The sequence below is a fragment of the Stenotrophomonas sp. GL_101 genome (assembly GCF_057835675.1).
Window position 1 is genome coordinate 2,439,748 of the sequence record NZ_CM174432.1, and the last position, 113,339, is coordinate 2,553,086.

General features: G+C 67.8%; 100 protein-coding genes (2 of these 100 only partly in view). 55 read left to right on the forward strand and 45 right to left on the reverse strand.

Annotation, left to right across the window (positions count from 1 at the left end):
- The 3 genes in view from AC3IR9_RS10740 to arsH are tightly spaced (at most 60 nt apart) and all read right to left on the reverse strand, a layout consistent with a single transcriptional unit that may run on beyond the window.
- A protein-coding gene (locus AC3IR9_RS10740) for a heavy metal translocating P-type ATPase (protein WP_489290648.1) crosses the window boundary here: on the reverse strand, nt 1–1,883 show its 5' portion. The gene continues 658 nt to the left of window position 1, outside the view; 1,883 of the gene's 2,541 nt are visible here — the first part of the coding sequence; it begins with the start codon at nt 1,881–1,883; its stop codon lies off the left edge, out of view.
- A 60-nt stretch (nt 1,884–1,943) separates the two neighbouring features.
- Complete coding sequence (gene arsC / locus AC3IR9_RS10745) at nt 1,944–2,369, reverse strand: arsenate reductase (glutaredoxin) (RefSeq protein WP_489290649.1); 426 nt, start codon at nt 2,367–2,369, stop codon at nt 1,944–1,946.
- Nucleotides 2,366–3,106 carry an arsenical resistance protein ArsH gene (arsH, locus tag AC3IR9_RS10750; protein ID WP_489290651.1) on the reverse strand — a complete coding sequence of 247 codons (741 nt, stop codon included), beginning with the start codon at nt 3,104–3,106 and terminating at the stop codon, nt 2,366–2,368. Before arsH ends, arsC begins: the two co-directional genes overlap by 4 nt.
- Nucleotides 3,107–3,145: 39 nt before the next feature.
- On the opposite strand from arsH, the gene AC3IR9_RS10755 reads away from it, so the two are divergent.
- From AC3IR9_RS10755 to AC3IR9_RS10855, 21 genes are all read left to right on the forward strand, one after another.
- The gene (locus AC3IR9_RS10755; protein WP_489290653.1) at nt 3,146–3,460 is read left to right on the forward strand and encodes an ArsR/SmtB family transcription factor; all 315 of its coding nucleotides are present in this window, start codon (nt 3,146–3,148) and stop codon (nt 3,458–3,460) included.
- 54 nt (nt 3,461–3,514) lie between these two features.
- Entirely contained in the window at nt 3,515–4,573 is a 1,059-nt protein-coding gene (arsB, locus tag AC3IR9_RS10760; protein ID WP_489290655.1) for an ACR3 family arsenite efflux transporter, read from the forward strand.
- Nucleotides 4,574–4,772: 199 nt separating this feature from the next.
- Entirely contained in the window at nt 4,773–6,353 is a 1,581-nt protein-coding gene (locus AC3IR9_RS10765; RefSeq protein WP_489290656.1) for an SDR family NAD(P)-dependent oxidoreductase, read from the forward strand.
- A gap of 83 nt (nt 6,354–6,436) precedes the next feature.
- The gene (locus AC3IR9_RS10770) at nt 6,437–6,715 is read left to right on the forward strand and encodes a hypothetical protein (RefSeq protein ID WP_489290658.1); all 279 of its coding nucleotides are present in this window, start codon (nt 6,437–6,439) and stop codon (nt 6,713–6,715) included.
- A gap of 106 nt (nt 6,716–6,821) precedes the next feature.
- Entirely contained in the window at nt 6,822–7,961 is a 1,140-nt protein-coding gene (locus tag AC3IR9_RS10775; RefSeq protein ID WP_489290660.1) for an SPFH domain-containing protein, read from the forward strand.
- Nucleotides 7,962–7,982: 21 nt separating this feature from the next.
- Nucleotides 7,983–9,311: a TFIIB-type zinc ribbon-containing protein gene (locus tag AC3IR9_RS10780; protein ID WP_489290661.1), complete on the forward strand. Its 1,329-nt coding sequence runs from the start codon at nt 7,983–7,985 to the stop codon at nt 9,309–9,311.
- Nucleotides 9,308–9,559 carry a hypothetical protein gene (locus AC3IR9_RS10785; protein WP_489290663.1) on the forward strand — a complete coding sequence of 84 codons (252 nt, stop codon included), beginning with the start codon at nt 9,308–9,310 and terminating at the stop codon, nt 9,557–9,559. The genes AC3IR9_RS10780 and AC3IR9_RS10785 overlap by 4 nt, the downstream gene beginning before the upstream one ends.
- Before the next feature lie 76 nt (nt 9,560–9,635).
- Nucleotides 9,636–10,592: a prolyl aminopeptidase gene (pip, locus tag AC3IR9_RS10790; protein ID WP_489290665.1), complete on the forward strand. Its 957-nt coding sequence runs from the start codon at nt 9,636–9,638 to the stop codon at nt 10,590–10,592.
- Between the two features lie 66 nt (nt 10,593–10,658).
- Nucleotides 10,659–11,627: a cation diffusion facilitator family transporter gene (locus AC3IR9_RS10795; RefSeq protein ID WP_489290667.1), complete on the forward strand. Its 969-nt coding sequence runs from the start codon at nt 10,659–10,661 to the stop codon at nt 11,625–11,627.
- A 5-nt stretch (nt 11,628–11,632) separates the two neighbouring features.
- Nucleotides 11,633–12,316 carry a hypothetical protein gene (locus AC3IR9_RS10800; protein WP_489290669.1) on the forward strand — a complete coding sequence of 228 codons (684 nt, stop codon included), beginning with the start codon at nt 11,633–11,635 and terminating at the stop codon, nt 12,314–12,316.
- 37 nt (nt 12,317–12,353) lie between these two features.
- On the forward strand, nt 12,354–12,989 hold the full coding sequence (locus AC3IR9_RS10805) for a DNA-3-methyladenine glycosylase (protein ID WP_489290670.1): 636 nt from the start codon (nt 12,354–12,356) through the stop codon (nt 12,987–12,989).
- A 41-nt stretch (nt 12,990–13,030) separates the two neighbouring features.
- A complete protein-coding gene (locus AC3IR9_RS10810; RefSeq protein WP_489290672.1) occupies nt 13,031–13,696 on the forward strand; it encodes a DUF3348 domain-containing protein in 666 nt (221 codons plus the stop codon).
- A gap of 10 nt (nt 13,697–13,706) precedes the next feature.
- The gene (locus tag AC3IR9_RS10815) at nt 13,707–16,109 is read left to right on the forward strand and encodes a DUF802 domain-containing protein (protein ID WP_489290673.1); all 2,403 of its coding nucleotides are present in this window, start codon (nt 13,707–13,709) and stop codon (nt 16,107–16,109) included.
- Entirely contained in the window at nt 16,106–16,753 is a 648-nt protein-coding gene (locus AC3IR9_RS10820) for an OmpA family protein (protein WP_489290675.1), read from the forward strand. The genes AC3IR9_RS10815 and AC3IR9_RS10820 overlap by 4 nt, the downstream gene beginning before the upstream one ends.
- Nucleotides 16,743–17,348: a DUF2894 domain-containing protein gene (locus tag AC3IR9_RS10825; RefSeq protein WP_489290677.1), complete on the forward strand. Its 606-nt coding sequence runs from the start codon at nt 16,743–16,745 to the stop codon at nt 17,346–17,348. The genes AC3IR9_RS10820 and AC3IR9_RS10825 overlap by 11 nt, the downstream gene beginning before the upstream one ends.
- Nucleotides 17,349–17,629: 281 nt before the next feature.
- Nucleotides 17,630–17,929: a hypothetical protein gene (locus AC3IR9_RS10830; RefSeq protein WP_489290679.1), complete on the forward strand. Its 300-nt coding sequence runs from the start codon at nt 17,630–17,632 to the stop codon at nt 17,927–17,929.
- A gap of 94 nt (nt 17,930–18,023) precedes the next feature.
- The gene (gene mgtA / locus AC3IR9_RS10835; protein WP_489290681.1) at nt 18,024–20,783 is read left to right on the forward strand and encodes a magnesium-translocating P-type ATPase; all 2,760 of its coding nucleotides are present in this window, start codon (nt 18,024–18,026) and stop codon (nt 20,781–20,783) included.
- Nucleotides 20,784–20,810: 27 nt separating this feature from the next.
- Complete coding sequence (locus AC3IR9_RS10840) at nt 20,811–21,548, forward strand: MgtC/SapB family protein (protein WP_489290682.1); 738 nt, start codon at nt 20,811–20,813, stop codon at nt 21,546–21,548.
- Nucleotides 21,549–21,633: 85 nt separating this feature from the next.
- Nucleotides 21,634–22,692, forward strand: coding sequence for a sensor histidine kinase (locus tag AC3IR9_RS10845; RefSeq protein ID WP_489290684.1), 1,059 nt, complete (start codon nt 21,634–21,636; stop codon nt 22,690–22,692).
- Complete coding sequence (locus AC3IR9_RS10850; RefSeq protein ID WP_489290686.1) at nt 22,685–23,320, forward strand: response regulator transcription factor; 636 nt, start codon at nt 22,685–22,687, stop codon at nt 23,318–23,320. The genes AC3IR9_RS10845 and AC3IR9_RS10850 overlap by 8 nt, the downstream gene beginning before the upstream one ends.
- A 143-nt stretch (nt 23,321–23,463) precedes the next feature.
- Nucleotides 23,464–25,023, forward strand: coding sequence for a thioredoxin family protein (locus tag AC3IR9_RS10855; RefSeq protein ID WP_489290688.1), 1,560 nt, complete (start codon nt 23,464–23,466; stop codon nt 25,021–25,023).
- Between the two features lie 6 nt (nt 25,024–25,029).
- Here the strand turns inward: AC3IR9_RS10855 and AC3IR9_RS10860 are convergent, their stop codons facing one another.
- The 7 genes from AC3IR9_RS10860 to AC3IR9_RS10890 all read right to left on the reverse strand — a co-directional run bounded on the left by AC3IR9_RS10860 (nt 25,030) and on the right by AC3IR9_RS10890 (nt 34,726).
- Nucleotides 25,030–25,791, reverse strand: coding sequence for a 2,3-dihydro-2,3-dihydroxybenzoate dehydrogenase (locus AC3IR9_RS10860; protein WP_489290689.1), 762 nt, complete (start codon nt 25,789–25,791; stop codon nt 25,030–25,032).
- Nucleotides 25,788–29,696, reverse strand: a complete 3,909-nt coding sequence (locus AC3IR9_RS10865; protein WP_489290691.1) for an amino acid adenylation domain-containing protein — start codon at nt 29,694–29,696, stop codon at nt 25,788–25,790. Before AC3IR9_RS10865 ends, AC3IR9_RS10860 begins: the two co-directional genes overlap by 4 nt.
- An 8-nt stretch (nt 29,697–29,704) precedes the next feature.
- Nucleotides 29,705–29,971 carry a phosphopantetheine-binding protein gene (locus AC3IR9_RS10870; RefSeq protein WP_489290693.1) on the reverse strand — a complete coding sequence of 89 codons (267 nt, stop codon included), beginning with the start codon at nt 29,969–29,971 and terminating at the stop codon, nt 29,705–29,707.
- Between the two features lie 76 nt (nt 29,972–30,047).
- Nucleotides 30,048–30,683 carry an isochorismatase family protein gene (locus tag AC3IR9_RS10875; RefSeq protein WP_489290695.1) on the reverse strand — a complete coding sequence of 212 codons (636 nt, stop codon included), beginning with the start codon at nt 30,681–30,683 and terminating at the stop codon, nt 30,048–30,050.
- Entirely contained in the window at nt 30,683–32,335 is a 1,653-nt protein-coding gene (locus tag AC3IR9_RS10880) for a (2,3-dihydroxybenzoyl)adenylate synthase (RefSeq protein WP_489290697.1), read from the reverse strand. Before AC3IR9_RS10880 ends, AC3IR9_RS10875 begins: the two co-directional genes overlap by 1 nt.
- 16 nt (nt 32,336–32,351) lie before the next feature.
- Nucleotides 32,352–33,530: an isochorismate synthase gene (locus AC3IR9_RS10885; RefSeq protein WP_489290699.1), complete on the reverse strand. Its 1,179-nt coding sequence runs from the start codon at nt 33,528–33,530 to the stop codon at nt 32,352–32,354.
- Complete coding sequence (locus AC3IR9_RS10890; RefSeq protein ID WP_489290701.1) at nt 33,527–34,726, reverse strand: MFS transporter; 1,200 nt, start codon at nt 34,724–34,726, stop codon at nt 33,527–33,529. The genes AC3IR9_RS10885 and AC3IR9_RS10890 overlap by 4 nt, the downstream gene beginning before the upstream one ends.
- Before the next feature lie 279 nt (nt 34,727–35,005).
- Here AC3IR9_RS10890 and atpC point away from each other — a divergent pair, with 279 nt between their 5' ends.
- From atpC to AC3IR9_RS10915, 5 genes are all read left to right on the forward strand, one after another.
- The gene (gene atpC, locus AC3IR9_RS10895; RefSeq protein ID WP_489290703.1) at nt 35,006–35,467 is read left to right on the forward strand and encodes an ATP synthase F1 subunit epsilon; all 462 of its coding nucleotides are present in this window, start codon (nt 35,006–35,008) and stop codon (nt 35,465–35,467) included.
- Between the two features lie 367 nt (nt 35,468–35,834).
- Complete coding sequence (locus AC3IR9_RS10900; protein ID WP_489295792.1) at nt 35,835–38,156, forward strand: ribonucleoside-diphosphate reductase subunit alpha; 2,322 nt, start codon at nt 35,835–35,837, stop codon at nt 38,154–38,156.
- Nucleotides 38,157–38,335: 179 nt separating this feature from the next.
- Nucleotides 38,336–39,376 carry a ribonucleotide-diphosphate reductase subunit beta gene (locus tag AC3IR9_RS10905; RefSeq protein ID WP_489290705.1) on the forward strand — a complete coding sequence of 347 codons (1,041 nt, stop codon included), beginning with the start codon at nt 38,336–38,338 and terminating at the stop codon, nt 39,374–39,376.
- A gap of 12 nt (nt 39,377–39,388) precedes the next feature.
- Nucleotides 39,389–39,871 (forward strand): flavodoxin, encoded by a 483-nt coding sequence (locus AC3IR9_RS10910; protein ID WP_489295793.1) that lies wholly within the window; start codon nt 39,389–39,391, stop codon nt 39,869–39,871.
- The gene (locus tag AC3IR9_RS10915; RefSeq protein ID WP_489290706.1) at nt 39,843–40,175 is read left to right on the forward strand and encodes a thioredoxin family protein; all 333 of its coding nucleotides are present in this window, start codon (nt 39,843–39,845) and stop codon (nt 40,173–40,175) included. The genes AC3IR9_RS10910 and AC3IR9_RS10915 overlap by 29 nt, the downstream gene beginning before the upstream one ends.
- 31 nt (nt 40,176–40,206) lie before the next feature.
- Here the strand turns inward: AC3IR9_RS10915 and AC3IR9_RS10920 are convergent, their stop codons facing one another.
- Nucleotides 40,207–40,518 (reverse strand): DUF3817 domain-containing protein, encoded by a 312-nt coding sequence (locus AC3IR9_RS10920; protein ID WP_489295795.1) that lies wholly within the window; start codon nt 40,516–40,518, stop codon nt 40,207–40,209.
- Nucleotides 40,519–40,648: 130 nt separating this feature from the next.
- Nucleotides 40,649–41,410, reverse strand: coding sequence for an SDR family NAD(P)-dependent oxidoreductase (locus AC3IR9_RS10925; protein ID WP_489290708.1), 762 nt, complete (start codon nt 41,408–41,410; stop codon nt 40,649–40,651).
- Nucleotides 41,411–41,512: 102 nt separating this feature from the next.
- On the opposite strand from AC3IR9_RS10925, the gene AC3IR9_RS10930 reads away from it, so the two are divergent.
- The 5 genes from AC3IR9_RS10930 to AC3IR9_RS10950 all read left to right on the forward strand — a co-directional run bounded on the left by AC3IR9_RS10930 (nt 41,513) and on the right by AC3IR9_RS10950 (nt 47,772).
- Nucleotides 41,513–42,442 carry a LysR family transcriptional regulator gene (locus AC3IR9_RS10930; protein WP_489290710.1) on the forward strand — a complete coding sequence of 310 codons (930 nt, stop codon included), beginning with the start codon at nt 41,513–41,515 and terminating at the stop codon, nt 42,440–42,442.
- 142 nt (nt 42,443–42,584) lie between these two features.
- Nucleotides 42,585–43,361: a DeoR/GlpR family DNA-binding transcription regulator gene (locus AC3IR9_RS10935; protein ID WP_489290712.1), complete on the forward strand. Its 777-nt coding sequence runs from the start codon at nt 42,585–42,587 to the stop codon at nt 43,359–43,361.
- 75 nt (nt 43,362–43,436) lie between these two features.
- Nucleotides 43,437–44,567 (forward strand): MFS transporter, encoded by a 1,131-nt coding sequence (locus AC3IR9_RS10940; RefSeq protein WP_489290714.1) that lies wholly within the window; start codon nt 43,437–43,439, stop codon nt 44,565–44,567.
- Between the two features lie 150 nt (nt 44,568–44,717).
- Entirely contained in the window at nt 44,718–46,892 is a 2,175-nt protein-coding gene (locus AC3IR9_RS10945; RefSeq protein ID WP_489290716.1) for a TonB-dependent receptor family protein, read from the forward strand.
- A 52-nt stretch (nt 46,893–46,944) separates the two neighbouring features.
- Complete coding sequence (locus AC3IR9_RS10950) at nt 46,945–47,772, forward strand: isocitrate lyase/PEP mutase family protein (protein ID WP_489290717.1); 828 nt, start codon at nt 46,945–46,947, stop codon at nt 47,770–47,772.
- Nucleotides 47,773–47,776: 4 nt separating this feature from the next.
- Here AC3IR9_RS10950 and AC3IR9_RS10955 read toward each other — a convergent pair whose 3' ends face one another.
- Nucleotides 47,777–48,097 (reverse strand): SMR family transporter, encoded by a 321-nt coding sequence (locus AC3IR9_RS10955; protein ID WP_489290719.1) that lies wholly within the window; start codon nt 48,095–48,097, stop codon nt 47,777–47,779.
- Nucleotides 48,094–48,459 (reverse strand): DMT family transporter, encoded by a 366-nt coding sequence (locus tag AC3IR9_RS10960; protein WP_489290721.1) that lies wholly within the window; start codon nt 48,457–48,459, stop codon nt 48,094–48,096. Before AC3IR9_RS10960 ends, AC3IR9_RS10955 begins: the two co-directional genes overlap by 4 nt.
- Nucleotides 48,460–48,656: 197 nt before the next feature.
- On the opposite strand from AC3IR9_RS10960, the gene AC3IR9_RS10965 reads away from it, so the two are divergent.
- Nucleotides 48,657–49,526: a LysR family transcriptional regulator gene (locus AC3IR9_RS10965; protein ID WP_489290723.1), complete on the forward strand. Its 870-nt coding sequence runs from the start codon at nt 48,657–48,659 to the stop codon at nt 49,524–49,526.
- A gap of 47 nt (nt 49,527–49,573) precedes the next feature.
- Here the strand turns inward: AC3IR9_RS10965 and cml are convergent, their stop codons facing one another.
- From cml to AC3IR9_RS10985, 4 genes are all read right to left on the reverse strand, one after another.
- The gene (gene cml / locus AC3IR9_RS10970; RefSeq protein ID WP_489290725.1) at nt 49,574–50,773 is read right to left on the reverse strand and encodes a CmlA/FloR family chloramphenicol efflux MFS transporter; all 1,200 of its coding nucleotides are present in this window, start codon (nt 50,771–50,773) and stop codon (nt 49,574–49,576) included.
- A gap of 225 nt (nt 50,774–50,998) precedes the next feature.
- Entirely contained in the window at nt 50,999–51,919 is a 921-nt protein-coding gene (locus tag AC3IR9_RS10975) for a M14 family metallopeptidase (RefSeq protein ID WP_489290727.1), read from the reverse strand.
- Nucleotides 51,920–51,984: 65 nt separating this feature from the next.
- Nucleotides 51,985–52,656: a class I SAM-dependent methyltransferase gene (locus AC3IR9_RS10980; protein WP_489290729.1), complete on the reverse strand. Its 672-nt coding sequence runs from the start codon at nt 52,654–52,656 to the stop codon at nt 51,985–51,987.
- Between the two features lie 58 nt (nt 52,657–52,714).
- Nucleotides 52,715–53,176, reverse strand: a complete 462-nt coding sequence (locus AC3IR9_RS10985) for a (R)-mandelonitrile lyase (protein WP_489290731.1) — start codon at nt 53,174–53,176, stop codon at nt 52,715–52,717.
- Nucleotides 53,177–53,395: 219 nt separating this feature from the next.
- Here AC3IR9_RS10985 and AC3IR9_RS10990 point away from each other — a divergent pair, with 219 nt between their 5' ends.
- Complete coding sequence (locus tag AC3IR9_RS10990) at nt 53,396–54,289, forward strand: LysR family transcriptional regulator (RefSeq protein ID WP_489290733.1); 894 nt, start codon at nt 53,396–53,398, stop codon at nt 54,287–54,289.
- Between the two features lie 22 nt (nt 54,290–54,311).
- Here the strand turns inward: AC3IR9_RS10990 and AC3IR9_RS10995 are convergent, their stop codons facing one another.
- Together AC3IR9_RS10995 and AC3IR9_RS11000 are read right to left on the reverse strand one after the other, a co-directional pair.
- On the reverse strand, nt 54,312–55,289 hold the full coding sequence (locus AC3IR9_RS10995) for a zinc-binding dehydrogenase (RefSeq protein WP_489290735.1): 978 nt from the start codon (nt 55,287–55,289) through the stop codon (nt 54,312–54,314).
- A 65-nt stretch (nt 55,290–55,354) separates the two neighbouring features.
- The gene (locus AC3IR9_RS11000; RefSeq protein WP_489290736.1) at nt 55,355–56,128 is read right to left on the reverse strand and encodes a hypothetical protein; all 774 of its coding nucleotides are present in this window, start codon (nt 56,126–56,128) and stop codon (nt 55,355–55,357) included.
- 148 nt (nt 56,129–56,276) lie between these two features.
- Here AC3IR9_RS11000 and AC3IR9_RS11005 point away from each other — a divergent pair, with 148 nt between their 5' ends.
- Together AC3IR9_RS11005 and AC3IR9_RS11010 are read left to right on the forward strand one after the other, a co-directional pair.
- A complete protein-coding gene (locus AC3IR9_RS11005; RefSeq protein WP_489295797.1) occupies nt 56,277–57,617 on the forward strand; it encodes an Nramp family divalent metal transporter in 1,341 nt (446 codons plus the stop codon).
- Between the two features lie 125 nt (nt 57,618–57,742).
- On the forward strand, nt 57,743–60,355 hold the full coding sequence (locus tag AC3IR9_RS11010) for a TonB-dependent receptor plug domain-containing protein (RefSeq protein WP_489290738.1): 2,613 nt from the start codon (nt 57,743–57,745) through the stop codon (nt 60,353–60,355).
- Between the two features lie 40 nt (nt 60,356–60,395).
- Here AC3IR9_RS11010 and AC3IR9_RS11015 read toward each other — a convergent pair whose 3' ends face one another.
- The 6 genes from AC3IR9_RS11015 to AC3IR9_RS11040 form a co-directional block, all read right to left on the reverse strand.
- Nucleotides 60,396–61,883 carry a surface lipoprotein assembly modifier gene (locus AC3IR9_RS11015; RefSeq protein ID WP_489290740.1) on the reverse strand — a complete coding sequence of 496 codons (1,488 nt, stop codon included), beginning with the start codon at nt 61,881–61,883 and terminating at the stop codon, nt 60,396–60,398.
- A gap of 102 nt (nt 61,884–61,985) precedes the next feature.
- Nucleotides 61,986–62,747, reverse strand: a complete 762-nt coding sequence (locus tag AC3IR9_RS11020) for a Slam-dependent surface lipoprotein (RefSeq protein ID WP_489290742.1) — start codon at nt 62,745–62,747, stop codon at nt 61,986–61,988.
- A 100-nt stretch (nt 62,748–62,847) separates the two neighbouring features.
- A complete protein-coding gene (locus AC3IR9_RS11025) occupies nt 62,848–65,949 on the reverse strand; it encodes a TonB-dependent receptor (RefSeq protein WP_489290744.1) in 3,102 nt (1,033 codons plus the stop codon).
- Nucleotides 65,950–66,097: 148 nt separating this feature from the next.
- Complete coding sequence (locus tag AC3IR9_RS11030; RefSeq protein ID WP_489290746.1) at nt 66,098–67,063, reverse strand: FecR family protein; 966 nt, start codon at nt 67,061–67,063, stop codon at nt 66,098–66,100.
- 88 nt (nt 67,064–67,151) lie between these two features.
- Entirely contained in the window at nt 67,152–67,646 is a 495-nt protein-coding gene (locus AC3IR9_RS11035) for an RNA polymerase sigma factor (protein WP_489290748.1), read from the reverse strand.
- A 100-nt stretch (nt 67,647–67,746) separates the two neighbouring features.
- Nucleotides 67,747–68,142: a helix-turn-helix domain-containing protein gene (locus AC3IR9_RS11040; protein WP_489290749.1), complete on the reverse strand. Its 396-nt coding sequence runs from the start codon at nt 68,140–68,142 to the stop codon at nt 67,747–67,749.
- A 77-nt stretch (nt 68,143–68,219) separates the two neighbouring features.
- On the opposite strand from AC3IR9_RS11040, the gene AC3IR9_RS11045 reads away from it, so the two are divergent.
- Nucleotides 68,220–69,053 carry a class I SAM-dependent methyltransferase gene (locus AC3IR9_RS11045; RefSeq protein ID WP_489290750.1) on the forward strand — a complete coding sequence of 278 codons (834 nt, stop codon included), beginning with the start codon at nt 68,220–68,222 and terminating at the stop codon, nt 69,051–69,053.
- 57 nt (nt 69,054–69,110) lie between these two features.
- On the opposite strand, the gene AC3IR9_RS11050 is transcribed toward AC3IR9_RS11045, so the two are convergent.
- The 7 genes from AC3IR9_RS11050 to cyoA form a co-directional block, all read right to left on the reverse strand.
- The gene (locus AC3IR9_RS11050) at nt 69,111–70,514 is read right to left on the reverse strand and encodes an MFS transporter (protein WP_489290751.1); all 1,404 of its coding nucleotides are present in this window, start codon (nt 70,512–70,514) and stop codon (nt 69,111–69,113) included.
- A gap of 112 nt (nt 70,515–70,626) precedes the next feature.
- The gene (locus tag AC3IR9_RS11055; protein ID WP_489290753.1) at nt 70,627–71,196 is read right to left on the reverse strand and encodes an SCO family protein; all 570 of its coding nucleotides are present in this window, start codon (nt 71,194–71,196) and stop codon (nt 70,627–70,629) included.
- The gene (locus AC3IR9_RS11060) at nt 71,193–71,684 is read right to left on the reverse strand and encodes a copper chaperone PCu(A)C (RefSeq protein WP_489290755.1); all 492 of its coding nucleotides are present in this window, start codon (nt 71,682–71,684) and stop codon (nt 71,193–71,195) included. The genes AC3IR9_RS11055 and AC3IR9_RS11060 overlap by 4 nt, the downstream gene beginning before the upstream one ends.
- Before the next feature lie 2 nt (nt 71,685–71,686).
- A complete protein-coding gene (gene cyoD, locus AC3IR9_RS11065) occupies nt 71,687–72,028 on the reverse strand; it encodes a cytochrome o ubiquinol oxidase subunit IV (protein ID WP_489290757.1) in 342 nt (113 codons plus the stop codon).
- Nucleotides 72,025–72,657: a cytochrome o ubiquinol oxidase subunit III gene (gene cyoC, locus AC3IR9_RS11070; RefSeq protein WP_489290759.1), complete on the reverse strand. Its 633-nt coding sequence runs from the start codon at nt 72,655–72,657 to the stop codon at nt 72,025–72,027. The genes cyoD and cyoC overlap by 4 nt, the downstream gene beginning before the upstream one ends.
- Entirely contained in the window at nt 72,654–74,633 is a 1,980-nt protein-coding gene (cyoB, locus tag AC3IR9_RS11075) for a cytochrome o ubiquinol oxidase subunit I (protein ID WP_489290761.1), read from the reverse strand. The genes cyoC and cyoB overlap by 4 nt, the downstream gene beginning before the upstream one ends.
- A gap of 2 nt (nt 74,634–74,635) precedes the next feature.
- Nucleotides 74,636–75,568 (reverse strand): ubiquinol oxidase subunit II, encoded by a 933-nt coding sequence (gene cyoA / locus AC3IR9_RS11080; protein WP_489290763.1) that lies wholly within the window; start codon nt 75,566–75,568, stop codon nt 74,636–74,638.
- Nucleotides 75,569–75,757: 189 nt separating this feature from the next.
- On the opposite strand from cyoA, the gene AC3IR9_RS11085 reads away from it, so the two are divergent.
- Entirely contained in the window at nt 75,758–77,125 is a 1,368-nt protein-coding gene (locus AC3IR9_RS11085; protein ID WP_489290765.1) for an aminotransferase-like domain-containing protein, read from the forward strand.
- Nucleotides 77,126–77,137: 12 nt separating this feature from the next.
- Here AC3IR9_RS11085 and AC3IR9_RS11090 read toward each other — a convergent pair whose 3' ends face one another.
- The 3 genes from AC3IR9_RS11090 to AC3IR9_RS11100 form a co-directional block, all read right to left on the reverse strand.
- Nucleotides 77,138–77,407 carry a hypothetical protein gene (locus tag AC3IR9_RS11090; RefSeq protein WP_489290766.1) on the reverse strand — a complete coding sequence of 90 codons (270 nt, stop codon included), beginning with the start codon at nt 77,405–77,407 and terminating at the stop codon, nt 77,138–77,140.
- 103 nt (nt 77,408–77,510) lie between these two features.
- On the reverse strand, nt 77,511–77,999 hold the full coding sequence (locus AC3IR9_RS11095) for a hypothetical protein (protein WP_489290768.1): 489 nt from the start codon (nt 77,997–77,999) through the stop codon (nt 77,511–77,513).
- Between the two features lie 11 nt (nt 78,000–78,010).
- Nucleotides 78,011–78,655: a TetR/AcrR family transcriptional regulator gene (locus AC3IR9_RS11100; RefSeq protein WP_489290770.1), complete on the reverse strand. Its 645-nt coding sequence runs from the start codon at nt 78,653–78,655 to the stop codon at nt 78,011–78,013.
- Nucleotides 78,656–78,783: 128 nt separating this feature from the next.
- Between AC3IR9_RS11100 and AC3IR9_RS11105 the strand changes: the two genes are divergently transcribed.
- Nucleotides 78,784–81,075: a TonB-dependent receptor gene (locus tag AC3IR9_RS11105; RefSeq protein ID WP_489290772.1), complete on the forward strand. Its 2,292-nt coding sequence runs from the start codon at nt 78,784–78,786 to the stop codon at nt 81,073–81,075.
- 17 nt (nt 81,076–81,092) lie between these two features.
- Nucleotides 81,093–82,019 (forward strand): tyrosine-protein phosphatase, encoded by a 927-nt coding sequence (locus AC3IR9_RS11110; protein WP_489290774.1) that lies wholly within the window; start codon nt 81,093–81,095, stop codon nt 82,017–82,019.
- A gap of 78 nt (nt 82,020–82,097) precedes the next feature.
- On the opposite strand, the gene AC3IR9_RS11115 is transcribed toward AC3IR9_RS11110, so the two are convergent.
- Entirely contained in the window at nt 82,098–83,003 is a 906-nt protein-coding gene (locus tag AC3IR9_RS11115) for a LysR substrate-binding domain-containing protein (protein WP_489290776.1), read from the reverse strand.
- Nucleotides 83,004–83,205: 202 nt separating this feature from the next.
- Between AC3IR9_RS11115 and AC3IR9_RS11120 the strand changes: the two genes are divergently transcribed.
- Nucleotides 83,206–84,993: an FAD-binding oxidoreductase gene (locus AC3IR9_RS11120; protein WP_489290778.1), complete on the forward strand. Its 1,788-nt coding sequence runs from the start codon at nt 83,206–83,208 to the stop codon at nt 84,991–84,993.
- Nucleotides 84,994–85,103: 110 nt separating this feature from the next.
- Nucleotides 85,104–85,499 (forward strand): OsmC family protein, encoded by a 396-nt coding sequence (locus tag AC3IR9_RS11125; RefSeq protein ID WP_489290780.1) that lies wholly within the window; start codon nt 85,104–85,106, stop codon nt 85,497–85,499.
- Nucleotides 85,500–85,697: 198 nt separating this feature from the next.
- Here AC3IR9_RS11125 and AC3IR9_RS11130 read toward each other — a convergent pair whose 3' ends face one another.
- The 3 genes from AC3IR9_RS11130 to AC3IR9_RS11140 all read right to left on the reverse strand — a co-directional run bounded on the left by AC3IR9_RS11130 (nt 85,698) and on the right by AC3IR9_RS11140 (nt 92,386).
- Nucleotides 85,698–86,564 (reverse strand): outer membrane protein assembly factor BamE, encoded by an 867-nt coding sequence (locus AC3IR9_RS11130; RefSeq protein ID WP_489290781.1) that lies wholly within the window; start codon nt 86,562–86,564, stop codon nt 85,698–85,700.
- A gap of 96 nt (nt 86,565–86,660) precedes the next feature.
- Complete coding sequence (locus AC3IR9_RS11135) at nt 86,661–91,172, reverse strand: YadA-like family protein (RefSeq protein WP_489290783.1); 4,512 nt, start codon at nt 91,170–91,172, stop codon at nt 86,661–86,663.
- Between the two features lie 227 nt (nt 91,173–91,399).
- Complete coding sequence (locus AC3IR9_RS11140; protein ID WP_489290784.1) at nt 91,400–92,386, reverse strand: helix-turn-helix domain-containing protein; 987 nt, start codon at nt 92,384–92,386, stop codon at nt 91,400–91,402.
- Nucleotides 92,387–93,169: 783 nt separating this feature from the next.
- On the opposite strand from AC3IR9_RS11140, the gene AC3IR9_RS11145 reads away from it, so the two are divergent.
- From AC3IR9_RS11145 to AC3IR9_RS11210, 14 genes are all read left to right on the forward strand, one after another.
- Complete coding sequence (locus AC3IR9_RS11145; RefSeq protein WP_489290786.1) at nt 93,170–93,355, forward strand: Flp family type IVb pilin; 186 nt, start codon at nt 93,170–93,172, stop codon at nt 93,353–93,355.
- Between the two features lie 136 nt (nt 93,356–93,491).
- On the forward strand, nt 93,492–94,037 hold the full coding sequence (locus AC3IR9_RS11150; protein ID WP_489290788.1) for an A24 family peptidase: 546 nt from the start codon (nt 93,492–93,494) through the stop codon (nt 94,035–94,037).
- Entirely contained in the window at nt 94,034–94,519 is a 486-nt protein-coding gene (locus tag AC3IR9_RS11155; RefSeq protein WP_489290790.1) for a TadE/TadG family type IV pilus assembly protein, read from the forward strand. Before AC3IR9_RS11150 ends, AC3IR9_RS11155 begins: the two co-directional genes overlap by 4 nt.
- 32 nt (nt 94,520–94,551) lie before the next feature.
- Nucleotides 94,552–95,565: a Flp pilus assembly protein CpaB gene (gene cpaB / locus AC3IR9_RS11160; RefSeq protein WP_489290791.1), complete on the forward strand. Its 1,014-nt coding sequence runs from the start codon at nt 94,552–94,554 to the stop codon at nt 95,563–95,565.
- A gap of 73 nt (nt 95,566–95,638) precedes the next feature.
- On the forward strand, nt 95,639–96,961 hold the full coding sequence (locus AC3IR9_RS11165; RefSeq protein WP_489290793.1) for a type II and III secretion system protein family protein: 1,323 nt from the start codon (nt 95,639–95,641) through the stop codon (nt 96,959–96,961).
- 25 nt (nt 96,962–96,986) lie between these two features.
- Complete coding sequence (locus tag AC3IR9_RS11170) at nt 96,987–98,273, forward strand: CpaE/TadZ family protein (protein ID WP_489290795.1); 1,287 nt, start codon at nt 96,987–96,989, stop codon at nt 98,271–98,273.
- Nucleotides 98,258–99,616 carry a TadA family conjugal transfer-associated ATPase gene (locus AC3IR9_RS11175; RefSeq protein ID WP_489290797.1) on the forward strand — a complete coding sequence of 453 codons (1,359 nt, stop codon included), beginning with the start codon at nt 98,258–98,260 and terminating at the stop codon, nt 99,614–99,616. Before AC3IR9_RS11170 ends, AC3IR9_RS11175 begins: the two co-directional genes overlap by 16 nt.
- Nucleotides 99,613–100,560 (forward strand): type II secretion system F family protein, encoded by a 948-nt coding sequence (locus AC3IR9_RS11180; protein WP_489290799.1) that lies wholly within the window; start codon nt 99,613–99,615, stop codon nt 100,558–100,560. Before AC3IR9_RS11175 ends, AC3IR9_RS11180 begins: the two co-directional genes overlap by 4 nt.
- The gene (locus AC3IR9_RS11185; protein WP_489290801.1) at nt 100,557–101,489 is read left to right on the forward strand and encodes a type II secretion system F family protein; all 933 of its coding nucleotides are present in this window, start codon (nt 100,557–100,559) and stop codon (nt 101,487–101,489) included. The genes AC3IR9_RS11180 and AC3IR9_RS11185 overlap by 4 nt, the downstream gene beginning before the upstream one ends.
- Nucleotides 101,489–102,382 carry a tetratricopeptide repeat protein gene (locus AC3IR9_RS11190; protein WP_489290803.1) on the forward strand — a complete coding sequence of 298 codons (894 nt, stop codon included), beginning with the start codon at nt 101,489–101,491 and terminating at the stop codon, nt 102,380–102,382. The genes AC3IR9_RS11185 and AC3IR9_RS11190 overlap by 1 nt, the downstream gene beginning before the upstream one ends.
- Nucleotides 102,379–102,840, forward strand: coding sequence for a DUF3613 domain-containing protein (locus AC3IR9_RS11195; protein ID WP_489290804.1), 462 nt, complete (start codon nt 102,379–102,381; stop codon nt 102,838–102,840). Before AC3IR9_RS11190 ends, AC3IR9_RS11195 begins: the two co-directional genes overlap by 4 nt.
- Nucleotides 102,841–102,844: 4 nt before the next feature.
- Nucleotides 102,845–105,031: a TadG family pilus assembly protein gene (locus AC3IR9_RS11200; protein ID WP_489290806.1), complete on the forward strand. Its 2,187-nt coding sequence runs from the start codon at nt 102,845–102,847 to the stop codon at nt 105,029–105,031.
- 86 nt (nt 105,032–105,117) lie between these two features.
- Nucleotides 105,118–105,825 (forward strand): DUF2968 domain-containing protein, encoded by a 708-nt coding sequence (locus tag AC3IR9_RS11205; protein WP_489295798.1) that lies wholly within the window; start codon nt 105,118–105,120, stop codon nt 105,823–105,825.
- A 148-nt stretch (nt 105,826–105,973) separates the two neighbouring features.
- On the forward strand, nt 105,974–107,350 hold the full coding sequence (locus AC3IR9_RS11210; RefSeq protein WP_489290808.1) for a serine hydrolase domain-containing protein: 1,377 nt from the start codon (nt 105,974–105,976) through the stop codon (nt 107,348–107,350).
- Nucleotides 107,351–107,435: 85 nt separating this feature from the next.
- Here the strand turns inward: AC3IR9_RS11210 and AC3IR9_RS11215 are convergent, their stop codons facing one another.
- The 5 genes from AC3IR9_RS11215 to AC3IR9_RS11235 form a co-directional block, all read right to left on the reverse strand.
- Nucleotides 107,436–107,948, reverse strand: a complete 513-nt coding sequence (locus AC3IR9_RS11215) for a hypothetical protein (RefSeq protein WP_489290810.1) — start codon at nt 107,946–107,948, stop codon at nt 107,436–107,438.
- Nucleotides 107,949–108,080: 132 nt separating this feature from the next.
- Nucleotides 108,081–108,536, reverse strand: a complete 456-nt coding sequence (locus AC3IR9_RS11220; RefSeq protein ID WP_489290812.1) for a GNAT family N-acetyltransferase — start codon at nt 108,534–108,536, stop codon at nt 108,081–108,083.
- A gap of 581 nt (nt 108,537–109,117) precedes the next feature.
- Nucleotides 109,118–111,847, reverse strand: coding sequence for a TonB-dependent receptor (locus AC3IR9_RS11225; protein WP_489290814.1), 2,730 nt, complete (start codon nt 111,845–111,847; stop codon nt 109,118–109,120).
- A 240-nt stretch (nt 111,848–112,087) separates the two neighbouring features.
- Nucleotides 112,088–112,852, reverse strand: a complete 765-nt coding sequence (locus AC3IR9_RS11230; protein WP_489290816.1) for a SapC family protein — start codon at nt 112,850–112,852, stop codon at nt 112,088–112,090.
- A 183-nt stretch (nt 112,853–113,035) separates the two neighbouring features.
- Nucleotides 113,036–113,339 carry the 3' portion of a hypothetical protein gene (locus AC3IR9_RS11235; protein ID WP_489290818.1) on the reverse strand. Its footprint extends 590 nt past the window's final position, so only the last 304 of its 894 coding nucleotides appear in the window; its start codon lies off the right edge, out of view; its stop codon occupies nt 113,036–113,038.

Here is a 113,339-nt window from a genome sequence, read left to right on the forward strand (position 1 = left end):
CCCTCTTCCCCCAGCTGCCTGGCCGCGCTGGCGAACCGGCTCACGTCCAGGCCCAGCTCGGTCATGAACCGGTCTGCGCCTACCGCGACCGGGCGTCCGCCCACGGTTGCCGCCACGCCAAAGCCCGGCGTGGCGTGGAAGGCATCGAGCGGGACAAGGGCGATGCCGCGCTGCGTGGCCGCGGCAAGGATCGCTTCGGCGATCGGATGCTCCGAACGGCTCTCCACCGAGGCAACCAGCGCCAGCACTTCGTCGTAGTCAAAGCCCTCGGCCGGCACCAGATCGGTCAGCTCAGGGCGCCCCTTGGTCAGGGTGCCGGTCTTGTCCAGCGCGATGACGCTCACGTCCCGCAATGCCTGCAACGCCTCTCCCTTGCGGAACAGCACACCCAGTTCCGCTGCACGCCCGGTGCCCACCATGATCGAGGTCGGCGTCGCCAGCCCCATCGCGCACGGGCAGGCGATGATGAGCACGGCGACCGCATTGACCAGCGCGAAGGTCAGCGCCGGTGCGGGGCCGAAGACCAGCCAGACCAGGAAGGTCAATGCGGCGGCAACCATCACCGCCGGTACGAACCACAGGGTGACCTTGTCGACCAGCGCCTGGATCGGCAGCTTGGAACCCTGCGCTTCTTCCACCAGGCGGATGATCTGCGCCAACACCGTGTTGGCACCGACCTGGGTGACGCGGAAGCTGAACGCGCCGGTCTTGTTGATCGTGCCACCGACAACGGCCGCGCCCACTCCCTTCGATACCGGCACCGGCTCACCGGTAATCATGCTCTCGTCCACGTACGAGGCACCTTCAACCACCTCCCCGTCCACCGCGACCTTCTCGCCGGGACGCACCAGCACAACGTCACCGAGGGCGACCTGGTCCAGGGCAATCTCGACGATGGCACCGTTGCGCTCGACCCGTGCGGTCTTGGCCTGCAGACCCACCAGCCGCTTGATCGCCTGCGAGGTACGGCCCTTGGCACGTGCCTCCAGGGTGCGCCCCAGCAGGATCAGGGTGACGATGACCACGGCGGCTTCAAAGTAGACGTTGGCCGTTCCCGGGGGCAGCACCTCCGGCACAAACGTGGCGACCACCGAATAGCTGTAGGCCGCGGCCGTGCCGACCGACACCAGCGAGTTCATGTCCGGGCCGCCTCGCAGCAACGCCGGCACGCCCTTGCGGAAGAAGCGCAGGCCAGGCCCGAACAGCACCAGGGTGGCCAGCGCGAACTGCAGGTACCAACTGGTCTGCTCGCCCAAGGTGTGCATCACCCAGTGGTGCATCGCCGGCACCAGGTGCGAGCCCATCTCCAGGATGAAGACCGGCAAGGTGAGGATGGCCGCGATCAACAGCGCGCCGCGCAGCTCCCGCCCCTCCGCCTCACGCCGCGCGGCGTCCTGATCGCCACCGCCCCCGGGGACGTCGGGCAGGCGCCGTGCGGTATAGCCAGCCTTCGCGATGGCCGCGTCGAGGTCGGCGAGGGTTACCACGCCTGCCAGGTGCCGTACCCGCACACGCTCGGTGGCCAGGTTCACGTCGGCCTGCAGCACCCCGGCCACCTGGCGCAGGGCCTTCTCGACGCGACCCACGCAGGACGCGCAGGTCATGCCCTCGATCATCAGCTCGCTGGTCTCCTCGTGGACTGCGTAGCCGGCACCTTCAATCGCGCTGACGGCAGCCTGTGGATCGGCCGCGCCGATGAAGGCGACGTCCGCGCGCTCGGTGGCCAGGTTGACCATGGCCGTTGCCACGCCCGGCACTGCCTGCAGTGCGCGCTCCACTCGACCCACGCAGGACGCGCAGGTCATTCCCTTGATGGGCAGGCTGAGCCGCCCGGCACGGGGGTGGGATGAAACGGCGTCTTTCTGGATAACCACGGAAGCCATCTGGCTGCCCTTTGGAGAGTCTGTGTTGCGGCCAGTCTGGGGATTCCAACGATGGGAAGGTCAAGGGTGCCCGGCGCGCGTTCCATCCGGATGGATGACCACCTCACCATCTTCCTTGGAAAACGCCGCCGCGACCCGCGGAAGAATCTCCAGCACCACTTCGGAGGGCCGGCACAGGCGAACGCCAGCGTCGGTCTGTACGAACGGTCGGTTGATCAGGATCGGGTAACGCAGCATCGCGTCCAGCAATGCATCGTCACTCAGCGCGGTATCGTCCAGGCCCAGCGTCAGATAGGGCGTGTCTTTCTGCCGGAGGGCATCGCGCACGCACAAGCCGGCCGCACTGATCAACGCGACCAGGCGCGCGCGGCTGGGCGGGGCCGCCAGGTAATCGATCACCTCCGGCTCGATCCCGGCATGGCGGATCAGTGCCAGGGTGTTGCGCGAGGTACCGCACTGCGGGTTGTGGTAAATCGTGGCGTTCATGCATTTTCCTCGGGGTTCACGCTCGTTTCCAGCACGCCTGCGGCCCTCGCCAGTGCGATTGCTTCGGCAGCCCCCTTGCGCTCGCTGTAGCGGTCCACCAGGTAGTCGCTGTGCCCACGGACCAGCAGGGTGAACTTGACCAGCTCCTCCATCACGTCCACCACCCGGTCGTAATAGGCCGAGGGCTTCATCCGTCCGTCGTCATCGAACTCCTGCCAGGCCTTGGGGACCGAGGACTGGTTGGGAATGGTGACCATGCGCAGCCAACGGCCCAGCACGCGCAGGGCATTGACCACGTTGAACGACTGCGACCCGCCGCACACCTGCATCACCGCCAGGGTCCGGCCCTGGGTCGGCCGCACGCTGCCCTCTTCCAGCGGTAGCCAGTCGATCTGGTTCTTGAACACGGCCGTCATCGTGCCGTGGCGTTCGGGGCTCACCCAGACCTGCCCTTCCGACCAGAGCGACGCCTGGCGCAGTTCCTGCACCTTGGGATGGGAGGCTGGCACGGAATCGAGCAGCGGCAGCGCCTGCGGGTCGAACAGCCGGGTTTCCGCGCCGAGGTGGTCAAGCAACCGTTGTGCTTCAAGGGCGAGCTTGCGACTGAACGAGTGTGGCCGCAGCGACCCGTACAGAATCAGGATGCGGGGCCGGTGCGTCCGCGGCGCGGCGCCCTGCAGCGATGCGATCGAGGGGATGTCCAGGGCGGCCTGGAGCACATGGGGAACCGTCTGCATGGGGTTGCCTGTCGCGTAATGTTCCATTATTCTAGAATCATGGAACATAAGACCGCAACTCACGCATTGGCTGCGCTTGGCCACCCCAGTCGCCTGTCCATCTTTCGTCTGCTGGTGAAGGCCGGAGGCAGCGGCAAGCTGGCCGGTGATATCGCACAGGCGCTCTCCCTGCCCGGTGCCACGCTGTCCTTTCACCTGAAGGAACTGATGGCCGCCGGATTGATCCAGGCCGAGCCGCGCGGCAGGACCATCTGCTATCGGGCCGAGTTCGAGGCGATGCGCGCCCTGGTGGCCTACCTCACCGAGAACTGCTGCGCTGATGAGCAGCCCTGCGATCGCCCCGCCGGCTGCTGACCCCCCCTGCCCGTGCCCCGGCACGGGTGCCCCGTCCATCGCCTGGAACTGCGCATGTCCGCTGAATCCCCCCGCCTGTCGTTCCTGGACCGGTATCTCACGCTGTGGATCTTTGCCGCGATGGCGCTGGGGGTCGGCATCGGCGCAGCGTTCGAGGGCGTGCCCGTGGCACTCCACCGCCTGACGCTCGGCTCGACCAACGTTCCGATCGCCATCGGCCTGATCCTGATGATGTATCCACCGTTGGCGAAGGTGAATTACGAAGCGTTGCCCCAGGTCTTCGCCGACAAGCGGGTGCTGATGCTCTCGCTGCTGCAGAACTGGATCATCGGCCCGTTCCTGATGTTCGGGCTGGCCGTGCTGTTCCTGCGCGACTACCCCGACTACATGACCGGCCTGATCCTGATTGGACTGGCGCGCTGTATCGCCATGGTGCTGGTATGGAACCAGCTGGCCCGCGGCGACAGCCAGTATGTGGCTGGCCTGGTGGCGTTCAACGCGCTGTTCCAGATCACGCTGTTCAGTGTCTACGCGTGGTTCTTCCTGTCCTGGTTGCCACCGGTACTCGGCCTGCAGGGCAGCGTTGTCGCGGTCAGCGTCTGGACCATCGCCGAAGCGGTGCTGATTTACCTGGGCATACCGTTCCTTGCCGGATTCATCACCCGGCGCTGGCTGAAGGCAGCCAAGGGAACCCAGTGGTATGAAACACGATTCCTGCCGGCCATCAGCCCGATCACCCTGGTCGCGTTGCTGTTCACCATCGTGGCGATGTTCAGCCTGAAAGGCGCCGATGTGCTGCGGTTACCCGTGGATGCGGTGCGCATTGCGCTTCCACTGGTGCTGTACTTCATCATCCAGTTCACCCTGAGCTTCTTCATGGGGCGGTGGGTTGCCAGGGACTACCCGCGGACCACCGCCATCGCCTTCACCGCGGCGGGCAACAACTTCGAGTTGGCGATCGCCGTGGCCATCGCGGCCTTCGGCCTGGCCTCACCGGTGGCCTTCGCGGCCGTCATCGGGCCGTTGGTCGAGGTGCCGGTACTGATCCTGCTGGTCCATGTGGCCCTGCGCTGGGGCAGACGCTACTTTCCCGCCGACGCATCGCGCCGCTGAATCCCCCGGCATGCGCTCGGAAACCGGCCCCCGAGCCGCCGCAGCGCGGGCCTGGGCCCGGCGATTGGCGCCGACACCCCAGGATCGGGGACAATAGACCGGATCGGAAGCACCCGGTCCGCCACGGCACGGACCCGCATCGCGGCGGTCATCCCTCCGCGCCCTACTCCGTCTTCCCGCCGCTCTCTCCGGATCTGAATTGAACACGATTGCCCCACCGCCTGCTGCCGACGACCTGCCCCTGACCGACCGCCTGCGCCAGGCGCTGGACCTTTTGGAGGCAATCGAAGCCGATCGCAGCGTGCTCGACACGCTGCCCGACGCCGACCGCGTGCGCCTGCACCAGGTGGTGGCCAAGGTCTACCACCCCGAGCCGAAGGCACGGCGGGTGAAGCTCAAGCAGCAGGCGCGCGAACGCCACCAGGAGAAGGTGCGCAAGTCCGAAGCGCTGCTCGATCAGACCGGTATCCGTGCACTGCGGCGCAAGCCGGTGTTCAGCACGCCGAACTTCTTCCCGCCGCATGCGGCCGGCCTGCATGACGCGCGCAACGGTGAGGGTGCCGAGGCCGCGCCCGAGCCGGTGCAGTCGCTGGAACTGCGCCACTGCTATGTGTGCAAGCAGAAGTTCACCCAGCTGCACCACTTCTACGACCAGATGTGCCCGGCGTGCGCCGAGCTGAACTACTTCAAGCGTACCGAGACCGCCGACCTGCGTGGACGGGTGGCGCTGCTGACCGGCGGCCGGGTCAAGATTGGTTACCAGGCCGGGCTGAAGCTGCTGCGCGCGGGCGCCGAACTGATCGTGACCACGCGCTTCCCGCGCGACTCGGCGGCGCGGTATGCCGAAGAGCCCGATTTCGCCGAGTGGGGCCATCGGCTGCAGGTCTACGGCCTGGACCTGCGCCATACGCCCAGCGTGGAGGCCTTCTGCAGCGAACTGCTGGCCACCCGCACGCGCCTGGACTTCATCATCAACAATGCCTGCCAGACCGTGCGCCGCCCGCCGCAGTTCTACGCGCACATGATGGCCGGCGAGACCGCCGCGCTGCACGAGCTGCCCGAGACGGTGCGCAGGTTGATCGGCCAGTACGAAGGCCTGCGCAGCGCCGAGCTGCTGCCGGCGGCAGAGCCGGCTACGCTGCCTGCGGCGCAGGGCCTGGACGGTGCGCAGGGCCTGACCCGCGCCGCCGAGCTGTCGCAGGTCCCGTTGCTGGCCGATGAGCTGCTGGGCCAGCAGCATCTGTTCCCCGAAGGGCGGCTGGATCAGGACCTGCAGCAGGTGGATCTGCGCGGGCGCAATTCGTGGCGGCTGCTGATGGCCGAAGTGCCCTCGGTGGAGCTGCTGGAGACCCAGCTGGTCAACGCCATCGCGCCCTTCATCATCAACGCGCGGTTGAAGCCGTTGATGCTCGGCACGCCCGAACGCGACAAGCACATCGTCAACGTATCGGCGATGGAGGGGCAGTTCTACCGCAACTTCAAGACCACCCGGCATCCGCATACCAACATGGCCAAGGCGGCGTTGAACATGATGACGCGTACCTCGGCGGCCGATTACCAGAACGACGGCATCCACATGAACAGCGTGGATACCGGCTGGGTCACCGACGAGGATCCGGCCGACCTGGCCGCCCGCAAGGTGCAGGAAGAGCGCTTCCATCCGCCGCTGGACATCATCGATGGCGCCGCGCGCATCGTCGATCCGATCATCCATGGCTTCAACAGCGGTGAGCACGTCTGGGGCCAGTTCCTGAAGGACTACGCGCCCACCGACTGGTGAGCGCGCGCGGATCGGGCTTGCGCACGCTTCCTTAACCACGTCGCCTTATGCTGCACGGACGCCGATTCCGCAAAGGAGATGTCATGAAGAAGCTGTCTGCCCTGATCCTCGCCGGGTGCCTGCTGGGCACCAGCCCGCTGGCAATGGCCGAGATCGTCAACCTGACCAACAGCGCCGATGGGGCAAATCGTGAGGCCGGCATCGCCGCGGTCAAACAGAAGCTGCGCGATGCCTGCACCGAACGCAAGGGCACCCCGCAGATGGATTCGTTCGAGGTCGAGTTTGAAAAGACCAGCGAGAATCCGAAGGTGCCCAAGCCGTATTACGTGGACGGCAAGCTCCAGTGCGACCTGCCCGGCTGAGCTGACGGCGGGAGCCGGATGCCCCCTTCCCGCCCGGCTGCCTGCTGATATAGTGCGGCGAGCATGATGGGCGCGGTGCCCGTCCACGCACAACAGGGAGTTGGCCATGGGTCTGGTACAGGCGGTGAAGGGTGCAGTCGGTGGCGTATTGGCCGACCAGTGGAAGGATTTCTTCACCGTGCCGGCCGGGCTGCCATCTACGGCGGCGCTGTTTGCCGCGGTGGCGCAGGGCACCAATGCCGGGCGCGGGTCCAATACCGGCGCCTCCTCGAACATCATCAGCAACGGGTCCAAGATCGTCGTGCCCGAAGGGTACGGGCTGCTGCTGTTCCAGGACGGGGCCATCACCGGGTTCGTCGCCGAGCCGGGCGGCTATGAATGGCGCTCGGACGATACCAACTCGCAGTCGATCTTCGCCGGTGACGGCCTGGTCGCCCCGCTGATCCGTCAGAGCTGGGAGCGCTTCAAGTTCGGCGGCCAGCCCGGTTCGCAGCAGGCGGCGTTCTTCGTGTCGCTGAAGGAACTGCCGGACAACCGCTTCGGCACGCAGTCGGAAATCTACTGGGACGATAGCTTCCTGGGGACCCAGGTTGGCGCGGTGACGCGCGGCTCGTACACGCTGAAGATCGTCGATCCAATCCTGTTCGTGAAGAACTTCGTGCCGGCCCGCTATCTGCAGCCGGGCCAGGTGTTCGACTTCACCGACCTCGACAACGCCGCGGCCAGCCAGCTGTTCAACGAGGTGGTGGGCTCGCTCGCGCCGGCCTTCAGCCTGTATACGAACGACCCCGGCAAGGGTAACCGCATCACCAAGCTGCAGCAGGACTCGCTGGGCTTTGCCAAGAGCCTGTCCGATGCGGTCGAGCAGGGGTACCAGTGGAAGTCCGATCGCGGCTTGGCCATCGTCAAGACCGCCATCGTCTCCATCGAGTACGACGCCAATACGCGTGAACTGCTCAAGACCGTGCAGCGCGCCGATGCGCTGGCCGGTGCCCGTGGTAATTCCAACCTGCAGGCCAGCGTTGCCCAGGGCATCCAGTCTGCCGGTGAGACCGGCGGTGCTGCCGGGCTGGTGGGCGTTGGCATGGCGTCGGGCATGTTCGGTGTAGGCGGCATGCAGCAGCCGGTCGCGCCGGCCGCCGACGACCCGGTTGCCAAGCTGAAGAAAGCCAAGGAAATGCTCGATCTCGGCCTGATCACCCAGGACGACTACGACGCACTCAAAGCCAAGGCGCTGGGCCTCTAAGACGCAGGACGCGCACTCATCATGTCTGACCCGAAAATGCCGCCCCCCCTGCCCCCCTCGCTGCCGCCGGCCGCGCTGAAGGGGCCGGGGTCGCCGCAGGATGTGCCGCCCCTGCCGGGCAGCTTTCCCGTGGATACCGCCTCGCTGCCGCAGGCGATCCGTGACGAAGTGGAGGCGCCCGACCCGGTGGCGCTGGATACCGCTGCCGCCGAGCTGAAGGACGGCCTCAACCGCTGTCCCAAATGCGGCGCCACCGACATTCGCCAGAGGCTCGGTACCGACATCCTGGTCTGCCAGTACTGCCGTAACGAATGGCACGGCAGCCGGGTCGAGGAGGAATTCGGCTTCGGCGAAGGCATCGACCAGCTGCGTGGCACGGTCATCGCGTCGGGCGCGCGCGACATCCAGGCCGATACCGCCAGCCTGATGAGCTTCAAGTGCACCGGCTGCGGCGCCGAAGTGACCATCAACACCGAGAACACGATGACCGCACGCTGCCATTGGTGCCGCCATGTGTTCGGGGTCAACGAACAGGTCGCCAACGGCGCGGTGCCCGATGCGGTGCTGCCGTTCCACATCCGCAAGGACGATGCGGTGGCGCGCATCCGCCAGTTCGTGGACAAGCGGCGCCTGTTCGCGTTGAAGGCCTTCAAGGAGCAGTTCACGCCGGAGAACGTGGTCGGCGTCTACATGCCCTACATGATCGTCGACGGCAACGTGAGTGCCAGCGTGGCCGGCAAGGGCGAGATCAAGACGCGTGAATACACGCGTGGCTCCGGCGACAAGAAAGAAACCTACTACGATGCGGACGTATACCAGATCGATCGGCATGTGGATTTCACCGTGGACGACCTGCCGCTGGAATCGTCCGCCGATCGCGGCAACCTGGACGCGCGCGCCAACACCAACAACATCATCAACACCATCCAGCCGTTCGATACCAAGAACGCGGTGAAGTGGAACGCGTCCTACCTGAGCGGCTTCACTTCGGAAAAACGCAACGTCGATGTCGAGCAGCTGCGGCCGCGCCTGGAAGACCAGTTGCTGTCCATTGCCCGCGCGCAGGTGGAAGACTCCGTACGCCGCTACGGGCGCGGGGTGCGCTGGGAACAGGAACAGCTTGAAGTGCACGGCACGCGCTGGGTGTCGATGTACCTGCCGGTGTGGCTGTATTCCTACCACCAGCCCGGCCGCAACGGCGGCATGCTGCACTACATCGCGGTGAACGGCCGCACCGGCGAAACCATGGGCAGCGTACCGATACAGCAGTGGAAAATGCTGCTTGCCGCGCTGACCGCCGGTACCATCATCGAAACCCTCGCAATCCTCTTCCTGGTGGCCAGCGCATGAGCGAAGACAGTGGTCTGTGGTTGTTGGCAGCCGGCCCGGCCGGTGCCAGTGCGCTTTACTGGGCGCTGTACCGGTACTACCGCAACACCGACAAGTCGCATGGGTTCGAGCACGAAACCGCGGTCGAGGCGCAGCCGGTGACCGGCTCGGACCGCAAGATCGATACGATCACCGGGACGCAGTCGACCAGTATCCGCGGCAACAACGTGGGCGCCTACCGGGCGCGGGTGCAGCGCGATACCGGCTGAGCCGATGGCCACGCCACCGGCGGCATCCGGGCAGGGAAGCGCTATGCTTTCCTGCCCTGTTGCAACGAGGCCTGCCATGCGCACGCTGTATCCGGAGATCGCTCCGTACCGTGAACACCGCCTGCCGGTGGATGCCACGCATACGATCCATGTAGAGGAATGTGGCCGCCCCGACGGCATCCCGGTGGTGTTCCTGCACGGTGGCCCGGGCGCGGGTGTGTCGCCGACCCATCGACGCTTCTTCGACCCGACCCGCTACCGCATCGTGCTGATCGACCAGCGCGGCAGCGGCCGCTCCACGCCGTTCGGCGAACTGCACGACAACACCACCGCCCACCTGGTCGCCGACATCGAGACGGTGCGGGCGCAGCTGGGCATCGAGCGCTGGCTGGTCTTCGGCGGGTCCTGGGGCTCGACCCTGGCGCTGGCGTATGCGCAGGCGCATCCCACGCGCGCGACCGGCATCATCGTGCGCGGCGTGTACCTGGGCCGGGCGGAAGAAAACCGCTGGTTCAACGAAGCCGATGGTGGTGCGCGCTGGGTGTTCCCCGAGCGCTGGGCGCGCTACGAGGCGCATATTCCCCCCGCCGAGCGCGCTGAGCTTCTCAACGCCTATTGGGCGCGGCTGGACAGCGCCGACCCGGCGACCCGCATCGCCGCCGCGCAGGCGTGGCTGGGCTGGGAAGACAATGCAGCGACGCTGGTGCATGACGTCACCGCGGTTTCAAGCGCCGATCCGCTCGACACCCTGGCCAAGGCACGTATCGAAGCACACTACTTCCGCCACCATGCGTTCCTGGAGCACGGCCAGCTGTTGCGTGGCATCGATCGCATCCGCCACCTGCCCGGCGTGATCGTGCAGGGTCGCTACGACATCATCTGTCCGCCGCGCAGCGCCTGGGAGCTGGCAACGGCCTGGCCGGAAGCCAGGCTGGAGATGGTGCTTTCCGGCCACAGCGCCACTGAACCTGCCACCGTCGACGCGCTGGTGCGTGCCACCGACGCATTCGCGGAGCAGCAGCGTCCCGGCTAGCGGCGGCCTGCACGCAGCCGGCACACCCGGCTGCGCATCATGGAGCCCCCTCCCCGGCCACGCGCCATGCCCACGCCCTCCGGTTCCCGCCTGGTTGTCTACGCTGCACTGGTCGGCAACCTGCTCATCGCCATCGCCAAGTTCATCGCCGCCGCGGTGTCGGGCAGCTCGGCGATGCTCAGCGAGGGCGTGCATTCTCTGGTGGACAGCATCAACGAGCTTCTGCTGCTGTACGGGCTGCACCGCGCCGAGCGCAAACCGGACACCACCCACCCGTTCGGCTATGGGCGTGAGCTGTACTTCTGGAGTTTCATCGTGGCGCTGCTGGTGTTCGCTGCCGGTGCCGGTGTCTCGGCCTACGAAGGCATCCAGCATATCCGCCATCCCGAGCCGGCCACCCATCACACCCTCAGCTACGTCATCCTGGGTATCTCCTTCCTGTTCGAGGGCACCTCCTGGTGGATCGCACTGCGTGAGTTCCGCGCGACCAAGGGCACGCAGGGCTATTTCGAGGCCTTCCGTCGCAGCAAAGATCCATCCATCTTCACCGTGCTGCTGGAAGACACTGCGGCATTGCTTGGCCTGGCCTTTGCGATGTGCGGGCTGCTGGCGGCGCAACTGCTGGAGATGCCGGTGCTCGATGGGGTCGCCTCGCTGTGCATCGCCGCGGTGTTGGCAGGCACCGCTTTCCTGCTGGCGCGGGAAACCAAGGGGCTGTTGCTGGGCGAAGCTGCGCACCCGCACGTGGCCGCGCGGATTCTCGCGGTGGCCAACGCAGATCCGGATGTTCGCAGCGCCAACGGGGTGACCACCATGCAGATGGGTCCACGCCAGGTCGTGGCCATGCTCAGTGCGGAATTCGAGGACGCCCGCACCACGCCTGAAATTGAAGCCTGCATCACCCGTATCGAGCACGCGGTCAAGCAGGCGTATCCCGAACTCACTGCACTATTCATCAAACCGCAGCGCCCGGAAGTGTTCCAGGCGCGCCGTGCCGCGCTGGGCCATGGCGGACGGCAGAACGAACAAGGTTGACTGCCATGCACACCGTCATTCGATATCCCCTGGTTGGCATCTGCATCGGCATGGCCGTGCTGATCGGTGCCTGCAGCCCACCGGGGCACCAGACCGCAAGCCCGTCGCCCACCGGGGGTGATCCGGGCGCGGCCAAGGCCGTGGCCAAGACGGTCACGCCCGCTGCGCCTGCCCGCAGTGAAACAGTGTTCGCCGAACCGCGGCCCGGCCTGGTGGTCCACGCCGTTGACGGCATGCACGTCGCCCACGATTTCAACCGCAGCTACCTGGCACTGGATGCCTGGAAACTGTCTGCCGGCCCGGACAGCGTCGGCACCCCGCTCGTCGCGCTGGTCCTGGAGGGTTCCAATGCACTGACCGCGGCGGAACTGCGCATCGGGCGCAGCGACCACCCTGCGGCCATCAAGGATTGCCTGACCGCGTCGGCCGAAGCGACCGCCGCCACCGACCTGGTGGACATCGGCGGCGTGCCCTTCACCCACTTCGCCAGCAGCGACGCGGCGATGAGCCATTATCTCCAGGCGCAGTGCTATCGCGTCGTTCGCCAGGGCGCGTGCTATGCGATCGACCTGATCGTGGTGGGCACGCGCCCGGAGGTCTACGATCCGCCGCGCACGCCACCGTTCAGCACCGCGCAGGCCCAGCAGCAGCTGGCCGATGCACTCCAGGCGGTGAGCTGGGTTGAATGATGCGAAGGCCCCCTGTCCTCCCGCTGGAGCATGCGGCATGAAGCACTGGACTCCCCTGCCGAGGCGCTTCTACCAGCGCCATCCCACCGAGGTGGCGCCGCAGCTGCTGAACACGTTGCTGGTGCGCGACGACGGGCGCGCCGGCCGCATCGTCGAGGTGGAGGCGTATGCCGGCAGCGAGGACCCGGCCGCCCATTCCTTCCGCGGCATGACCGCGCGCACCACGACCATGTTCGGCGAGGCCGGCCATCTGTATGTCTACTTCACCTATGGCATGCACTGGGGCGCCAATGCGGTGTGCGGCGATGTCGGCCAGGGCTGGGGCGTGCTGCTGCGGGCGCTGGAGCCGGTGGAGGGCATCGCACTGATCCGCGCGGCGCGTCCGGCGATCCGCCGCGACACGGACCTGGCCAGCGGTCCGGGGCGGTTGTCGCAGGCCATGGGCATCACCAGGGCGCTGGATGGCGCCGATCTGGTCAAGGATGACCGTGGCATCCGCATCGTGAGCGATGGCACTCCGCCCCCGGCGACGCCTGCCGTGGGGCCACGGATCGGAATCAGCAAGGCGATCGACTTTCCGTGGCGCTGGCACGTGCCGGGCCATGCACATGTGTCGGCGCGTTCACCTGCTTCGCCGCGTCGGCCGCGTCGGCCGCGCCGTTCAGACAGGTAAATCGTCATTCCGGTGTAAAATTCACCGCTTTAGCCGGAATCATGGCGAAAGCCCCCTACCGACCGCCCCTGCCGGGCCCGGCCTTCATCCGCCTTCTGGCGGGGTTTGCCGACGGACCCTTGGCTGTTTCCAGCCCGGATATCACCGACCGCCTCAGCCAATGGGTGGATTGGAACCGGGCGGTGGCGTTGTCGCGGGCGCTGGATGGCCGGCTGCCGGCGGCACCGGCCGACGCGCCAGCCTTCGATGCCACCGAGGACGCCGAGTGCACCCGGGCCCATGCGGCGCTGGCTGCGTCGATCCGCGCGCCGGACGCGGCCTCCCGCGGGACGGTCGCCAAAGGTGAGGACTATGCCCCGCATCGGCAGCGCTGCATTACCCTGCAGCGCGCCATGCAGGCCTCGACCGGACGCCTGCGGGGCCGCCTTCGCGACAGGCTGTGTACCGCCTCGGCGGACCTGGCCCGGCTGGCCGAGGTGGATGCGGTAATGGAGCAGACCCTGAGCCCACGCGAACAGACCTTGCTGGGCACGGTGCCGACCTTGCTTGGGCAGCACTTCGAGCGCCTGCGCCAGGCATCGGCGCCTGCGCCCGGCACGGCCTGGCTGGGCCGCTTCCAACAGGATATGCAGGACGTGCTGCTGGCCGAACTGGATGTTCGTTTTCAACCGATCGAAAGCCTGCTCGCAGCGCTTCGCCCCCGATAACTGGGACGTCATGTTCAGAACTAGTCTTTATTTCGTTGTCTTCCTTGCCGGCCTGCTGGCGGCGTGCTGGATCGGTGCCGGGTACCTGGGGTCCAACCCGGTGGGTGCGGCCGTCGCGGCGGTCATCGTGGCCTGCTACTGCGCCGGTGGCATCGAGCTGCTGCGCTACCGCCAGGCGACGCTGGGCCTGGGCCGTGCGCTGGCCGACGTGGACGCCGCGCAGGCCGAGCTCGGCACGTGGCTGCAGCGGGTGCCGGCCGGGCTGCGTAACGCGGTGCGCCTGCGCGTGCAAGGCGAACGCATCGCCCTGCCCGCGCCGGTACTGACCCCCTACCTGGTCGGGCTGCTGGTGCTGCTGGGCATGCTGGGCACGCTGCTGGGCATGATGGCCACGCTGCGTGGCACCGGCCTGGCACTGGAAAGCGCCACCGATCTGCAGGCCATCCGCGGGTCGCTGGGCGCACCGGTGGAAGGACTGGCGGTGGCCTTCGGCACGTCGATCACCGGTGTGGCGACCTCGGCGATGCTGGGCCTGCTGGCCGCGTTGTGCCGGCGCGAGCGCCTGCAGGTCGTACAGGGGCTGGATACCGAAATCGCCACCCGCCTGCACCCGCATTCGCAGGGCTGGCAGCGCGGCGAAGCACTGCGCATGGCCCAGGCGCAGGCCGAATTGATGCCGGCACTGGTAGAGCGCCTGCACGCCATGACCGTGGCGATCGAACAGCGCAGCACCGACACCCACCAGCAGTTGCTGGACAGCCAGGAGCGCTTCCACGCCAAGGCCGATGCAGAGCACGCACGCCTGGCCAGCGCGGTCGAAGGGGCCCTGAAAGACAGCGTGGCAGCGAGCGCCCGCGCCGTCGGCGAGGCGTTGCAGCCGATCATGCACAGCACCCTGCAGGCGATCGCCGGCGACACCCGCGCCCTGCAGGACAGTGTCGGCAGCGCGGTGCAGCAGCAGTTGGCCGGCCTGGATACGGCTTTTGCGGCCAGCCATGCCAGCAACGCGGCCACCTGGCGCAGTGCGCTGGATGCGCAGCAGCAGACCAGCACCACCCTGCTACAGGACCTGCGCGCCGCGTTGACACAGCTGGCCGAGCAACACGACCAACGCGCGGTCGGCCTGCTGGACGCGATGAACGCGCGCCTGGAAGCCAACGCACAGCGCTGGAGCGCGGCGCAGGCCACGCAGCAGGACAGCCAGCAGGCGCTGACGGCCGACCTGCGCGGCAGCCTGCTCCAGTTCACCGGCGAGCACGCCCGCCAGGCCAACGCGCTGGCCGATGCCCTTGCTGCCCGCCTGGACAGCACCGCCGAACGCTGGTCGGGCACGCAACAGGCGCAGCAGCAAGCCAACGTGGCGCTGGTCGCCTCGCTCGATGCCGCCCTGCAGCGCTTCACCGAACAGCACGATGCCCAGGCCACCGGCGTGGTCGAACGCCTGGCCGGCCGCCTGCAGGACAGTGCCGACCACAGTGCCACCGCCTGGACCGCTGCGCTGGACGCCCAACAGCAGCAGAGTGCCGCGCTGGCCGAGCGCAACCAGTCCGCGCTGACCAGCGTGACCGGTCGCTTCGATGCCCAGGCCACCGCGCTGGTGGAGGCCCTGCAGCACTCGCAACATGCCCTGCAGGAAGCGCTGGCCGCACGCGACGAACAACGCCTGGCCACCTGGAGCAGCACCTTTGAACAGATGACCGATGCGCTGGGCGAACAATGGGCGCAGACCGGCGCACAGACCGCGCAGCGCCAGCGTGAGGTCTGCGATGCCATGGCACGCACCGCACAGGACATCAGCGCGCATACCCAGCAGCATGCCAGCGCGACCATCGCCGAAATCGCGCAGCTGGTGCAGGTCGCCTCCGAGGCGCCCAAGGCCGCCGCCGACGTGGTCGCCGAACTGCGCCAGAAGCTCTCCGACAGCATGGTCCGCGACACCGCCATGCTGGACGAGCGCAGCCGCCTGCTGGCAACCCTGGAAACCCTGCTGGACGCGGTCAACCATGCCTCCACCGAGCAGCGCACGGCGGTGGACGCCCTGGTGACCACCTCCGCGGACCTGCTCGAACGGGTCGGCAACCGTTTCACCGACCATCTGGCGGCCGAAACCGGCAAGCTCGGCGAGGTCGCCGCGCAGGTCACCGGTAGCGCGGTGGAAGTGGCCAGCCTGGCCGATGCCTTCAGTGGCGCCATGCAGGTATTCGGCAGTGCCAGCGCCGGCCTCGGCGAGCGGCTTGAGCAGATCGGTACGGCGCTGGATGCCTCGCTGTCGCGCAGCGACGAGCAGCTGGCCTACTACGTCGGCCAGGCGCGCGAAGTGATCGACCTGAGCGTCTTGTCGCAGAAACAGATCATCGAAGAACTGCAGCAGCTGGGCGCGCGTGCCGGCGTTGACCAGGCTGCCGGCGCATGAGCGACGAGATCGAGGTCGAAGGCGAGTCCGGCGCCCCGATCTGGGCCGCCTTTGGCGATCTGATGTCGGTATTGCTGGGCGCGTTCGTGCTGATCCTGGTGGGCGTGGTGGCGCTGCAGCTGGAGCTGTCCAACCGGCTCGACCACGAGGTCAAGCAGCGCCAGGCCGAAGCGGCGCGGCGCAAGACCCTGGAACAGGCCCTGGCGGTGCCGCTGGCGGCCGGCCGGGTCACCCTGGTGGACGGCCGCATCGGCATCCGCGGCAGCGTGTTGTTCGCACTCAACTCCGACCAGCTGCAGCCGGAGGGCCGCGAGCTGCTCAAGAGCCTGGCGGCGCCCCTGGCCGAGTACCTGTCCTCGCGCGAGGAAATCCTGATGGTCAGCGGCTTCACCGATGACCGCCAGGTACGCGAAGGCAACCGCCAGTTCGCCGACAACTGGGCACTGTCGGCCGAACGTGCCTTGACCGTGACCCGTGCGCTGATCGCCGAGGGCGTACCGTCGTCGGCGGTGTTCGCCGCCGCATTCGGCGCCGAACAGCCGGTCGGGTCCAATGTCGACGAGGATGGCCGCGCGCGTAACCGACGCGTCGAAATGGCACCGATACCGCGGCCCAGGACGGCCGTCACCGCCGATGTCCGCTAAGCCGGCCGATCCACGGACAACGCTGCAGCAGTGGCGTGAGCAGCAGCTGGATCGTCACGACCCGGTGGGTTTTGCGGTGCTCGACGCGTTGCAGGCCCGTGCGGCCGCGCATGCGGGCCAGGCACGGCAGATCCTGGAGCAGCGGCTGGCGACGCGCATGGCGGACTATGCCAACGCGCTGCCACGCGCGTCTACCATCGCCGACGTTGCTTCACCTGCCCCCCGCTCACCGCTGGCCGCATTGCTGGCCGACCTTGCCCAGCGGCCGCGTGCCGAGGACACCGAGGCGTCGGCCTACCCGGCCCTCCCCGCCGTCGATGCATTCCGTGCGCTGTGGACCCAGGTACGCAGCCAGAGCCAGGTGCGGCAATCGCTGGGCGCCGCTCCCAGCGATGGCGGGCCACTGAACTCGGCGGTGCTGGTCCAGCGCGCCATCGCCTTGATGGGCGACACCTCGCCGGGGTATCTCAAGCACTTCCTGGGCTACGTGGACAACCTGGCCTGGCTGGAACAGCTGCAGCCACGCAACCTCGCCCCGGCCAGGGATGCAGGACGCGTGGCCCGGCCACGACGGCCGCGCGCCGCCAAGCCCTGACCAACGCCGCCAGCGACCTATACCAAGGTATATCGCAGCGAAACCACGGGCATCTATGCCCGTGCGCGCAAGGTGCGGACAATACGCGCATCGGCCCGACACGTCGGGTCGCCCGCCGCCGTCTCCTTCTTCTACCGGACTACCCCATGGATCCCGATCCTGCCGGGCGCCACGCGCCCCTGCGTTCTCCCTCGCACTGTCACTTCCCGGCGTCCGGCCGGCGGCTTCTGCTCGTCTGAGCATCGGGAGCCGGGCCGGCGCTGCCTGCCGGAGGCCTTCCGATGCACTACAAGATTCTCTACATCACCCTGCGCCGCCTGATTGGTGAGCGCGATGTCACCGCGCTGCGCACCCAACTGCTGCAACACGGTGCCCCCCTGTTCGCCCGGGCGCTCGCGCTGGGCTCGGCACGCATCATCGCCGATGCGCTCACCCTGCTGCCGATCAGCGAACGCATCAGCGTGCTGCGACATCTGCCCAGGCCGCTCCGCGACGCCATGACGCCGCTGTGCTCGCGCGGCAACCCGCACCGGTTACGGGCGGCGTTGGCCGGGCCCCTGGCCAGCGCCTGGCACGGCTGAGCGCTGCCTGCGCAGCCGCATCCGTTGCACCTCCCCGCTTTTGTTGCGTGCGCGTCCTGCGCGCGCTACCGCTTGTCTTATTGAGGATTTGCCCATGTCCCTGCTCAATGCATGGTTCGATGCCTTCCTGCGCAGCCGTCGCGCCGGCAGCCTGTTCCGTCGCCGCGCCCTACCCGAGGCCGGTATCGGCCGCGGCGCGGCCACGGCGGTCCCGGCCGATTTCAGCGCAGCGTTGCTGCGCTTGGCGCATGCACCGCTAGGGGCGGCGCTCGCCGCGCTGGATTCCCACGCCGATGGGCTCGCCGCCGCCGAAGCCGACGAGCGCCTGCAGCGTCTGGGGCCCAACGAGATCGATCACGAAAAGCCGCTGCCGTGGTGGCGTCACCTGTGGCAGTGCTACCGCAATCCGTTCAACCTGCTGCTGAGCCTGTTGGCAGCGGTGTCCTGGCTCACCGACGACCTCAAGGCCACCGTGGTGATCGGCACCATGGTGGCACTGTCCACGCTGATCCGGTTCATCCAGGAAGGCCGCTCCAACCGCGCCGCCGAGCGGCTCAAGGCGCTGGTCGGCAACAATGCGCGGGTGCTGCGGCGCGCGACGGGAAGTGCGGCGGCCGAGGTAGCCGACCGGTACTTCGGCGCGCAGTTGCACAGCCGCCGTCCGGCGCAGCAACAGTCGCTGCCGATCCGCGAACTGGTCCCCGGCGATCACATCGTGTTGTCGGCCGGCGACATGATTCCGGCCGATTGCCGCGTACTTACCGCCAAGGATCTGTTCGTGGCGCAGGCCGCGATGACCGGTGAGTCGCTGCCACTGGAAAAGTTCGCCACGCCCGACCTGCAGCAGGCCAACCTGCTGGAGCAGCCCAATCTGCTGTTCATGGGTACCAATGTGGTGTCCGGGACGGCCACCGCCGTGGTGCTGGCCACCGGCAACCGCACCTGCTTTGGCACCATCGCACAGCGCAGCACCGCCACCGAACGCGCGCGCGCCGCGTTCCAGGCCGGGGTGAACAGCGTCAGCTGGTTGCTGATCCGCTTCGCGCTGGTGATGGTGCCGTTCGTGCTGCTGGTCAACGGCATCACCAAGGGCGACTGGACCGAAGCCTTCCTGTTCGCGCTGTCCGTCGCGGTCGGGTTGACCCCGGAGATGCTGCCGATGATCGTCACCTCCACCCTGGCCAAGGGGGCGGTGCTGCTGTCGCGGCGCAAGGTCATCGTCAAGCGCCTGGATGCGATCCAGAACTTCGGCGCGATGGACGTGCTGTGCACCGACAAGACCGGCACCCTCACCCAGGACCGGATCGCGCTGGAGCGGCATACCGACGTCTATGGGCGGGACTCGCAGGACGTGCTGACCTTCGCCTACCTCAACAGCCATTTCCAGACCGGGCTGAGCAACCTGCTCGACCGCGCCGTGCTGGAGCACGTTGAGCTGCAGCATGAGCTGCGGCTGGCCCAGGACTACCGCAAGGTGGACGAGATCCCGTTCGATTTCGAGCGCCGGCGGATGTCGGTGGTGGTGTCCGAGCGCGACGACCACCATGAGCTGATCTGCAAGGGCGCCGTGGAAGAAATGCTGGCGGTGTGCAGCACCGTGCGCGAGGACGGGCATGACCTGCCGTTGGATGCGCAGCGCCTGGCGCGGGTCCGCCAGACCACCGAGGAACTCAACGAGCAGGGCCTGCGCGTGGTCGCAGTGGCGATGAAGGAAACCCCGGCCACCCGCCAGGTCTATTCGCAGGCGGACGAGCACGGGCTGACCCTGCTCGGCTATGTGGCCTTCCTCGACCCGCCCAAGGAATCCACCGCACAGGCGCTGCAGGCCCTCGCCGCGCATGGGGTGGAGGTCAAGGTGTTCACCGGCGACAACGAACTGGTCACCGCCCGCGTCTGTGCCCAGGTCGGGTTGCAGGCCGATACCATCGTAACCGGGCCTCAGATCGAGCGGATGGACGATGCGGCGGTGTCCGACGCGCTGATCCGGCACCGCGTGTTCGCACGCCTGACCCCCCTGCACAAGGAGCGGCTGGTACGTGCGCTGCGTGCCCAGGGCAAGGTGGTGGGCTTTCTCGGCGATGGCATCAACGATGCGCCGGCACTGCGCGCAGCCGACATCGGCATCAGCGTGGACAGCGCGGTGGATATCGCCAAGGAAGCGGCCGACATCATCCTGCTGGAAAAGAACCTGATGGTGCTCGAGGAAGGGGTGATCCAGGGCCGGCGCACCTTCAGCAACATGCTCAAGTACATCCGCATGACCGCCAGTTCCAACTTCGGCAATGTGTTCTCGGTGCTGGTGGCGTCGGCCTTCCTGCCGTTCCTGCCGATGCTGCCGTTGCAGCTGCTGGTGCAGAACCTGCTGTATGACATCTCGCAGATCGCCATTCCGTTCGACAACGTCGACGAGGAGCTGGTGCGCAAGCCGTTGAAGTGGAATCCGGCGGACATCGGTCGCTTCATGGTGTTCTTCGGCCCGATCAGCTCCATCTTCGATCTGAGCTGCTTCGCCCTGATGTGGTACGTGTTCGATGCGCGCACCGCCGCCGACCAGAGCCTGTTCCAGTCCGGCTGGTTCGTGGTCGGGCTGCTTACACAGACCCTCATCGTGCACATGATCCGCACCCCCAAGGTGCCGTTCCTGCAGAGCATCGCCGCCCCGCCGCTGCTGCTGATGACCGCGCTGATCATGGCCATCGGGGTGCTGCTGCCGATGAGCCCGCTGGCCGGTTACTTCAAGCTGCAGGCGCTGCCCGCGGGCTACTGGCCGTTCCTGGTCGCCATCCTGTTCGGTTACGCGGTGCTGACCACGTTGCTGAAGAAGGTCTACATCCGTCGCTACGGCTGGCAGTAAGTGCCGACACGGCACAAGGAGAACCGCATGGACTTCAACCCGAATCTGCCCGCATTCAATGCCGGCGCCACGCTGAGCACCCTGATCAGCCTCTCGGTCGCCTTCGTACTGGGCGCGGTGATCGGCCTGGAACGCCAGCTGCGCCAGCGCACCGCCGGACTGCGCACCAACACGCTGGTGGCGGTGGGGGCAGCGGTGTTCGTCGACCTGGCCGTGCGCTTCCACGACCTGTATGGCGGCCCACCCTCGCCGCTGCACGTGGTGGCCTACGTGATCTCCGGGGTGGGGTTTCTCGGCGCCGGGGTGATCATGAAGGATGGCGCGCAGGTGTCGGGCCTGAACACCGCCGCCACCTTGTGGGGATCGGCGGCGGTGGGCGCCTGTGCCGGCATCAAGCTGCTGCCCGAAGCGCTGCTGGCGGCACTGTTCGTGCTGGCCGCCAACACCCTGCTGCGGCCGGTGGTCAACCGCATCCAGCGGCAACCGCTGGAAGAAGCGCTCAGCGAGGCGACTTACGCGGTCACCGTGGTCTGCCAGCGCGAGCACCAGGCCGACGTGCTGGACCGGCTGTTGCTGCTGTTGGAACAGGCGCATTACCCGGTGCGGGCAGTCGAGCCGCGCCCGTTCGGCGACCGCGACGTGGAGATCGAAGCGGTGTTGTATGCGACGGCGGTAAACGCCGACGAGCTGGACGCGGTATTGGCCGCGCTGGCCGCCACCCCGGGGATGCTGCAGGGCTTCTGGAACGCCACCATGGAGGACTGAGCCCGGGCCGGCCACACCGCCGGTGCTATGCTCGGCCGCGTCGATCCACGCGGCGTTTGGCCACGTAATGCTGGGAGTCGCCCCGATGCCATCTTCGCCTTCGCGCCGCACCCTTGCCCTGCTGGTCCTGGGCACGGTGATGGCCGCGATCTTCGCCGCCGATACGCTCACCGACTATGCGGTGGCCGCCGCCTGCTTCTACGCGGCGGTGATCCTGGCCGCCTCACGCCTGCTGCCGCCGCGCGGCCTGCTGCTGCTGGCCGCGATCTGCATCGCGTTGACCGCCTTGAGTTTCTTCCTGACCCGCTTCGGCACCTACCGGATTGGACTGGTCAATTCGGCGATCGGCATGCTGGTGATCAGCATCACCACCTATCTTTGCGTGAAGATGGAAGCGGCCAAGGCGGCCGTTCAGGAAGCCCAGGCCCGGCTGCTGCGGGTGGCGCGCGCCTCCACCGTGGGCGAACTGACCACCTCGATCGCGCATGAGGTGAATCAGCCGCTGGCGGCCATTGCCAGCAGTGCCGAGGCCAGCCAGCGCTGGCTGGCACAGGCCCCACCCAACGTGGACAAGGCACGGCAGACCCTGGCCCGGATCCTCGCCGATGCGCACCGGGCCAGCGATGTGATTGCGCGCGTCCGTGGGCTGACCCAGGGCGCGGCACCCGAGCGCCACGGATTCGACCTCAACCAGGCGGTACTGGAGATGCTGGCGTTGTCGCACAGCGAACTGGAGCAGCACGGCGTGACGGTAACCACGCAGTTGGACGATGCTCTGCCGCCGGTGCTGGGCGACCGCGTGCAGGTCCAGCAGGTGATCGGCAACCTGATCCTCAATGCGGTCGATGCGATGGCCGAAGTGGCACCTGCCGCGCGCCGGCTGGTACTGCACAGCCGTTGCATCGACGCCGGCCGTGTGGCGCTGGAGGTGCGTGACCACGGCAGTGGGCTGCCGCTGGATGCGCCGGAGCGCGTGTTCGACGCCTTCTGGACCACCAAATCCGGCGGCCTCGGGCTGGGCCTGAGCTTGAGCCGCAGCATCCTGGATGCGCACGGCGGGGAGATCCGCGCGGAAGCGGCCGACGGCGGTGGCGCGCGTTTCGTGTTCGAGCTGCCGATCGATGCCGGGGCCGGGCATGGCTAGTCCGCGCCTGCCGGCGGCCGAGCCGAGCCCGATCGTGTATGTGGTCGACGATGACCCGTCGGTGCGCGCCGCGCTGGAAGACCTGCTCGCATCGATGGGCCAGCCAGTGCTTGCGTTCGCCTCGGTCGCCGCGTTCCTGCAACACCCGCGCGACGATGCGCCGGCCTGCCTGGTGCTGGATGTGCGCATGCCCGGCCAGAGCGGGCTGGACTTCCACCGGCAGATGGCCAGCCATGGGCTGCACCTGCCGGTGGTGTTCATTACCGGCCACGGTGACATCGCGATGGGCGTGGCGGCGATGAAGGATGGCGCGATCGAATTCCTGACCAAGCCGTTCCGTGACCAGGAACTGCTGGACGCGATCCACCTGGGCATCGAGCGCGACCGCGAGCGCCGTCGCGACGATGCCGTGCTGGGCACGCTGCGGCAACGCTGGGCCGCGCTCAATGCCGGCGAGCGCGCGGTGGTGGGCGGCGTGGTGCGCGGGCGCCTCAACAAGCAGATCGCCGCGGAACTGTCGGTCAGCGAGATCACGGTCAAGGTGCGCCGGGCCAATGTGATGCGCAAGATGCACGCCCGGAACCTGGTTGAGCTGGTGCGGATGTACGACCGGCTGGGCATTGGCTGACTGCCTGCCGGGCAGCGATATGCCCGCGCCGACTGGCCAGATGATCAATGGCCATCAGTGCCGCGACAGGACCGGGCCCAAGGCTTTCTAGAATGGGCCATGGCCGCATTGGCGGCCTCCCCTCCTGCCGTGGATGCCGATCGATGCGCCTTGCCCTGCCTTTTGCCCTGCTTGCACTGAGTGCCGCCTTGACCGCGTGCCAGCAGGCGCCCTCGGCCAGCCCGGTGGCCACTGCCGAGGCCGCGCCGGTCGCCGAAGAGATCGCCTGGCGGCATGGCGATGTCGACGATGCGTTCGCCGATGCGCGGCAAAGTGGCAAGCCGGTGCTGCTGTACTGGGGTGCGGTGTGGTGCCCGCCGTGCAACAAGCTCAAGGCCACGCTGTTCCGTGACCCGGCCTTCATCGCATTGACCCTGCAGTACGTGCCGGTTTACCTGGATGGCGACCAGGAAGGTGCGCAGGCGCTGGGCGAGCAGTTTGGCGTGCGCGGCTACCCGACGTTGATCGTGCTCGATCCGCAGCGCCACGAAATCACCCGGCTGGCCGGTGGCAACGACAGTGCCGAACTGACCCGGGCGCTGACCCTGGCCGCCAAGCGCCGCACCACGGTGGCCGATGTGCTGCAGGTGGCGGTGGTGACCCCACAGCGGGTCTCCGAGGACGATTGGCGGATACTGGGCGACTACGGCTGGGAAGTGGATGCCAGCCGCCTGTCCGGCCAGCGCGATCCGGCGCAGTTGCTGCAGCAGTTGGCCAGCACCGCGCCGGAACCGGCTCTGCAGCGGCGCTTTGCGCTGCTTGCCGACGGCGCCCGCAGCGGCGCCAAGGACGCACCGGCACCGGCCACGCAGGAACGCGAGCGCACCGCCGCGCTGCTGTCGGCGGTACTGGCGACGCCGGCCGAGGTCCGTGCCAACCGCGACCTGCTGGGCTACCAGGGGCCGGCGCTGGTGGCCCGCGCGGCCGCTACCCCGGAACAGGCGCAACAGCTGGGGGCCCAGTTGCTGGCCGCGCTCGAGCGTGCCGATGCGACCCAGGACAACGCCGCCGATGCGCGGCTGGCCAGCGTGATCACCGAACTGACCTTGTTCAAGCAACAGCATCCGGCCAGCGCGGTCCCCGCTACGCTGCGCGAGAAGGCGCATGCCCGGGTGGCGGCCGCCGATGCGGCGGCAAAAACCCCGCACGAGCGCCAGGCCACCATCAGCAGCGCGGTGTACGTGCTGCGTGAGGTCGGCGACGACCCCGCGGCGGAAACGCTGCTGCTGGCCGAGCTGGACCGCAGCCAGACGCCGTATTACTACATGCCCGAACTGGCCGAGCTGGCCGAAGCGCGCGGTGACAAGGATGCGGCCGTGGACTGGTTGCGCAAGGCCTACGAGGGCGCGCAGGGGCCGGCCACACGGGTGCAGTGGGGCGTGCTGTACGTGGAGGGGCTGGTGCGCCTGCGTCCGGACGATGGCCAGGCGATCGAGGCCGCCACCACCCAGGTCATCGCCGAGCTGGATGCGCAGCCGGCCGGCTACCACCAGCGCACGCGCCAGCGTTTTGAGCGCCTGGCCACCACGTTGCAGGGCTGGAGCCGGCAGCACCACGGTACCCAGGCGCTGCAGCGCCTGCAGGCGCGCATGGGCCAGTCCTGTGCACAGGCCGCGCCCGGCGCGGACGCAACCGCCGCCTGCGAGCGCTGGCTGAAAAGCTGACGCGCCCTATCCGCGCAACGTGGCCCCTCCGTCCACGTACAGATCGCTCAGGGCAATGTGGCCGGCCTGGTCGGACAGCAGGAACATCACCGCCTGGGCGATGTCGTCCGGGCTGGCGAGCTTGCGCAGCGGGATGCCGGCCTTGTAGGTCTGCGGGCTGCCGTCGATGACGCGCTGGGCACCGTCGGCGTCGGCCCACATGCCGGTCTGCATGGCGGTCAGGGTCGAACCGGGTGCGACGATATTGCAGCGGATGCCGTGCGGGGCCAGTTCCAGCCCCAGGCAGCGGGTGAACATGGTGGCGGCCGCCTTGGACGCCGCATAGGCGGCCATGCCGTGCCGGGGTACGCCGGCGGCGTTGGAGCTGACCGTGACGATGGCGCCGTGGCGACGCGGCGTCATCACCCGTGCCAAGGCGCGGCACACATGGAACACGCCGTCGGCGTTGACCGCGAAAACGCGCCGCCACTGCGCGTCGCTGATCGCTTCGACGTTGCCCACCTGCAGCACGCCGGCAACGTTGATGCCGAAACCGATCGCACCGTGCAGGTGCTCGGTGCGTGCGACCAGCGCATCCACCGCCGCCGCATCGGTGACATCCAGCGCCGCGGTGTGCAGGCTGGGATGCGCCGCCAGCACCGGCGCGATCACGTCGGTGGCCACCACCCCGCAGCCACTGTCCAGCAGCTGTTGCACCAAGGCAGTACCGATGCCACCGCCGGCCCCGGTGACCAGGGCGAGGGTGCCGTCGAATCCAGTGAGTTTCATGCGGGTGGTTCCTGTGTGGGGGCATCCCAGCGCTGCAGGTGCGCCGACAGCCACGGCGCAATCCGGGCAACGGCATCGCGCCCGGTCAGCTCGGCATGCAGGTAAGGCAGCGCGAGGGCCTGGACCTCGCTGGCATGGGCGTGCCAGAGCGTGGATTGCAGGTGCGGGCGTGTGGCGTGGTCGCGCGCGGCGCGGACGTGGCGCAATGGTCCGTCGTAGCGGGCGTGGTGGTGGTCGCGGATCAGGCGATTGGTACCGGTTACCGCGCGGACCACGCCGTCGAGCACGGTGTCGGGCAGATTGCCCAGCGCGCTGTCGCCGCGCCGCAGGAAGGCGACGATGCGCTCGCGCGTGTCCAGCTCGGCATGGGCGTCGGGATCGTGCCCGGCGATGGCCAGCAATGCCCGCAGCGCGGCAATCGGGTCCGGCTCCGGCTCGGCACGCCAGCATTCGCTGGGGTAGGCATCCAGCAGCACCAGTTCGCCCACCGGGTGGCCGAGCGCCTGCAACCGTACCGCCATCGTCTGGGCGATGATGCCGCCGACCGACCACCCGAGCAGATGCACCGGGCCCTCCGGCTGCAGGGCCAGCACGCGCGCCACGTAATCGGCCGCCAGCGCATCGATGCTGGCCGGCAACGGCTGCGTTGCATCCAGCACGGGCGATTGCAGGCCATGCACATCGCGCGCAGGCTGCAGTGCACGGGCGAGGTCGCGGTAGTTCCAGGCGATGCCGCCGGCCGGATGCACCACGAACAAGGGCGCCCTGCCCGGCTCGCCGCGCGCCAGCGGAATCATCGGCGACAGGCCATGGTCGGTATCGGCCTGCGGTGCATCCAGCAGTGCCGCCAGCGCGGCCACCGTGGGCGCGCTGAACACCGCGCCGAGGCCGGGATCGCGCTGCCAGTGCTGCTGGATCGCCAGCAGCAGGTGTACCGCCGAGAGCGAGTCGCCGCCCAGGCTGAAGAAATCCGCCTCCGCACCAACCGGTGCGGGCAGGCCCAGCACCTGCGCGAACAACCGTGCCAACCGCCGCTCGCTGTCGGTCCGCGGTGCGACGTCCGCCGCGCTGGCCGCGACCGGTTCAGGCAACGCCGCCCGGTCCAGCTTGCCGTTGGCGGTCACCGGCCACGCATCGACCACCACCAGCGCAGCGGGCACCATGTAGTCGGGCAGCTGGGCGGCCAGCGCGGTGCGCAGCGGTGCCGTCTCCAGCGCGCTGCCAGACACGTAGCCCACCAGCCGGCGATCGCCGCGGCGATCCTCGCGCAGCAGCACCTCGGCGCGTACCACGCCCGGCTGCGCGCGCAAGACCGCTTCGATCTCGCCCAGCTCGATGCGCAGGCCACGCAGCTTGACCTGGTGGTCACTGCGGCCGAGATACTCCACGGCGCCGTCCTCACGCCAGCGGGCGACGTCGCCGCTGCGGTACAGGCGGCCACCGCGCACGTGGGGATCGGCGATGAAACGCTCGGCGGTAAGGTCATCGCGGCCCAGGTAGCCCCGCGCCAGCTGCACGCCGCCCAGGTAAAGATCCCCCGGCACGCCGGGCGGCAGCGCCCGCATGCGCGCATCCAGTACGTACAGCCGGGTGTTCCACACCGGCCGGCCGATCGGCACCGGCTGCGAACGATCCCCGACGCTGGCCGGCCATGCACTGACATCCACCGCAGCCTCCGTCGGCCCATACAGGTTGTGCAGCTCGGCGGTGACGGTGGCATGGAAGCGATCGCGCAGCGATGCCTCCAGTGCCTCGCCACTGGTGAACACCCGGCGCAGTGACAGTCCCTGCGCGGCGGGCACGGCCAGGAAGGCCTCCAGCATCGACGGCACGAAATGCAGCGTGGTGATGGCATGGCGGGCGATCAGCGCGGCCAGCGCCTGCGGGTCGCGGTGCAGGGCCGGCGCTGCGATCACCAGTGTGGCGCCGCACAGCAACGGCAGGAAGAACTCCCAGACCGACACGTCGAAGGTGGCCGGGGTCTTCTGCAGGATGCGCTCATCGGTACCGAAGCCATAGTGCTGGCGCATCCATTCGAGACGATTGACGATGGCACGGTGCTCGATCAGCACGCCCTTGGGTTCACCGGTCGAACCGGAGGTGTAGATCACGTACGCGGCATCCTGCGGCTGCACCGCATCGGCCAGCACTGCGTCGGTCGCGGTTGCCCAGTCGTCCGGCGCCAGCACCGGACGCCCGCCGAAGCGCGCCGCGTCACTGGCCTCGGCCAGCACGCAGACCGGCTCGGCCGAGTCCAGGATCCGCGCCAGCCGCGCATCGGGATGGGCCAGGTCGACCGGCAGGTAGGCCGCACCGGCGCGCAGCACCGCCACCAGCGCGACCACCAGTGCCAGCGAGCGCGGCAGCGCAATCACCACCCGCGACTCGCGTCCTGCGCCCAGCGCCTGCAGCTGCAGCGCAAGCGCCCGGCTGCGGCGCTCCAGTTCGGCATAGCACAGTGTCGCGTCACCATATTCCAGCGCGATGGCCGTCGGGTGGGCCTGCATCGCGGCCACCAGCCGTGCGCTCAGTGATTCATCCGGCACCGCCTGCGCGGTGGCGTTGACCTCATACAGGTAGCGCTGCGCCTCGCCCGGCGTGGCCAGGTCGATGTCCTCCATCCGCCCGTCGCGGTCATGCACCTCCAGCGCAGCGCCGAGGAAGTGCAACAGGCGATCGGCATGCGCGCGCAGCTGCGCAGGGGCGTACAGGGCCGGGTTGGCCTCGATTTCCAGGTCCAGCTGCGTGCTGCCATCGCCGCGGAAGCCAAAGTTGATGTCGTCCACCGGACCGGTGCCGAGCACCTCCAGGTGGGTCTGCACACCGGCCAGCGGCAACGGCCGGTAGAACGGTTGCACGTTGACCATCGGGCCGTGCAGTCGACGCTGGCCACCGACCAGGCCCAGGTCACGGCGCAGCTGTTCGCCGCGATAGCGACCATGCCGGCGGCCCCGCAGCAGGTCACGGGCAACCGTGCGGACAAAGCCTGCAACGCTGTCATCGGTAGCGGCCACGCGCAGCGGCAGCACATTCATCACCATCGCCGGCACCCGCGCCGAAACACTGCCGAGCCGACCCATGAAGGGTACGCCCAGCACACATTCATCCAGCGCGCTGAAACGGCGGCAATACGCCGCGGTCAGCGCGCTCAGCAGGTCTGGCCAGGGTTGCCCGATCTGCTGCGCGGCCACCTGCACGCGGGCGCGCAGCGCCGACGGCACCTCGCTGACCAGCCGCAGCGCATCGGCGGCGGCGGCAGCAGCTGTGCCTGCAAGCCCTTCCGCGGCCGGTGCGCCGGCCATGTACTGGTGCCAGTACACGGCATCGGCGCTGCGCCGCTCGCTGCCGGCATAGGCCGCATCCTCGGCAACCACCCTGTCGAATGCGCCCAGTACCCCATCGTCGGCAGCGTGCCCGGCGTACAGCGCGCAGAGCCGTTCACTGAACAGTGCCATCCCGTAGCCGTCGGTGGCCAGGTGGTGCACACGCAGGTACCAGACGAACTGGTGGCTACCAAGGACGAACAGGCAGTGGTGCGCCACGCGGTCGCGGGCGGGATCCACCGCTTGCAGCCGGTCCTGGTCCATCGCCGCGCGCGCGGCCGCGGCGGGGTCGGGCTGCAGCGACAGGTCGATGACCTGCAACTCAGGGACATGGTCCGGGTCGTGCCACTGCTGCGGCTGGCCGTCGTCGCCTACCGCAACCCGCAGCGCCAGCGTGCCAGCTTCCTGCACGGCCGCTGCTGCCGCCGCGACGAAGCGTGGCACCTCCAGCACACCCTCGATCCAGACGGCATGCGCGGTGTTGAACGCCGCCGGCGCGGCGGCCAGTCGCTGCGCGTACCACAGCCCGGTCTGCGCCTCGGTCAGCGGCTGCCGTTGCGCTGCTCCACCGGGCGCGGCCATGCATGCGTTCATGGGCGTGCGGCGCTGGCCTGCAGCCGCTGCACCACGCTCCACCAGCCACCCAGCGTGGCGTGCTCGGCCAGATGGCTGAACTCCAGCGGGATCCCGCTGTTGCCCCAGGCCAACACCAGTCCGAGCACCCGCATGGAATCCAGCCCCAGGTCGATCAGGTTGTCCTCGTCGCCAATGCTCTCCGGCGCTTCGCCGAGCATGCCGGCAACATCGGCACGCATCTGTTCCAGGTCAAGCACCGCTGGGGGGGTGTCTTTGCTCATGCCAGGATCTCCAGCAGTTGGTCGGTGGTCACACGCATCTGTTCCAGGTCAAGCACCGCTGGGGGGGTGTCTTTGCTCATGCCAGGATCTCCAGCAGTTGGTCGGTGGTCAGCGGCACGCCGCAGGTGCGCGCGATCAGCTGCAGTGCCAGGTCATGATCGGCGCGGGAGAAATCGGCCACGGCATCGGCGGCGATGAAGGCTTCGATATCGCGCTGGAAGGCCTCGCTTACCGTGGCGGCGCACCCGATATGGGCATATACACCGGTGACCAGCAACTGGTCACGGCCGCGCGCGCGCATCATCGTCTCCAGGTTGCTGCGCTGGAATGCGCTGTAGCGGTGCTTGACCAGCACGTGGTCGCCCGCCGCCGGGGCCAGCGCGGCAAGGATGGTTTCGTGCTCCGGCGTGGCATTCATGCCCGGCCCCCACAGGTCGGCCTGCAGGCCACGGTCGCGGCGATCCTGCTGGCCACGCTGGGCGGTATAGAACACTGGAATGCCACGCGCGCGGCAGTGCGCCAGCAGGCGTGCGATGTTGGCCACGGCCGGTGCCAGCGGCGCGGTGTCGGCGGCGAATGCGGCCAGGAAATACTGCTGCATGTCATGCACCAGCAGTGCCAGGCGCTCGCTGCGCGGCTGCCAGGCGCCACGCGGGAGCGGCAGCTCGGCGGCCACTGGAAGGGAATATCCGGAAATCTTCGGCAGCGCCATCAGCGCGGTCCTCCTGTCTGTTGGATGTAGCGTTCGCGCAGTTGCGCGCGCAGTTCGCGGCGGCTGATCTTGCCCACCGCCGTGATGCCGAAGGCATCGATGAACACCACCTGGTCGGGCACCTTGAAGGCGGCCAGGCCGCGGTCCCGCACCCATGCCTTGAGGCTGGCCGCCGTCGGCGGGGTGTTGCGGGCGATCACGAACGCGCAGCTGCGTTCGCCCAGGTAGGGATCGGGCATGGATACCACGGCCGCATCGAAGACATCGGCATGCGCAAGCAGATGGTCTTCGATCTCCTCGGCGGAGATTTTCTCTCCGGCGCGGTTGATGTGGTCGCCCGCCCTGCCCTGCACCACCAGGTAGCCACCGGCCAGCTGCTGCACCCTGTCACCGGTGCGGTAATAGCCGTCCTCGGTGAACGAGCGCGCATTGGCGGCCGGGTCGTTGTGGTAGGCGCGGATCGTGTAAGGGCCGCGGGTGAGCAGATCGCCAACCTCACCTTCGGCGACTGCATTCCCGTGGTCATCGACCACCAGCACTTCGTCGTCCGGCGAGATCGGCCGCCCCTGGGTGCCCACGATGACCTCCTGCCGGTCATGCAGCCGGGTGTAGTTCACCAGCCCCTCGGCCATGCCGAACACCTGCTGCAGCTGGCAGCCCAGCGCCTGGATCACCCGCTTGGCCGCTTCGGGCACCAGCTTGGCACCGCCCACCTGCAGCACTTTCAGGCTGGACAGATCATGCGCGGTGGTCGCGGCGGCGAGCGCCCACAGCAGCGCCAGCGGCGGCACCAGGCCGACGCAGGTGACGCGCTCGCGCGCGATCAACGGGAACGCCATCTCCGGGCCGGGGCCCGGGCTGAGCACCACCCGTGCACCGGCGTACAGCGCACCGAGGAAACCGGGCGAGCTCATCGGAAAATTGTGCGCGGCCGGCAACGCGACCAGGTACACGCTGTCGCGGTCGATGCCACAGATGTCGTTGCTGGCGCGGAACGAGTAGATGTAGTCGTCGTGCGTGCGCGGAATCAACTTGGACAGCCCGGTGCTGCCGCCGGACAGCTGCAGGAACGCCACCGACTGCGGATCCGGGTCGGCAGGCAGCTGCGCGACATCGCCCTCCAGTGCCGCAACGGCGGTGAACTCGGCCGCGTCGCCGACGATCAGCACCTGCTGCAGGGTGGGTACCGCGGCCTGCAGCTCCCGCGCAAGGGTGCGGTAGTCGAAGCCCTCGTGATGGGCGGCGGCAATGTAGCCACGCGCCTGCGCCTTGCGTACGAAATGACTGACCTCGGTGATGCGGTGCGCGGGCAGCGCATACACCGGGATCAAACCGGCGCGCATCAGGCCGCAGACCACGGTCACGAACTCGGCGCTGTTGCCCAGCTGCACCACCACCCGGTCGCCGGGCACCAGCCCCTGACCGAGCAGGCCTGCACCGATCCGGCCGGCTTCCTGCCACAGTGCGGCGTAACTCAGTCGCAGCTCGCCGGCCACCACCGCGATGTCCGTGGCGAAGCGCTCGGCGCGATCGCGCAGGAAGCCGGGAAAGGTTTCGCCGCGCCAGTAACCGGCAGCGCGGTACCGCGCCACCAGCGCCGCCGGCCAGGTCTGATGCAGCGGGATCAGGGTAGATTCGGTCGTGTCGTTCATCAGCAACTCCATCAGCTCATGCAGAAGGCGCGTGGTCGACGCCGAGGGCGTTCAACAACGCGCCGAATTTGGCCGCGGTTTCGGCCACTTCCAATGCCGGCTGTGAGCCAGCGACGATGCCCGCACCGGCGTAGATCCGCACCTCCCGGTCCTGCAGACGCGCGCAGCGGATCGCCACATACCAATCGCCGTCGCCTTCGGCATCGGTCCAGCCCACCGCCCCGGCGTAGAAGCCGCGCGGCACCGGCTCCAACGCACGGATCGTGTCCAGCGCCAGCTGGCGCGGCGTGCCACACACCGCCGGGGTGGGATGCAGGGCCGCCACCAGCGCGGCGACCGGCGTGGCGGCATCGATCAGCGTCGCTTCGATACGGGTCCCCAGGTGCCACATGGTCGCGGTGGCATGCAGCGACGGTTGCATCTGGGCATCGACAAGGCTGCACCAGGGCGACAACGCGGCGACGATCGCCTCGACCACGTGGCGATGCTCGTCGTGGTCCTTGGCCGATGCCAGCAACGCCTGCGCGGCGCGCGCATCGTCAGCGGGATCGGCACTACGCCGCGCCGAACCGGCCAGCGGATGCGACAGCACGCGCGTGCCACGTCGCGACACCAGCAGCTCCGGGGTCGCGCCGACCAGCCAGGCCGGCGGCGCCTGCACCTCGCCCGGCAGTGGCACCAGATAGGTGGCCACGCTCGGATCGTGGCCCAGCCGGGCAGCCAGTTCGCGCGGGGCGATCGGCTGCTCGCTGTGCAACTGCAGGCTGCGCGCCAGCACCACCTTGTGCAGATCCGGTGTCGGCTGCTGCAACGTGGCCAGGGCAAGGCGCACGCCCTCGGCATAGTCCTGCGCGCTCGGCTCCGCATGGACGGTGCCGGTGAAACGGGACACTGCCGGCACCGGCAGCGCCGCCGCCGCGGACAGCCATTCCGGCTGGTGCAGGGCATCGTCGGCCTGGGGGTCGAACGGCAGCGCGCCGACCAGCAGCGGCAGCCCGGCACGCGGCGCGGCAAAGAACGCGGCGACCCGCGCGGCCAGGCTGGCGGTACCGCCGCGGGGCAGGCGTGCGCGGCAACCGCGCGCATCCAGTGAACGCAGTGGCGCGCGCAGCAGGAACTGCGCCGTGGCGGCAAGCTCGTCCACCACGCCACTGTCCGGGTCGCGCAACGAGGCCGCCTGCAGGCTGTCGTTCATGCCGTGCCCCACGCGCGATAGCGCATCGCCGTGATCGACAGCAGCAGCAACAGCGCCCCCACCAGCACATACGGCGCACTCGGCTTCCACTGGTACAGCAACGTGCCCACCATCGGCCCGATCACCATGCCCAGCCCCTGCACCGAGGCCACGGTGCCGGCGGCGGCCCCTTGCTCGTGCGCCTGTACCGAATCGGCGGCCAGCGCCTGGAACGACGGAAATACAAAGCCCATGCCGAACGCAGCCACCGCATAGGTCACCAGCAGCTGCCAACGCACGTCCACCAGCGCGACCGAGGCAAAGCCGATGCCCGCGATCAAGGCACCGAGCGCGATCCAGCGACGCGGCGGCACCCCGACCAGCTTCATCACCAGCACCTGCGCCAGGATCAGGCCTACGCCGACTGCGGTCAGCGCCAGTCCGGCGGCGCGGGCGCCGTCGGCCGGCGACAGCTGCAGGCGGTCGATGGCAAAAAAGCCGACCGTGACCTGCGCGACGGTTACCGAGACCATCGCGGCGAACACCGCAAGGATCGGCAGGCGCAGGCGCCGGTCGGTCCAGCCCAGGCGCATGCGCGGGCCAGCCGGTGCAGCGATGGCCGGGGCGCTGGGTGGCAGCCGCCAGGCGATGACCAGCAACGCCAACAGCGGCAGCAATGCCGCCACGTACAAGGTCAGCGACAGCTGATGAAAAGCGATCCAGCCGGCGGCGGCCGGGCCGATCACCATGCCCAGTGCATTGGCGGTACCCAGCTTGGCCATCGCGCCGGCGCGTTGGCCCGGTGCGGCGCCATCGGCGACCAGGGCAGCAGCGGTGGGCGGGACGGCCGCGTAGAACAGGCCGACCAGTGCCCGCGTGCCGACCAGGACCAGCACCGACAACCACAACGCCGGTGGACGCGCCAGCGCGGCATCGACGAACACCGCCATCGCGATATAGATCAACACATACGCCGACAGCGCGATCAGCAGTACGCGCTTGCGTCCAATGCGGTCGCTCAGCGCCCCCCATCGGCGCGCCGACAGCATCCACAGCACGCCAGCGGCGGTCACCGACAATCCCGCATGCCATTCGGCCAGGCCGAGCAGGCGCACGACCGGGCCGACCACCGCCACGAAGGCCATCATCGCCATCGTGCCGGTCAATGCGGCGAAGACCAGCGCCGGCAAGCCGGGTATTACCGAAGATTCACGCATGCGACACCACTACCAATCAGGAAAAGGGCACGCGGCACACCAGCGCAGCGCGTCGGATTGATCGGCTTCGACGACGCGGAGATCGACGTGGCTATCACATCAAATGATAACAGGTCGCATTCGCGAAAATGGCGCGTACCGGTCCTGCATTCATGCACGGTGCCGCCGGTCCGGCGTTCGTCCGCAGTACCTCGACCCCTTACGCAGACATTGATGTCGATCAACACGCGCACACATCGGCCGGACTAAGCTGGCCCTACCCCATACCGGCACCCTGCAATGGCTGTGCTTCCTTCCCCCGCCACCCTCCCCGGCCTGGTCGACGACCTTGCCAACGGGCTGCCGGTGCAGATCATCAGCCTCACCGGCGAGATATGGAGTGGGGACGTGCGCGAGATCAGCCTGCCCGGCAGCGAGGGACGCTTCGGTGTGCTCGCCGGGCATGCGCCGCTGCTGGCCACGCTGCGCGAGGGCATGGTGTCGGTGTACCCGGTGGCGCCGGAGCCATCGCTGCATGTCTACGTCTCCGGTGGGCATGTGGAAGTGCAGCCGGGCCGGGTGATCGTGCTGGCCGACCTGGGCCTGCGCAGCGAAGACCTGGATGACGCCCGCGCACGTGCCGCGCGTGCCGCCGCCGCGTCGCCGATGGCCAGTGAACTGACCGACCCGGACAATGCCAGGGTGCATGCCGAGCTGGCCTGGCAGCGGGGGCTGCAACTCAAGTCGTTGCCCTGGAAGTAACGCCCGTCTCCCGCGGGAAAGCGGCGATCTGCATGCGGCAATTGGTCACCTCGGCCACCCCGTCAACACAACATATGATGTTGACGATGAGGAAAACCCACATTATGTTGTGTTTATCGGCTCCCCGCTTCCGCCAGGCCCGGTTCAGCGTCGCGCCCCTGCACCCCGCAGCGCGCGACCACCCGAACGGCGACTGGAAGCGAGCCCGATCCCCGGTATCCACCGGTGATCCCCCTGCCTCCATGACGCCCGCCCGGACGACGCGATGCCTGCATCGCGCCTCGACAACTGCGCCCTGCATGGACTGACGATGATCAACGACGACACTGCCGCAACCCCGGACACCCTCGCCCCGCATGCCGACGTGATGACCGTCGGCGCGGCCCCGTTGTGGATCACCAAAGAGGGTGGCAACCGGCGCATGCCGTTCGACCCGGCACGACTGCTGCGCTCGATCCAGTCGGTCCACGTGCAGTTCCCGCACCTGGACCTGGGCGACTATCAGCGCAGTGTGCTGGCGCTGGTGCAGCGCCGCGAACAGTTGAACGCCGATGACCTGGTCGACCTGCTGATCCGCGAAGCCGAATCGCGTATCGATCTGGTCGCCCCCGACTGGGAGCACTTCGCCGCGCGCCTGTACCTGCGCCGCCTGTACAAGCGCGCCAGCAAGAACCGCTTCTACGACGCCAGCCTCAAGTACGGCTCGTATGTGGGGCTGCAGGAAAGCCTGGCCGACCGCAACGTGTACTCCATCGACATCCTCAAGGCCTATTCCAAGGAAGAACTGGACGAGGCCGGTGGCATGATCGATCCGGACCGCGACCTGCTGTTCGCCTACAACGGGCTGTACCTGCTGGCCACCCGTTACCTGGCCACCGATCACTCGCGCGCGGTGTATGAACTGCCGCAGGAGCGCTGGCTGACCATCGCGCTGTACCTGATGCAGCACGAGCACCTCAGCGGCGACCGCAGCCGCGCCCGCCGCATGCGGCTGGTGCGCGAGGCGTACTGGGCGCTGTCCAATCTGTACATGACCGTGGCCACCCCGACCCTGGCCAACGCCGGCAAGACTGGCGGCCAGCTGTCCTCGTGTTTCATCGACACGGTCGATGACAGCCTGCAGGGCATCTACGATTCCAACACCGACGTGGCGCGGGTGTCCAAGCACGGGGGCGGGGTCGGCGCGTACCTGGGCTACGTGCGCTCGTCGGGGTCGTCGATCCGCGGCGTGGCCAACTCCTCCGGCGGCGTGGTGCCGTGGATCAAGCAGCTCAACAACACTGCCGTCAGCGTGGACCAGCTGGGCCAGCGCAAGGGCGCCATCGCGGTCTACCTGGACGTATGGCACCGCGATATCGAGAGCTTCCTGGACCTGCGCCTGAACAACGGCGACCAGCGCCTGCGTGCGCACGACGTGTTCACCTCGGTGTGCCTGCCGGACCTGTTCATGGAAGCGGTGGAACGACGCGGCGACTGGTATCTGTTCGATCCCCATGAAGTAAAGCGGATCAAGGGCTGGTACCTGCAGGACTTCCATGACGAGCAGCGCGGCCAGGGCAGCTTCCGCGAGCGCTATGCCGAGGTGGTCGCCGATGAACGCATCAGCCGGCGCACGCTCAAGGCCATCGACCTGTTCAAGCGGATCATGGTCAGCCAGCTGGAAACCGGCAACCCCTTCATGTTCTACCGCGATGAAGTGAACCGGAAGAATCCCAACAAGCATGCCGGCACGGTGTACTCCAGCAACCTGTGCACCGAGATCCTGCAGAACATGAGCCCCACCCGCATGATCCAGGAGATGATCAGCGGCGACCAGATCGTCACCACCCGCCAGGCCGGCGATTTTGTGGTGTGCAACCTGTCCTCGATCAACCTGGGCCGCGCGATCACCGCCGCGCCGGACCTGCTGTCGGCCGACGTGCTGGAGCGGCTGGTGCCGATCCAGGTACGCATGCTCGACAACGTCATCGACCTCAACCAGCTGCCGGTACCGCAGGCCACCATCACCAACCGCAAGTACCGCGCGATCGGACTGGGAACATTCGGCTGGCACCATCTGCTGGCGCAGCAGCAGATCCACTGGGACGAGGCAAAAGCCGAGGACTACGCCGACACCCTGTACGAGCGGATCAATTTCCTGGCCATCCAGGCCAGCATGCGCCTGGCCGAAGAGAAAGGCCGCTACAGCACCTTCCTTGGCAGCGACTGGCAGACCGGCGAGTACTTCCGAGTGCGTCGCTATGACAGCCCCGCGTGGCAGGAACTGGCCGCCCAGGTCAGCGTGCACGGCCTGCGCAACGGCTGGCTGCTGGCGGTGGCGCCGAACATGAGCACTGCGCAGATCGCCGGCTCCAGCGCCTCCATCGACCCGGTGTACGGCGCGTTCTATTACGAAGAAAAGAAGGACTTCCGGCGCCCGGTCGCCGCCCCCGGCCTGTCGCTGGAGACCTACCCGTACTACGAAAAGGGCGCCTACCGGCTGGACCAGTTCGCCAGCATCCGCCAGAACGCACGGCGCCAGCGGCACGTGGACCAGGCCATCAGTTTCAACCTGTACGTGCCCAGCACCATCCGCGCCAGCACCTTGCTCGCGCTGCACATGAGCGCCTGGCGCGAAGGCCTGAAAACTACCTACTACGTGCGCTCCAACGACATCGACATCACCGAATGCGACTGGTGTGGGGGGTAAACGTCCATCGCATTCGCGCTGACGCACCCATGGTTCGCTACGCAAACCATGGGCCCCCTCTCATCAACACCCAGAACCGTTGCTCGTCATCTGATCTGGTAGCTGACGACCGTTGCTCGTCATCTGATCTGGTAGCTGAAGACCGTTGGTCGTCAGGCCCTCAGCCCCAAGGACCCCCCATGGCCACCCCACTCGAACGCATCAAAATCCTCGAACCGCGCCACCCCAATCGCTCCACCGGCATCATCAACGGCCGCACCAGCGGCATCCTCAACTGGAACGACATCCCCTACCCGTCCTTCTACCGGGCCTACAAGGAGCTGTCGACCAACTTCTGGATTCCCGACGAAGTCGACATGAAGAGCGACGCCCGCCAGTATGCCGAGCTCAATGCGCGCGAGAAGAACGCGTACGACTCGATCATCGGCCTGCTGGCCACGCTGGATTCGCCGCAGACCCGCTACATCTACAACGTGGCCGAGTACATCACCGACCCGGCCGCGCATGCCAACGCGGCGATCATCGGCCAGCAGGAAGTGATCCACAACGAGAGCTACAGCTACGTGCTGGCTTCCATCGCCGGGCTGGCCGACCAGAACCGGGTGTTCGAGCTGGCCCGTACCCACCCCACCATCCAGGCCCGCAACGCGCCGATCATGCAGTCCTACGACGCGTTCCTGCGCGAGAAGACCGCCGAGACGCTGATCCGCTCGCTGATCCAGTCCTCGATCCTGGAAGGCATCAATTTCTATTCCGGCTTTGCGTTCTTCTACAACCTGGTCCGGCAGAACCGCATGACCGGCACCGGCAAGATCATCAGCTTCATCAACCGCGACGAGCTGGCCCACACCAAGTTCATCAGCGAATTGATCCGCGCGATCGTCGGCGAGAACCAGCAGTTGCAGGGCGACCAGCTCACCGCCTATGTGCACGAGGCCTTCGAGCACGCCATCGCGCTGGAAACCCGTTGGACCAGCGAGGTGCTGGACGGTATCGACGGCATCGACGTGGACGAGATGATCCGCTACGTGAAGTACCGTGCCAACAAGATGGCCGGCATGCTCGGGATCGAGAAGCTCTACAGCGACACCAACGTCAACGTGATGCCGTGGATCAAGGCCTACGCCGACAACTTCACCGAGACCAAGACCGACTTCTTCGAGATGCGCAATGCCAGCTACAAGAAGACCAATTCCGACAACGGCTTCGATGATCTGTAGGAGCGCATGCGCATGCACATCCTGGTGGCCTATGCCTCGTTGAGCGGCAACACGCGCGAAGTGGCGCAACGGCTCGCTACCCACTGCCATGCGCAGCGGCATGCGGTGCGCCTGCTGGACGTGGACAGCACCGAGGCAGGCACGGCGCTGGCGCAGCCGCGCGAGCTGCTGCTGTTGGGCTGCTGGACCGACAATGCCGGGCGCACGCCAACGGAAATGAAGGACTTCGTGGCCAGCCTGCGCGATGGCCCGGGCGTGCCACCGGCCGCGCGGGTAGCGGTGTTCGGCACCGGCGAAACCCAATGGGGCCCGGAGTATTACTGCGGTGCGGCGCACCGGCTGGCGCGTTACTTCCACTCGCCCCATCCGGTGCTGGAGATCGAACAGATGCCACACGGCCATGCCGACACCCACGCCATCCACCACTGGGCCGACACCGTACTGGCCCGCCTGGAGACCCTGCCCGATGTTGACCCTGCACGCCGATTCGCCTGAGCAGTATCACGCCACCCTGCACGCATACCCGCTGCTGCTGGTGGATTTCCACAAGGACGACTGCCCGGGCTGCCGGATGCTGGAGATGGCCCTGGCCAGCTTCGCCGGGACCGCGCAGGCCGCAGGGGTGGTGTTGCTCAAGGTCAAGCTGGAAACCGTGGGTGAAGCCTTCTTCGGCGACCTCGGGCTACGCCAGACCCCCACGTTGACCGTGGTCCGCGACGGCCGCGAAGTCAGCCGGCTGGCAGGGTTCCAGTCACCGCGTCAGATCGGCGATGCGCTGGCCGCTACCGAACCGGGCTGAGGCAGGGTCGGTTCCCAGGGCGACCGCCGTCTTACCGGGCCCGGTGCCCCAGCAACCCGCGCCGCTTGAACCACACTTCCAGCGGCAACGTCACCAGCGGTGGGACCGCGGCGAGCAGCGCCAGGCCGGCCGCCCACCACGGCCAGCGCAGGCGGATGGCGGCCAGCACCGTCACCACCACGTACACCATGAAGGCAACCCCGTGCAGCGGGCCGAACACGCGTACGCCAATCGTGGTCGGCTCGGCGGCGTGGTACTTGAAGTACATCCCGATCAACAAGCCGGCCCAGGTCATGGCTTCGATGAAGGCGACCGTGGCGAACACGCGGCCCATCGGGTGCATCGGAGAAGAAGCGTTCAAATCAGGCTCGACAGAGGGGGCGACAGGACGTGCATGATAGCGGCGAATCGCGAATGCGACCTGTTTGCAGGATCGCCCGCCTGGTTCGCACGCCGCATGCACGTCACCGATGTCAGACGAACATGCCGCCCGATGCTTCCACCCTTTGCGCATTGATCCAGCCGGTGCCGGGCGACAACAGCGCAACGGCGACCGGGCCAATGTCATCCGGCTGGCCGGCGCGGCCGAGCGCGGTGATGGAGGCCACCATCGCATTGGTATCGGCGTTGTCGCGCACGCGGCCACCGCCGAAGTCGGTCTCGATCGCTCCGGGTGCCAGCGTGTTCGCGCTGATCCCGCGCGCCCCCAGTTCCTTGGCCAGGTAACGGGTGAACACCTCGATGCCGCCCTTCATCATCGCGTAGGCCGAACTGCCCGGCAGCGAGAAGCGGGCCAGGCCGCTGGACACGTTGAGGATGCGCCCACCGTCGGCGATCAGCGGCAGCAACGCCTGGGTCAGGAAGTACGGTCCCTTCAGGTGCACCGCCACCAGCTGGTCGAACTGCACGGCGGTGGTGTCGGCGATCATCGCGTGCAGGCCCTCACCGGCATTGTTGAGCAGGCCCTGCAGCTGGTGGGCGCCCCAGCCCTGCAAGGTGGCGCGCAGCTGGGTGGCGAAGGCGGCGAAACCGTCGCTGTCGGCCATGTCCAGGGGCAACGCCGCCGCGCGACGGCCCAGCGCCTGGATGTCCGCCACCACCTGGTGCGCGGCCTCGGCCTGGTTGCGGTAGGTCAGCACGATGTCGGCGCCATCGGCGGCCAGGGCGAGTGCGGCGTTGCGGCCCAGGCCTCGGCTGCCGCCGGTGATCAGGACGATACGGGGGGAAGTAGTCATGGCAACTCTCCAGCGTTGGGGTAGATGCGCAGCCTATTGGTCTTGTCGGGCAACATAAATCGCGCGATCCTGATTTGACTGTTCACCCTGGAGGTACAATCAATGGATCGCCTCGATCAACTGCGCTGCTTCCTGCGGGTCGCCGAACGGGGTTCCTTCACTGGCGCCGCCGACAGCCTCGGGCTGCCCAAAGCCAGCGTATCGCTGGCCGTGCAACGGCTGGAGGCCGATCTGGGCGTGCAGCTGCTGCACCGGACCACCCGACGGGTGCGGCTCAGCGCCGACGGCGCGCAGTTCCAACAGCGTGCACGCGACCTGCTTGATGACATGGAAGACCTGCAGGGGATGTTCCGCCGGGACACCAGCCAGCTGACCGGGCGCTTGCGGGTGGACATGTCCAGCGGCCTGGCCCGGCAACTGGTGATCCCGCACCTGCCCGACTTCCTGGCCCGGCATCCGGGGCTGGAGATCGAACTGAGCGGCACCGACCGTCGCGTTGACCTGGTCCGCGAAGGCTTCGACTGCGTGGTGCGGGTCGGCAGCCTGGACGACAACACCCTGGTCGCCCGCCCGCTCGGAGCGATGCAGATCCTCAACTGCGCCAGCCCCGCCTACCTGGCCGCGCGCGGCACCCCGCACACGCTGGCCGACCTCGCCGGGCATGCACTGATCCATTACGTTGGCACGCTTGGCCAGCGCTCGCCAGGGTTCGAGTATCCCGAAGGACCGGGCTACGCCAGCCTGCCGATGCGCGGCGCGGTCACGGTCAACAGCGGTGAGGCCTACACCGCGGCCGCCGTGGCCGGGCTGGGCATCATCCAGGTGCCTCGATTGGGCGTGGACGCACAACTGGCCAGCGGCACGCTGGTGGAAGTACTGCCGCAGCTGCCAGCCGAGCCCATGCCGGTGACCTTGTTGTATGCGCAGCGCCGGCATCTTTCCGGGCGGGTGGTCGCCTTCATGGACTGGGCGGCGACGGTGATCCAGCCGGCCTTGATGCACCGGCAGGGCGCTGCCGAGGCGGCGTTGTGAACGATCAGGCACGCATTTCTGCACGTTGCTGCGCATTTTAATGCACGTTTCGGTATAGTCCGGCCCACGCCATGGCGTAAACCTGCCCGTTCGTGCAGGTTTCCACCAGATCCGTGCCCGCCCTGCATCGAGACCCGCCCCCATGACCGCCGAAGCCCTGCCTGGCGAACGCCAACAGACCATCCTGCATCTGCTGCGCGAACAGGGCCGGGTGTTCTCCGCCCAGCTGGCCCAGCAGATGGGGGTGTCGGAAGACTCGATCCGCCGCGACCTGCGCGACCTGGCCAGCCAGGAGCTGTGCCGCAAGGTGTACGGCGGCGCCTTGCCGGCCACGCCGGACTTCCCCCCGCTGGCCGATCGCCATGCGCAGCAGCGCGAGCAGAAACAGGTGCTGGCCCGCACCGCGGCCTTGCATGTCCGCCCGGGCGAGCGGGTGCTGCTGGATGCCGGTTCCACCAACAGTGCGATCGCCGCCTGCCTGCCCACCCAGCAGGACATCCGCGTGGTCACCAATGCGCCGGACATCGCCTTGCTGCTAATGGCCCGGCCGGGAATTGAAGTCACCCTGATCGGTGGCCGCCTGGACCGGCGCATCGGCGCTGCGGTGGGCGCACAGGCAGTGGAGGCGGTTGCCGCGCTGCGCGTGGATGTCTGCTTCATCGGCACCTGCGCGGTGGATGCCGACGCCGGCATCTGGGCCGTGGATGGGGAGGAGGCCGCGCTCAAGCGCGCCATGCTCGCCGCCAGCAGCCGCTGCGTGGTGGTGGCCACCAATGAAAAGCTGGGCGCGCAGGCCTCCCATCGTATCGGCGGGATCGAGCAGATCGACGTCCTGGTGCTGCAGGCCGATGCCCCACCCGAGCAGGTGCAGGCCTTCGTGCGCCGCGGCGTGGATGTCCAGCACGCGACAGACCACTGAGCCAGTAAGCCAGTAAGCCAGTAAGCCACCGACCCACCGTCCCCGATGCACGCCACCCTTTTGCCTGGAATCCCGATGCCCTCGCCGTCCCCCCGTAACCAACAGCACGCCACCCGCGCCGCCTTTTTCCTGCCCGGATTCGCCACGGCCGCCTGGGCGCCGCTGGTGCCGTTCGCCAAGGCCCGCACCGGGCTGGACGAGGGCTCGCTCGGATTGGTCCTGCTGTGCCTGGGCGCCGGCTCACTGCTGGCGATGCCGCTGGCGGGCATGCTCGCCGCCCGCCACGGCTGCCGCGCGGTGATGCTGGCCACGTTGCTGATGGTGATCGCCAGCCTGCCGCTGCTGGCCATCGCACCCTCGCCCTGGACGCTGGGCCTGGCCTTGTTCGTGTTCGGTGCCGGGGTGGGGGCCTGCGACTGCGTGATGAACGTGCAGGCGATCATGGTCGAGCGCGACAGCGGGCGGCCGATGATGTCCGGCTTCCACGCCTTCTACAGCATCGGCGGCGCGGTTGGCGCGGCCGCCATGACTGCGCTGCTGGCGCTGCACCTGCCGCCCTGGCTGGTGTGCCTGCTGGGATCGGCGGTGATGGCCGCGCTGCTGGCGGTGTCGCTGCCGTTCTGGCGGCGCGACAAGGCGCCCACCGGCGCGCCGGTATTTGCCATGCCTCACGGCGTGGTACTGGCCATCGGCGTGTTGTGCTTCGTCGCCTTCCTGGCCGAAGGCGCGATGCTGGACTGGAGCGCGGTGTTCCTGCATGAAGTGCAGCAGGTGGAACCGTCGCGTGCCGGGCTGGGCTTCATGACCTTTGCCATCGCCATGACCATCACCCGCCTGTTGGGCGACCAGGTGGTGGCCCGGTTGGGGCGCCACCGCGCCATTGTGCTGGGCAGCCTGGTCGCCGCGACCGGCTTCGCGCTGCTCACCTTCGCGCCCGTGCTGGCCCTGGCCCTGTGTGGCTATGCCCTGGTCGGCCTGGGCTGCGCCAACATCGTGCCGGCCTTGTTCTCGATGGCTGGCAACCAGAAGGCCATGCCCGAAAGCCTGGCCATCCCGGCGATCACCACCTTGGGCTATGCCGGCGTGCTGGCGGGTCCGGCGCTGATCGGCTTCGTCGCCCAGGCCAGCAGCCTGGTGGTGGGGTTCTGCCTGGTCGCCGCCAGCCTGCTGCTGATCGGCCTGGCCTCGCGCTGGGTCAGGGCCTGAGCGGCGCCCGTCTCACAGGCCGCACTGAACATGCCTCGCGATGCGCATGAGTCGCATTTCCTGTAGGATCCGCCGGCATTTATGGCCGGCCTGCGCTGCGGAAATCCCGCCGGGGCCGTCGTCCCTGCCCCCTCCGGATCCGTCGTGCCCATGCCCACCCTTCTGTCCTGCCCGCGCCGCTCGGTGATCGCAGCTGCCCTTGTTGCGGCCATCGCCGCGCTGCCGCTGGCGGTCTGCGCGCAGACCGCGTCCACCCCGACCGAGCTGGACACGGTCAAGGTCACCGGCAACTGGCTCAGCAATCCCACCGAAGCCACGCTGCTCGAACACCCCGGCGCGCGCAGCATCGTGGAGGCCCGGCGCATCGCCGAAAGCGGCGCAACCAGCGTGCGTGACGTGCTGCGCCAGATCCCCGGCGTGCAGGTGCAGGAAAGCAACGGCACCGGCGGCAGCGATGTGTCCTTGAACGTCGGCGTCCGCGGGCTGACCTCGCGGCTGTCGCCACGCTCCTATGTGCTGATGGACGGCGTGCCGATGTCCTACGCCCCCTATGGCCAGCCGCAGCTGTCGCTGGCCCCGGTGGCCTTGGGCAACCTGGAATCGGTGGACGTGGTGCGGGGTGCCGGTTCGGTCCGCTACGGGCCGCAGAACGTAGGGGGCATCATCAATTTCGTCACCCGCGCCATCCCGAAGGATGTCGCTGGCACGCTGGGTTTCAGCAGCGAAATGTACGGCCAGGGTGGCCACCTCAAGACCGTGCCGAGCCTGTTCCTGGGCGGCACCACCGACGCCGGCCTGGGCCTGGCGCTGCTGTACTCGGGCACCCATGGCGAAGGCTGGCGCGGGAGCAACGACAAGACCGACATCGACGATGTGCTGCTCAAGGCGTCCTATGCGCTCGGCAATGCCGGCGACCTGGCCCTGTCGCTGCACCATTTTGAAGGCAGCGGGCGCATGCCCGGAGGCCTGACCAGCGCCGAGTACGCCGCCGATCCCTTCCAGTCCACCCGCCCCTACGACGTGTTCAATGGCCGTCGCAGCGACGGCTCGCTGAAGTACACCTGGACCGACGGTCGCAACAACGTCGAGGTGCTCGGCTACTACGTGGACTCGTTCCGCGGCAGCTATATCGAACAGGACGGTGCCGGTACCAGCAACGGCCAGCGCCGGCTCACCGCCGCGCCACGCAGCTATCACTATTACGGGGTTGAACCGCGCTACTCGCGCCTGTTCGTCACCGGCACCGTGGTGCAGGAAGTGAGCGTGGGCTACCGCTACCTCACCGAGGCCAGCAGCGAAGTGGCCTCGCGCACCGGCTACTACCGCCCCACGGCGGCGTTGACCGGGCCCGACCTGCCGCTGCTGCCGTACCAGACCAGCCGCGGCGGCACCACCGCCAACGCGTTCTACATCGACGACCGCATCGACATCGGCGACTGGACGATCACCCCGGGCGTGCGCGTGGAAAACATCCGCACCTTCAACGACATCACCAACCTGGCCACCACCGGCACGGTGACCAGCAGCCTGGCGCCCCGCATCACCTCGCGCGAAACCCTGCCGACGCTGTCGGTGCTGTATCGCCTGAATGCCACCTGGTCGCTGTTCGCCAATGGCGGCAAGTCGTTCGGCCCGCAGCAGTACAGCCAACTGGCCTCCACCACCGAAGGCCTGCACCCCGAATCGGCCACCACCTACGAACTGGGCACCCACTTCAACGGCAGCGGCCTGAGCGGTGAGTTCACCCTGTTCAATGTCGATTTCGACAAGGAACTGCAGCTGGCCCGCTCGATCGTCGGCGAAGGCATGTGGACCGACCTGGGCGCCACCCGCCACCGCGGTGCCGAGTCGGCCCTGCGCTACGACATGGGCCGGCTCAGCGACGTGCTGGCCGGGCTGCAGCTGTCGATGACCTACACCTGGACCGAGGCCACCGCCCGCGCCGGCGCGTTCGCCGGCCGCGACCTGCCGCTGTACTCGCGCAACGTCGGTTCGTTCGGTGCGCGCTACGCGATCGACCGCTGGACCTTCAACGCCGATGTGTTCGCCCAGTCCCGGCAACGCTCGCCGGGCACCCCTGCTCCCGGCGCGGCCTACGTCACCGACGAAGACCCGAGCGGGCGCCTCGGCGACATCCCCGGTTATGCCACGGTAGCGCTGCGCGCCGGCTACGACTTCGGCCCGGAACTGCACGACCTCACCCTGGCCATCGGAGTGAAGAACCTGCTGGACCACCGTTACTACACCCGCTCCACCGACAACAACGGGGGCAAGTTCGTCGGCCAGCCGCGCACCGTGTACCTGCAGGGCTCCCTCGCCTTCTGAGCGGGCCGTGATGCAGGGCTTACCATCGGAGACCACCGCTGGGAGCCCTGCCATGCCCGATCTCTGCTTCGACCCACGCCCGCGTCGCGCCGCGTTCCGCGCCCTGCATGCGGCCGGCTGTTTCGTGCTGCCCAATCCGTGGGATGTCGGCAGCGCACGTTACCTGGAACGGCTGGGCTTTCCCGCGCTGGCCAGCACCAGCTCCGGCGTGGCCTGGAGCCAGGGTCTGGCCGACGGCCAGCTCACCCTGGACGCTACGCTTGAGCATCTGCAGGTACTGAGCGCGGCCACCGCGCTGCCGGTGAACGCAGACTTCGGCGACGGCTTTGGCAGCACCCCTGCCGAGGTTGAAGAGGCGGTGGCCCGGGTGATCGCCACCGGCGTGGCAGCCCTGTCCATCGAAGATGCCAGCCCCGATCCGCAGCAGCCCTTGCGCCCGCTTGATGACGCCGTTGCACGCCTGCGCGCCGCACGCGCCGCCATCGACCGCTCCGGCCAGGACGTGCTGCTGGTCGGCCGTGCCGAGAATTTCTTTGTAGGCCGCCCCGACCTGGACGATGCCATCACCCGCCTGCGCGCCTATGCCGCAGCCGGTGCAGACTGTCTGTACGCGCCGGGCATCACCACGCGCGAGCAGATCCAGGCAGTGGTCGCTGCCGTGGCGCCCAAGCCGGTGAACCTGCTGGTCGGCAGCGCGGTGGCCTTCACCCTGCAGGACATCGCCGCCATGGGCGTGCGCCGGGTCAGTGTCGGCGGTGCGATGGCGCGCAGCGCGTGGGGCGGGATGATGCGGGCCTCGCAGCGGCTCAAGGACGACGGCCGCTTCGACGGATTCGCCGACGCGGCCTCGGGCGCGGTGTTGAACCAGCTGTTTCGTTGACGGCTCAGTGGCTGGACAGCACCACCACCGCGCCGGTCACCAGCGCGATGCCGATCCAGCCGATCGGGCGTAGCCGGTTGCCAAACAGCACCCGGCCGCAGAGCGCGGTGCCGATCACCCCGATGGCGCCCCACATCGCATAGGCGGTGGCCAGGTCGACGCTCTTCACCGCCTGGCCGAGCAGCGCGAATGCGGCCCACACCAGCACGATCGCGGTGATGCCCCAGGCCGGCTTACGGAAGCCGTCGGACTTGGCCACCATCATGTTGGCGGTGATGTCGATCAGCGCCGAGCAGGTCACGAAAAGAAACGCGGTCAGGTTCATTGCGGGTGCGCCTCGCCCAAGGTGACGCAGACGATGCCAAGCGCTGCCATGCCCAGCCCGATCAGCTGCTGCAGCGACACGCTTTCCTTGAACACCAGCAGGCCGACCAGGGTCAGCAGGGTCAGGCCCAGCCCTTCCCATACCGCGTAGGCCACCCCGACCGCGATGCCGCGCACCGACAGCGCCAGGAAGTAATAGGAAATGGCCAGGGCAACGGCCATGACCGCATAGCCGAGGTAGCCGCCCTGGCGCGCGGCAGCGACCATGAACGAGGTGCCGACAACTTCGGCCACGATCGCCACGGTGAGGCAGGCCCAGGCGATCAGACCGCCACGGGAACGGGAATGCACCGGTGTGTGCATGGAAATCTCCTGCAATGCGGTCCCCATGCGCGCATGCCGGATACGGCGCGGCGCCGCTGGGGACACGAGGCGGCAGGTACCGACGGTGGGTCGGGACAGGCTGCCGATACGGGGTTGGACGTCACGATGACCGGCGCAGTATCATCGCTTTTTCCATCCTTACAAAGATGGAATCCATCGAAATAAGCGATACATCGATGCGCTACGGTCCCGAATCCCTGCATGCCTTCGTCGAAGCGGCCGCGCTCGGCTCGTTCTCTGCCGCCGCCCGCCGGCTGAAGAAAACCCAGTCCACGATCAGCACCGCGATCGCCACGCTGGAAGCCGACCTCGGCCTGACCCTGTTCGACCGCAGCGGCCGCTACCCGGTGTTGACCGACGCTGGCCGCAAGGTCCTCGGCCATGCACAGGAAATTCTGGCGGCCGCCGAGCGGCTCGAGCAGCTCAGCATCCGCCTGGCCGACAACGTCGAGCCGCGCCTGAGCCTGGTGTTTTCCGATATCTACCAGCTCAATCCGGACCACCACCTGCTGCAGCGCTTCGAGCAGCGCTTCCCGGACATCGCGCTGGAGTGGCTGGACGCCGAGGGCAGCGACGTGCTAGACGTGGTGCAACGCGGCCGCGCTCATCTGGGCCTGCTGCCACACCAGCCGCAGTACCCCTCCGAGCTGGCGGTGCGTGCCCTGCCGCTGCGCGCTGAGATGGCGGTGTTCGTGTCCCGGACCCATGCCCTGGCGCAACCGCCGCTGCCGGAGCCGTCGCAGCTGGCCCAGCATCGCCAGCTGTGCCTGAGCGGCGACAGCGCCGCGCGCGGCCGCAGCTGGTCGGCATCGGACTACCTGATGGTGCTGGAAATGGCCGAAGACGGCTTCGGCTGGGCCGAACTGCCACGCGACCTGGTGACGCGCTACGGTCGCGGCCAGCTGGTCGAACTGCCGCTGCCCGGCTGGCCGCGCCTGGTGGCCTGCGATGCGGTGTGGCTCAAGGGCAGCGTGCTGGGTCCAGCCGCCCTGTGGCTGCTGGACCAGTTCCAGTTGCCCCAGGGACACCCGCAGCCCAGCCGATGACGCGGGCGGGCGGGTGCCCCCTCACCCACACGCAACAGCGCGCCAGATCAGCGTCCCTGCCCCTCCGAGCGCCGCAGGCGGGCCAGCGCAACCAGCACCGCGCTGGCCATCAGCACCGGATACCCCACCAGCGGCCACACCGTGTCACCTCCCAGCAACACCACGGCCAGCGTGCCAACGATCCCCACCACCACGCTCTGCACGCAGAAGTACAGTGCCACTGCGGCGCCGGCCATCGCGCCGAATGCCTTCAACGCACCGCTGGCCGTCACCGACACCGTCATCACGATCCCCACCGCCGATACCCACATCGGCGCGATGACGGTGAACCATGCCGGCCCCTGCAGACGCTGGCCGACCACCAGCAGCAACGCGCCCAGCAACAGCAGCGCCATGCCACGGGCGAGGCAACCGGCCGGGGCCCAACGGGCGACGCAGCGGCCGACGAAACGGGTCGTCAGCCCCATCGCCAGCGCCACCGTGGCAAAGGCGAGGCTGAACTCCAGCGCCGCATAGCCGGCCCTGCCGATCAGCAGCCTCGGTGCGGTGGAAAAGAACACGAAAAACGTGCCCATGGCCGCACTGAAACCCAGCGTGTAGGTCCAGAACCGCGCACTGGCCAGCATCGGCAGGAAGCCGAGTGTCGCCCTGGGCCGCGTGCAGGGCCGTGTTTCGTGCCACCGGGCCCCGGCATTGACCAGCGCGGGCAATGCCGCCAGCCCGAGGGTCACGAAGATCGCCCGCCACCCCCATGCACCCGCCAGCACCGCACCAAGCAGCGGCCCCACGGCGGGCACCAAGGCCAGCATCGAACTGAACATGCCGTAGATCGTGGCCCCCTCTGCACGGTCGGCATACACGTCGCGCACGGTGGCGAATGTGGCCACCAACGCCGCCGACGCACCCAGCGCCTGCAGCACCCGGAAACCGATGAACACCGCCGCCGACGAGGAGGCGGCCAGCCCTACGCTGGCCAAGGCGAACACCGTGCCACCCCCCAGCAACACCGGGCGCCGGCCGATGCCGTCGGCAAGCGGGCCGAACAGCAGCTGCCCGACCCCCAGCACCAGCATGTACAGGCTAAGGCTGAGCTGGATGACGGTCGCACTGGTGCCCAGGGCGCCGGGCATGACCGGCAGGACCGGCAGGTAGATGTCCATCGCCAGCGAGGCGAGGATGTCGAAAGGCGCCATCAGCAACAGCGCCGCCGGCAGCGAATGCGGCCAGGCAGGGGAACGATCAGACATGAGGAAACTCCGCGCAATGAAAAATGGGCGGCGTATGTCTGTTACATCACCACGATGCAGTTCGACAACGCGCCGCAACAACGACAAGGTTGCTGCGGCCTATTCGTCGGAGGCTTTCGTGTTTCCCATGCGTGCATTTCCTGGCCGGATCATCGACCCGTCTGCCCGGACTCTAGCAAGGCCGGGTGCGGTCAACAATGACGGCCCGGCTGCCGGGTTGCCTGCTCAGCGGTGCGCCAGCGCGTAATCGATCGCCGCACAGATCGCCGCCACCTGCGCATCGTTGCACTGCTGCGGGGTCGCGCGCGGACTGTCCGGGTAGACCTCGGTGGTGGTGGTGTAGCGGGCCCCGGTGATGCTGGCGCACAACCCCAGCTTTTTCAGCGGGTACTCGATCACCCCCGGTGCCACCACCGGCGAGCCGATGATTTCATTCTTCGCATCGGCCGGTGCGATGTGGGTCACCTGCTCCACGGCCGCATTGACCGCGGTCTGGAACGCCGGCTGCGGGTTCTCGCTGTCGTCCACCAGATAGAAGCCATCAGGAATCAGCCCCGGCTCGAACGGCTTGCCATCGCGCGCGGCCAGGGCCGGACGGAATTCGCTCTCGTCGCTATCGGTGGTTTCGTGCAGGTCGATATGCATCACGATACTGCCGCGCAGCGGGGCCACCAGCGCCATCAACGCGGCCGATTCGGCGGCCGGGCTGTTGTCCAAGAACGAACGGTTGGGGTCGATCGCATCGGCATTCCAGCGCTGCACGCGCTCGTAGCCCCACGGGCTCACGCACGGAGCCACCAGCACGTTGGCACGGCCCGCGTAATCCTTGGCCCGCGTGGCCAGGAACTGCAGCGCCCCTTCCACGCCACTGGTTTCATAGCCGTGCACGCCGCCGGTGACCAGCACGGCCGGCAGCGCCGGGTTCCAGTCGCCGCTGCGTACCGCGAACAGCGGGTACCGGTGCGGCGCGTAGTCCAGCGTGCCGTACTGCACCACGTCCCAGTCCGCACGCAGGCGTTCAAACGCAGGCAGCACGTCATCGGCATAACGTCGCTGCGGTACCTGGCGTGCCCGCCATTGCGCCTTTTCTTCCGCACCCCACGGCTGGCCGGGGGTGCCGATGGGATAGAAGGGGGCGTCGTTCATGGCGTAGCTCGCTTGGAGGTGCAGGATTGCGCTGATTTTATCATCGCTTCCGCGCGCTCATCTGCTCACGCCTGCGCCCGCCAACCACGGAAACCCAGCCCCTGGTAGAACGGCTCGACGTCGCGGAATCCTGCTTCGTACAGCAATGTCTGATCCTGTTCCGGCGACAGGATGTGCACCCGCTCGGCAACCGCCGCTCGCCCGCGTTCGGCCTGCGCCGGCGCAATCCCGGAGGACATCGCAAATGCGGCATAGCGCGCCAGCCAACGGTCGCGCGCAACGTCGGCCTGGTCGAAGCTCATATGCGCCACCACCAGCGGTGCGCCCGGGCGCAGCCGTTGGTGGAGTGCACGCAGCGTGGGCAGCCGCTCGTGCAACGGCACGAAGTGCAGGGTCAACAGACAGGCGGCCGCATCGAAGGGGCCGGCCGGTGCGCTGTCGATGTAACCGGTATGCAGGCGAGCACGGCCGGCATGCTCGCCCAGGGTGCGCTGTGCCAATGCCAGCATCTCCGCCGAGGGGTCGACGCCGTCGAATTGCCAGCCCGGCTGCGCCTGCGCGAACGCACGCATCTCCAATCCGCCGCCCGCCCCCAGTACCAGCACGCGCGCCTGCGCAGGGGCTGATTCGGCGAGCAGCAAGGTGCACATCCGCTGCAGATCGGTGAAACCGGGCACCAGCCGTGGCGGCTGTTCGGCGTAACGGGCAACTGCGTCGCGGTCGGTGTATGCATCCATCGGAGGCCTCGCCTTAATGTAACTTGAGAAGTTACATTATCAGCAGGCGCCCCTGCCCTCAACCTCCGCAGTACTGCTCCTCGCTGACCTGCTCCAGCCAGGTCACCGGCGAACCGTCCACGGCTTCAGCAATGGCGATATGGGTCATTGCCACATCGGCTTTGGCCCCGTGCCAGTGCTTGACCCCCGGCGCGATCCAGACAATGTCACCCGGGCGGATCTCCTGCACCGGCTTGCCCCACTCCTGCACGCTGCCCACCCCGGTGGTGACGATCAACGTCTGCCCCAGCGGATGGGTATGCCATGCAGTGCGCGCGCCGGGTTCAAAGGTGACCGTCGCGCCGCCGACGCGCGCTGGCGCGCCGCGCTGGAACGGCGCATCGATGCGCACCGTGCCGGTGAAATAGGCCGCGGGGCCCACTGCCGATGCCGTGCTGCCGGCGCGGGCGATGGTGATCGCGGCATCGGCGGGCACGCCAGCGGCGACCATCGACAACAGTGCGGTACTCAACAGGTCCATGCGGGGCTCCTTGAAGAAAGGTCGCCCGCCGACGGGGCCATGCCGGCAGCGGCGGGACAACGTCACTGTAAGCCCCACCGCCGCCGCCCAGTAGACATCGCAGGCGGGATGCCGCCATGACCACCGCTCATCAATCGCCGCGGAAACGCGCCTTGTGCTCACCAGTCACCGGCGCCCATCATGGCCCGGCATGACTCCCATGCGCACCGAGCCGCGCCCATGGCCCGCGAGAACTTCAACGACCTGCAGGTGTTCGTCACGGTCGCGCGCGAACGCAGCTTCACCCGCGCCGCGGCCCAGCTCGGCGTTTCACAATCGGCGTTGAGCCACACCGTGCGCGGGCTGGAAGAACGCCTGGGGGTGCGCCTGCTGACCCGCACCACCCGCAGCGTGTCGATGACCGAGGCTGGCCAGCGCCTGTACGACACCGTCGCCCCGCGCATGCAGGAGATCGAAGAAGAGCTGGTGGCGATCACCGACTACCGCGACCACCCGGCCGGCACCATCCGCATCACCACCGCCGAGCACGCCGCCAGCACGCTGGTCTGGCCCCGCCTGAGCGCGGTGCTGCCGGCCTACCCGGACCTGCACGTGGAACTGACCGTCGATTACGGCCTGGCCGACATCGTCGCGCAGCGCTACGACATCGGCATCCGCCTCGGCGGCCGCGTGGCCAAGGACATGATCGCCGTACCGATCAGCGGCCCGCTGCGCATGGCGATCGTGGCCAGCCCGGCGTACTTCACCCGCCACACCGCCCCCCGCTTGCCGTCCGACCTGGCCAGCCAGGACTGCATCGGCCTGCGCCTGCCCACCCATGGCGGCCTGATGGCCTGGGACCTGCAGAAGGATGGCCAGCAGGCCAACGTCCGCGTGAGCGGCCAATGGACCTTCAACGGCAGCAGTGCGATGCTCCGCGCCGCCCTTGCCGGTGCCGGCCTGGCCTACCTTCCCGAAGACGCGGTGCTGGAGCACCTGCAGGCCGGGCGCCTGCTGCGGGTGATGGAAGACTGGTGCGATGTGTTCGACGGCTACTACGCCTACTACCCCAGCCGGCGCCAGTCCTCCAGCGCGATGCGTGTGGTGATCGACGCGCTGCGGGGCGGCAGGTAGCGCCGCCCGGCAGCACGCTGCACTACGGGCGCAGCAGTACCTTGCCGCTGCGACCGGGTTGCAGGCTTGCCTTGGCCGCGTCCGCCACGTCGTCCAGGCCGAACACCGCGTCCACCGGCAGGCTCAATCCGCCACGCAGCGCCAGCTGCAGCAACTCGCCCACCAGCCGGCGCTTGTCCTCCGGCGCCATCGCCTGGCTCACCTTGCTGCCCCAGAACCCCTTGACCGTGGCCTGCTTGAAGATCACGTCGCCGGCACTGAGCTGCATCGGCTCACCGCTCATCGACCCGAACGACACCAGTGTCCCGCCATCGCCCAGCAACGTCATCAGTTCGCTGCTGGCGCGCCCGCCGACCGAATCCACCGCCGCGGCGATCGATCCCGTGCCAACGTGCGCCTGCACCTGGGCCATCCAGGTCGATTGCGCGGTGGACACCGTGTACTCGATACCCAGCGCTTCCATCTCCGCCACCCCTGCATCGCGGCGCACCAGGTTGATGCAGTGCACGCCACGCGCCTTGGCCAGCATCGCCAGCGCCTTGCCGACCGCGCCATTGGCCGCGTTCTGCAGGATCCAATGGCCACTGCTGACCTGCAGGTACTCCAGCAACATCAACGCGCTGAGCGGCATGGCGATCAGCTGCGCCGCGGTCTCATCGGCAATGCCGCCCGGCATCGGTATCACCATCCTGGCCGGCGCGATGAACTGCCCGGCCCAGGTGCCATGCACCGAGGCCGCGCTTACCCGCTGGCCGACCTGCAGCCCTTCCACGCCCTCGCCCAGGGCATCGATCACGCCCATGCCCTCGCTGCCGCCGATCGCCGGCAGCGACGGCTTGTAGCCGTACTGCCCGCGTACCGTCCACAGATCATGGTTGTGGATGGGGGCGAGCACGGTGCGTATCCGCACCTCGCCCGGACCCGGTTGTGGGGTGGGCATCTGGCCGCCGTGCAGAACCACGGCGGGATCACCAAACTGCTTATGCAGTGCAGCGCGCATAAGGATTCTCCTGTTGCTACGTCATGGGGGACAGCACTGCCGGACGCTGCCCGGCAGCGGCGGAACTAGCGGCGGTGGCGGTGGGCGGCGACGATCGCCACCGACGGCTGCCGCCATGCGCGTACGCGCAGCATCAGCGTCTGCAGGACCAGCAGCGCGGCCACCGACAGCGCGAGCACCGCAACGGTATCGGCACCGGCCAAACGCCAACCGGACTGCTTCGCATAGACGCCCACCAGTGCCCACACCACCGCCGCCGGGTAGGCGAAGTGGCCCCGCAGGCGCTGGTTCACCGACCAGGCCAACAGCGTGGCCACCGCCAGCAGGGCAACGCTCCAGCCGAACATGTCATCGGTGCGCAGCCACTGGTGCGCCACGATCACCTGCGCGGTGTTGAGGAAAGCGGCCATCGACAGCCACCCGGCATGCAGCGCCAGCGGGTAGGCCGCCCACGCACGCTGGCCACCACTGGCATCCAGCGGTGCAGCGCGTACCGCGGCCATCAGCATGCAGCCCAGCGCCGCCCAGATGATCGCCAGCGCAGTCAGGAACCCTGCAGCGGAGAACACCGGCATCCACACCGCCGTCAGCACGAAACCCGCCGCTGCCCAGCCGCGCACGCCGGCCAGGTCCGGCTTGCGCCGGCGCAGCTGCCACAGCCCGAACGCCACATCCCACAGGAAGATCACGCCCCATATCGCGAACGCGTAGCCGGCCGCGACCAGCAGCGTCGGATAGTGATCGGAGATCGCACCATTGGTTGGACCGAACGCGCCGGACTGTGAGAACCAGGACACCACCGGCATGGCCAACGCGGCCAACAACACGATCCAACGCATGCACGCACTCCAACACAAAGAGCGGTGACGATACCGGTTCCGCGGTTAAGGCGGTGGCATGGGTGCACACCGCGCAGAATCGGCCACCAGGATGGTCGAATTTGCAAAGCCTTACTAACATAGCCTCTGCTATATTGCGGCCGTGGATATCGAACGCCGCCCCAAGACCTCCCCCGCCTGGCCGTCCGCAGCCGGGCACAGCCCCAGCCTGGGCGACATGAACGCCAGCGTCGCGGTGCCCAGCGGAGGCCATTGGTGGTTCCGCCTGCTGGCCTTCCTCGGGCCGGGCTACCTGGTCTCGGTCGGCTACATGGACCCGGGCAACTGGGCCACCGATATTGCCGGTGGTGCGCAGTTCGGCTACCTGCTGCTGTCAGTGATCCTGCTGTCCAACCTGATGGCCATCGTGCTGCAGGGACTGTCGGCACGGCTGGGCATCGCCACCGGCCGCGACCTCGCCCAGGCCTGCCGCGACCACTACTCCACCCCGGTCAACCTGAGCCTGTGGCTGCTGTGCGAGATCGCGATCATCGCCTGCGACCTCGCCGAGGTGATCGGCACGGCGATCGCCCTGAAGCTGCTGTTCGGGATCCCGTTGCTGGCCGGGGCGATCATCACTGCGGTGGACGTGGTGCTGGTGCTGCTGCTGATGAACCGCGGCTTCCGTGCACTGGAGGCGTTCGTGATCGCGCTGCTGCTGGTGATTTTCGGCTGTTTCGCGGTCCAGATCGCCCTCGCCGCCCCGCCACTGCAGGCCGTATTGAGCGGCTTCATTCCCCGCGCGCAGGTGGTGACCGATCCACGCGCCCTGTACCTGGCCATCGGCATCATTGGCGCCACGGTGATGCCGCACAACCTCTACCTGCACTCGTCGATCGTGCAGACCCGTGCCTATCCGCGTACCGATAAAGGCCGTCGCAGCGCGCTGCGCTGGGCGGTCACCGACAGCACCGTCGCGCTGATGCTGGCGTTGTTCATCAACGCGTCGATCCTGATCCTGGCCGCGGCGGTGTTCCATGCGCACGGCCGCACCGACGTGCAGGAGATCGAACAGGCCTACGAACTGCTCGCGCCGATGCTGGGCGTGGGGCTGGCCTCGACCCTGTTCGCGGTGGCATTGCTGGCCTCGGGAATCAACTCCACCGTGACCGCGACGCTGGCCGGGCAGATCGTCATGGAAGGATTCCTGCGCCTGCGCATCGCCCCGTGGGCACGGCGGCTGATCACCCGGGGCATCGCGATCGTGCCGGTGGTGATCGTCACCGCGATCTACGGCGAACAGGGCACCGCGCGGCTGCTGGTGCTGAGCCAGGTGTTGTTGTCGATGCAGTTGCCGTTCGCGGTGATCCCGCTGGTGCGGTTCGTGTCGGACAAGACGAAGATGGGCGCCCTGGTGGCACCGCGCTGGTTGATCGGCCTGTCGTGGCTGATCGCCGCGGTGATCCTGGTGCTCAACGGGAAACTGCTGGTGGCGACGCTGGCCGGCTGAAACAAGGCCAATGTTCGCGGAAAACGCCCATTCAGTTCCATTCGTTATGAATGGATGAAGGAAGGCCATTGGGCACACTGCGGCGGCCATGGACTACTGGCCCGCCCATCCGATGTGACTGCCCCATGCTTCGTTTTCGTGTTCTGACCAGCGCCATCGCGCTGGTGATTGCCGCACCCGCACTTGCCGAGACCGCACCGACCACCGACAGCACCACCCTGCAGACCGTGGTGGTGACCGGCTCCAACATCAAACGTACCGACACCGCCGGCCCCAATCCGGTACAGATAGTGAGCCGCGAGCAGATCGAGCAGTCCGGCAAGTCGACCCTGACCGATGTGCTGCGCTCGCTCTCTGCCAATGCCGGTAACAGTTACGACGAGCAGTACACCGGCAGCTTCGCCGCCGGCTCGGCCTCGATCGGCCTGCGCGGGCTCAGCCCGAAGAACACCCTGGTGCTGGTCAACGGCTACCGGGTCGCCAATTTTGGCTTCGCGCTGAACACCCAGGATACGTTCGTCGACCTCAACGCATTGCCGATCAGCGCGGTGGAGCGCATCGAGGTCCTCAAGGATGGCGCCTCGGCGGTGTACGGTTCCGATGCGATCGCCGGGGTGATCAACATCATCCTGCGGCGCAACTTTGAAGGCGTGGAAGTCGGCGGTGCATTCGGCAGCGCAACCCAGGGCGGGCTGGACGAGAAAAAGGCCAACCTGCTGCTGGGCATCGGCAACCTCGACCGCGATGGCTGGAACGTCCTGTTCGGGCTGGACCTGCTCAAGCGCGACCGCCTGGATGCCGACGAGCGCCGCTACACGCGCAGCGGTGACTTCCGTGACCGTGCCGGCGGTCGCCTGGCCGGCTGGTCCACCGCCGGCGGCAACGGGCTGGCCAATCCGCGCCAGCCCACTCCGTTCGCGCCCTGCCCGACCGGCAGCGCGCTGCGCCCCTACAGCGATTTCGGCAGCACCCTGCCCGGCAACGCGTGCGCCTTCAACGCACAACCGTTCAAGACCCTGCAGCCCGGCGCCGAGCGCCTGCAGGCGTCACTGAGCGCAACCCGGCGCTTCGGCGATTCGCTGGAGCTGTTCGCCGATGTGCTGTACAGCCACAACCAGGCCGACCAGATCTTCAGCGCACCGCTGACCGTCGGCCCCGGCCTGCGCGCCTACAACCCGGCGACCGGAACGCTGGTGGACGTTCCGGCGGTGCTGCCGGTGGGGCATCCCAACAATGCGACCGGCGCGCCGCTGCCATTCGAGTACACCTTCTTCGACCTCGGCCCGCGCCTGAAGGACAACACCCAGGTGTTTTACCGGGTACTGGCTGGCGCACGCGGCAAGACCGCACGCTGGGACTGGGAAGTGGCCGCGGAGACCTCGCAGAGCGAGCAGCGCGAGTACGTGGACAACTTCGTCGACCGCTACGCGTTCGAGCAGGTCCTGCGCGATGGCAGCTACGATTTCCTCAATCCGGCCAGCACGCCGGCCGCGCTGGAAGCGCTGCGCCTGCAGACCAAGCGCCCGGGGTGGTACCAGCTGGATGCCGCCAGCATCAAGGCATCGACGTCGTTCCTCGACCTGCCCGCCGGGCCGATCGGCTTTGCGTGGGGCGCCGAGCTGCGGCGCGAGTCGCTGGATGCGCGCACCAGCGCCCAGGTGTTGTCCGGTACCGAACTGCGACCGGCCATCAACATCGTGGACGGTGAGCGCAGGGTCAGTGCGGCCTATGCGGAGTTCAGCGTGCCGCTGCACCGCACGCTGGAACTGCAGCTGGCCGGGCGCGGCGATCATTACGATGACTTTGGCAATGCATTCTCGCCCAAGGTGGCGTTGCGCTGGCAGCCACTGGACGCGCTGCTGCTGCGCGGGTCGTTCTCGCGCGGTTTCCGTGCGCCCTCGCTGCCGGAGATCGCCCAGGGCCAGACCATCAGCTATGGCTCGGTGGTGGATCCCTTCGACCCGCTGGCCCCCGGGGGCAGCCGTGGCGTGACCAACCTGCGCACCGGCAATCCGGACCTGGAAGCGGAACGTTCCAGGAACTACAACCTCGGCGCGGTGTGGGCACCCGATGCAGACACCAGCATCGGGGTGGACCTGTACCGGATCGAACAGGACAACCTGATCAAGCCGGACAACGCCCAGTTCATCGTCAACAACCCCGAGCTGTTCCCCGGCCGGGTCCAGCGCGATGCGCAGGGGCGTATCCAGATCATCACCAACCAGTATGCCAACCAGGGCGAACTGACCACCTCCGGTATCGACCTGGATATCAGCCGCACGTTCCGCACCGATAGCTGGGGCGCCCTGACCCTGGCGGGCAGCTGGAGCCACCTGCTCAGCTTCAAACAGCCGCTGGTGGCCGGCCAGGCGGCCGTGGAAGGCGCGGGCAACAATCGTCTGGGTGCGCTGCCGCGCACACGTGGCACCACGTCACTGAACTGGGCGCTGGGCGAGTGGCAGAGCACCCTGAGCCTGCAGTACGTGGCCGGCTATGACCAGCAGGTGGCCACGCAGACCAGCAACCCCGGGTTGAGCGACCGCATCAAGGCCTACCATCAGCTGGATCTGTACGTGGCCTACACCGGCCTGCCGAAAACCACGCTGTCGTTGTCGGTGCAGAACCTCACCGACAAGGATCCGCCATTCGATCCGGCCGGCGGTTCCAACGGCTTTGACATCACCCAGTACAACCTGCGTGGCACATTCGTGTCGTTGGGCGCGAAATACCGGTTCTGAGGGTTTCGCACGCAACGTTTCGCACGCAACGTGACGAGGGTCAGAATGGCCGCTCCAGCTTCAGGCTCAGCTGGCTGCGGTCATACCCATAGAGCCAGCCCACGGTGCTGTCCACCTGGTTGTAGCGCAGGGTCAGGCTGGGAATGAGGCCGCCGATGGCGAACCGTTCTGCCTTGAGCACCGCGATCCAGCTTTGCTCGTCGTCGCGGCGGGTCGCTTCCAGCAAAGGGCTGTAGGCGGCGTAGTCGCGGTGGCGCAACGCGGCGAACAACGTGGCACTGAGCCCTTGCCATTGCCGTACCGCGCCCAGCCGCATGCCGTACTGCCGGTACCCGTTGGCCGGCTCACGTGCATCGCTGTCGAGCAGGTCGATACCGCCAAACAGCGTCCAGCCAGGGCCCAGGCCCTGGAACCAGGTCGCATACAGCGCACTACTACTGCCGTCGTACTGGTTCGCATAGGCGGCGCGGCGGTAACGGGGTGCTTTCCAGTCCGCCTCCAGCTTCAGCAGCTGCCGGGGCGACATCGTCCAGCTCCAGTCGCCATGCAGGCCCCAGGCCGCGAACAGGGCGCTGTTGCCCAGTGCCTGGTAGTCCAACGAGGGGGCGAGCGCGGCGCTGTGCCGGCCGCTGCGCCAGCTGTAGCCAGTTTGAAGGGTGAGGTTGAGTTCGTTGTACCCGGCCTGCCCGGCGAATGCCTGGCCATAGGCCAACCCGCGTGCATACAGCCCATGGTGGCCCCCCAGCGCCCAGCGCCGCTCGGCGCTGGCGTCGTAGTCGAGCCCGCGCGCGCGGATGGCCGCCGGCAGTTGGCGTTCGATGAAACAGGTACCACTGCCATCGGCAAGCAGGCAGGTGCGGCTGGCCGAGGTGCGGTTGATGTTGTCGCTCCAGGTGGGGCCCAGTGCGAGCGAGCCCTTCCACCCGGCACGGTCGCGCAGGGCCTGACGGTAGGTCTGCACACTGCGCCGCACGCCCTGGGTACGCGCGTCACGGGTATCGATGCCCTCGTCGATGGCCGCGAACAGGGCCGTGGCCTCGCGATCCTGCTGGTCTTCAAACAACACGCGCGCCAGCTCCAGCCGCGCCGGCAGGAAATCCGGCTGGGTCTGCAGCAACATGCGGTACTGCGCTGCCGCCCGGGTGTAATGGCCGGCCACCCGCGCCAATCCGCCCTGTGCGTAGTGCACCAGGAGCGGGTCGCGGTCGGCCAGGGTCAGGTAATCGGTGAGGAAACGCTGCGCGGTGTCCCATTGCTGGTGCTGCAGCGCCAGGTACAGCGCCTGGCCGACATCGTTGGCGGTGTGCGCCACGGTATAGGTCTGGCCGTCGATGGTCACGGTGGGGCGTTCGCCTTCGCCGCCCTCGGCAAGCAGTTGCCGTTCGCGGTCGTGGCTGCGCTGCTGTACGCCCTGTTCCAGTACCCGGCGCAGATCGTCGCGCTCCTGTGCGTGCAGCGGCTGCACGGCAAGCCAGCCGGGCAGGATCAGGCAACCCGCCAACATGCGGGTGCAAATACGAAAGTGCATCTAGGTATCCCGCAGCTGGGGTGTGGCAAGGACTGGCGATTGGCGGCTTGTCCTTGCCCGATCCATCAATGACGCTGCCGGTGCGTCACACCGGCGAGGCCATCAGTTCTTGGTGCCGCCGAAGGCGGTGTCGTACTGGCTGTTGCCGGCGAAGGTGGCGATGCCCGCCAGCGAGGCCGCATTGGCGCCGAAGAACTGGCCCTGGGTGGTGCCGGTCACGCCGTTGGCGGCCGCGGCACCGGCAAAGCCGGCCGTGCTGCTGTTGATCGCCGCATTGATGCCCAGGTTCAGGCCACCGCCGCTCAGCGTGCCGATCAACGTACCGGTACCGAAGTTGGCGTTGAAGGTACCGGTCAACAGGTTGGCGCCGCTGAACCTGTTCAAGCCCGCCACGCTGTAGCTGGCAGTACCGGCCGGCAACGTGGTGCCGGTGCGGTCGCCCACGTAATAGACCTGGCGGTTGCTGAAGGTGCTGGCGCCGTCCCTGGACCATTCACCGAACCACACATCGCCCGAACCGACCTTGACGAAACTGAAGTAGCCCATGCCGCTGTGGCTGCCCGGCGTGCCGGTGATCGGCGCATTCAAGGTCTGCACGGTGGTGCTGCCGATCGTGGTCTTGCCCGAGTAGGCGCTGAGGCCGGCGAAATCGACCTTCAGCCCACCCGAAACAGTGGACACGCCGATCCCGGCCTTGTCCCGGCTGTGCGGCCCGGCCTGTACCTGGGAGGCACCGACGCTGATGTTGAACTCGGTACTGCTGGCGGCGCTGTTGGCGCCGACGATGTCGGCCGCCTGGGCATGGCCGGCGAGCACGGTGAGGCTGGCCACGGCCAGCAGGGAGAGGGAGATGCGGATGTTCATGACATTACCTTTGCAATGGATGGAGTGAGTGATGCAGACAGATCCGGCAGTGGTACGGTTCACGGGCTCATGGCGAGGCCTCCAATACGGATGGAAAGAGTCAAAAACGCGCGGTGAACCCCAGTTTCCAGCTGCGGCCCGGGGCGGCCATGGTCGAGCGCGTGGCGGGATCGACGTAGTAGCGGTTGGTCAGATTGCTGCCGACCAGGTCGATGCTGGCATTGGCCGCCAGCTTCCAGGAGGCGTAGGCATCGACGGTGGTGATGCTGCCCCAGGTGAAGGGCACGTTGACCCAGAGCAGGCTGGCGCGCGCTTCCTTCATTGCCCGGTAGGCGTCCAGGTCCGGATTGTGATGGCCGCGGTAATGCACCACGCGGCTGCCCATTTCCAGGCGGTTGTCGAACAGGCGCGTCCCGATGGCCCCGTTGATCGACAGGCGTGGCACCGCCTGGGTGATCAGGTAGCCGCCGATGAAACCGTCCTGCACGCAGTTGGGCACCTCGCCGCGCGTGCGGTCCAGCATCACCGCCGAGCTCTCGTCGCACACCTTGTTTTCCAAGGTGCGGGTGACCCCCAGGTCGGTGAAGTAGCGCCCACTGTCGTAGCGGCCCTGGAATTCCAGGCCACGCAGGGTCTGTTTGTCGATGTTGTTGAACAGGAACAGGTTGTCGCGTTCGATCACATCGCGGGTCTTGTGCACGAAGTAACCCAGCTTGACGTCCGCGGTGGCCATGCCGTTGAACAGCGACGACAGGTTGTGCACGTACGCCAGTTCCATGTTGTAGGCGTGCTCGGGCTTGAGCGGATACAACGGATTGAGGCTGCCGGAGAAGGCGATGGTGCTCTCGAACATGCTCGGGAAGCGCATGGCCTCGGCGTAGCGGAAGTACAGCCGGTTGACCTCGCTGAAATGCAGCGTGGCCGAGAACGTGGGCAGCCACGCATGGCCGCGGCGCCGCGGGTTGCTGCCGGCGACCGTCTCGGTTTTCATGGCGGTGGTGACCGAGCACAGCCCCGGCGCACCGACCACATAGGGCTGGATGCCCGGCAGCGCGGCGATCTCACCATTCAGGCAGGGATTGCCCGCACGCGTGTAGTTGCCCTGCGCATCGGGGTTCCAGGGCAGCGCCTGCTCCTGCACCGTACTGGTGCCGGCCTTGGCACGCGCGGCGGCGATCCACTGGTCGACGATGTCGCCCATCCCGAACGACTCCCAGGTTGCGCGGGTGGCCTCGTACAGGTCCACCTCGGCCTGGATCTCCTCGGCGCTGATCCGCACGGCAACCCGATAGCGTGCCTCCCAGGTATCGGCGGTACGGGTCAGCAGCTCCGGGTGTGCCTCGAGGAAGTCATCGAACGCCCAGTACGCGCTGTAGCGCATGCCGGCGGTAAAGGTCAGGAAGGATGTCGGCCGCCATTCGGCATTGAAGTAGCCCTCCCACTCGTGGCGTCGGCCGGCACGCGGGTACATCCGCCAGCCATCGGAGGCACCGAAGTACGGATCGTCCGAGCGCAGCGTTTCATGCTGGATATTGCCACCGACGGTGAGATCGAACGTGTCTCCCAGCGCGAAGCGGTTGCTCAGAGTCGCCCCGTCGCGGGTGCTGCGTGCATTGGCCAGTGCGGTGTTCTTGAGGATCGGGCTCCACGCCGGGTCCCACTGTGGGTTGCCCTGGGCGTAGTTGGGAAAGCCACCGGCGCTGTAGGTATCGCTGACGGTGTCGGTGCGCCACAGGTTGACGTACAGGTCCAGCCAGCGGCTGTTGGCCGGCTGGTGCTTGTACTCCAGGTTCCAGGACTCGGCCTCGACCCGGCTCAGCGGCCATTGGACCGCCCCGCTGCTGCTGTCGATCCGCGACGGCATGACTTCACCATAGTGCGAGAGCGTGTCGCGCCAGGTCAGCCGCAGCAGCTGTTCGTCGCTGATCCGCCAGCTCCCCTTGAGCAGCCACGACTCCTGCTGGCTGGACGTGTTGGGCACTTCATCGCCGGGCTTGAAGGCCAGTGCCAGCGTCCGGATGTAGTCCTCGGCCTGCGAGCGGTCGCCCTCCTGCTGGTAATAGCCGGCACCGTGGGTGCCGGAGAAGTAATTGCCACGGTCGCGGTAGGCGTACGCGGCGAGCACGTCGAAGTGCTCGCCGCGCCCGGCCAGTGCCAGCCGGTAGGCATGGTCCTCGCCGGCGAACACGTTGGTTTCGCGGCCGCGCGATGTCAGGTCCACGCGCAGGGTCTGGTCGGTGTACGGCGATGCCGGCGAACCCTGCGGAAAGCCCGCCACCGTGCGGTAGTCCTCACCGGTGTGCAGCCGCGGAATGCGCGGATCCACCGCGTTGCTGCTGCCCTCCAGCTTGAACTCCCCGCCGAAGCGCTCGCCCTCGGCCAGCACTTCGTCCGCATCCAGGGTCTTGATCACCATCGCACCGCCGATGCCGGTGTGGACATCGCGTACCAGGCCAGGGCCCTTGATCACCTGGATGCCACCGATCAGGTTGGGATCGATGTAGTTGCGGTTGCCCACCCCGTTGTAGCCACGCCAGACGGTCAACGCCTGCTCGGTGCCATCGATGGTCACCGGCGCCCGGCCCGGTCCCTGGATGCCGCGGATGTTGATGTCCAGCGCCCCGCTGTTGCGCGCGTCGCCGCTGAACACGCCCACCAGGTCCTTGACCAGGTCTGCCGGGTTGGAGCCCTTGTAACGCTCCACCCGGTCGCGGCCGGAATAGACGGTGGAACGGTCCAGCTCGAACACCTGGTCATAGCCGCGCAGGTCGCGGGCCGCGCCGGTGGCATCGATCGGTGCGGCGCCGACCCGCAGCGTGTCGGTCACGGTCACGCCCGAATCGGTGGTCGACCCTGCTTCGATCGCAAAGCGCCCCGGGCCGAGCCTTCTGGCCACCAGGCCGGTGCCACGCAGCAGCTGTTGCAGCGCCTGCTCGGTGGGCAGGTTGGCCTGCAACGCGGTTGAACGCCGGCCGTCGGCCAGCGCGCTGCGGAACACCAGCTGCACCCCGGCCAGCCGACCGAACTGGCGCAGCGCGCCGTCCAGCGGCTGTGCCGGGATGTCGAAAGAGGGCGCGGCCGTCGTCGCGGCCTGTGCCTGCGCGGCGGGAATGGCCGCCGCCACGGCCAGGGCGGCGGCGATGCTGCCAGCCAGGGCGGCAGTGAAGGCCCGGCGGCGCCGGAGAACAGCTACAGACAACATCGAACGTGACTCCTCAAGGGGGACGTTGCCGTCGATGCTTCCAGCATCGAGGGCGCGCGTGGCTTGAGAAGAAACCGTGTTTCGCTCTGGCTATGTCAGTAAAGACAAACCGACGCGCGATCTGCCCACACCAATGATGGACCTGCGCTCACCACACCACGATCGCCCCACCCGGCAGGCGTCGCAGCTGCATCCCGCCCTGCCCGGCAATCGCCTCGATGGCCGGATCAGGCTGATCGGTGTGGAACAGCGCCGACACCGGGGAGGACGCCCGGCCGCCCCGCAGTATCCAGACCGGCGCCTGCCGATACCGTGCCATCCGCGCGATCGCCTCGTAGGCCGGGACACGGTCCAGCAGCACCTCGCCGCGCCGCCAGGGCGCCACTTCGTCGCTGCCCAGCGACACGGGCGCTCCGGACAGCACGCCGTCGGCATCGAAGGCGAGTTGTTGGCCCGCCTGAACCCGGCGGGTCATGTCGGCGCGGGTACGCACCTCGATCTCGCCACTGCTGACCGCGGCGATCACCGCACCGTGCTCAAGCGCCACCGAGAACGCGGTCCCGATGTCCTCCACCTCGCCCGCACCGGCGCGCACCACGAAGGGCGCCGGCTGAGGCGCCACGTCGAACCACGCGCGGCCCTGCAGTACCTGCACCTGGCGCTGCCCGTCACGGAAGGCCAGCGCCAGTGCGGTGTCCGCATCCATCACCACGCTGCTGCCATCGGGCAGCCTGGCGGTGCGCGGTTGACTGCCACTGAGCAGGTCGCTGCGCAACTCCAGCAGCAACGGCGGTCCCAGCCCGATCGCCAGCGCCACGCCAGCGGCCAGCGCCAACAGACGTGACTGCCAACGACGTCGCCGTGGCAACCGACGCGCGACCGGCAAGGGCTCGATCAAACCGGGCAGCGCTGCCAGCACCGCCGGGCCGGCCGCATCCACGCGCTGCCAGAATGCCTGTTGCCGGGCCAATGCCAGCCGGTGCCGCGGGTCGGCCTCCAGCCATGCCTGCAGGCCGCGTTGGGCACGCGCATCGAAGTCCTCGCCGGCCTGTCGCAGCGACCAGCGCAGCGCCTGGCGCAACTGCTGCGGCGTGGGTTGGGAGGTATCGGTCATGCGGGCCACCTGCTGTGCCGCCGCGCGGCATCCATGGAAGTACAGACAACCCAGGGCGCGCGTTGCCCACACCGCAATGCAGGCCTGTTCATGCGCCGTGGTGCCGCTGGATCAACAACGCCGCGCGCAGCACATGCTTGCCCACCAGGCTCTTGGAGATACCCATGCGCAAGGCGATTTCGCGCTCGGACAGGCCCAGGTAGCGGTTCAACACGAAGGCACGGCGTACTGGTTCGGGCAGCGCCAGGATGGTCTGGGTGATCTCGCGCAGCTGCGCCTGCGCCAGCGCGGTGCGCTCGCCATCCTCACCGTCGCCAGTGCTTTGCAGGGCCACGCCCGCCAGCGCATGGCGTTCACGGGTGTCGGCCTGGCGGCGGTTGAGGGCATGGTGGTAGGCCATGCGATACAGATAACCGCGGATGTCCACGATCGGCGGGTCGCCAGGCACGGCGCTCGCTTTGAGGTACAGGTTCTGCAGGGTGTCTTCGGTGCTGGGTGGATCGAGGTAACGGCCCAGGAACCGGGACAAGGCAGGTCGCTCTCGAATCAGCAGTTCGACCAGGGCATCAGCATTGGGGGGCATGCGCAAACCAGCGCGGAACCGGGAATGATGGGCGTGATGGCGACGGTCCGACCGGGCCAGTCTAGGGGCAAACCCTGAATACGGATAGGGTCGCGCGCCGTCATCCGGCCCGGGCGGCCACCCGCATCAAGGCCCGGAAGCGCGGACACGCCCGGTGGCTGGGCGCGCGGCACGCCGCTGCATGGCGCAGGCCGTCGCGCATCGCGGTCATGCGCGCGATGCTGCGGTCCAGCGTGTCGGCCTGCTCGGTCAGGCGCGCGCGATCCAGACCGCTACCGTCTTCGGCGGCGAGCATCGTCGCCACGGTCTGCAGCGACAGTCCCGCCGCGCGGCCCAGGGCAATCAGGGCCAGGCGTTCCAGCACGCTCTCTGCGTATACGCGGCGCAATCCACGGCGGCCCAGCGGTTGGATCAGGCCCTTCTGCTCGTAGAACCGCAGTGCCGACGCCGCCAGCCCGGCGCGACGTGCCACCTCGGCGATATCCAGCTCACGCATCGCTTGACCTCAAGTGCACTTGAAGTGGCAGAGTGCGCACTTGCGCCATCGTTGGCAAGCCGGGACCGGGGACTATCATGAGCGACACCGCACAATACGCACTGTGGAATGGCCCCTCCGGCCAGGTCTGGGTGGAAGCGCAACGCCTGCTGGACCAGATGTTCGCGCAGCTTGCCGAGCACCTGGCACAGAGCGTGCCTGCCGGTGCTCCGGCGCGCGTGCTCGACGTGGGCTGCGGCACCGGCGCGGTCAGCCTGTCCATCGCCGGGCGGCTGGGCAACGGCGGCCACTGTACCGGCGTGGACATCTCCGCCCCGATGATCGCCCGTGCCACCGAACGCGCCGCCGGCACCGGCCTGCCGCTGTCGTTCGAGCAGGCCGACGCGCAACGGCATCGTTTCGCACCGGCGGCGTTCGACCACATCGTGTCGCGTTTCGGGGTGATGTTCTTCGAGGATCCGGTGCAGGCGTTCAGCAACCTGCGCCAGGCCACCCGGCGTGGCGGAGCGTTGCAGCTGCTGGCCTGGCGCGGCGCAGCCGACAACCCCTTCATGACCACCGCCGAGCGCGCCGCCGCGCCATGGATCGCGCTGCCAGCGCGCATCGCCGACGGCCCGGGTCAATTCGCGTTTGCCGATCGGGCACGGGTGGGCGCCCTGCTGGCGGCCAGTGGCTGGGACAACATCGACATCGTCGCCCTCGACCTCCCCTGCACGATCCCCGCGGCAGACCTGCCCACGTATGTTTCGCTGCTGGGGCCGGTGGGCGCCGCACTGCGCAGCGCGGATATCGATGCGGCCGTGCGCAGGCGCGTTCTGGACGCACTCCAACAGGCCTTCGCCCCCTTCATCAGCGGCGACACCGTCCGCTTCACCGCCGCGTGCTGGGAGCTTCGCGCCACCGCGCCCTGAGCCACTGAACCGCCCCATCGCAGCCCAGGCGCGGTGATGCCGACCCACCGTCGGCGGCTAGCGGGTGCAGCACGCGCCTTGAATGCCAGGTCGCATCAGCACGACCGTCGCCAGCATCGCCAGCAACGCCATCGCGGCCGCGGTCACAAATGCGTAGCCGGCACCGGTGGCATAGGCGTCCCGCGCCAATCCACCCAGCCGGCCTGCCGAGGTGGACACGTCCCCCACCACCACCCGTTCCATCAGTGCCGGCGACAACGCCTGCCCGGCCTCGGCGAATACCCGTTCAGCGGCGTGGCGCACGTGGCTGGAGAGCACCGCGCCCAACGTGGCGAAGCCGATCAGGATGCCGGAGAACCGCGCGGTGGTACTGATCCCCGATGCCATGCCGGCGCGGTCGGGCGGAATGACCGCCATGATCGCCTTCTGGGTTTCGCCATTGAGCAGCCCACCGCCGCTGCCCAGCACCGCCATCGCCAGCAGCAGCCCGCTGTCGCTATGCCGCCACAGCGCCAGTGCCACGCCCAGGTTGCCCATCACCGCCACGCCCAGCCCCAGCGCCAGCAGCCGCCCGGAATGCCAGTGCGCACCCAGCCGCCGGCCGACGAACGGCAGCAGCAGCATCGCCAGCGCGAACGGCAGCATGTGCACGCCGGCCTGCAACACGCTGTCGCCGCGCACGTTCTGCAGCAGCAGCGGCAACAGCGACGCCATTACCTGGATCGCCGCGGCATAGGCGAACATCGCAATCACCGCACCAACCAGTGCCGGGATCCGGAACAAGCCAAGGTCCAGCATCGGCTGTGCACGCCTGCGCTCGACCGCGATGAATGCCGTGCCGAGCACCGTGCCGGACAGCAGCCAGGGCAGTGCCACCGCCCAGCCTTCGGCGGGCCCGCGGATCAGCGCCCAGGTCCAGCACAGCATGCTGCCGGCGAACAACGCCACCCCGGCGACATCGATCCGCCGCCGTACCGGATCGCGCGATTCGGCAACGAAGGTCCGGCTCAACCCCGCCAGCAGCAGGCACAGTGGCAGATTGATGTGGAAGGCCCATCGCCACCCCCACCAGGTCGCGATCACGCCACCGATCAACGGCGCCAGCACCATGGTCAAACCCATGATCGCGCCCCATATCGCCCAGGCACGGGTGCGCGAGGCGGTGTCCTGGTGGGCGTGGCCGATCAATGACAGTGCCGGGGCCAGCATGAACGCCGCTGCCGCCCCCTGCCCGGCGCGTGCCAGGTACAGCGTGCTGGCATGGCTGGCCAACCCGCAGGCCACCGACGTCAGCGCAAACAGCACCAGCCCCACCTGATACAGGCGCCTGCGTCCGATACGGTCGGCCAGGGTGCCGGCCGGCAACAGCAGCGCGGCAAAGCACAGCACGTAGGCGCTGACCACCCACTCGATGTCGGCAAACGACGCCGACAACTCGCGTGCGATGGTGGGCAGCACCACGCCTACTCATTGGTGTCCAGCACGGTCAGCGCACACCCGGCCGATGCCAGCAGCAGAACCGCGTCGGCAGGCGCGCCGCGGCGCGCTACCGGTCCAGCGTCGCCGACGCCGCTCACGTGCCGGCCGCCGGCAGCCGGCGCCGCACCCTGGCCTCCATGTCCGCATCGCCGAGCGCGTAGCCCAGTACGTCCTGCAGCTTGCCATCGGCCCCCAGCAGGAACCACGAGGCGGTGTGTTCAAACGTCGCCGCGTCACCCTCGCCCACCCGCCGGTAGCTCACGCCCAGGCTCTCGGCCACCGCGCGGGTGCCGGCCTCGTCGCCGGACAGGCCGATGAAACCCGGGTCGAACGCGGCCAGGTACTCGCGCAGGTGGGCGGGGGTATCGCGCTGCGGGTCGACCGTCACGAAGACCACCTGCAGATCCTCACCCGGCGGGCCCAGCCGGCGCTTGAGCTGCACCGCCTTGAGCAGGCTCAACGGGCATACCTCCGGGCAGTGGGTGAACCCGAAGAACACCAGCGTGGGGTGTCCTCGCAGGCTGCCGATGGACAGCGTACGGCCATCGCTGCTGCGCAGGGCCACCGATTCCAGCGCGGCCTGGCCCATGATCGGTGCCCGGTCGTCGCTGCAGCCGGCCAACAGCAGCACCGCCAGCAATACCCGCCACCCTGCACGCGTCATCGCGCGGCTCCATGCGCGTGCCCGCCCATCCCGTCACGCACCACGAAATCCACGCTCTGCTCGCCGCCCGACGCCAGTGTCAGACGCACGCGTACGTGTTGGCCGGGCTGCAGCGGGCGCTTGGGCAGCATCAGCATCAAGTGGTAGCCGCCCGGTTGCAGGGGCGTGGTCCGCCCGGCCGGCAGCAGCAGCCCCCCGGGCAACGCCTGCATGCGCATGACCTCGCCGTCCATGCGCATCGCATGGATCTGGACCTGCCCGAAGCCGGCGGCGCTGGCCGCCACCAGCCGGTCCTCGACGCCGCCGTTGTGCAGTTGCACGTAGCCGGCGGCCACGCCTGCCGCAGGCGGCGGCAGGCGGATCCAGGCCTCGCTGGCCACCACGGCGGTGGTCGCCGGCAGGTTCGGTGCCGCCCCCGCAGGAACGGCGGCACCCAAACCAAGCAGGCAGGAGAAGGTGAAACAGAGCGTGCGTCCGGTCATGGCCATGCTCAGACCTGCATCGGCATCATGTTGAGGGTGGCGTTGTGCATCACCCACAACGACCCCGCCACCACGATGGCAATCAGGAACGCGGTGCACAGGAAAATACCGGTGTTCTCGCGCTGGCTGCGGCCCGCGCCGATGTGCAGGAACAGCACCAGCTGGGCGACCAGCTGGACCACGCACAGCACCACGATGGCGGTCAGTCGCAGTGGCGGCGGCACCAGCCCGCTCATCACCACGCCGAACGAGGCGCCGGTCAGCAGCAGGCACAGCAGCAGGCCGACAACGTAGCCCTTGAGAGTGGCGTGGCCGCCACCGTGATCGGTTTCAGAAGCGCTCGGGCTCATACGAACTCCCGCAGGTAGACGAAGGTGAACACGCAGATCCAGATCAGGTCCAGGAAATGCCAGAACAGGCTCAGGCACGCCAGTCGGCGGCGCACCACACCGTCCAGGCCGAACCTCAGCACCTGGTGGATCATGATCGCCAGCCACAGCAGGCCGACGCTGACATGCAGGCCATGGGTAGCCACCAGGGTGAAGTACGCCGAGAGGTAGGCGCTCACGTCCGGGGTGGCGCCTTCGTGGATCAGCTCGGCGAACTCATACAACTCCATGCCGATGAACACCGCGCCGAGCAACCCGGTGGCGACCAGCCAGCCAACCACCTGGTTGCGCTTGCCGGCCTGCATGCCCAGCATCGCCACGCCGAAGGTGAAGCTGCTCAGCAGCAGCACCACCGTTTCGGACAGCACGAAGCCCAGCTTGAACAGCTCCTTGCCGCTGGGACCGTCGGCGGTGCCGTTGAGCAGCACCCCGAAGGTGGCAAACAACACCGCGAAGATCAGGCAGTCGCCCATCAGGTACATCCAGAAACCCACCACGGTCTTGTTGCCGTCATCGTGGTGCGCGGGGTCGTAATGACCTGCCTCCCGCTGCCCGTGCACCGGGCTTGCCGCCAACGTATCGCCGCTCATGCCCGGGCTCCCTGCAGCCGCGCGATGTGCGCGTCCTCAATACGCTTCACCTCGGCGCCGGGTACGTAGTAATCCACGTCACGGTCGTAGGAACGCAGCACGAAGGTGGCGATCACCCCGACCAGGCCAATCGCCGCCACGATCCACATGTGCCAGACCAGGGCGAAGCACAGCACCAGGCTGAACACCGAGATCACCACGCCGGCGCCGGTATTGCGCGGCATGTGGATATCCTCGTAGTGGCCCGGGCGTTGCCAGGCGCGGCCCTGCTGCTTGTCATCCCAGTGCTGTTCCAGCGAGGTGATCTGCGGCACGTGGGCGAAGTTGTAGAACGGGGGTGGCGAGGACGTCGCCCATTCCAGGCTGCGTGCATTCCACGGGTCGCCGGTAAGGTCCATGTTGGCCTTGCGGTCGCGCACGCTGACGTAGAACTGGATGAACATCGCCGCGATGCCGGCGGCGATCACCAGCGCACCGATGGCCGCCACGATCAACCACGGCTGCCAGCCCTCCACCGCGTAGTGGTTCATGCGCCGGGTCATGCCCTTGAAGCCGAGCACGTACAGCGGCATGAACGCCAGGTAGAAGCCGACCAGCCAGCACCAGAACGAAATCTTGCCCCAGCGCTCGTTGAGGGTGAAGCCGAACGCTTTCGGGAACCAGAAGGTGATGCCGGCCAGGCAGCCGAACACCACCCCGCCGATGATCACGTTATGGAAGTGCGCGATCAGGAACAGGCTGTTGTGCAACACGAAGTCCGCGCCCGGGATCGCCAGCATGACGCCGGTCATGCCACCCAGCGCGAAAGTGACCATGAAGCCGATCGTCCACATCGTCGAGGAGTGGTAGCGGATGCGGCCGCGGTACATGGTGAACAGCCAGTTGAACAGCTTCACCCCGGTGGGAATGGAGATGATCGAGGTCATGATCCCGAAGAACGCATTGACGTTCGCGCCCGAACCCATGGTGAAGAAGTGGTGCAGCCACACGAAGAACGACAGCACGCCGATCGAGCAGGTGGCGTACACCATCGAACGATAGCCAAACAGCGGCTTGCCCGAGAAGGTGGCGATGATCTCCGAGAACGCACCGAAGCACGGCAGGATCAGCACGTACACTTCCGGGTGGCCCCAGATCCAGATCAGGTTGACGTACATCATGGCGTTGCCGCCGGCATCATTGGTGAAAAAATGCATGCCGAAGTAGCGGTCCATCGTCAACAGCAGCAGCGTTGCGGTCAGCACCGGGAAGATCGCCACGATCAGGATGTTGGTGATCAACGCGGTCCAGGTGAACACCGGCATCTTCATCAGGTCCATGCCCGGCGCACGCATCTTGAGGATGGTGACGATGAAGTTCAGGCCGGTCAGCGTGGTGCCGATACCCGATACCTGCAATGACCAGATGTAGTAGTCCACGCCCACGGTGGGGCTGTACTCGATGCCCGACAGTGGCGGATAGGCCACCCAGCCGGTCGCGGCGAAGTCGCCGACGAACATCGAGGCCATCACCAGCACCGCACCCACCGCCGACAGCCAGAAGCTGAGCGAGTTGACGAACGGGAACGCCACATCGCGTGCACCGATCTGCAGCGGTACCACGATGTTCATCAGGCCCACGATCAAGGGCGTGGCCACGAAGAAGATCATGATCACCCCGTGCGCGGTGAAGATCTGGTCGTAGTGTTCCGGCGGCAGGTAGCCGGCCGCGTCGTTGGCGGCAATGGCCTGCTGGGCACGCATCATCAGTGCATCGGCAAAGCCGCGCACCAGCATGACCAGCGCCAGCAGGATGTACATCACGCCGATCTTCTTGTGGTCCACCGAGGTGATCCACTCGGTCCAGAGATAGCCCCACTTCTTGAAGTAGGTGATCGCGGCGATGATCGCCAGGCCGAGCAGCAGCGAGCCGGCCAGCGCCGACATGATGATCGGGTCGTGGTAGGGAATTGCTTCGAGGTTCAACTTTCCAAGCACAATCAGTTCTCCTTGGCCCCGGGTTCTTCACCCGGCAGGCATATCTCGGCATCGGCCATGCCGTGGTAACGGGCGACGATGCTGTCGAACAGGCCGGTATCCACGCCACTGAAGCGCAGCAGCGGCGATCCGTGGGTGGGCACTTCCAGCTCGGCCAGGCGCGCGGCGCCCAGGTGGTCGCCACTGCTGCGGGCCTGTTCCAGCCAGCGGGTGAAGTCGGCGTCGGTCACCACCCGTGCCGGGAACTTCATGTCCGAGAAGCCCGCGCCGCTGTAGGCCGATGACATCCCGGCGTAGGTGCCCGGGGTATGCCCGATCAGGTGCAGGCGGGTCTGCATGGCCGGCATGGTGTAGACCATGCTGCCCAGCTGCGGCACGAAGAAGGCATTCATCATCGACTCGGAGGTCAGCTTGAATGCCACCGGCGTATCCACCGGCATCACCAGCTCATTGATCGTGGCCACGTTGTGGTCGGGGTAGATGAACAACCACTTCCAGTTCAACGACACCACTTCCACCCGCAGCGGCGCCTTGTCCGATTCAATCGGCCTGTAGGGGTCCAGGGCATGCGTGCTCTTCCAGATCAGCACCGCCAGCACCACGATGATCAGGCACGGAATGGTCCAGATCACCACTTCGATGGCGGTGGAGTGCGACCAGTCCGGCGCGTAGGTGGCGGCGGTATTGGATTCGCGGTAGCGCCACGCGAAGTACAGCGTCAGCAGGATCACCGGGATCACCACCAGCAGCATCAGCCCGGTACACACCAGGATCAGCTGCATCTCCTGTTCGGCGATGCTGCCCATGGGGTTGAACAGCTCCAGGTTGCTGCACCCGGTGAGCAGTAGCAGCAGCGCTGCCAGGCCGGACCAGCGTCCGGCGCGGACTCGACCGGCCAGGCTGGCGCGGCGAGCGTGTTGTGTAGCGGGAATCATGCGGGACGGCCCTTCCAACGCAGTGCCGGGCCGGGCGGCCCGGATCGAAGAAGTGGCGGACGCCCCCCTGCATGACCGATATGCATGGGGGGTGCCCGCCGCAGCCGCGTACGTTAGGCAACGACATGATCCATACATGATGCGACACACTGTCGCAGCCCCCTGCGCACCCCGGCGTAAGATGCGCCGATGCAGTGGAATGCTCTCATCGCCGATGGTCACGGGCCGGTCTACCTGCGCATCGTGCAGGCGCTCGAACGCGCGGTCTGGTCCGGCACGCTGCGCCCCGGTCAGCGACTTCCCGCCCAGCGCGTGCTCGCCGCCGACCTCGGCGTGGACCTGACCACCGTCACCCGTGCCTTCACCGAGGCGCGCAAACGCGGGCTGATCGACGCACGTGGTCCGCTGGGCACCTTCGTTGCGCCGCCCAAGGTGGAACTGGCACAACTGGTCGACCTGGGCATGAACCTGCCGCCCAGCCCCGCCAGCGGAGCCGTGGCCGAGATGCTTCGACGCGGGCTGTCCACCGTGCTGACCCGCAGCGATGCCGGCAACCTGATGACCTACCACCTCGGCGGCGGCAGCCGCGCCGATCACCTGGCCGCGCAGCAATGGCTCAAACCGATCCTCGGCAAGTGCGACAGCGGCCGGCTGGTGGTCACCGAAGGCGCGCAGGCCGCGTTGTCGGCGCTGCTGCTGGCGCTTACCGAGGCCGGCGACACGATCCTGTGCGAGCCCCTGGTCTACCCCGGCCTGCTGCATGCCGCGCGGGTCCTGCAGCGCAAGCTGCAGGTGGTGGAGTGCGACGAGCACGGCATGCGCCCGGACGCACTGCGTCGCCAGGCACGCGCGACCGGTGCGCGGGTGGTCTACCTCAACCCGACCGCGCAGAACCCCACCGCCCGCACCCTGCCCGAGCCCCGCCGGGTGCAGATCGCCGAGGTGCTGCGCGCGCAGCGCCTGTCCCTGATCGAAGACGACCCGTACTGGCTGCTGGTGGATGACGCCCCGGCCCCGATCGCGCTGCTGGCGCCGGACCACACCTGCTACATCTCCACGCTGTCCAAGTGCCTCAGCCCGGGCCTGCACACCGGCTTTGTGTACCTGCCCGAGGGCGTCGCGCGCCAGGCCGTGCTTGACGCGTTGCGCGCGGTCAACCTGATGGCGCCGCCGCTGATGAATGCCCTGGTCACCCAGTTGATCCTGGATGGGTCGGCCGCCACCCTGCTCACGCTGGTGCAGGAAGAAGCCGCCGAGCGGCGCTACCTGGCCAGCGCCGCCCTGTCGCCGCAGTTCCTGCAGCACTGTGCCGGCGTGCACGCATGGTGCCGCCTGCCCGCCCACTGGACCGACGCCAGCCTGACCCATGCGGCGCGGCTGCAGGGGCTGGGAATCGCGCCTTCGTCGGCCTTCACTCCGCAAGGCACCGCCATCAACAATGCCGTGCGGGTGTCACTGGGCGCAGCCGCGCATCGGCAGGAGCTGCATCGCGCCTTGCGGCAGCTGGATGCCTTGATGCATGCCGCCGCCGGCGAAGGCGTCGGCTGGACGGTCTAGCCGCCCCGGCGGTCAGGCGTTGACCGCTTTGGCCCGCGTCCAGGCCGCCTCGAACTCGGCCGCGGAGATTTCATCGTCCGAATCCAGGTCCAGCCAGGACAGCGGCTGGTCGGCCAGCGCGAAACGCGCGTCGCTGTGGCCGGTTTTGTCGGCCCAGGTCAGCACGCTGCGATAGCTTTCCACCTGCCGCACGATGACCTCGCCAGCCGCTTCCAGATACACGGTGCCGTTGCCCAGGTCCGATTCTGCCGGGTGTTTGAAGTACTTCTTGGTCGCGCTCATCAGGGGATTCCGGGTCGGGCCAGCAAAGGAGAGGGGGGAGAATATACGCCCCGCTCGCGCCAGCGCCCAGCACTCAGCGCCGGTTGAAGGGCGCGTCATTCACCTATGCGGCGCCGCCATCGGCGTTGGGCAAGGTGCGCGCATAGGACAGGTCAACGTCCAGATAGTCTTCGTGCAGGCCCTGCACCGCTCGCCCGGTCGGCTCGCCCTCGGCATTGGTTTCCATCAACAGCCAGCCGGGCATGTCGTCCCGCTGCCCGGCCGGGCCTTCGTCCAACGCCATGACGAAGCCATTGCCGAGGGCCTTGCCGTAGGCCAGCAACAGCGCATGCAGGGCCGCCGGCGATACTGCCGCGTGCACCGCCTTCAGCGTTTCCTCCAGGTCCGGCCGGTCGTACAGCGCTTCTGACAGGCCCTCCTCCACCGCATCGGCCAGCCGGTGGACATCACGCAGCAGCAGGAAGCGCGCGAACTGCGGAATGTCCTCCCTCAGTTCACTACCGACCCAGTCGCCAGGATCGAGGCAGCCAGCGGCCTGCATCGCGGCGGTGACCTGTGCGCGGCGTTCGGCGCGGTCAGCGGCATCATTCATGGAATACGGCCTCAGTCTGCCAACACGATTGAAATGGACGACACCAACAGCTGACGCACGATGTCCGGTGCCAGGTCGGGGTCGCGCACCGCGCGCATCGCCAATCCTTCCACCAGCAGGCGCAGCAGCAGGGTGCGTCGCTGGAGATCCTCCTCATCGACAGCGCGACCCTGCGCGCCGTCGTGATGGCGCAGCCAGCGGGCGATGGCGGCGCTGGTCTGTTTGTCATGCCGGCGCAGCACCTCGGCTACCACCGGATCGCGATGCGCTTCGGCGGTGATTTCGGCATACAGCGCGACGCTGGCGATGGCATTGCCACCGGTATCCAGTGTCTCCCCACGTGCCCACTGCTGGTAGCAGCGAAGCAGGCCCTCGACCAGGTCCGACGCGGCCGGCATGTGTCCAATCGCGTCCTGGTCATGCACCAGTTGCCGCTCGATCAACGCCAGGATCAACGCCCGTTTGTTCTCGAAGTAGCGATACATCAACCCCTGGCTGATCTCCGCTTCTGTGGCGATCTCGCTGATGGATCCGGCATGGAATCCCCGGGTGATGAAACAGCGCTGCGCGGCATCGAGGATGCGCTGGCGCTGCGCCTCGGCGCGCGTGGCTGCCGCATCGGCCATCGGTGTAGGCGTTGGGGTGTTCGGCGTCATTGCTCGTCGTGTAGGCGTCCAGTGCCGGTGGATGGTACGCGATCCAGGTGATGAATGAACGGTCATTCATCTGTCATTGTGCACGCCCAGACTGCGCCGGCCCCCTCACTTCCCTACGACTGAAGCCGATGCGCCACGCCCTGCTGCACCGCCAACCGTTGCCCCTTGCCATCGTCGCCGCGCTTGCCATCGCCACTGCCCTGCCCGCCCTCGCTGCGGAGGGCGATGCTGCCACCACCGACAGCGCCAGCCGCGACGTGGTCGCCCTGGACCAGGTCGTGGTGACCGCGCAGAAGCGCGCGACCAATCTGCAGGAAACCCCGATTTCGGTCTCCGTGGTGGATGCCGAGGCGCTGAAGGATCGCAGCGCGATCTCGCTCGGCAGCCTGTCCGATGGCTCGATCCCCTCGTTGCGGGTGACCCCGTTCGCCACCCGCAGTTCGGCATTGAACATCGGCATCCGCGGGATCGGCGCCTCCGGTGACGCCAACCAACCCGCGCGCAACGCCGGCGTGGGCGTGTACGTCGACGGCGTGTTCATGGGCCGCGCGCAGGGGCTGGGAAGCATGCTCTACGACGTGGAACGGATCGAGGTATTGAAGGGCCCGCAGGGCACTCTGTTCGGCCGCAATACCGAAGGCGGCGCCATCAGCATCATCACCAAACCGCCCACCGGCGAGTTTGGCGGCTCGGTCAGCGCCGGGGTGTCCAACTACAGCGGCTACACCAGCGGCCTGCACCTGGACCTGCCCAAGGTGGGCGATGTCAGTGTCAAGATCGATGCGGTGCAGGCCACGCGCGGCGGCACCACCGACAACCCGATGCGCGGCGAGCGCGACTTCAACCGTTACGACAAGCGCGGCGCACGGCTGACGGCGTTGTGGCAACCCAGCGACGACTTTTCCGCGCTGTACGCCTTTGATCGCTCCTACGATGCCACGACGCCTTACCACACCCAGGTACTGGTGGCAGGCGCGTACCTGAGCCCGCTGCAGAAGGCCGGCGCGAGCGAAGACCGGCGCGATGCCTCGCTCCTCGGCGGCCCGCAGGAAGACAACGTCGGCCGTACCAGCGGCCACCTGCTCAGCCTGGGCTGGACACTCAGCGACCGCCTGGAGCTGAAGTCCATCAGTTCCTACCGTGAGCTCACCCAGGGCCAGTTCGACATGGGCCTGGTCGATGCGATCTCCGCCTATGGTGGCCCCAATACCCCCTTCGGCCGTTACAGCCTGGCCCAGGTCTACCAGCACCAGTACAGCCAGGAGTTCCAGCTGATCGGCAGCACCTCGCAGGTCCAGTTCCTGGCCGGCGCGTTCTACTATCACGAAACCGCCGGGGACAACGCGCAGACCCCGAACATGCTGCTGTGGGGTCCGGGTGGCAACAGTTACACGTTGAACCCGGCCACCAATCCGCTGAACCTGGCCAACGTCCGCATCGATCGCGCCAGCAAGGCGTGGACCGACAGCCTGGGTATCTTCGGGCAGGCCACCTGGACGCCGGCCTCGCTTGAGCGCCTGCACCTGACCGCAGGCGGACGCTACACCCGCGATGACAAGAAGGGCTCCCTCTACACCGTCAATGGCGCGGCCACCGACCTGGCGTTCGATGACGCCTGGGGGCGCTTCGACCCGATGGTGAACATCGCCTACGACCTGGGCGACCATGCAATGGTGTATGCCAAGTACAGCACCGGCTTCAAGGCCGGCGGCGCCAATTCGCGCTCCACGGCCTACACCGCCTTCGCACCGGAAGAAGTGACCGCCCTCGAGCTGGGGATCAAATCGCAGTTCTGGGACAACCGCGCGCGCCTGAACCTGGCCCTGTTCGATTCAAAGATCGAGCACAAGCAGATGGACTTCTCGCTGCCGTTCGATCCCAACAGCGGCGAAACCCGCACCACGATGGTCACCACCAACGCACTCAGCAACGGCACCTCGCGCGGCGCCGAGCTGGAGTTCAGCATCATGCCGGTGGACAACCTGACCGTGGGCCTGAACTACGCCTACACCCGGATCGACGCACAAAATGCGGTCGACCCGTTCGGCGCCGGCGTGGAAGTCACGGTGAAACCGCTGCTGGCCCCGAAGAATGCCGGCAGCCTCGCGCTGGATTACCTGGTGCCGTTCGCCAACTTCTCGGCCCTCAAGTTCCATCTTGACGGCAACTGGTCCGACGGCTTCTACACCAGCGAGTACGACCAGGTGCTCACCGACAGTTCCTTCGTGGTGAATGCCCGCGTGGCCTTGATCGATGTGCCACTCAACGCCACCGGGTCGACCCTCGCCTTCTCGCTGTGGGCACGCAACCTGCTCGACGAACAGCACCTGTTCTACAAGCTCAACAGCGCCGCCCTTGGCCAGACCGGGATCTTCAACGACCCGCGCACCTATGGCCTGGACGTCACCGTCAACTTCTGAACACCCTGGAGACCCCGATGAAGAACCGCCGCACAGAAATCGCCCTGGCCCTGGCCCTGGCACTGTCCCTGCCGATGCTCGCCGGCAACAGCATCGCCTACGCCGCCCACCCGGCCGCCGCAGCCAGCACTGCACCGGCACCGGTCGCAGCGCCCCGCAGCGGCAACCTGCCGCCGCTGGCCGCCGACGCCCAGCGCTTCATTCCGCTGCAGGGCGCATGGAACACCCGCACCTTCGCCGGCCTGCAGGGCAGCCGCGGGCCGATCCCGGCCAGCGCGTTCGTGCGTACCTCCGACCTGGGCCGCCTCACCGACGCCGACCGCGACACGCTGGCCGCTACCGGGGTGACGCTGGATATCGACCTGCGTACCGCCGATGAACAAGCGCAGTCGCCGGACCTGCTGGCCAACGACGATCGCTTCGCCTACCAGCGCACCTCGCTGATGGGCACCGAGAAGATGGACCTGCAGAAGATGATGACCAGCTTCCCCGATTCGCTCGGTGCCGCCTATGTGCAGTGGCTGGATCACAGCCAGCCACAGTTCAAGCAGGTCTTCCAGCGCATCGCCGCCGAGCGCGACGGCACCGTCCTGTTCCACTGCACCGCGGGCAAGGACCGCACCGGCATCATCGCCGGACTGCTGCTGGACCTGGCCGGGGTCTCCAGTGCGGACATCGTGCACAACTACGCGATCTCCGCGCACTACCTGGAAGGCCAGCCCAAGGACAGCGCGATGAACGCGCAGATCATGGAACTGATCCGGCAGAACCCGGAGATCGGGAAAAAGATGGCCGGCATGGCCGGTACCGCGCCGGAGAACATGCAGATGTTCCTGGCCGCCCTGCACCAGCAGTACGGCGGTGCCGAAGGCTACCTGAAGTCCATTGGCATCAGCGAAGCGGAAATCCAGCAGCTGATGGTGCGGCTGGGACAGGCAGGCTGAGTGAGGCGCGCCGGTCACAGCGCCGAGCCTGCGACCGGCGGCTCCCGATAATGCGATGACGCTGCTGGCCTTGCCGCCTCAGTGCGGCGGCAAGGAATGAAGCACCGCCTCCACCAGCCGGTCGCGGAGCGCAGACGCCTGGGCCGGGTTCCACGCCATCAGCAGCTCCAACCGCGCCTGTGCTTCGGGCGCATCGACCTGGATCGGGCGGAACACAACGTCTTCGCGCGCCACCGATGCAAGCGATGCCGGTAGCAATGCAATGCCGAAGCCACAGGCGACCAGCGCAATCAAGGTCTGCATCTGCCGCCCGTGCTGGACGATGTCCGGTACAAAGCCCGCCGCCTGGCACAGGCCGATGAGCTGGTCATGGAAGCCCTGCCCGAGCGCCCTGCGCGATGCCACGAAGGCCTCATCGCGGAGTGCCGCCAACGGCACCACCGCCCGCGACTGAAGATGATGGCCGGCTGGCAGGGCCACGCAGATGCCCTCGCTCACCACGGTTTCCAGGCGCAGCTGCGGCGTGCTCGTGCCCGGTGCGCGCAGGAATCCGATATCCGCCGTGCCCTGCTCCAGCGCCGCGACCTGCTCCTGGGTGGTTGCTTCGACCATGCTGAAGGCCACCCCTGGCGATGCGGATCGAAAGCGGCGCAGCGCGGCCAGCAGCGACGGATAGTGCGCGATGGTGATGAAGGTCAGGGTGAGATGACCTTCCAGGCCCTGCGCGACCCGGCGTGTCTGCGCCACCCCCTCTCCCAGGGTCTGCAGGGTGTGGCGGGCGGTCTCCAGGAACGACACACCGGCGCGGGTCAGGACCACGCTGCGCGGGGTGCGCTCAAACAACGGGTATCCAATTGCCGCCTCCAGCCGGCGGATCGCCTGGCTCAGGGGCGGCTGTGCCATGTGCAGTCGCTCGGCCGCACGATGGAAATGAAGTTCTTCGGCAACGGCGATGAACTGCCGCAGCAGGCGGGTCTCTATCATTGAAACTCCAGGAGTATCACTGGCCTCGTTCTGGTGCACTCAAGATATCAAAGACGTGCCCTGACCGATGCCGCCGCCGGTCCCTTCCTGCCCTCCGCCCGCCCCCGCCAGCCCGGCAATCGCCCCCTGCTCAATGACGGCGGGCGTTGCCGGGCACAGACTCGGTGCCATCGAGCGCGGCCCTGCCGCAGGAAGGACTGCCATGAAACGACGCGACTGCCTCCACGCCGGCCTGATGCTCCCGCTGTTGCCCCTGGCCATGAAGGCCGAGGCGGCCGCCCTGCCCGCCGCCTCCCGCGCCCGGCCCGGCCTGGCGGGCTGGCCGAGCGCCCGGCAATGGCAGGAACTGGCGCGTGCCGTTGGTGGCCGCCTGTCGGTACCGCAGTCGCCGTTCCTGGCCGATGCGGCCACCCGGGCCGAGGCCCTCGCCCAGATCCACAATCCCTTCTACCTCGGCGATCAACCTGCACTCACCCAGACCAGCGGCTACTTCGGCGCGTGGCGGTCGCTGCCCAGCGCGCAGGTAGTGGCTGCGGCCAACAGCGCCGATGTCGCCGCGGCGGTGAGCTTCGCACGACGCCACCGGCTACGCCTCGCCGTCAGGGGCGGCGGCCACAGCTACCACGGCACCTCGTGCGCGGCAGACGCGTTGCTGGTCTGGACCCGGGCGATGAAGCAGGTCGAGCTGCACGCGGCATTCGTCGCGCATGACGCGCGCCCGGGCACCGCACCGCAACCGGCGGTGAGCGTGGGTGCCGGGGCGATGTGGATCGACGTCTACGATGCGGTCACCACCCGCGGCGGGCGCTATGTGCAGGGCGGCGGCTGCACCTCGGTGGGCGTGGCAGGACTGGTCAGCGGCGGTGGCTTCGGCAGCTTCTCCAAAGCCTTCGGGACCGCAGCGGCCAGCCTGCTGGAGGCCGAAGTGGTGACCGCCGATGGTCGCGTGCGGGTGGTCAATGCAGACAACGACGCCGAGCTGTTCTGGGCACTGAAGGGCGGCTGCGCGGCCAGTTTCGGCATCGTGACCCGCTTGACCCTGCGCACCCACGCGTTGCCCGATACCTTTGGCGGCGTGACCTGCAAGGTACAGGCCGCCAGCGACGCGCACTGGCATGCGCTCGCCAGCGAGTTGCTGCGCTTCTACCGTGACAGCCTGTGCAACCCACAATGGGGCGAGCAGATCACCTTTGCCGGCGAACGGACGCTGTCGATCTCCATGGTGTTCCAGGGCATCAGCCGCGACGCCGCCAATGCTGTCTGGGCGCCGCTGCTGGACTGGATACAGGCGCGTGACGGCTACACGGTGCTCAAGCCGTTCGAGGCGCTGGCCATGCCCGCGCGCGACTTCTGGGATGCGGACTTCTTCCGCCAGCATGCCCCGGCGTTGATCGCCGAAGACACCCGCGCCGGCGCACCCTCCCTGCACATGCTGTGGAAGGGCGACCAGGGCCAGGTGGGCTGGTTCCTGCATGGCTATGCGTCGGCCTGGCTGCCCTCCAACCTGCTGGATGATGCACGGCGCGACGCGGCGGCCATCGCCCTCTGCGCCGCCGCCGCGTACATGGATGTCGGCCTGCATTGCAACAAGGGCCTGTTCGGCGCGCCTGCGGACGCGATCGCGGCCAGCAGCGACACCGCCACCCATCCCGCCGTGCTGGACGCCTTCGCCCTGGCCCTGATCGGCAACGCCGGTGGCCCGGTCTACCCGGGCAGCGGCGGCACCGTCGACGAGCCTGCGGCGCGGCGCGGCGCGCTGCAGGTCTCGCGTGCCTACCAGGCACTGTCGGCGATCGCCCCGGACGCTCCGACCTACGTCTCCGAGTGCGACTACTTCCAACGCAACTGGCAACAGGCGTTCTGGGGGCCACACTACCCTCGCCTGCTGGCGGCCAAGCATCGCTACGATCCGGATGGACTGTTCGTGATCCATCACGGCGTCGGCAGCGAGGGCTGGAGTGCGGACGGCCTCGAGCGACACACCGGTTGAGGACCGATCGCGCGCACCGTGTAACGTTGCGTCCCGCCGATGCACGGCTGCGCGATGCGCGGGGCCGTGCGATGCTGACCGCCGCTTTCCTACCCGCACGGCGCACCGTCATGGCACAGGTCCAGATCGTTTCCGAAGGCCCCAACTACCGGCACCAGATCCGCAGCGGCGAACACCAGCTGATTGCCGACGAACCAGCCACGCTGGGCGGCCACGGCGCGGGCATGGCACCGTTCGACCTGTACCTGGCCGCGTTGTCGGCCTGTACGGCCATCACCCTGCGCATGTATGCGGAGAAAAAGGGCTGGGCACTGGGTGAATTCCGTGCCGAGCTGTCGTCCTCGCGCGATGCCGCCGGCAAGCTGCAGGTGCATCGTGTACTGCATGCCAGCGGCGCCCTCAGCGACGCGCAGTGGCACCGCCTGCTGGAGGTGGTGGAGAAAACCCCGGTCACCCTGGTGATGCGCGAGGGGGCCACCATCACCAGTGAACGTGCGCCCGGCTGAGTATCGCCCGGTAGATGCCCTGGACGCGGCATCGCAGGTAACAAGATGACCTGGCGCGCCGCCCCAGAGCGATGACGGGGGAGACATCTCGCGGAGACCACGCGCCAGGTCAAAAATCGCCCCGGCCGATACGGGAGAGTCGCATCGGCCCGGGGCCAGGGACAGCAGGAAAGGCGCGGCCGATCGCCGCGTTGCGGGTCAGCGGCGCTGCGCCATGCCCGATATCTCAACGCGACGGTTCGGTCCCAGGCAGGCAATCACCGCCTGCCGATTGCCCTGCGTGCACTGCACCAGCGCGTTGGCTTTGCCGTGACCCTCGGCAACAATCGCCGTGGCCGGTACCCCCCCTTGTACCAAGGCATCGCGTACCGCCTGGGCGCGCCGCTGCGACAGCCGCATGTTGTAGCTGTCACTACCGATCCGGTCGGTGTAGCCGGCCACCTGGATGGTCTGTACCTGGCTGGCGTTGCGCACCTGCTCAAGCAATGCATCCACGCTGCGGCGCCCGGCGTCGGTCAGGGTTGCACTGTCGAAGGCGAACAAGGCATCGGCCGACAAGCGCACCGGCTCGCTCGGCATGGGAGCCGGCGGCGGTGGCGGTGGCGGCGGTGGCGGTGCCGGGGGCTGCAGCAGCGCTGCACAGGCCTGCGGTTTCCAATAGCCGGCCTGGGCAATCCCCTTGTTGTCAAAGTGCACCTGGAACTGGCAGGTGAAATAGTCACCGCCGGGATTGCTGCGGAAGTTGAACAGGTAATTCCACTCGCGTACGCCCCACATGCCTTCGCCGAAGTGCGGGGTTCCCAGCAAGGTATAAAGCTGGCGTTTGCTCATCCCGCGCGCGAACAGGCGCAGGTTGTCGAGATCGACGAACAGGCCTTCCTTCAACGTGGCCCGCTTGGGGTCGGGGAAGGTCACCGCGCTTTCCTCGGCATCGGTGGCCGGTTCGCCCGGCGCTGGATCATGGTGCCTGCCGCCGCTGGCGCAGGCGCTGAACAGCAGCACCGCCAGGGCCAGCGAGAGCGAACGCAACAATGGTGTGTGGTCGTGCTGGATGGACGTGGACATGGATTCCCCCTTGGGCGCCGGAGCGCACTGGTATCCCCGGTGCCGCGCTGGGCGGACACCGGGAATGATCATCGCCGTTGAGTCAGGTGCGTGCGCTTACCACTGGATGCCGGCGCCTACCGACACCCCGCCCTCGCCCCGGCTGTTGGTGGTACCGGCGACCTTGTAGATCCAGCGGCCGCCCTCGGAGACACCGGAGATGCCCACCGCCACGCCGGACTCGCCGTTGTAGCTGCCCGCTGCGACCGCGGCCATGCTGCGCCCGGCCTCGTACGGCTGCGGCAACCCGGCCACCGCCATCGCGGCAGCGACACCGGCCGAAGCGCGGTCATCGGTGCGGCGAAGGTTACGGTCGAACGAATCGAAGCGTTCGTCGGTGTAGGCCTTCGACCAGTCCAGGGTCTGGTTCATGCCGGCGCGCAGCTGGTCCACGTTGACCGCATCGGTACCGGCGGTACCGGCGGCGACGTTGCGCACGGTGGTCGGCCCGGTGCTGGTGCTGCCCAGGGTGACGCTGTTGAGGTTGGTGGTGCCGTTGACGTTGGTGTCGTAGCGGATGGTGCCCTGCTGGGAGGCCTGCAGCTGGCGCACGTTGACCGCATCGGTAGCCGCGCTGCCATCGCCGACGTTGGCGATCTGGCGTTCCGCGCCGGCACTGCCGACCGAGACGGTGTTGTCCCGGTTGGCCACCGACCCGGCACCCAGTGCCACCGCGTTGTTGGCCTGGGCACTGGCGCCATTGCCCAGCGCGGTGCTGTTGGCACCGGCCGCACTGGAGCCGGCACCGCCGGCGGCGGAGTTGGCACCGGTGGCTGCCGGCGCGGCCAGGTTGTTGCTGTTGTTGACCTGGAACATGCCGGAGGTGCCGTTGTTGATGTTGGTGATCTGGGTATCGGTGTAGGCCTTGGACTGGTCGATGGCGTAGTTCACGCCGTTCTGCAGCTGGCCCACGTTGACCGCGTCGTAGCGGTCCGAGCCATCGGCCACATGGGTGACCTTGCGCTCGCCACCGGTACTGCCCACCGACACCTCACCCACCGAGTTGCTGCCGCCGGTGGCGCCATACGCGCCGGTGTAGCCGGTCTGTGCACCGGTGCTGGCCACCGCCCCGCTGCCCAGCGCCACGCTGTTGTCGGCGCTGGCGCTGGCGCCGTCACCGATGGCGGTACTGCCGCTGCCACCGGCGCTGGCCAACGGGCCAATGGCGATGCTGTTGGCGCCGGTAGCGCTGGCAGGCCCCTTGGTCGAATTGACCTGCACGAACGGGCTGCCCGCGCCTGGCTGGATCTGGTCGATGCGGGTGTTGAGGTTCAGCAGCGAGTTGTCCACTGCGGCGAAGGCCACGGTGACGTTGCTGTAGTCGTTGCTGAGCACGCTGCCATCGGTGGCGATGGAGGAGATGCTGAAGGTCGGTGCGGTCCAGATGTTGGTGGTCGGGTCGAAGCTGGTGGTGCCACCGAAGTAGCCGATGATGGCGTTGTTGGTCTGGAACAGCTGGTTGCCGGTGACCGCATCGCGGCTGCCGGCCAGCACGCTGCCATCGGCCAGGTTGGTCAACGCCACCGCTGCGCCGGTGCCGCTGCCGGTCAAGGTCACCTTGTCGGTGGCATTGCCGCTGGCGTCCACGTCGTACTTCACCGCCAGCTTGTCCACCGCGTCGGTCTGGTCGGCCACGTTGGCCAGCGACTGGCTGACCGCATCGAATGCGGTGCCCACGTCGTTGTAGTCGCCTGCGGTCACCTGGCCGGTGTTGGACACCGAGTTGATGGTGTAGGTGGGTGCACTGATCACGCCATTGGCATCCACTGCCGCGCCGCCGCCCAGGTGGGTGGCCAGGGCCTGGCTGGCATTGAACAGCTGCGCACCGTTGATTGCCTCGGTGCTGGCCGCACCTACCGCACCTGCGCCGACATTGCGCAGCGTGGTGGTGCCGCCCCCGTTGCCCAGCGTTGCGCTGGCGTAGTTGACGCTGCCATCGGGGTTTTCGTCGTAGCGCAGTGCGCCTGCTTCGGAGGCCTGCAGCTGGCCCAGGTTGACTGCATCGGTAATCGCAGTACCGGCGGCCACGTTGACCACCTGGCGCTCGCTTCCCGCCGCGCCCACCGAGACCGTCCCGGCCCGATCGGCGACAGCGCCCGCGCCGACGGCAATGGCGTTGGCAGCCGTTGCCGTCGCCCCCGTGCCGACGGCGATGCTGTCGGCTCCGCTCGCGGTCGCTTCCAGCCCGGTCGAGTTGATCTTCAGGTACTTGCTGCCAACCCCGTTGCGGATATCGGTGATCTGCGTGTTGAGGTTCACCAGTGAACCGTCCACCGCCGAGAACGCATCGGTGGCGTTGTCATACACGCCCTGCGCAACGGCGCCACCGCTGGAGATGGTGCTGATCTGGAAGCTCGGCGCAGTCCATGTGCCGGTGGCCGGGTCGTAGGCGGTCAGCCCGCCGAAGTAATCGACGATGGCCTGGTTGGTGGAGAACAGCTGGGCGCCATTGATCGCCTCGGTGCTGGTCGCACCGACCGCACCCGCGGCCAGGTTGCCGATAACGGTGGTACCGGTGCCGCCGCCCAGGGTGATGCGACGGTAGTTGGCCCCGCCGGCGCCGTCGTCGTCGTAGACCACCGCGAAGCCGTCCAGCACGTCGATCTGGTTGATCGCCCCCTGCAGCTGCGCCACGTTGACCGCATCGCTGGCCGCACTACCGGCGGCCACGTTGGTGATCTGGCGCTCGCCACCGGCAAAGCCCACCGACACTTCACCGGCCGAGACCTGCGCGGTGTTCAGGCCGAATGCGCTGTAGCTGGCCTGTGCGCCGCGGTTGGCGACGGTGCGGTAACCGATGGCCACGCTGTTGGCCTGGTTGGAGGTGGCCTCGGCACCCAGCAGCACCTGGCCGTTGGCCGTGCCCTTGGCGCTGTCGCCCACCACCACCGAGTGGCCCATGCGCGCGGCATAGTCGGCCGTGGGCACACCGGTGGGATCGTTCGGATCGTTCAGGCCGGCGCCGGGGAAGGCGACGTTGGCATCCACCTTCGGCAGCTCATGACGTGCATTGGCGCCGATCACCACCTCGCGCGAGCCGTTGGCATAGGCGCCATCACCCACCAGCACCTGGTAGTCCTGCGCGGCATTGACCGCCCAGCAGTCGACGCTGGCCACCAGCAGGTTCAGGCACTTGTTGGACCAGCCAGGTGCGCGGTCCGGCAGCAGCAGGCCCAGCAGGCCATTGGGGTTGCCGTTGTTGATGTTGTAGATGTAGCTGTCGGAGGTCACACCACCCAGCAGGGTCAGGTGCGAACTGCCGCCGGTGACCGCGCCGCCCAGGCCGTTGAGCAGGGTTCCGACCGGGGTCAGGTTGACCAGCGGAATGCCCAGCACGTTGGTCACCGAATAGGTCTGCATGACGTTGGCGCTGCTGACGGCCAGGTTGCCGTTGCGCACATAGCCATCGCCGCCGAGCAGGCCCTGCGCGGTCGGCCCCACCAGCGTGGACAGCGAGCCGACCAGGCCGCCGGTGCCGATGATCAGGCCCGCGTTCGGGTCGGCCGGTGCCGGTGCCTTCGGGCTCCCCGGCGGCAACGCGGTCGGCGCGGGCAGGATCGTACCGACCACCCCGCCGACGATATTGCCCACCGTGTTGCCGAGACCGCCGACCACGTTGCCGACGGTGTTGCCCACCCCGTTCAACAGATCGCCGACACCGCCGAGCAGGCCGCCGCTCGCGGCCGTGGGCGATACCGTCATCGAGCTGGTCTGCATGACCGCCGCATTGGCGTCCACACGCTTCGGATTGCGGTCTGCCGCGTCCACCAGGTGCCCGACGGCATCCACGCTGACGCCACCGGCCACGCCGGTAGCCAGGGTCGCCTTGACCGCATCATCCACGCCGCCGCTGACCGTTTCACCGGCCCCCAGCGCAATGCCCGCATCCACGGTTGCCGATGCGCTGGCCTTGGTGGCCAGCGCGGTGTCCACCGTTGCATGGAGCGTGGTGTCCAGGTCGCCCTTGAGCGCACCGGCCGCCAGTGCCGCCCCACCCTTCACCTTGGCATCCACGCCCAGCGTGGACTGCGCCGATGCAGTGGCCTTCGGCGTGGCCGCCACGGCGGTATCCAGTGCTGCATTCACCGACACCAGATTGCCGATACCGACCTTGATGCCGGCATCGGCCGACACGCCAGGCACGGCAACCTGCTGTGGCAGCGCAGCCTTGGCCCCGGCACCGACCTGTACCACCAGCAGTGGCGCGGCGGTCGTGGCGTGCCTGCCCAGGCCCAGGTTGAGCGACACGTTGGCATCGGCGCTCAGTGCCGGCGAACTATCGCGGGTGCGGACTACGGCCGCCAGGGCGGCCTCGGCGTCCAGCTTGACCGGCAGCGGCGCGTACTTGGCCGTCAGCGCATCCAGGTCGCTGCGGGTCTGGCTTTCGCCCGCCAACGCCGTGCCGCTGCACATGGCCAGGGCAAGGCCCATCGACAACAGCGACAGCGGCACTTTGAGGTGCACCACGACCGGGCCTGCGACCAGGCTGCCGCGTCCCGTGGCAACTTCGGAAACGACCACCAGGGCATTCAGCCGGTGGCTCCAGACCAGTCGAAAGATACGGTTCATCAGGTATTCCCCCGTTTACGGACGATGTGTACTGCATCAGCCATGCCTCTCGGCACTTGGATGTCATTACAGACGTCTTGTCACTCACGGGGCACTTCATTCCGGCAGCACGAACGTGCGTTCCGGCAAGACAACGGTGAAAACCGGCAGGCGGATGCGCAATTCCGGCAGATTGCCGGAAACGTGCATTTTCAGATCACCGGGAACGCAAGGGGTGTCGCCGACGCTCAGGCCGGGCTGCCAATCTGCGCCGGGGCACGCATCAGCGTGTCGCGCGGCAGCTCGCCAAACACGCGACGATAGTTGTCGGCAAAGCGGGACAGGTCCCAGAGACCGCAGCTCAATGCGACGGCCTTGACCGACTTGCGGCTGGAGTCGGCCATCGACAACCCCCGGCAGGCCGCACACAACCGCAGCATCGACAGGTAGCGGTTCGGCGAAGTGCCGAACAGGTCCTCGAAGGCATAGCGCAAGGCGCGCTCGCTGACCCCGGCGGCGTCACAGATTTCCTGCATGTAGATATAACGACGCAGATTGAGCCGCATGAAGTTCTCGGCCCGTTGCGCGATCAGGTAGTGCGTGCGCCGCGCGCGGCTGTTGGACGGGCGATCCTGGTTGCCGGCCGCCAGCAGCGCCTGGATGTGTTCATGCAGCAGTGCATCCACCGCGTTGGGCGGCAACGCCGTACCGCTGCCCAGTTCGCGATGCAGTTGTGCGTAATGCTGCATCAGGCGCGGCCCTGCTGCTCCTGCGCCGGGGCTGAAAAGCGACAGGGCCTGTCCGGATGGCAGCGTGCTGCGCAGGCTCAGCTCCACCAGTTTGCGCTGCACCCGCTGCATCGGCGCCAGCAACAGGCTCAGCCGCGTGCCGGCGCTCAGGGTGAACTCACTGATTCCCTCCGGCAGCACCGTCACCGCCATCCCGGCGCTCAACGGTATGCCGTGGCACCAGCTCAGCGCCTCGTCGGTATCGTGGATGAATCCGATCAGGCACCAGTCCTGCGGCAGCATGAAGCGCCCACGGAAATGGAAGCCGCAGACCGCCGTGCACAGCAACGCCTCGTCGTGCACCTGCGAATGCAGCGCTGCGCGCGGCCCGTTGCCATCCAGCAGCACCATCTCCACATCGCACACGCGCAGCACGCCGCTCAGCGTCGCCAGGTCAAACGACCGGAGCGTGCTTTCGCCAATGCCATCCACTACACCATCAACCATGACAGTGATGCCCCCTTTGGCCCGGGTGTCGACGCGCACCGCTTGTGCCGCGACCACCCTGCTGCTTCATGCATGCCAACCGCGATAAACCCGTACACCGGCCACCAGCGCGGCGACGGGAAGAACTCCAGTAACTCCAGCGTGGCGCATCCCGACCGTGGCCGGATAATCGATGCGCATTTTCGGCAAGTATGCCTGAACTTGGCGCAGGGTAAATGGGCAGGCGGCCATTACCGACAACCATTACCAAACCCCTTGGATACAGCTGTGCGAATCGCATTCATCGCGTCAAAAAACCGTCGTCACGGATTCATCACTGTATAAACACGCTGCTTTCACCTTATAAACATTAAATGGAAGTCAAGCGATCACGAATCGCGTGATGTACGGCACGGATTAAAGTCCATCGCACTCCTGCCGATTCTGTGCATTAGATTCGTTTGCACTCGCCGACTATAAAAATACGTACAGGCCCGGCAGCTCCAATGGCGGAACCGGGCAGGTACACCAGGGGGACGCAATGACAAGGCTCGATGGTTTCACTCCGCTCCCTTCCCGGAGCACGCATGCGACGGCCCATGGCCCGCGCGTGCCGACCCTGCCTGCCGCGTTCTGCTCGCTTTACGTCCTGCCGGGCCCTGCCCGGCCGGACCAGCGGCTGTAGTTCCGGCCGTGCCCTGGGCAGGGAGTGCCCAGGTCGTGGGAGGGCCCCGGTGGAACCGGACCCGGCCTTCCTCTTGCAGGTATCTCACTCGATTGACCGGGAACAAGGAGAAGTCCGTCATGAATGTTTCGATCCGCAAGTTCATTGCCGAAGAAGATGGGGTCACCGCGTTGGAATATGGCCTGTTGGCCGCCGTGATCGCCGGTGTGTTGATCGCCGTCGCAGGGCCTGCCCTGACGACCATGTTCACCACGCTGTTCAACCGCCTCGTGGCAGTCGCCACCACAGCGACGACACCGACCTAGTTCCATTCGCCGGCCGACGCGGCCGTGCAGGGTTGAAGTGCGGCGAGTTCCGCAGGCGCAATGCCTGCGGGAATGGCAACGCTTTACCCTCCGCCGCGGCGGACCCGGTGCACGCGCCTTCATGGAGGAGCCCCGCATGTCACTGCTACCGGTACTGGCCCTGCTGTTGAGCCTGCAGGTCGCGATCAGCGATCTGTATGCAAGGCGCGTGTCCAATCGCTGGTTGCTGTGTGCGGCGATGATCGGGCTGGGATGGCTGCTGCTGTCGTGGGCACGCGGAGACGCCGGCTTTCCGGGCATGCACCTGGCCGGCCTGGCCATCGGCCTGGCGGCACTGCTGCCGTTCTATCTGCTGCGCTGGATGGGCGCGGGCGATGTGAAGTACTTCGCCGTACTGGGGCTGCTGCTGGGCGCACCGACCCTGTTGCCGATCTGGGTGATCAGCAGCCTGCTCGCCGGCGGCCATGCCATCTGCGTGATCCTCGCCCCCCGCCTGCGCGCGACACTGCCGTTGCGTGCGCAATGGCTGCACGAGCGCGTGCAGCACCAATGGCGCGCGCATCCCGGTGCCCGCCAGGCACTCAAGGCGCGCCAGGGCCGCGTGGGCGTTCCGTATGCCGCCTACATGGCGTTGGCCACGGTACTGGTGATCGTGCACGCCCACTATGGAGCCCTGCAATGAACACTACCGTCCGCCGTGCGATGCATCGCCGGCAACGCGGCGTGGTGACCATCGAGTTCGCTTTCATGTTGATCCTCGGTCTGGTGCCACTGCTGATGCTTACCTATACCGGCGTGATGCTCATGGCCGTGCAACAGACCCTGTCGATGGCCTCGGCCGAGGGTGCGCGTGCCTCGTTGCGCTACGCCAGCACCAGTGACCGTCGTGCGGCTGCCTGCCAGGCCGCCCGCCGCTCGATGCAATGGCTGTTGAACTATGCCGGCCAGACCCCGGACTGCAACAACGCCGGCGCGCCGCCGATCGTAGTCTCCGCACCGGCACCGTGTGCCGGGTTGGCCAGTGCGCAGTGCATCCAGGTTTCGGTCAGTTACGACTACAGCAGCAAGCCCTTCCTGCCCGGTACCGGCCGCCTGTATGGCTGGGTGGTGACCGCGCCGATCCGCAGTACCGCCGTCGCCCAGCTTGACCTCGGGACGCCCTGAGTGGCCCGATCCTTTTCCCTGGAGGCAGTTGCATGCTCAAGCTGACCCGCATCGCCGCCGTGGCCCTGATCGCGCTGGCCCTGTTGCTGGCCGTGATCGCCATCGTCGTCAGTCGCCGCGCACCGGCCCCCGCTGCCCCGGCCCCCCAGGTCGCCGGCGAGCCGAGGAGCTGGCCGGTGGTGGAAGCAGCCACCGCGCTGCCGGCCGGCCGGCCGATTGCCGCGGGCGACCTGCGTATCGGCGCGGCGCTGAAAGCCCCCAATGCAGGCTACGCGACCATCGCCGCGGCCACCGGCGCGGTGCCGGTGCGCGATATCCCGGCCGGCGCCGCGCTTGAGAGTGGCCTGATGGCGCAAGGCTACGCGCTACGCCTCAACCCCGGCGAGCGCGCCCTGGCCGTGCCGGTGGATGAACTGGTCGCGGCCGGCAACCGCATCCTGCCCGGCGACTTCGTCGATGTGTTCCTCAATCTACGCGCCCCACCGGGCATGAACACCGATGGCCAGGCCCAGGCGCGGCTGTTGTTGTCGCGGCTGCGCGTGCTCAGCTATGGGGCCGCGGACACCGCGCCGGCGCAGAGCGCTGCGACCCAGGAACCGGAAAGCACGGGCGACAGCCGCGCCCAGGACATCACCCAGAACGCCTCCAGCGGCAGCGGCAGCGGCAGTACCGCGATCCGCAGTGCCGTGCTGGCCGTACCGGTGGCCGAAGCCAACCGACTGCTGCTTGGCGCACAGCAAGGCAAGTTGTTCCTGGCGCTGCGCAATCCGTCGGATGTCGGGCAGCCGGACCTGGCCTTGTTCGCCTCCCCGGGGGGCGTGCTGAGCCCACGCCGTGAGCTCAGCCCGGAACAACGGCTGGCGTTGGAATCCCCCGAGAACGATGCCTACGCCGGTATCGACAGCGATGCACTGGCTGGCCGCGCCGCCGCGCCGCCGCGCCAACCTGCCCCGGCGCGCGCAAGCGCACCCCGAACCGCCCCCCGCCTGGATCGCGGCATCGAGATCATCCGCGGTGAAGCCTCCTCCCACAGCGGCTCGCCCTGAGCCCATGCCGAGACTCTCCATGACGCCACGCCCCGCCCTCGCGCATCGTCCCTCCCCTCGTTGGCTGCCCCGCATGGCGCTGCTGGTCGTGCTCGGCACCTGCCCTGCGCTCGGCATGGCCAACGCCGAACTGGTCCTGCAGACCCGCGAGCAGCGGCCGTGGACATTGCCGGCCGACCTGGAGCGGGTGGCCATCGCCGATCCCGGCGTGGCCGACGTGGTGATGCTGCGCGGTCGCCAGGCACTGCTGGTCGGCAAGGCACCGGGCACCACCACGCTGCTGCTATGGCACCGCCAGCAGACCGAACCCCAGCGGCTGCAGGTGGAAGTGCGCAGTGCGGTGCAGGGCGCACTGACCGGCAACAACGACCTCCAGCTCACCGTGCAGGGCGACCAGGGCCTGCTGCAGGGCAGCGCGCCAAGCCTGCTCGAGCACGAACAGAGCCGCAAGGCGGCGGCCATCGCGATCGGCGACAAGGGCCAGCTTGCCGATGTGTCCTCGGTAGGCAGCGGTGGCGTGGTCCAGGTCGAGGTAAAGGTGGTGGAGTTCAATAAATCGGTGCTGCGTCAGATCGGCATGAGCTTTGGCAACAAGAATTTCAATGGCAGCAATGGTTTCTACTACGGCATCACCCGGCCCGGTGCCTCGCTGCCGGGCGTCGTGCCAGGTACCGATTCAGGGACCGGCACGATAACCAATGACCTGGTGGTGACCAACCCGCTGTCGTCCGCGTTCGGCCTGGTGTTCAAGTCACTCACCCACGGCTGGGATGCCAACATCGACCTGCTACAGAGCAACGGCATGGCCCGCGTACTGGCCGAGCCGACCCTGGTGGCGCTGTCCGGCCAAAGCGCCAGCTTCCTGGCCGGCGGCGAACTGCCGATCCTGGAGCCGCAGGGCCTGGGCACCACCACCATCACCTTCAAGCCCTTCGGCATCGGCCTGACCGTGACCCCGACCGTGCTCGGCCCCAACCGCATCGCACTCAAGGTCGCCCCGGAAGCCAGCGACCTGAACTATGCCGCCGGCATCGCCTACAACGGCGTGCAGATCCCCTCCATCACCACGCGCCGCGCCGACACCACGGTGGAACTGGGCGATGGCGAAACGTTCGTGATCGGCGGGCTGGTCAGCAACACCGTCAGCTCCAACGTGGACAAGGTGCCCCTGCTCGGCGACCTGCCGATCATCGGCTCGTTCTTCCGCAGCCTCAACTACAAGCGCGAGGAAAAAGAACTGGTGATCATCGTCACGCCACGGCTGGTGCAGCCGCTGGCCAAGGGCACCGAAGTTGCCCTGCCCGGCGAACGCGAGGCAAAGCCGAACCTGCCGGTGTGGGGCGCATGGCTGCTGAGCCCGGCCAGCTCCGACCAGCTGCCCGGCTTCTCGCGCTGAGCACGATGCCAGGAACCCGCCGACCATGTCCGCCGCCTCCGTCCAGTTGCTGCAACCGATGGCCCCGCCGATGACACTGGTGCTGTTTGCGCCCGACCGTGGCCTGCTGGCGGCGCTGACCGCCAAGCTGCCCGTGGGCACCGTACTGCAGTGGGAAGACAGCCGCGGCCCGTCGTCGGTCCTGGATGCGCATCGCCGCAGGGGTGCCTGCATCGTGCTGCTGGACTATCGCCGCGAACAGGCCACCGCCTCGGCCGAACTGGGCCGTCAACTGCAACAGGCGCTTCCGGACCTTCCGCTGGTGGCGGTCGGTTCCACCGCAGGCGACCAGGGGGAAGGTGTCGTCGCGGCGGTCCGCAGCGGTCTGCGCGACATTCTCGACCTGGACGCCAGCACGGCCGACATCGATGCCGTGCTGCGCCGCGTCGCCGGCCCTGCCGCCGTGCGCAGCGTGGCCGCCGAGGCGGCGCACAAGGGGCGGCTGGTGCTGGTGCTGGGCGTGCGCGCCGGCGTGGGCAGCAGCACCCTGGCCGCCCACGTGGGCGTGCTGGCGCAGCGGCTCGGCCATCCCGATGCCACTGCCGCCCAGGACATCGACCCGGCCCAACACAGCAACAGCCTGCTGCTGCTCGACCTCGGCCTGCCGGCCGGTGATGTCGCGCTGTACCTCAACCTGGACAGCCAGTTCCACTACGACGATGCGCTGCGCAACGCCAGCCGCATCGACGCCACGCTGGCCCGCACCGCCATGACCCGCCACCCCGGCGGGCTGGCGCTGCTGGGGCAACCCGCAGGCAGCGATGCCGGGCCGATCGCCGACCCCGCCGTGCTGGTACAACGCCTGCGCGGCGTGTTCGAGACGGTTCTGTGCGACCTCGGCGGCGCGCCACTGCGGCAGATCCCCCGTTCCCTGCTCAACAGTGCCGACGAGATCTGGCTGGTCGCCGACCAGGCCATCGGCACCCTGGTATCACTGGACCTGATGCTCAAGCAGCTGGAAACACTGGGTGCCCGCGACGGGCGCCTGCAGCTGGTGATCAATCGCCACGAAGAAGCCGACGGCCTGGCCCCGGCGCAGATCGCGCAGCGTTTCGCGCTGCCGCTGTTGGCCACCCTGCCCGATTGCCATCGGCTGCGAGCCAGTGCCAACCATGGGCAGCTGCTGTTGCACGATGCCCCGCGTGACCCGTATGTGCGTGCCCTGACCCCCCTGCTGGCGCGTCTGGACCCGGCCACCGCCGGCGCCCTGCCGCGCGGGTGGCGGGAAAAACTCGTCCTCCGCCTGAGTGGTCTCCAATGGAAGACAAAGTGACCCCGTTCGCACCCCCGCCCGTCCGTACCGAGGCCAACGCCGCGGTGGAGCTGGCGTCTCCGCCATTTGCGCAGTCCGACGAGTACCAGAAGGTACTGGTGGCGGCGCATGAGCACCTGCTCAACAGCATCGAGGACGAGCGCATCGATATCGATGCGTGGGCACCGGACACCGTTGCGCGCTACGTGCATACCCAGACTGCGATCTTCGTACAGGAATGGCGCATCCCGATCAACGAAGCGGAGATGGAGGTGGTGGCCGCGGCGCTGGTCAAGGAGCTGACCGGGTTCGGCCCGCTCGATGACCTGCTGCACGACCCCAGCATCGAAGACATCCTGATCAACGGCTACAAGGACATCCACATCTCGCAGGGCGGACGGCTGCTGCGCGCGCCGCAGCGCTTCAGCGACGACAGCCACCTGCTGCGCATCCTGCGTCGCATCCTGGCGCCGCTGGGCCGCCGCCTGGATGAAACCAACCCGATGGTGGATGCGCGCCTGCCCAACGGCGGGCGCCTCAATGCGATCATCTCCCCGCTTGCGGTGGATGGCCCGATGGTGTCCATCCGCAAGTTCCGCAAGGACCCCTTCACGCCCGACGAACTGCTGCGCATGGGGACCTTCGACACCGCCATGCAGGCGCTGCTGCATGCGATGGTGCTGGGCCGCTGCAACATCCTGGTTTCCGGCGGCACCAGCTCGGGCAAGACCTCGCTGCTCAACGCACTGGCCAGCTACATCCCGCCCGACGAACGCGTCATCACCGTCGAAGACACCGCCGAACTGTCGCTCAACCACCCCCATGTGGTCCGCCTGGAAAGCCGCATCGGTGGCGCCGACGGGCACGGCGTAGTGAGCATCCGCGACCTGGTCCGCAACAGCCTGCGCATGCGCCCGGACCGCATCGTGGTCGGCGAAGTACGCGGCGCCGAGGTGCTGGAGATGCTGCAGGCCATGAACACCGGCCACGACGGCTCTATGGCCACCATCCACGCCAACTCCCCGCGCGACTGCCTGTACCGCATCGAGATGCTGGCCGGGTTTGCCGGCTTCCAGGGCAGCGAGGACAGCCTGCGCCGGCAGATCGCCAGCGCCATCGACTTCATCGTGCAGATCTCGCGGCTGGGCAGTGGCCGTCGCGTGCTGGTATCGATCACGGAAATCACCGGCGTCGGCGACAACCTGATCAGCACCCAGGAAATGTTCCGCCACGAAATCCAGATCGATGCCGACGGCAAGGAGCGTGACCGCTGGATCGGGCTGGGCTTCCAGCCGCATTCGCACAAGCTCGAACCGTTCCGTCGCCAGCTCCGCGACGCCCTCGATGGAGGTTACGGCGCATGATCACGGTACTGCTGCTGTGCAGTGGAGTGCTGGTGCTGGTGGCGATCGCCCTGGAACTATGGGGCGGCGCCGGCCGGCGCGAGCGTCAGCGCGCGTCATTGCAGCACACCGAACAGCGCCTGGCCGCTACGCCGGCACCGCCCACGCTGGCCGGCACGCCGTCCCGCGCCAACACCCCCCTGCTGCCGGCCGCCACCGCCCGCCCCGGCGCATTGCCGTGGGATGCGCTGCTGCAGCGGGGTGGTCTGCGCACCGGCTGGCGCCTGCCCATCCTGTGGCTGCTGGGCGGCCTGCTGCTTGCCGGACTGGCGGCGATGCGTCTGGGTACCGCCTGGATGTGGCCGATCACGCTGCTGTTGTACGCCCTGGTGGTCGGGGTATGGGTATCGCGGCGGATCAGCGCCATGCAGCGCCGGTTGCTGCGCCAGCTTCCCGATTTCCTCGACAACCTGGTTCGCCTGACGGGCTTGGGCAACAGCCTGCAGATGTCCTTCCAGACCGCCAGCCAGCAGGTGCCGATTCCACTGCGCGGACTGCTCGATGACACCATCTCCGGTGCCCGCAGCGGCCTGGACCTGGACCGCGCCCTGAGCCAGGCCGCACAGCCCTATCGGCTCGACGTACTGGACGTACTCGCGGTGGTGCTGGGGGTCAGCATCCGCATCGGCGGCCGCTCGGACCAGATCCTGCAGCGCATGAGCGACTTCATGCGCGACCTCGACCAGGCCCAGCAGGAACTGTCGGCCACCACCTCCGAAACCCGCATGTCGGCCTGGGTACTGGGCCTGTTGCCGCCGTTGTGCGGGCTGCTGATGGCCATCGCCAGCCCTGAATTCTTCGAACCGGTACTGCGCGCGCCGTTGGGCCACAAGCTGCTTGGGATCGCGCTGCTGCTCGAACTGATCGGCGCCTTCGGCTTGTATCGTCTGGCGCGCTCGCTATGAACGCCAGCCACCTGTGGGTCGCCGCACTGCTGATACTTGCCGCCGGCATCGCCCTGCTCGGGATTGCCTGGCTGCTGCTCAGCGGCCACCAGCAACGTACCGAAGGCACCCTGCAGGGCGCGCTGCGCGCACGCGACGCCCCGCCTGCCGCGGCCCCGCCCGAAGCGGGGCATCGCGGCCTGTCCTGGCTGGCCACGCTCGGCGAACGCTTCAACGGCGGCCACCTGGAAGCTGCACTGCTGGCACCCGAAGACCGCCTGCTGCTCGACCAGGCCGGCTGGAACACGCGCACCGGCACCGCCGCCTTCCTCGCCCTGCGCCTGTTGCTGGCAGTGGCGTGCCTGCTGCTGGCATGGAGCCTGTTCCAGGGCAGTGGCGTCGGCCGGGTACTGATGATGCTGTCGGCGCTGGCCTTCGGCATCCTGCTGCCCAAGTTCGCCCTGCGCGCGTGGGCTACCCGCCTGCGCCGCCGCGTCTCGGCCGAACTGCCGCTGCTGATCGACCTGCTGCGGCTGCTTCAGGGCGTCGGTTTCAGCATGGACCAGAGCCTGCAGACCCTTGGCGACAAACTGCGCACGGCGATCCCGATACTGGGCCGGGAGATCCACCAGGCCAACGTGGCCTACATGCATGGCCGTACGCGCCAGCAATCGCTGCGCCGGCTCGGCGAATCGTTCGCTGATGAAGACCTGCGCAGCCTGGTGCAGCTGATGCTGCAGGTTCATGAACATGGCGGCGCAGTGCAGGAACCGCTGCGCCAGTTCAGCGTGCGCCTGCGCGAGCAGCGCCGTTCCACGCTCAAGGAAAAGGTCGGCAAGCTCTCGGTGAAGATGACCGTGGTGATGATGCTGACCCTGTTGCCGGCACTGATGCTGGTGCTGTCCGGCCCGGCGATCATCGCCTTGGCCAATGCCATGACAACCCTGTGATGACCACCATGCCGACCCACGCGCTCCGTTGCTGCCTGCCGCTGCTTACCCTCCTTCTGTGCGTCGCCTGTGGCAGTACGCGCAATGCCTACCGGCAGGACCCGGTGAGCCTGGCGCCGGAGGAAAAGCCGGCGCAGGACGACAAGCGCATGTACCTGGACCTGATCGGGCAGATGCAGCGCCAGGGTGCGTACTACGCCTCGCTGGCGCATGTGGACGCCTACCGCCAGCGCTACGGCGACACCCCTGCGCTGCGCCTGCTGCAGGCCGATGGCCTGCGTGAAACCGGGCAAGCGCAGGCCGCGCAGGCGATCTACACCAGCCTGACCAGCAGTCCGCAGGCCGCCGCCGCGTGGCACGGACTGGGCCTGATCGCCGCGCGCGCCAACGATGGCACCCAGGCCGAACAGGCGCTGGCCCGCGCGGCGCAGTTGCAGCCGTTGAACACCGACTACCTGGGCGACCTCGGGTTTGCACGGCTGCGTGCCGGGCAGCTCGCGCAGGCACGCGAACCGCTGGCCAAGGCCGCCGAGCTGGCCCCCGGCAACGTCAAGGCCAGCGCCAACATGGCGGTCTGGGCACTGCTGCGCAACGACACCGCCATGGCCGAGCAGATCATGCAAAGCGCGAAACTTCCCGATGCCGCGCGCGATGAAGTGCAGCGGCTGGCACAGCAACTGCGCCAGCCAACCGCGCCGATCGCCCCGCCCGCCGCGCCGATCGAAACGCCGGCCCCCATCGCAGCCACCCCGCGGCCGGAACCGGTGCCTGCGCCGGCCCGCCACCCGGTGGCGGCCGAATCGATCCGCCACGCGCGCGGGGACGCACGCATTGCCCCGTCGATGCTGGAACGCTTCGGTGGACCCGACCACGCCAACGAGAGCACGCCATGACCCTCACCGCCTCCACCGCCCTGTTGCGCGGCACGCTGCTGCTTTGCATGGCCCTGGCCTGCACCACCGCCGGTGCCCAGCAACGTCCTTTGACCGGGCAGATGCTGGCCGAACCGGCGATGTCGGCCACGCCGGTCGAGAGTCCGGCCGTCCTGCCCACCCATGACCTGGTCGCGCCGCCCGCGCCGGCGCCTCCGCCTGCAGCCGTCCCGCCGCCGCTGCCCATCCACGCCGCCGCGGCGACCCCGCGTCCCGCGCGCGCCCAGATCGGCGATACCACCCGCGCCGCCCTGCGCCTGCAGGCCAGTGGCGAACAGGCCGGCCCACGCCTGCCGATCCTCGGCGACCAGGCCACGTTGAGCTATGCGCGCTACCTGAAAAGCTTCGAGCACCCGATCCCCGAATACCTCCAGAAAACCGTCCGCACGGGCGGCACAGGTTCCAGCAACGGAGAGTGATCCCATGAACCGATCGCGATCGACCCGACCCCACGCGCCACCGGGGCGCACCCTGGCACGCCAGCGCGGCGGCATGTCGGTGACCATGATGCTGGTCATGCTTGGCCTGATCGCGATGCTGGGCCTGGTCGAGGTTGGCTACCTGTACTGGGCCAAGCGCGACGTGCAGAAGATCGCCGACCTGGCCGCACTGGCCGGCGCCCAACGGTTGGACCTGTGCACGCCGGACCGTGCCGACAACGACGCCGCGCGCCGCAACGCGCAGCAGGCCAACCGCTTCTCCGGCACGCTCAGCATCCAATGCGGCGACTGGAACCCCACCCACGCCAGCGTCGATCATTTCGTCAGCATCGCCGCCACCGCCCCGGTCAACGCGGTCAAAGTGGTGGCGCGGCGCCCAGTGCTTCCGTTCTTCGGCCAGGCCGGCGCACTGCCTACCGTGAGTGCGCAGGCGGTGGCCACCCGCGCGCCCCCGCTGGCGGTGTTCAGCGTTGGCTCGCAACTGCTGCGGGTCAACGGCAATACGCCGCTGGGCGGCGTGCTGAAACTGGTCGGCGTGGACCTCGACCAGACCACCCTGCTGGGTTACGACGGCCTGGCGCAGGCCAAGATCACCCCCGGTGGCCTGCTCGCGGCCCTGGGCATCCCGGTGGACGCCAACATCAGCATTGGCGATTTCAACGCCCTGCTCGCCGCGCACAAAGTCTCGCTGGGGCAGCTGCTGGATGCCACCGCCAGCGTGCTGGCGCAAAGCGGCGTGGCCAACATCGACCTGCGTGCACTCAACAACGCGCTCGCCGCCAAGCTGGATATCAGCAAGCTCAACATCCAGCTGGGCAGCACCGACACCGCCGGTGGCCTGTTCGGCCGCATCGTCGCCCCCGACGGCCCTGCCGCTGCCGCGCTGCACGCCGAGGTCAATGCGCTGGACCTGATCACCACCAGCATCAGCATCGCCAACGGTGGCAAGGGCGTGGCGGTCAACAACCTCAACGTGCTCGGCCTGATCCAGGCCCAGGCCGCCATCGTCGAACCGCCGTCCATCGCCATCGGCGGGGTCGGTGCGCGCGCCTACAACGCACAGGTGCGGGTACACCTGAATATTGACAGCAACAACCTGCTGCTCGGCCTGGGCAGGGTACTGGGGCTGCTTGGCATCCGCCTGCACCTGCCGATCTATGCCGACGTCACCAATGCGATGGGCACCCTGACCTCGCTGCAGTGCGCCGCGCAGCCGGCCACGGCCACCATCCAGGTCGACTCGTCGGTACTGCGCGCCTGTGTCGGCAAGGTCGCCGACAACGCCAAGTTCTCCACCCGCAACGTCTGTGATGCCGGGCTGCAGAACGAGCAGTTGTTGACCCTGTTCGGCACCCCGTTGATCAACGACCAGATCAAGCTCAACGCGCTCACCCACAGCGAAGCGCTGACCCTGTCGCCCGGGCAGACCGGCTCGACCTGGATCAACGGCGCCCAGATCGGCACCGCCGTATCGGACCTGGTGCGTGAACTGCTGCGGGTCCTCAGTGGCATGCTCAATCCCGCCAGCAAGGGCATGGGCACCGGCGACACCGCCACCCAGTTGGCCGACCGGTTCCTCAAGGCGGCCAATACCGGCAACGGTCTGTACGACGTGGACAAAACCATCAACGTGCTGCGCAACGGCTCACCTGCACAGGGACTGGAGCCGTTCGGCGACTGGCAGGTCAAAAACGGCGTGCCGTTCTCCTGTGTGCTGGGGCTTGGAACCTGCTGGAAGGACGGCTCTGCCTGGGATGGCTACCGGACCGTGGTGACCGGACAAGGCCTGGGCCTGCTCGACGGCCTTGTCGGCACCCTGCTGGGTGGCCTGGCGATCAACCGCTGCAGCGGCCTGGTCAGCGTGCTGCTCAACTACAACAACTGCGTCAAAAGCAACCTGGCCTCCTATATGCAGACCGCCCCGGCCGGATTGCTGGACAACCACCAGGGCGGCGGCAGCGTCACCGACCCCACCACCAACAGCGTGGCCTGCAGCGGTCTGCTGTGCACCCTGCTGCGGCCGGTGCTGGAGGACCTGCTCAAGCCGCTGCTCAACGGCGTCGGCACCCTGCTCACCCAGACCCTGGCACTGGTGCTGGGGCTGGAGCTGGGCCGCACCGACGTGCACCTGCAGGCGGTGCAGTGCAACCCCGCGCAACTGGTCTATTGAGCGCGGGGTGCATGCTAGACTGCCGCGGGGACACAGATTTCACAGACGAACCTTCACCGATTGAGCCATTCGTGGACGGCCTGATGATGCGAGAGAGAAAAGCGGTTGTTTCCGCCAACCGGCGTGTGCTTGCCAGCAGCCTGCTGGTGGTGTTGCTCGGCGTGGCGCCGCAGGCCCTGGCCGCGCGTGCACCGAAAGCCGAGGCTGCACCGGCACGCACCGCACCGGTGGTGCGCAACAGCGTGGACGAACTGCGCCAGCTGATGGATTCGCAGCAGCTCACCGAACTGCGCACCACCTACAACGGCAGTTATGGCGCCAGCCTGCTGTTCAACACCAGCACGCTGCAGTACTACGCCGCGCTGTTCCACGAAAAAGATTTCTGGCGCGTGATCAAGACCGACTCGGTCGAGAACGCCGAGACGGTATACCGCACCTTCGTGCAGCAGACCCAGGAACTGGCCCAGGTGTATATCGACACCACCCGCCTGGAAGCCGGCAAGCGCTACACCGAGAACCTGGTCGCCTACAACGAACAGCGCCTGCGCAGCCTGCAGCAGGAAGCGGAGCTGCAGCGCCAGCAGTCGTTGCAGGTCAGCAGCTCGATCCAGCAGGCCAAGCAGCAGGCGGTAACGCTGAGCACCGATCTGCGCAGCACCCACAGCCAGTTGGACGCGCTCAACCAGCGCATCCAGGCGCTGCAGGCGCAGCAGGGCAATCCGGCGCTGTCGCTGCCGGCGCCGGAAGCACCGCCCGCGGCACCATCGCCCAACGGCGAGCCCGGCACGCCGTAACCGGCGTGGTGTCCGGCGCCGCCGTTCACCGCCATTCGGTCCCACAACGTCCAGGCCACGGCCTGGACGTTGTCGTTTGTGACCAGTGCAGTACCCTGCACACGACGCACTGACGCACTCCCGTACGGGACACCGCAAGGACATGGACATGACCACGAGCCCCACGCGCCACGCGCGCGATACCCTGCGGCATTTGCCGCCGCTGCGCAGCGCCGCCCGCGCTGCCGCCCTGCTGGCTGCACTCGCGCTGGCCGGCCAGCTCCAGGCCGCCAGCCCCACGCCGCCGAGCGCGCGTGCTTCCGACCCGGCCTGGCTGGGCTGGATGCAAGGCTTCCCGCCGCCGGAAGACAAGCGCATCCGCTACACCGACAGCGACTACTTCAGCTTCCCCAAATTGCGCTGGACGGCCTGCCACTTCCGCCAGTTGATGCCCACCGTCGGCGTCAGCCGTGGCCCGGGCGCAGCATCACCGCTACCGCAGCGCCTGGATGCCGGCATCGACGCGCTGTCGTTCACTCCGTTGAACGGCACCGGCCGCATGCGCTGGGACGAATCGCTGCAGGCCAACTACACCGACGGCATCGTCGTGCTGCACGACGGCGTGGTGGTCTACGAACGCTACGCCGGCTGCCTCGACGCGGCAGGCCAGCACGGCGCGATGTCGGTGACCAAGTCGATCACCGGCCTGCTCGGTGAAATGCTGGTTGCCGAAGGGGTGATCAAGGAAGATGAAACCGTCGGCACGATCATCCCCGAGCTGGCGCACAGCGCCTTCGCCGATGCCACGGTAAAACAGGTGCTGGAGATGACCACCGCGCTGCGCTACAGCGAAGACTACGCCGACCCCAAGGCCGACGTCTGGACGTACTCGGCCGCCGGCAGCACGCTGCCGCCAGCGCCGGGGTACACCGGCCCGCGTGGCTATTTCGAGTTCCTGCAGACGGTGCAGAAACAGGGCCGGCATGGCGAGGCGTTCGGCTACAAGACCATCAACACCGACACGCTGGGCTGGATCATCGCCCGGCGTACTGGCAAGCCGGTGTCCACCCTGTTGTCCGAACGCATCTGGCAGCACCTGGGGGCCGAACAGGATGCCTACTACACCGTCGACTCCACCGGTACGCCATTCGCCGGCGGCGGCTTCAACGCCGGCCTGCGTGACCTGGCGCGGCTCGGCCAGCTGCTGCTGCAGGAGGGCCGGGCCCACGGCGAACAGATCGTGCCTGCTGCCGCCATCGCGCGAATCCGCGCTGGCGGCGACAAGCAGGTGTTCGCCAGGGCCGGCTACCCGCTGCTGCCCGGCTGGAGCTATCGCGGCATGTGGTGGGTCAGCCACAACGCACATGGCGCCTACATGGCGCGCGGTGTGCACGGCCAGGCGCTGTACATCGACCCCACCGCCAAGGTGGTGATCGCCCGCTTTGGTTCGCACCCCACCGCCGGCAACAGCGCCAACGACCCCACCACCCTGCCCGCCTTCGATGCGCTGGCGCGGTACTTGATGGCCCGGCCGGCAATGCCATGAAACCCGCCGGGTTGCGCTGGAACAGGCTGCCAATGCAATGCCGCATCGTTCGTACGACTGCCGGTTGCCCTGCCCAGGCACACGGTCAACGACACGCGTCGAACACGCGGTCATCCCACCGCCGGTCGCGCACCAGGTTGCGCTTCATCCCCACGTTGCGCTGGGCAGCATCTCGCTGGCGCCGGGCCGCCTGGCACGCGCGCGCGTCGTGATGCAGGGAAATGATCGCCCCGGGCGGTGCGCGTTGCCGTGATGGGGCGAGGCCATGCCGGCGACGTGGCTGTCGCAGCCGCTGCCGTGGCACGGACGGCGTGCGTTGCGCCTCCAGCGCCCGTGCGCTTGCCTTGAGTTCGCGACGGATCGCCTCGATCCGCGAAGCATGCTGCCGCTCGATCGGCACCACGTCCACCTCCCAGGCCTGCTCGGCCTGGCCGTCGGCACAGGCGTGGCGCTGGTAGGTGGCCACCCCCTCCACGCGGCATTTATGGATCTGCTGCACCGGCACCGCAGCCGGGCCCGCCCACGCGGGCGACATCGGGAGGCAAGCGAGCCACCCCGCCCAGCAGCTCATCAGCACTACAACGGATCGGGGCGACATCGGCATCTCCGTGGACGGCGGCCAGCGTCGCGCATTGCCGCGCCGCCCATCACGACGCCGTTGGCGTTCCACCGTCGGCACGGGGTTCACCTACCCGTGCGTACGGGCAATCCCTCGCGCAGGACGCAGGGATCAGTCGGCCAGCCGGTACTCCAGCACTTCATCGCCCAATGCATCGATCTCGCCGATAGGTCGCCACCCCAGGTGCCGATAGAACCCATGCGAGCGCACCGCCGGATCGGCCGCACAGCCCAGGAACAGGCGCCGGATACCCCAGCTGCGGAAATCCTCAAGCATGCGCGCCAGCAACGCCTTGCCGATGCCCTGGCCCTCCCACGCCGGCAGTAGCGCCAGCACGATGATCTCGCCGCTGTCCCTGTCACCGAAACAGTATCCGACCATCTGGCCGTCCACCTCGGCCACATGCCCGGGCAAAGCGCCTTCGGCGACGCCCTCGGCCCAGCTCTGCACGGTGATGCCGAGCGCGGCGAGTTGCTCGGCAGAGAAGGCATTCTCGCGGGTGCGTCCGCGCAGGTCGATGCAGTCGGCAGCATCGTCGGCGACGGCGGGGCGGTAGAGGATGGGCATGCAGCAACGTCCGGACAGGCGATCGATCCGCCGACCATAACGCAGATGGTCACAAAACCGCCGCATCCCTGTCGCAACGGCCACAAGCGGCTGGATCGGGTACGCAGAAAGGCTCGGCCAAGCCGTAATGCTATCCACTTCGGTCTCCCGTATCTGGCGAGGCATGCGTGGTTCGGGTCAGCGTCACCACCAACGGTGGTGACCTACCTTTCGGTGCACGCGCGCGGAAAACCGCAACACCCACGCCAACCATCAGCGTGCGCCGTTGCATACCGCAAGCCGAGCCCGTTGGCCGCCGGCAGGTCCTTGGCAAGATAAAGGAGGAGGCCGTCGCCGCAGGCGTCGGCCGGGGGACATTTGCACAAGGGCCTGCCGGCCGCCAAGGGGCACCAAACGCGCGCGTTGCAGCCAAGCGAAGACGCACACGCTCGCTGCTCTCGCCCGTTGGAGCAAACCTCGCCCCTCAACGGGAAGAAGAGCAAAAAAAAACGCCGCGATCCCTGATGGAATCGCGGCGTCTTCTTAAGTGAACAGCATTACGGTCAAGCCGGACCCTTCTGCTGTACGGCTCACTGCGTCAATCAGAGAAAGCGGTAGTCAAACTCCAGCCACAGCTGGCGGCCATAGGGGTCGTAATTGCCCACCGGGTAGAACGGCCAGCCACCGCCGTTCTTGTCCGCCGGCGGGCGGCTGTCGCGCAGGTTATTGACCACCAGTCCCACGCTCGCGTTGTCGTTGAGCTTGCGGTACAGGCTCGCGTTATAGGTCATGTAAGGCGCAATGCGGCCGCTGCCGTCGGTCTTGGGCAACGAGCCATAGCGCATGCCGTACAAGGTGGCCGTCCATTCCTTGATCGCCCAGGTGACGCTGCCGTTGACCTTGCTGCGCCACTGGTAGCTGTCCAGTGAATTGCGCTGGTCCACTACCGCGTCCTCGGCAAACTGGCGGTACTCGTGCTCGATCACCAGCGAATAGGCCAGACGGGCCGAGAACTGACCGTAGCGACCGGCATCCCAGCGCGTGGTTGCCTTCAGGTCGATACCGCGCACCGATTCGGATGCCGCGTTGATCGGGTTGATCAGCACGCGCACCACCTGGTTGGGCTGCACGGCGGCATCGGCCGGGTTGCGGATCACCCGCGCCAGCGCGTCCTGGCACTGCGCCGATGAAATATCGCGCGCTTCCCCGCCCACTGTCTGGCCGAGTCGGCAATCGGCTTCGTCACGCAGGATCCGCGAGGAATCCAGGTTGGTCACTTCCTGGTCGATGCGGATGTCGTAGTAGTCGGCCGTGAAGTCGACATTCGGCGATGGCGACCACACAAACCCGACACCGTAGGACTTGGCCGTCTCCGGCTGCAACTGCGGGTTGGCACCGCTGGTGTAATCAATCGACAGGCCGCTGTAGTCGCAATCGTCATAGTCCTGCCCGGCACTGCGGCAACGCCAGTAGTCGGTCATGCCGGGGTTGTAACCACGCGTCTCGCTGGCGAACACATAATTCATGTCCGGCGCGCGGAAACTGGTGGCGGCACTGGCACGCAGCAGCAGGCTGTCCAACGGACGGAACTCCAGGCCGGCACTCCAGGTGGCCTTGCCAAGGTGATCGCCCGCGGCCCGATACTGGTCGTAGCGGCCGGCCACCGTGGCAGTCAGGCGCTCCAGCAGCGGCAACTGCAGCTCCACGCCTGCCGCGTAGCGGTCACGCTCGCCGCTGGCAGGAATACCGGCGCTGGTGTTCCAGAATTCACCGGTGCCCAACCGCGCATCCGGCTGGTTGCGGTAGCCCTGGCTGCCGGCCTCCAGCACCGCGGCCAGGGCCGCCCGGCCGCCGGGCAGATCGAACAACTGGCCATTCACGCTGAAAGTGGCGGTCTGCAGCCATGCCGCGTTGCGCGACTCCTGGGTAGTGGCGAGGTCGTCGTACTCGTTCGGGGTCAGCGGCTGGTACAGGCGCGCCGGATCCGGCGCGAATACATCCACGCCGTTGCGGGTGCCCAGTTGCGGCCCGAGCAGGTAGGCGTTGATGCCTGCCAGCAACACCGGTCGCCGCGTGCGGTTTTCGTAGCGCGACCGGCTGTAGGCGGCCTCGTAATCCCAGGCCGACTCGCCCAGGCTGCCACGCGCGCCCACGTTGAACGACCACGACGTTTCCAGGAACCGGTTGGCATTGCGCTGCACGCCACCGATTTCCTCCGGTGCGAAGCGGCGGTACCAGCTTTCCAGCTGGCCGCTGTTCTGGTTGTAAAAATAGTTGCGCGAGGAGGTCCAGGTGGGCGCACGGGTGTTGTTGTAGATCCGTGCGGTGCCAATGGCCGCATCGGCAAACAGTTCCTGGCGGTCGTTGAGGTGCCAGGTCACCGCGCTGTACGCATCGATGTTGCGCTTCTCGGTCTGTACGGTCCAGAACGTGGCCGCCGCTTCGTTGCTGCCGCAGTACGCGCCCAGGCGCGGATTCTGCGCGCGGAACACGCTGCCGCCATACAGCGGACTGCTGGCGTCGCAGCCGGCCGCGCCCGGATCGATGTAGTTACCGGTGCTGGCGTTGCGGCGGTAAGCCACCGCCGTGGCCAGCGGGGTCACCCCGCGCGGATCGTCTGTGAGTGAATCCATGAAGTCGCGCTGCGAGCCGTAGATCGCCTTGCGGTTGGCGATCTCCAGGCCGAAGATCGCATCCCATTGCTCGCTTGAGCTGCCGCCGACCACCTGCAGGCGCTGGTTGTCGCCGCCGCCCTGCTCGGTGGTGCCGGCCTTGACGTTGATGCCAACGCCTTCATAGGTCTTCTTCAGGATGATGTTGACCACCCCGGCGATCGCGTCGGACCCGTACACCGCCGACGCCCCGCCGGTGAGGATTTCGATGCGGTCGATCAGCGCGCTGGGAATGTTGGCCAGGTTGACCACGTTGACCGAGCCTTCGTAGGCCAACGGGTAATCCGACTGGCGACGCCCGTTGACCAGCACCAGCGTGCGGTTGGGCCCGAGCCCACGCAGGTTGATGGTATTGGCCGCCGGGGTGAAGGTGTTGCCGAAGTCCTCACCCTGCACGCTGCCGGTGTTTTCGGTCAACGCGCTGAGCGCCTCGAACGCACTGCGATAGCCCTGCGCCTCGATCTGCTGCTGGGTGATCACCGTGACCGGCGACGGACCTTCCACGCTGGCACGCGGAATACGCGAGCCGGTGATCTTCACCGCTTCCAGCTCGGTGGGGGCGGCACCCTCGGCGGCCAGTGCCAGCGGGCTGATGCCCAACAGCGGCAACAGGGAAACGACCAGGGGCCGCAGGCGCAACGGACGACGAAGCAGGGACATGCAGGTTCCAGAGTGGGAAAAGTTCGCTCCGCTGCGTGCAGGCCATTGGCGCGCAGGGCGGAAGCGCGCCAGTCTGCTGAATGGGGGCACGCCGGGGAAATGACCGCCCGGGATATGCATATCGGGTTTTCGACTAAGCGCCGTCGTTGCTCGCCGCGTTGACCGGCGATGGGCGGCGCATAACGAAAAACGGCGGCCCTGCGGCCGCCGTTCTAGTCCTGCAGTTACCGGTGCGCTGCGTCAAGCGGCGGCGGTGGCCTGCTGGCTCTGGCGCTGCACCAGCGCGTTGAAGCGCGCCAGCGAGCTCAGGTGGTGGTGGACCAGGGCCAGGTAGCCGTTGCGGTGCCAGGCCAGCACGACCTCATCAGGCAGCTTGGCCAGCTTTTCCACGTCCACGACGTGGAAGCCGTTGACCGACATCTGCTCACCGCTGTTCAAGGTCACATCGATGCTGCGCTCCACCAGCAGGTCTTGGCCCAGCAGGGCGGCCGTGAACTGACGGGTCAGCTCGTGCTCGCGGGTGAAATCGCCGCAGAAGCGCATGGCGTTGTCGACCATTTCGCTGGCCTTGCCGTCCACGAACAGCGGCTCGCCTTCCTCGCTGGTGCCCTGGTTGACCTGCTCGGCATCCACGTCCAGGCCCAGCAGATAGTCGCCCTCGGCATCGGCCTGCATGAACACGAACGGATAGCGGCGCACATACGCCGGGGCGTAGACGTCTTCGGCCCACTTGCCGTCGTTGACGAACAGGTTGCTGCGGGCCAGGCCCACCGCGACGATCGGCGCAGCGTCCTTGCCGGTGAACAGGATGGGGAAGTGCTGGGCGGCGAGACCGAACTCACCCACCACCGCCGGGATCGCATTGGTTTCGGCGGCAAACGACACGGTGCCGGGCAGCAGGCGCCAGGTGGCGTGCAGATCCGATTGCAGCGGCATCGGCTGGCGGTAGAACAACGGGCCGGAAGCCTGGGCCGGTGCCGGCGGAGTAGTGGTTTCAGCAGTCATGGAATAGGTCAGGTACGACGCGCCAGACGGCCCGGGCGCGAAAGCGGGCACTTCATTGATCGTTCACTATAGCGTGGCTTTTTGACGATTTCCCCCTTGTCGAGCGGGATTTCCTCCGCGGAGCGTCTTCCGGCGCCTTGCCAGCAGCGTTCCGGCCTCCGGTCGCGGCGCGGACCGGCGCTTCTACAGCTCGGTGAACTCGGCGCAGTCGGGCAAAGGGGCATCGGGCTGGAACCCACTGCCGTCGAAGCGAAACACCCGCTGGTAGGAACAGGTCCGGTCGGTTTCGGTGCGCTGGTCCTTCTTCTGCAGCCGGCTCCTGGCCGACGAATCCCGCAGGCGAGAAGCACCGGCGGGAAAACGGGTCGCCGTGGTCTGGTAGCGCAGTACCGGCATGCCCTGCCCGGCCGGGTCGAGGGTCAGCGCGATAGCGAAGCTGTATTCGTCGTGGCAGGCCCCGGCGCGGAGGTCGCTGTCCTGCTCACTG

Excerpts from the sequence above, each read along its gene's own strand:
- AC3IR9_RS11195 (WP_489290804.1), top strand. The coding sequence starts at position 102,379 with ATGACCCTCACCGCCTCCACCGCCCTGTTGCGCGGCACGCTGCTGCTT.
- AC3IR9_RS11155 (WP_489290790.1), top strand. The coding sequence starts at position 94,034 with ATGAACACTACCGTCCGCCGTGCGATGCATCGCCGGCAACGCGGCGTG.
- AC3IR9_RS10805 (WP_489290670.1), top strand. The coding sequence starts at position 12,354 with ATGAAGCACTGGACTCCCCTGCCGAGGCGCTTCTACCAGCGCCATCCC.
- AC3IR9_RS10880 (WP_489290697.1), bottom strand. The coding sequence starts at position 32,335 with ATGAACGACACGACCGAATCTACCCTGATCCCGCTGCATCAGACCTGG.
- AC3IR9_RS10885 (WP_489290699.1), bottom strand. The coding sequence starts at position 33,530 with ATGAACGACAGCCTGCAGGCGGCCTCGTTGCGCGACCCGGACAGTGGC.
- AC3IR9_RS10900 (WP_489295792.1), top strand. The coding sequence starts at position 35,835 with ATGACCGTCGGCGCGGCCCCGTTGTGGATCACCAAAGAGGGTGGCAAC.
- AC3IR9_RS11210 (WP_489290808.1), top strand. The coding sequence starts at position 105,974 with ATGACCACGAGCCCCACGCGCCACGCGCGCGATACCCTGCGGCATTTG.
- AC3IR9_RS10915 (WP_489290706.1), top strand. The coding sequence starts at position 39,843 with ATGTTGACCCTGCACGCCGATTCGCCTGAGCAGTATCACGCCACCCTG.
- arsB (WP_489290655.1), top strand. The coding sequence starts at position 3,515 with ATGTCCGCTGAATCCCCCCGCCTGTCGTTCCTGGACCGGTATCTCACG.
- AC3IR9_RS11215 (WP_489290810.1), bottom strand. The coding sequence starts at position 107,948 with ATGTCGCCCCGATCCGTTGTAGTGCTGATGAGCTGCTGGGCGGGGTGG.
- AC3IR9_RS10825 (WP_489290677.1), top strand. The coding sequence starts at position 16,743 with ATGTCCGCTAAGCCGGCCGATCCACGGACAACGCTGCAGCAGTGGCGT.
- AC3IR9_RS10985 (WP_489290731.1), bottom strand. The coding sequence starts at position 53,176 with ATGGACCTGTTGAGTACCGCACTGTTGTCGATGGTCGCCGCTGGCGTG.
- AC3IR9_RS10780 (WP_489290661.1), top strand. The coding sequence starts at position 7,983 with ATGTCTGACCCGAAAATGCCGCCCCCCCTGCCCCCCTCGCTGCCGCCG.
- AC3IR9_RS10810 (WP_489290672.1), top strand. The coding sequence starts at position 13,031 with ATGGCGAAAGCCCCCTACCGACCGCCCCTGCCGGGCCCGGCCTTCATC.
- AC3IR9_RS10850 (WP_489290686.1), top strand. The coding sequence starts at position 22,685 with ATGGCTAGTCCGCGCCTGCCGGCGGCCGAGCCGAGCCCGATCGTGTAT.
- AC3IR9_RS11225 (WP_489290814.1), bottom strand. The coding sequence starts at position 111,847 with ATGTCCCTGCTTCGTCGTCCGTTGCGCCTGCGGCCCCTGGTCGTTTCC.
- AC3IR9_RS10865 (WP_489290691.1), bottom strand. The coding sequence starts at position 29,696 with ATGGCCGCGCCCGGTGGAGCAGCGCAACGGCAGCCGCTGACCGAGGCG.
- AC3IR9_RS10860 (WP_489290689.1), bottom strand. The coding sequence starts at position 25,791 with ATGAAACTCACTGGATTCGACGGCACCCTCGCCCTGGTCACCGGGGCC.
- AC3IR9_RS11060 (WP_489290755.1), bottom strand. The coding sequence starts at position 71,684 with ATGGCCATGACCGGACGCACGCTCTGTTTCACCTTCTCCTGCCTGCTT.
- AC3IR9_RS11180 (WP_489290799.1), top strand. The coding sequence starts at position 99,613 with ATGATCACGGTACTGCTGCTGTGCAGTGGAGTGCTGGTGCTGGTGGCG.
- AC3IR9_RS10920 (WP_489295795.1), bottom strand. The coding sequence starts at position 40,518 with ATGCACCCGATGGGCCGCGTGTTCGCCACGGTCGCCTTCATCGAAGCC.
- AC3IR9_RS11040 (WP_489290749.1), bottom strand. The coding sequence starts at position 68,142 with ATGCGTGAGCTGGATATCGCCGAGGTGGCACGTCGCGCCGGGCTGGCG.
- mgtA (WP_489290681.1), top strand. The coding sequence starts at position 18,024 with ATGTCCCTGCTCAATGCATGGTTCGATGCCTTCCTGCGCAGCCGTCGC.
- AC3IR9_RS11150 (WP_489290788.1), top strand. The coding sequence starts at position 93,492 with ATGTCACTGCTACCGGTACTGGCCCTGCTGTTGAGCCTGCAGGTCGCG.
- AC3IR9_RS11125 (WP_489290780.1), top strand. The coding sequence starts at position 85,104 with ATGGCACAGGTCCAGATCGTTTCCGAAGGCCCCAACTACCGGCACCAG.
- AC3IR9_RS10960 (WP_489290721.1), bottom strand. The coding sequence starts at position 48,459 with ATGCACACACCGGTGCATTCCCGTTCCCGTGGCGGTCTGATCGCCTGG.
- AC3IR9_RS11205 (WP_489295798.1), top strand. The coding sequence starts at position 105,118 with ATGCGAGAGAGAAAAGCGGTTGTTTCCGCCAACCGGCGTGTGCTTGCC.
- cyoC (WP_489290759.1), bottom strand. The coding sequence starts at position 72,657 with ATGAGCGGCGATACGTTGGCGGCAAGCCCGGTGCACGGGCAGCGGGAG.
- AC3IR9_RS11165 (WP_489290793.1), top strand. The coding sequence starts at position 95,639 with ATGGCGCTGCTGGTCGTGCTCGGCACCTGCCCTGCGCTCGGCATGGCC.
- AC3IR9_RS11055 (WP_489290753.1), bottom strand. The coding sequence starts at position 71,196 with ATGACGCGTGCAGGGTGGCGGGTATTGCTGGCGGTGCTGCTGTTGGCC.
- AC3IR9_RS10870 (WP_489290693.1), bottom strand. The coding sequence starts at position 29,971 with ATGAGCAAAGACACCCCCCCAGCGGTGCTTGACCTGGAACAGATGCGT.
- AC3IR9_RS10965 (WP_489290723.1), top strand. The coding sequence starts at position 48,657 with ATGCGCTACGGTCCCGAATCCCTGCATGCCTTCGTCGAAGCGGCCGCG.
- AC3IR9_RS11035 (WP_489290748.1), bottom strand. The coding sequence starts at position 67,646 with ATGCCCCCCAATGCTGATGCCCTGGTCGAACTGCTGATTCGAGAGCGA.
- AC3IR9_RS10820 (WP_489290675.1), top strand. The coding sequence starts at position 16,106 with ATGAGCGACGAGATCGAGGTCGAAGGCGAGTCCGGCGCCCCGATCTGG.
- AC3IR9_RS10755 (WP_489290653.1), top strand. The coding sequence starts at position 3,146 with ATGGAACATAAGACCGCAACTCACGCATTGGCTGCGCTTGGCCACCCC.
- AC3IR9_RS11170 (WP_489290795.1), top strand. The coding sequence starts at position 96,987 with ATGTCCGCCGCCTCCGTCCAGTTGCTGCAACCGATGGCCCCGCCGATG.
- AC3IR9_RS10950 (WP_489290717.1), top strand. The coding sequence starts at position 46,945 with ATGCCCGATCTCTGCTTCGACCCACGCCCGCGTCGCGCCGCGTTCCGC.
- AC3IR9_RS10800 (WP_489290669.1), top strand. The coding sequence starts at position 11,633 with ATGCACACCGTCATTCGATATCCCCTGGTTGGCATCTGCATCGGCATG.
- AC3IR9_RS10770 (WP_489290658.1), top strand. The coding sequence starts at position 6,437 with ATGAAGAAGCTGTCTGCCCTGATCCTCGCCGGGTGCCTGCTGGGCACC.
- AC3IR9_RS11135 (WP_489290783.1), bottom strand. The coding sequence starts at position 91,172 with ATGAACCGTATCTTTCGACTGGTCTGGAGCCACCGGCTGAATGCCCTG.
- AC3IR9_RS11145 (WP_489290786.1), top strand. The coding sequence starts at position 93,170 with ATGAATGTTTCGATCCGCAAGTTCATTGCCGAAGAAGATGGGGTCACC.
- AC3IR9_RS11230 (WP_489290816.1), bottom strand. The coding sequence starts at position 112,852 with ATGACTGCTGAAACCACTACTCCGCCGGCACCGGCCCAGGCTTCCGGC.
- AC3IR9_RS10845 (WP_489290684.1), top strand. The coding sequence starts at position 21,634 with ATGCCATCTTCGCCTTCGCGCCGCACCCTTGCCCTGCTGGTCCTGGGC.
- AC3IR9_RS10945 (WP_489290716.1), top strand. The coding sequence starts at position 44,718 with ATGCCCACCCTTCTGTCCTGCCCGCGCCGCTCGGTGATCGCAGCTGCC.
- AC3IR9_RS10830 (WP_489290679.1), top strand. The coding sequence starts at position 17,630 with ATGCACTACAAGATTCTCTACATCACCCTGCGCCGCCTGATTGGTGAG.
- AC3IR9_RS10815 (WP_489290673.1), top strand. The coding sequence starts at position 13,707 with ATGTTCAGAACTAGTCTTTATTTCGTTGTCTTCCTTGCCGGCCTGCTG.
- AC3IR9_RS11010 (WP_489290738.1), top strand. The coding sequence starts at position 57,743 with ATGCTTCGTTTTCGTGTTCTGACCAGCGCCATCGCGCTGGTGATTGCC.
- AC3IR9_RS10925 (WP_489290708.1), bottom strand. The coding sequence starts at position 41,410 with ATGACTACTTCCCCCCGTATCGTCCTGATCACCGGCGGCAGCCGAGGC.
- AC3IR9_RS10930 (WP_489290710.1), top strand. The coding sequence starts at position 41,513 with ATGGATCGCCTCGATCAACTGCGCTGCTTCCTGCGGGTCGCCGAACGG.
- AC3IR9_RS11025 (WP_489290744.1), bottom strand. The coding sequence starts at position 65,949 with ATGTTGTCTGTAGCTGTTCTCCGGCGCCGCCGGGCCTTCACTGCCGCC.
- AC3IR9_RS10910 (WP_489295793.1), top strand. The coding sequence starts at position 39,389 with ATGCACATCCTGGTGGCCTATGCCTCGTTGAGCGGCAACACGCGCGAA.
- AC3IR9_RS10785 (WP_489290663.1), top strand. The coding sequence starts at position 9,308 with ATGAGCGAAGACAGTGGTCTGTGGTTGTTGGCAGCCGGCCCGGCCGGT.
- AC3IR9_RS11095 (WP_489290768.1), bottom strand. The coding sequence starts at position 77,999 with ATGAATGATGCCGCTGACCGCGCCGAACGCCGCGCACAGGTCACCGCC.
- AC3IR9_RS11140 (WP_489290784.1), bottom strand. The coding sequence starts at position 92,386 with ATGGTTGATGGTGTAGTGGATGGCATTGGCGAAAGCACGCTCCGGTCG.
- cpaB (WP_489290791.1), top strand. The coding sequence starts at position 94,552 with ATGCTCAAGCTGACCCGCATCGCCGCCGTGGCCCTGATCGCGCTGGCC.
- AC3IR9_RS10995 (WP_489290735.1), bottom strand. The coding sequence starts at position 55,289 with ATGCGCGCTGCACTGCATAAGCAGTTTGGTGATCCCGCCGTGGTTCTG.
- AC3IR9_RS10905 (WP_489290705.1), top strand. The coding sequence starts at position 38,336 with ATGGCCACCCCACTCGAACGCATCAAAATCCTCGAACCGCGCCACCCC.
- AC3IR9_RS10890 (WP_489290701.1), bottom strand. The coding sequence starts at position 34,726 with ATGCGTGAATCTTCGGTAATACCCGGCTTGCCGGCGCTGGTCTTCGCC.
- AC3IR9_RS11085 (WP_489290765.1), top strand. The coding sequence starts at position 75,758 with ATGCAGTGGAATGCTCTCATCGCCGATGGTCACGGGCCGGTCTACCTG.
- AC3IR9_RS11120 (WP_489290778.1), top strand. The coding sequence starts at position 83,206 with ATGAAACGACGCGACTGCCTCCACGCCGGCCTGATGCTCCCGCTGTTG.
- cyoD (WP_489290757.1), bottom strand. The coding sequence starts at position 72,028 with ATGAGCCCGAGCGCTTCTGAAACCGATCACGGTGGCGGCCACGCCACT.
- atpC (WP_489290703.1), top strand. The coding sequence starts at position 35,006 with ATGGCTGTGCTTCCTTCCCCCGCCACCCTCCCCGGCCTGGTCGACGAC.
- AC3IR9_RS11220 (WP_489290812.1), bottom strand. The coding sequence starts at position 108,536 with ATGCCCATCCTCTACCGCCCCGCCGTCGCCGACGATGCTGCCGACTGC.
- AC3IR9_RS10775 (WP_489290660.1), top strand. The coding sequence starts at position 6,822 with ATGGGTCTGGTACAGGCGGTGAAGGGTGCAGTCGGTGGCGTATTGGCC.
- AC3IR9_RS10840 (WP_489290682.1), top strand. The coding sequence starts at position 20,811 with ATGGACTTCAACCCGAATCTGCCCGCATTCAATGCCGGCGCCACGCTG.
- AC3IR9_RS11045 (WP_489290750.1), top strand. The coding sequence starts at position 68,220 with ATGAGCGACACCGCACAATACGCACTGTGGAATGGCCCCTCCGGCCAG.
- AC3IR9_RS10990 (WP_489290733.1), top strand. The coding sequence starts at position 53,396 with ATGGCCCGCGAGAACTTCAACGACCTGCAGGTGTTCGTCACGGTCGCG.
- arsH (WP_489290651.1), bottom strand. The coding sequence starts at position 3,106 with ATGCAGACGGTTCCCCATGTGCTCCAGGCCGCCCTGGACATCCCCTCG.
- AC3IR9_RS10955 (WP_489290719.1), bottom strand. The coding sequence starts at position 48,097 with ATGAACCTGACCGCGTTTCTTTTCGTGACCTGCTCGGCGCTGATCGAC.
- AC3IR9_RS10975 (WP_489290727.1), bottom strand. The coding sequence starts at position 51,919 with ATGAACGACGCCCCCTTCTATCCCATCGGCACCCCCGGCCAGCCGTGG.
- AC3IR9_RS11110 (WP_489290774.1), top strand. The coding sequence starts at position 81,093 with ATGAAGAACCGCCGCACAGAAATCGCCCTGGCCCTGGCCCTGGCACTG.
- AC3IR9_RS11190 (WP_489290803.1), top strand. The coding sequence starts at position 101,489 with ATGACCACCATGCCGACCCACGCGCTCCGTTGCTGCCTGCCGCTGCTT.
- AC3IR9_RS11030 (WP_489290746.1), bottom strand. The coding sequence starts at position 67,063 with ATGACCGATACCTCCCAACCCACGCCGCAGCAGTTGCGCCAGGCGCTG.
- AC3IR9_RS11185 (WP_489290801.1), top strand. The coding sequence starts at position 100,557 with ATGAACGCCAGCCACCTGTGGGTCGCCGCACTGCTGATACTTGCCGCC.
- AC3IR9_RS11015 (WP_489290740.1), bottom strand. The coding sequence starts at position 61,883 with ATGCACTTTCGTATTTGCACCCGCATGTTGGCGGGTTGCCTGATCCTG.
- AC3IR9_RS11020 (WP_489290742.1), bottom strand. The coding sequence starts at position 62,747 with ATGAACATCCGCATCTCCCTCTCCCTGCTGGCCGTGGCCAGCCTCACC.
- pip (WP_489290665.1), top strand. The coding sequence starts at position 9,636 with ATGCGCACGCTGTATCCGGAGATCGCTCCGTACCGTGAACACCGCCTG.
- AC3IR9_RS11200 (WP_489290806.1), top strand. The coding sequence starts at position 102,845 with ATGAACCGATCGCGATCGACCCGACCCCACGCGCCACCGGGGCGCACC.
- AC3IR9_RS11130 (WP_489290781.1), bottom strand. The coding sequence starts at position 86,564 with ATGTCCACGTCCATCCAGCACGACCACACACCATTGTTGCGTTCGCTC.
- AC3IR9_RS10795 (WP_489290667.1), top strand. The coding sequence starts at position 10,659 with ATGCCCACGCCCTCCGGTTCCCGCCTGGTTGTCTACGCTGCACTGGTC.
- cyoA (WP_489290763.1), bottom strand. The coding sequence starts at position 75,568 with ATGATTCCCGCTACACAACACGCTCGCCGCGCCAGCCTGGCCGGTCGA.
- AC3IR9_RS11115 (WP_489290776.1), bottom strand. The coding sequence starts at position 83,003 with ATGATAGAGACCCGCCTGCTGCGGCAGTTCATCGCCGTTGCCGAAGAA.
- AC3IR9_RS11100 (WP_489290770.1), bottom strand. The coding sequence starts at position 78,655 with ATGACGCCGAACACCCCAACGCCTACACCGATGGCCGATGCGGCAGCC.
- AC3IR9_RS11175 (WP_489290797.1), top strand. The coding sequence starts at position 98,258 with ATGGAAGACAAAGTGACCCCGTTCGCACCCCCGCCCGTCCGTACCGAG.
- AC3IR9_RS10875 (WP_489290695.1), bottom strand. The coding sequence starts at position 30,683 with ATGGCGCTGCCGAAGATTTCCGGATATTCCCTTCCAGTGGCCGCCGAG.
- AC3IR9_RS11105 (WP_489290772.1), top strand. The coding sequence starts at position 78,784 with ATGCGCCACGCCCTGCTGCACCGCCAACCGTTGCCCCTTGCCATCGTC.
- AC3IR9_RS10855 (WP_489290688.1), top strand. The coding sequence starts at position 23,464 with ATGCGCCTTGCCCTGCCTTTTGCCCTGCTTGCACTGAGTGCCGCCTTG.
- AC3IR9_RS10980 (WP_489290729.1), bottom strand. The coding sequence starts at position 52,656 with ATGGATGCATACACCGACCGCGACGCAGTTGCCCGTTACGCCGAACAG.
- AC3IR9_RS11090 (WP_489290766.1), bottom strand. The coding sequence starts at position 77,407 with ATGAGCGCGACCAAGAAGTACTTCAAACACCCGGCAGAATCGGACCTG.
- AC3IR9_RS11000 (WP_489290736.1), bottom strand. The coding sequence starts at position 56,128 with ATGCGTTGGATCGTGTTGTTGGCCGCGTTGGCCATGCCGGTGGTGTCC.
- AC3IR9_RS10940 (WP_489290714.1), top strand. The coding sequence starts at position 43,437 with ATGCCCTCGCCGTCCCCCCGTAACCAACAGCACGCCACCCGCGCCGCC.
- AC3IR9_RS10935 (WP_489290712.1), top strand. The coding sequence starts at position 42,585 with ATGACCGCCGAAGCCCTGCCTGGCGAACGCCAACAGACCATCCTGCAT.
- cml (WP_489290725.1), bottom strand. The coding sequence starts at position 50,773 with ATGTCTGATCGTTCCCCTGCCTGGCCGCATTCGCTGCCGGCGGCGCTG.
- arsC (WP_489290649.1), bottom strand. The coding sequence starts at position 2,369 with ATGAACGCCACGATTTACCACAACCCGCAGTGCGGTACCTCGCGCAAC.